This is a genomic window from Leptolyngbya sp. CCNP1308 (genome assembly GCF_034932455.1).
Lineage (GTDB): Bacteria > Cyanobacteriota > Cyanobacteriia > Phormidesmidales > Phormidesmidaceae > Nodosilinea.
This window is the reverse complement of sequence record NZ_JAYGIH010000074.1, coordinates 114976-227546: the sequence shown is the minus strand read 5'-3', so window position 1 is coordinate 227546 and position 112571 is coordinate 114976. Positions and strand designations below refer to the sequence as shown.

The window sequence follows — 112571 nt, the reverse complement described above, 5'->3', positions numbered from 1 at the left end:
TCGCTTTTCGTTCTTCTATCTTCGTTCTTTAGCTTAGGCTCGCTTGAGAAAATTCATAATCAAAGAAACGACAAAAATAGCCAGGAAAATGTAGAACAAAATTTGGGCAATGCCTGCGGCGGCACCGGCAACACCACTGAAGCCAAAGAATGCAGCAATTAAAGCCACAACTAAGAAAATTAACGCGTAACGCAGCATGGGGATTCTCCAGAACGGGGTTGATAATTTAGGGTCTGAGCTGAGGCCACCATTATCGAGACTGGTTATCTATCGCGCATCTTCCCCTAGGCTAGGCTTACGCTCTAGCCAGCGACAGGAGCCTCAACAGCCGGGCTCATCCCTGAGCGGGGCTAGCGGGATTGGAAGTTGTTCTGCACCATGCGGCCATCACTACGGGCTGCCGCCCGGTCTAGCTCTTCCAGCTCTCCAGCCGCCAATCGCCAGCCTAGGGCACCGATATTCTGCTGGGCTTGAGCCAGGGTTTTGGCTCCAGGAATTGGCATGGTGCCTTTGCAAATGCACCAGTTGAGGGCCACCTGGGCCGAGGTTTTTTGGCGGTGGGCGGCGATCGCCCCCAGCACATCCAGCAGCGGCTGAATTTTGGGCAACAGTCGGCGAAACAGCAGGCCTCGCAGGCCGGGGGGAAACGGCCCCTGAGCCGAGTACTTGCCCGTCAGCAATCCCAGCGCCAGGGGGCTGTAGGCGATCAGGCGAATGCCCAGCTCGTCGCAGAGATCCTTGAGGCCCAGCTCGGTCACCGGGTAGGTGGACAGCAGGGAATACTGCACTTGCAGCGTGGCGATCGCCAGTCCCCGATCCTGCAACCGCTGGTGGGCCAGCCGGAGCCGCTTGGGGCCAAAGTTCGACAGGCCAATCGCCCGCGCCTGTCCCTGAAGACACAGATCGATCAACCCATTGAGAAATGGCCCTTCTTGCCAGGGGGCGTAGTTGGCGGTAGACCAGTGCATTTGGGCCAGGTCGATCGGGCGACCCAGCCGCTCGACGGAGGCGCTGCCCGCTCTCACCACCGACCCGGCGGTGAGCCGCCAGGGGTAGGCGGCCAGCTTCGTCGCTAGGCAGAGGGCATCTCGATTTGGCCCGCTGTAGTTTTTAGCAAACTGCCCCAATAACACTTCGCTGCGGCCATTCAGCCGCCCGGTGCCGTAGGAGTCGCCGCTGTCGAACAGGGTGACGCCGTGGCTGAGGCAGTGGTCAAAGACCTGGTGCAGTTCGCCATCCATGGTGGGGTTGTAGCCCCACAGCAGCCGGTTGCCCCAGGCCCAGGTGCCGCAGCCCATCTCGGGCAGGGTCAGAGGCAGAGGCGATCGCAGATCCGGTGCAGGCATGGTCATGGGGTGCGCCAAACGAAACGGCCATCTCCCATTATTCCAGGCCGGGGAGCCCAGACCCTAGCTGTTCCACCACCGGGGGCGGTAGCTCGCGGGTAAGGTGCAGCCGAAAGGGTTCGGCGCTGACCGCCTCGACGTAGGCGGCGCTCAAAAAGGGCCGATACTCTTCTTGCTCGCTCAGATACACCTGGCTAAAGGCCACCACCAGCGATTTGTTGACGCCTTGGGTCGAGGCGATCGCTTCCTCTACACCCTGTTCAAAGGCATCGTCGAGGTACAAAAAGCGGCTGGCCAGTTTGGTGAAGTCGGGGCCGTGGGAGGTGTTTTCGCCCAGATATAGGTAGCGGTCTGGCCCCCGCAGCCAGGTAAACGCCGCCACCTGCTGGGGCACCACCGGAGCCACCAGATCGACCTCGCCACCAAACAGCATCGTCGGCACTGAGACCTGGGCCATGCCCTGGGGGCCAAACAGGTTAGACACCGTGGCAAAGGCCATGACGAGCTTGACGCGATCGTCCTTAGTGCCCTGGCGCAGGCGCTCCATCACCGCCGCATCGCTCCGCAATTCTAGGGCGCGGCACTCTAGCACCATGGCGGCGTCGAGCAGCAGGTTGGCGGCGGGGTTGCAGCGCTGGGCCAGCCGCTCAAAATCAATCGTGGCCCCGCCCACCGCCAGCGCCGTGTAGCCCCCAAAGGAATGCCCCACCGCCGCCACCCGGCTGACATCGAGCCGCCCCTCAAAGGTGGTGGCGTTGAGCCGCTCTAGCTCGTCGAGCAAAAAGCTGATGTCGAGGGGGCGATCGAGGAAATCTCTCGCCTTAAAGGTTTCGCGGTCTAGCCCGGTGAGCAGAGCCTGCTTTTGGGTGTTGTTGCTGCCCACATGCTCGGGCAGGGCCACTGCAAACCCGTGGGAGGCCGCATGGGCCGCCAGCCCAAAGAACGAGCTGCGGCTGTCGCCCAACCCGTGGGAGATCACCACCACGGGTAGCGGGCCGTCTAGGGCGGCTAAGTTTTGGGGCAAAAAGACATCGGCGGCGTAGGTGCGGCTGCGGCTGGCGTCTACCAAGGTGAGCGACACCTGGCGACTGCCGTAGGGGCCGGGCTGGGTGAGATCGGGCAGGGCGGCAAGGTCAACGGGCTGCTCTAAGGCGGCGGTTTCTGACTGCTGTTTGATGGCGGCCACAATAGCGCGGGTGGCCCCAGCCTCGGCACGCACCTGGCGGGCCACGGTTAGGCCCTGGGCGACATCGACTTGCAGACTGCTGGTGGGAAAGTGGCGCACGATATCGAGCAGCGAAATCTCGCCATCCTCGGCGGCGGCGGCGACGATCGCAGCCCGCAGCGCCTGGCGACCGTTGAGCCCGGCCTCGGTCTGGGCCAGCTTGCCCAAAAATTGCAGGCTGCGATCGCCCATGGGGCTATTAAACCACTGGGAAATGGGCACCACATTCACCGCACGCCCTCGGGATAGAGCGGCGCGCAGCCCCTGCTGCTGGGCCGGGTTTAGCCGCCGCAAGAAGGGGGCGAGCTGGGGGTCAACGGTGCCGGTTTCGGCAAAGGTGACTAATGACTCGGTGGGTATGGAGCGGCTAAAGGGGCCAAACTCTAGCACTACGCTCTCTGCGGCCCGGAGGGGCAGGGCGGTGGCCAATGCTGCCCCTAGCCCCAGCGCCAGGGCGGAGAAAATCTTAAACGAGCGGTGGCGAAGCAGCATAGGGTAACGGGCAGCAAAGGATGCTGGCATTTTCGCCTAGAACTCTGGGGAAAATCTATGAAACTTCGTGGTTGGAATTAGCAAGGGGCCAAGCTGTCGTAGGGTGGGCACTGCCCACCAGCTTTAATTTGCAGTTTATTTCCAGAGGTAGGGTGGGTCATCGCGATTAATCTCGGCCTTGCGCCGTAACCCGCCAACCCGACCCACCGCTCACCCAAATGGGGCCTGTTGCCAGGGGTGAGTGGTGGGTTACGGCGGAGCGACAGGTTAACGGCTGGCGGCAGGGGAGACTGGCCGCCTAACCCACCCTACGAGGGAAACTACTAAAGCCCCAGCGATAATTCCTGTTGAATGGAGTCTCGGTTGGCTAACTCTACGCCTTCGTGGTGCAGCAGCCACTGTTTGCGCTCTAGGCCACCTGCGTAGCCGGTGAGCTGGCCGTTGGTGCCGACGACGCGGTGGCAGGGCAGGGCGATCGCCACCGGATTCAGCGAGTTGGCCATGCCCACTGCTCGGTAAGCTGTGGGTTTGCCCAATTTTTTCGCCAGTTCGCCGTAGGTGGCCACGGTGCCAGGGGGAATTTGGCGCAGCGCTAGCCACACCTGCTGCTGAAAGGCGGTGCCCCCTGGGTTGACGGGCACGGGGTCGAAGCTGTGCAGATCGCCTGCTAGGTAGGCGTTGAGGCGATCGCTAAAGCCCTGAGGATTGGCGCAGGGGGTGAGGGTGACTGCTGCAAACCGCTTGTGGAGTAAGGTCAGCAGGCGAGGTTTGTAGTCGGCAAAGTCGAGGGCGCAGAGCGATGTGCCGTCGGAGACTAGCAGAATATCGCCGATCGCAGAGGGCAGAGTATCGAGCCAGAATTCGGTGGGTGCGGGCATTGGGCAAGCTCGGTGGGCCGATGCAGGCATTTTAGAGCCGGGAGCCGGCAAATGCTGCACTCAACGGGCGGTAATGCAGAGGTGCATTGCCAGTGGGCCAGGGCTACACCGCTGGGTCAATTTAAGCTACTGCGGTTTTCCTTTTAAGAGCATTACACTGCTGTGCCACTTCGCTTTACAGCGGCCTCAACGTGCTACACAGCTGTGCCACTTTGTTACACAGCTGTGCCAGTAAAGCTGATCGCGGTGCCGATCTGCTTCACAGCGAGGTCAATATGTTTGATCGCGATGCCGATCTACTTCACAGCGGGGTCGATATGTTTGATCGTGGTGCCGATCTACTTCACAGCGGTGCCGATCTGCTTGACAGCGGGGTCAATATGCTTTGTTGCGGCCTTGGTTGGTTAAACGGGGTGCTCAGTAGGCCAAGTTGCGAGGATAGTGGGTTTGATGTTGGCGATCGCAGCCCCCGACAACAAATGGTATGCCGTCGGGGGCAAGGGGTGCGTTACTCAATCAGCACGGTTTTGGTGGCGATCGCCATCCAAACGGTGCCTGCTGGGGAGGTTGTGCTGATGGTGTCGCTGGTGGGCGGCACGGGGATGGGGTCGCTCCAGTCGTTGGGGTCGGTGTAGCCGAGGGCGTGGAGGATTTTGATGGTGCGATCGATGCCTGCGAGGCTGCCGTAGAGCATGTGACGCACTCGCTCTGGGCGAATTTGGGGGGTGCTGGGCGAAGACGGCGGCAGGTTAGATGCGCCGCTGGCATCGGGTTCGAGATATTCAAACATGGGTTCTGTTTCCTTTAATGATGGCAAGAAACAGAACGCGAAAACCCTAGCCACCCGCAGCTGAAGTGCAAACTGTGGGGGCTAGGGTACGATGAACCTAGCCTCGCAATCTGCGCCGTAGATTTGCGGGGTCAGCTGTCTGTCGGTGTTAACGGCACCGACAGACAGCGCTAAGATTTTCGAGTTCTGTGTGGTCACCGCTCTACTCAAACGGCTTAGTAGATGAGTGTACTGATGCGATCGCTCCCCGTCAACCGTATAGAAGCCGTAGGCTGAGCGATGCTCACCAGCCTCATACTTACCTACGTTCGTCTAATGGGACTCAAAAGAAAACAATATGCCAAATGATACTGTTAGGTGATCATTTGCATGAAGATGACAACTCTCTTTTTATAATTAGATGTACACTTGTAGCTTTTAAGTTGATTTACTACATAGAAAATTTTCCTAAACTTATTTTTGACTTTTTGAAGTATCTTATTATTAAACCATATGAGGCTGAGTATTCCGAAACGCCAAAATCATTGGGTCGCAGGCGTTACGGCTCCTGAGTTATGTTCCCTTCATAACTGATTGGTATTACCTATATTATGGCCAGCATAAAAAAACTAGATACTTTTCTTGGCAAGTTTAGTGTTCAGAGCACCTTGCTCAAAATCTCTGAAGAAAGCAGGCAGCTATTTGCTTCAGGTTCTCCATTTAAGAATATCTCATTTTCTAAAAACAGAATTTCAGCGAGTACCATGGTGACACAGTGGGGATTGGCATTTTTATGCTGTAGAGCCATTCTTGTTTCAAATGATGGTAGAAGTGATCGATTTCAGCTTAACGATTTAGGATATGCATCTTACCTGTTTAACGATCTAGATGAGCCTTTCTTGGAAGATAGTGACGTACTAGGCTTCTTTGGAAGAATAAGCCAGGAGCAATTTTCATGGCAAAATATTTCTTCTTATGATTTCGCAAGGAATTATGCATTACTTGTAGAAATGCCGAGGAAAATTCACGAGAACTATGCGGACAATGAGCTTGAAATTAATCTATCTTCAGTGTTCAAAAAAATCTTCAGTCTAAGCATAGAAGAGTATATTGCCATTGCATTTGTGATCTTTGCAAAATCCACCGATTCTTCTGCATTTAATTCTCAGGATATCAAGGTAGACGAAAATATAAAATCAAAAGAAGTTTTTACTGAAGAAAAAATATCAGCTTTTCTCGAAAATACATCTGCGAGTTATCAAGAAATCAGAGCATTGCAAAAAGATATCAACAGGGTAACTTATGTCGGATATGAGCGATATGAGTTTAATCCTCTAACTAAATTCCCGATTGTCAAAAGCGATAACAGGTATTTATATTCAAGAAAATATAATTTTGTGATTCCTCATATTGGCATGCTTCTCAGAAAAATGACTGGCGGTGTTTATTGGGAGCTTCGAGACTATTTTAGTAAGCAAAAATCAAGAAGCTTTCTTCATGATTTCGGAATCTTATTTGAGCAATATGTAGGAGAAATTCTAAAAAGCTATTTTGGATCTCAAAATGTGGAGCGCCTTGAAATTCGAAAAGGAATCAATTCAAAAAAACATGCTGATTGGCTAGTAAAGCTTGACAGGTTGATTTTAATTTTTGAATGCAAATCTTCTTTGATGCCTTTGTTGACGAGGCAAACATTTAATAAATTTAGTCTTTTAAAGTGGATGAATGAGGTATTCATAAAAGGTTCTACTCAGCTTGATGCTAGTGAACTAGAATTTAGGCAGTCCGAAAGATTTGACGGCCAAAAAATATGCAAGTTTTTAGTCACTTTTGAAGATCTATATTTTGCAGAAGAAGACCTATTCAGAAGCTTTTGGAATACAGAAATTAAAGAACGCAAAGGAAAAGAAAAAGACTTTTATCATATCTCCGTTCGAGATCTTGAGCTACTTGAGAAACCCATTCAGGAAATCGGGATGTCAGAAATCATAAATAAGAAAGAAGAGGTAGATGCGCTGAACGCTATTAGAGATGGACGCGGGATTTTGTCAGTTGCAAGAAAAATGAAAAACTTTAATCAACTCGATAATGAACATCTTTCGATAATTTATAGGAAATTTTTTGAAAGCTTCTTAGGATTGCCGAACCTCTAGAAAATACCAATCAATTAATTCTAGCCCCCCGAGTTTGTGTCGAGTAAAATAGAGGGAGAGCGCTCAGGAAGCTAACACGATGGCCAAATGCGATCGCAGATCTCTTGTAGGTTGGGTTAACAAAGGAAGCCCAACTTACTATAGTTAACTCAAGAGTATTAACGAAGTAGTTCTTCAAAGTGGGAATTGTGGTTGAGCATGAAGCCTTACCAAGTCAATGATCAATTAGTCAATGCGGCAAAGCAACAAGCTCTGGAACGATTCCCAGAAGGATGGTCTGGAGCCGCGGCAATGTACACAGAAACAGGGCGTATTCTTACGAGTGTTTACGTTAATGCTCTCAATGAAGCAGCTTGTTTATGCCACGAAACTGGGGCAATTTGTGAGGCACATCGATTGAATGAGCGGATCTGCGCGTCAGTTTGCGTATCTAAGGAAGAGACAGTAGAACCATTCGTCATCCTGACGCCCTGTGGTATTTGTCAAGAGCGATTAGCGTATTGGGGATTAGACGTTGAAGTGGGTGTGCCTGACAAAGCAGACCCAACTCTATACCATTCTCTAAAGTTACGGGAGGTGCAACCCTATTATTGGCGTCAAATTTATAGCGAGAATGAGGAGTAAGGCTATATCGATATTTAAGGTATTACAGCACAACAACTCGCTTGAAGTAGATTAGTGCGATCGCAGATCTCTTGTAGTTTGAGCCACTGTAGGTTGGGTGGAGCGTCAGCATAACCCAACTTCCTCGATGGTTTTCTTCCCAACAACCTAACCCTAAGCGCACAAATTTCTTCACCTATCCGGGCGCGATCGCCGCGCCCAAACCCCAGGGGCCACCTACTTCTTCACCCTCGTCACCTGTAATGGACTACCGAAACTACATCACCATCGAACCCAACAAACGCGGCGGCAAACCTTGCGTACGTGGCTTACGCATCACCGTCTACGAAGTGCTTGAGTACCTAGCCTCCGAGATGACCGAAGCCGAAATTCTCGATGACTTCCCCGACCTAACGCGAGAAGACCTAAAAGCCTGCATCGCCTATGCCGCCGATCGCGAGCGGCGGTTTATGACCGCTCCCCTATCGGCATGAAATTACTTTTTGATGAAAACCTATCGCCCAAACTGCCAAATCGTTTGAGCGATCTTTTCCCAGACTCGTTTCACGTTCGCGATGTAGTGTGATCGCAGATCTCTTTTAGATTGAGTTGAAGAAGGAAACCCAACAATCCTAGAAAGAGGTTAATTATACTCCCCAGGAAGAACGTTTTTTATAACAGTAACTCCGCCAAAATTCTTCCCTGACATTCTCAGTAATTCATCACCTGAAAATTCAAAGCCAAGTTTTAGTGCTATTCGCGCAACATCATCTGCAGTTGATGCTGCGAGCACCTCATTTTTAAGTGCAGGTTCAGACTGCATTTTCTTTAAAAATGCCTCAAGTTGATCTAAAGCCATATTGAAAACTCCTATTCTTATTAGCTGATTATATGTTAAAAGGAAAGCCATTACAGGCTTGTAGATGGACGAAGCTTAGGTGTTCCTCTATCTTGGTATCCCCGTTTACTCCACGCCTCTCAGGAAGAAAGGCAGAGCTGGCAACTGTTAGGCGATGGTTACGCCATTGAACGGGTCGATTTAGACGAACACGTTGGCGTCGAAGGTCTGTTATGCGAAATCTGAGTTGGGAAACCCCAATTCATAATCAGGAACCCCGTAGGGGCGTAGCATGCTACGCCCCTACGAATCGGGGGTATTCAGTTGGGATTTGGTATTAGCCGGTAGGCAAAGCAGCAAAAGCCATCAGTCTTTTGAACATTGGCCAGCAACACGAGGCACTGCTCCACAGTTTGAGAAGTAGCCCCATAGGTTGGGCGACCCCGCGTTTTACCCAACAATATCTACAAATTGAGGTCTGACAGACCACTAGATCGCAGCGTCTACCGAGGCGCGGTTCGCTTCGACAAGGGCACAGCAGTCGGTCACTGGGGCGCGATCGCCCATGGCCGTCACCAGCGCATCGAAGGCATCGCGGTGCTTTTCGAGCAGGGTTTTGGCCTGAAGGGTGGCCCAGCGCTGCTTGAGGGGAACTTCAGCGGGCGATCGCCCCAGCAGCGTCCAAAACTGGCCTAGGGCAGCGGTGTCATTGCCGCCCCCCTGGGCATCGCCGTAGATCATCTGCTCAGCGGCAATGCCTGCCATCCACACCTGGCAGTAGCGGTCAATGGTCTGGGGCGTGAGCCGTGTTAGGGCGGCTGGGTCGCTGGGGCCAAACACCACGCCCCCCTGTCCAGGAATGCCCTGCTTCCAGGCTTCCCAAGTGTTGAGCGTATAGGCTTCCACCGGAATATCCAGCAGCACCGCCGCCAAAAAGTGCCCGGCCTCGTGGTGCAGCACCCGATCGCGGTGCTCAGGCGAAGCCCAGGCCACCGTATCCATTAAAATGTCGCCGATGCGGCCGCTCAAACCCAGCTGATCGACCGCAAACACCCCCAAGCCCCCGGCGGCAAACACCGCCACTACGGCAGGCGACAGATTGATTAGCGGCCCCAGCAGGCTGGCCATAGTCACCCCAAAGATGACGATGGCAATGGTGTTGAGGGTGGTGTCGCGCATGCGGTCTCCCAGCGGTTGAATGGCTTAAGCGGTAGTCGCTTTGCTCTATGGTAGCGAGGATGGGGAGCCGGGGCTAGGCCTCAAAAAATGCCCGCCTCCAGCCGTTTGGCCGTTTGCAGGCTGTCTTGCAGGCGATCGCGCCCCGCCTCAGAGTGCTCAATGGGCACGCTCTCCAGCAGCGCCGGGAAGAACAGCGCCGTCCAGCCCTCCGGCAGGGGGCAGCGAGTGCTACCTCGCCGCAGCATCACCCGCTGGGCCTCGGCATCCCAAATAAAGGCCGTGGCTGATCCCAGGGCGATCGCCGCCACGTAGGGTTCGCTCGGGCAGCTAGCCGCATCGGCCCCATTGAGAGCTGGGGCGCGATAGCCAGGGCGAGCCACGGGCTGAAAACCCACCCGATGGTCGTGGGCCTGAATGCCCAGCCGGGTCGCCTCTATCTGGATGCCCTCGACCCCCACTACAAACAACAGGTCGCGGCGAAACTGAGCGCTGGGGAAACCGACGCTTTGAAGCGCCGGGGGGAGATTGGGCCGCTCCACCCCGGCAGCCAGCAGCGCTCCGGTGAGCAAAATGCGCTGAAACCCCGCTGCGTCCCACTCGGTAATCAGGCCGCTGGCCAGGGCTTCGTGGTAGAGCCGCACCATGGCTCGAATGCGGGGGGCATCGGCCACATCGACGGCGACCAGTTCCTGCACATTCAGGGTTTCCTGTCCGTAGGCTCGTAGAGCCGCCTCGGTACCGCCGTAGACCGAAATATCGGGGGCTTCCCTGAGGTACATAGCCAGGCTGCGCCGAAAGGCGCGGTAGCGCGGGTCAGCCGGGTCGGCGGGGGCAAAGGCCTGGTCGAGCAGGCGCGCCAGGTGGGCCTGAAACCCCACCGCCTGCTTGAGGGTGGCGCTGACGCCGATATCCTGGTCGGTGGTGACTAGGGCCGCGTAGAATTTCTCATGCAGGGCGGCTCCCTGCTGGGCCAGCTGCCGGTAGGTGCTGAGGTCGGCGGCGATCGCCCCCAGTTCGGCTCCTAACAGCGGCTCGTTTTGGGCCAAGATTTGCCAAAAGCGGGGGCTAAAAGCGTGGTCTTTGAGCAGGGCAAACACAATGCGATCGCCCCCAGATCCCTGGTTCACCCCAGCGAGCATCTCCAGCAGCAGCAGACGGCTGTTTTGGTAGGCCTGCTCTAGGCTATAGCCCGCCTTCTCCTGACGAGAAACCATCACCGACAGCGTGTTGTCGCCCGTGAGACGGGCCGCCCCGCCGGGGAACAGGTGCTTGCCCATGCCCACCTGCGCCCAGTCGCGATCGCTAAACCGCAGCAGCGCAAACCCCAGCGTGGCTCGGTGCTCGGTCGCCAGATCCTGCATTCTGCCGGTGATGCTCGTTCTCAGGGCGTGCTTGTCGAACTCGTTTTGCTCAATGGCGGCGGCCAGCGATCGCAGCGACTCGGGATAAAGCCCCTCGCCCTCAAACCGCATCATTCCCAGGGCGAGGGCGATCGCCCCCTCCTCGGCCCCAAAGGTGACGTTGGGAATCTTCGACATCAGCTCGGGGGTGCTCGACAGCCGCCGACTCTCTAGGGAGGTGGAGGCATCGAGCTGCTTGAGCACCGCTAGGCGGGCCAGCTGCCCGGTTTGCCCCGGCTCAGCCAGCAGCGGGCGGGTGAGCAACTGCTGCATCGAGAGCAACTGCTCACCCGCCCAAAACGAGCCCACGGTGCCCGCCCCCGTGGTAATCGGTCGAGCATCGGGGTGGCGTAATAGCGGGTCGTGCAGGGTGCGCAAAGAATGGTCGAGCATCCACAGCGATTCGCCGGGGTCGAGCCCCGCCGCCCGGCTCGACTCAACGTAGACCGGCACAAAATACTCTAAAAAGAAGCGATCGGTATTGAACCGACTGCCCTGGCGGTAGGTCAGCAGCCTGCCCTTAGCCAGATCAGCGGCGATCGCCGTGACGTAGGGGTTGGTCTGCAAAAACCAAAAAAACTTGCGATCGAGGGCCGGACGCAGACGGCTGTTCAATCCCCCGCTGGCCCGCTGGTAGGCCGCCTCCGACAGGGGTGGCACCACGGTGCCATCGCTGAGGGTAAACCAGGCCCCGTTGCCCCTAAACGCGTAGGTCGCCCCCTCAATCGGCCCAATCCAGTCGCGGGGGGGAAGCGTCTGGGCCTGCATCCCCAGCGCCGCTACGACCAGACCCAAGCCCAGCGGCAGTTGGCCCGGCGGCGTCAGCGCTGGGTCGGGCTGTACCGCCACAACGGGCTCTTGTAATGACCCGGTGAGCCGCGCCTGCCACTGCCAGGGCTGGGGGGCGAGGGGCAGGCGATCGCCCACCACTGCCCGCAAATCCTCAGCGGCGACTGGCGGCACCTGGGCACTCAGGTCGTAGCCCGTTTTCAGGTCCAGACTGCCCGCCGCCGTCAGCGTCATGGCACCCACATTGAGCTGGGTGTCGGATAGGGTCACCCGCTGCCCCTCAATCTCCAGCAGGCTTTGCAGGTTTTGAATCGGGGCTAAGCGCTGGCCCATCGCCCCCTGCCCGTTCTGAACTACCGCTGTTCCTCGCAGGTCAAAGGCTTTTAGGGGCGGCACCACGGCATTGGGTAGGGGAGTGGTCAGCCTCAGATCGCTGTTGAGTACGCCAGCCTGGATAGTGACCGCTGGCGGCAGCGCCAGATTGAGGCTAGCCAGGGGCAGGTTTTGGGTCTGAAGGCTGGCCTGGAGCGATCGCCGTCCCAGATCGACCGTGCCGCTAGTCTGCCAGTGCCCCTCTTCGAGTAGCCCCTCCAGCGCAAACAAAACCTGACGGGATGGCTGCTCCTGGGGCAGACGCACGGCAGCCTGTACACCGTGCACCGTAATCCCTGGCTGGAGGGTAGCGTGCCCAGCCCCAGCGCTGGGGGCATACAGGGTAAACCTGCCGTCTTCGACCCAAAGACCCTCTAGGGTGTCAGAAAGGGGAGCAGAGGCGATCGCTGTCCCCGAGCCGTTTTCCTCAAGGAAGCCTAGCCCGGCCCCCGGCTCGGGCATCACCACCGATAAATTGGGCTGCACCAGGGTCACCGTCACCCGTAGCTGGCCTCGGTGCAGCAGCTCCGGCCAGTCCAGCAAAACCACAACGGCGTCGATTTCCCCCGCTATCCCCTCGGTTTGAGTTCGAGGGATAACGGTTTTGCCCAGCACGATGCCCCACTGGGCCACCCCACGCACCCCCCCCAGCTGAATCGGCTGCTGTAGAGCAGTAGAAAGCCTCTGTTCTACCTGGGCATGCAGGGCTTTAAGCAGCAGGCCGCTGCCCAATACAACCCCAGCCAACGCCCAGGGCATTGCCCCCCTTGCCGCCAGTTTGAGCCCCGCTATCAGCCTGGGGCCAGAATAATTTTGACGGGCAAGAGCCATGTATCCAATGCCGGGCAGGACTGCTCAGAAAGCTTGGCCTATTCGCTGTAGAAGGTTTCTAGACTAGTGCGATCGCCCACAAACCGCCAGTGCCAGGGCTCAAAGGCCACCCCCTGAAAGTTGTCGGGCGGGAAGGACAGTTCATAGCCGTAGCGCACGGCGTTAGTTTCCATCCACTGGTAGGCTCGGGTCTCGGCAAAGTCGGTGTTGAGGTTAGTACCCGCCTGGTTGCCATCGCCAATGTCGATGGCGTAGCCGGTGTGGTGCTCGCTGTAGCCCGGCGGAGCGCTGACCTCAGCGCGGGTTTCAGCATCTTGGCCGCGATCGGCCTTGAGGCTAAAGAAAATCGTTTCCTGCTCTGCCTGGGAACGAAAGCCCGACAGCGGCACCAGGCTCACCCCTTCCCGGGCGGCGGCCTGGGCCATCGCCTCATACTGACTGGCCGCAGCGGTATGCAGACGAATCGCGCCATTGGCGCTCAGCGCGACCAGCGCTTCGGCCGGGGCTTCGTCGTAGGCGCGATGGTTGAGCAGAGTGCGGCTAGAGGGGGCCAGCTGCACGGCTACGTCGCGATTTTCTTCCTCGGGCGAGGCCGCGCCACTGGTGTCTGCCCCGCCGGCACTGGTGGCGGAGCGGTTGATCATCGTTTCGAAGGGCTGCCCGAACTCGGCCGCAGAAAACCCGTTGGTCTGGTACCAGGCCAACAGCCCCCCGGTCGCCAGAGCCAGCAAAGCCAAACCCAGAATGCGCCGCAGCAGACGAGTGCGCCGCAGCCAGGAGGGCTGATCTTGCCCCGCGGGGGAGAGGGGGATGTCGCGGGCCGCTTGGGGAATATCGTCGAGGGGAGTCATGGTCATTCGCTTCCGGCAAAGCTCTACCCATTATGGCCCTTGACGGCAATGCGGTCACAACTTCTCGGCTGGAGTGGCGATGGCTATACCCAACTCCGGCCTCGCCTGTCACAATCGCAGTGCAGGGTTATGGGAGGGCTGCTGTTTTGCCACCGCTTGAGGTATTGATGCGTCTGTACGGGCCAATTGGGGCGGGCATCTGCGCGGGCGTTGGCCTGGGGGCGTTGCTGTACCGCTTTACCCCCCACCGAGCGTCATCCCAAGGGCTATATCAGCAGGTGCCCCTGCGCCTGGGTCGGTTTTTGTTTTGGCTGGGCATTCCCCTCAGCATTGTGGGATTTATGCGCCGCGCCGACCTGTCGGGCAACCTGTACTTAGCTCCGGTGGTGGCCTGGGCCGCTATTTTGCTGGGGCTGCTGTGCAGCCGCCTGTGGATTCGCGCCGACCAAGAGCCGTGGGCAAGGCCTACTCAGGGCAGTTTTTCTCTGGCGGCGATGCTGGGCAACACCGGCTACATTGGCTACCCCGTAGTGCTGCTGCTGCCCCAGCTCGGGGTAAGCGTCTTTGGCTGGGCGCTGTTCTACGATGCCCTGGGCACGCTGCTGGGCTCCTATGGGCTGGGGGCAATCTTGGCCGCAGAAATGGGGGGCCAAGATCGCAACCCGTCTCTGCCCTGGCAGCGGCAATGGTCAACCAGGCTACGGGCCGTAGTGCAAAATCCGATTATTCTGGCCTTTGGGCTGGGGCTGGGGCTGAAGGCGATCGCCCTACCGGCCTGGCTCGACCTGGGCCTCTACCAGTTTGCCTGGGCTATTGTGGTGCTGTCGCTGGTGCTGATGGGGCTGCGCATTCAGCAGCTCAGCTCGTGGCAACACCTGAACCGGGCCGCCATAGCCGTGGTGATTAAGATGCTGGTGCTGCCCCTGGCCGTGGGGTTGGGCCTCACCGCTCTGGGGGTAGACGGCCCGCCCCGGCTGGTGATGATTTTGCAGGCGGGCATGCCCTGCGCCTTTTCTAACCTGGTGCTGGCCGAGGCCTACGACCTCGATCGCGATCTGTCGGTCACCTGCGTGGGGCTGAGTTCGGCCAGTTTGCTGTTGACCTTGCCCCTGTGGCTGTGGGCATTTTCTGGGGAGTGACACCAATGACCACCCGATGGACTGCAACCCTGCACCAGGGCAGTTGGCTACTGCTGGCCGGGCTACTGGCCCTGGGCGGCCTCACCCTCGTTCCCTGCGCCGGGCTGGGCCAGACCGCTCCGTCGGCCCAGGGCGAAACTCCTCTCCTGCAAGTGGGAGACAGCGGCTCGTCAGTCAGTCAGCTCCAGACAGATTTGGCAAATTTAGGGCTTTTCGCTGGGGCGGTCGATGGCTACTACGGCCCCGATACAGCGGCGGCGGTGCGATCGCTGCAAACCCAGCAAAACTTAGCTGTCGATGGCATCGCTGGCCCCCAAACCTGGCTTGCCCTAGAGACCGCCCGCCGCGCCGCCACCCTGCCGCCGCCGCTGCTCACTGCACAGCAGTTCACCTTTACCCCCTTGGTGGTGGCCCAGCCAGCACCACCCCCCCCGGCCATTTGGCTAGCCCTGATGCCGCTGGTTCCCATCACTGGCGGGGCGCTCACCTGTCTGCACCGCCGACAGCAGCGCCGAGAGCGGGTGCTACGGCGGCGGCGGCAGCGGCAGCAGCACCCCGTAGCGCCTAAGCCAAAACTCTAGCGATCGGTAACTGCCTGTACCCGCTAACCCCAGGCAAATCTAAAGAAAAGCTACAGATACACCCCGTGATCCCGGCCCTAGAGGTCACCATAGTAAGGACTGCTGCCAACCGATTCGCAGCGCTGAGGGAAAATCCCCAGCCGCCAGATTTTTGATCTTTCAGGCCGGACTTGTGCGCCGGGTGTGGGTTCAGACGACGGCCTGCCCGTGGCGCGTGGCTTCTGTAATGCGCGGTTGTAGCCCTTACCCTTACTGTTTCCTGGAGAGTCCTATGCTGACTGTGGCCGACATCATGACCCCTAACGCCACCACCATTGCTAGCGGAGCCACCGTGGCCGACGCCATCGATCTCATGCAGCAGCAGCAGATTCGGGCACTGCTGGTCGAGCATCGCTCCCAGGATATGCCATTTGGCATGGTGACCGAGCGCGATATTGTCTACACGGTAGTGGCCCGAGGCCACAATCCTGAAGCGGTGCTGGTGCAAGACATCATGCGCCAACCCTGCATTTCTCTCGCCCCTGACCTCACCATTCAAGAGGCCTCCCAGGTGCTGTCGGATACCGGCGTACAGCGCGCCCCCGTGGTTCAAGATGGGCAATTGCTGGGGGTGATTTCGGTGACGGATATTCTCATGCGGGGCATGCCGACGCCGGTCTTGAGTCGTTAATGAAATGAGGAAGATGAGGAGATAGAGACTGCCTGGACAGACCTTTTGCTCTCCTCACCTACCCCACCTACCTCACTTTACTTACGCCTAGCGCTAATCCATCGAGGCCGTACGGTTGGAGAGTTCGGTGAGCGATCGCAGGCGATCGCTCATCTCGCCCGTCAGCGCATTGGCCTCGTAGCGCCAGCCCCAGTTGCCATCCGACTGACCTGGGGTATTCATGCGGCAGTCGCTGCCGTAGCCCAGCACATCTTGCAGCGGGATAATCGCCTGGTTGGCGACCGACAGCAGCGCCAGGCGAATCAGCGACCAGTTAATGCCCTCGGGACTGATGCAGCCGAGGTAATGCTGGAGGCGATCGCGCTCGTGGTCGGGCCTTTTTTCAAACCAGCCGAGGGTGGTGTCGTTGTCGTGGGTGCCGGTGTAGACCACGCTGTTGGCCGCGTAGTTGAAGGGCAGATAGGGGTTATCGCTGCCGCCGCCGAAGGCAAAGTGCAGAATTTTCATGCCCGGAAACTCAAACTCGTCTCGCAGCGCCTCGACTTCGGGAGTAATCATCCCCAGATCCTCCGCCATGATGGGCAGCGTGCCGAATTTTTCGCGCACGGCCTCAAACAGTTCCTTGCCCGGGGCCTCAATCCATTTGCCGTTGATGGCGGTGGTTTCGCCCGCGGGTACGCCCCAGTAAGCCTGCAACCCTCGGAAGTGGTCAACCCGAATAATATCGACATAGCCCAGCAGCGCCTTGACGCGCTGAATCCACCAGTTAAAGCCGCGCTCTTGCAGCACATCCCAGTTGTAGGTAGGGTTGCCCCAGAGCTGCCCGGTTTCGCTGAAATAGTCGGGCGGTACCCCTGCCATCAGCGCCGGAGCCAGGGTTGCTTCATCGAGCATAAAGTTGTCGGGGTAGGCCCACACATCTACGCTGTCGTGGGCCACGTAGATGGGGATATCGCCAATGATTTGAATCTGGCGATCGCGGGCGTACTGCCGCAGCGCCTGCCACTGGCGGTAAAACTCAAACTGCAAAAACTTGTGGCAAAAAATATCGCTGGCCAGCTTCTCGCGCCACTCCGCTAAGGCCTCTGGCTCGCGCCGGGCGATCGCACTGGGCCAATCCGTCCAGCCTGCCCCGCCGTGGGCATTTTTGAGCGCCATAAAAAAGGCAAACTCATCGACCCAAAAGTGACAATCCTCGCTGAACTGAGCCAGGGCAGCCCGGTCTTCTTCAGACGCCACATCGTCAAACCGGCTGGCCGCCCGTTCCAGCAGCCGCATTTTGATCGGCATCACCTCGTTAAAGTTGACCTGGTGGGGTGAAAAGTGCTCCAGATCGTGCAGTTCGTCGGGGTAGAGTAAAGAACGTTCGCACAACTTTTCTAAGCTAATCAGCAGCGGGTTGCCCGCCATCGCCGAATAGCAGAGGTAGGGCGAATTGCCGTGCCCCGTCGGCCCCAGGGGCAGCACCTGCCAGAGCTGCTGACGGGTGTCGGCCAAAAAATCTACAAATCGGTAGGCTTCTGGCCCCAGGTCGCCAATACCAAAGCGACTGGGCAGCGACGTAGGATGCAGCAAAATGCCGCTGGCTCTGGGAAAGGGCATAGTTAGCTCAGCTAAAATTCCCGTTGACTCTAACATGGCCTACGGGGGCGAGTCGGCTTCCCTAAGAGTTATTTTTGTTCCAGAAAATTTCCTGTAAAGTCTCCCATGACCACCTATCGCAATCCCGCCCCTACCGTCGATATTGTTATTGAACTGCTGCACCACCCCCATCGCCCCATCGTGCTGATCGAGCGCCACCACGAGCCCCTGGGCTGGGCGCTGCCCGGCGGCTTTGTTGACTACGGCGAAAGTGTCGAAACCGCCGCCCGCCGCGAAGCCCAAGAAGAAACCGGCCTCGCCATCACCCTAATTGAGCAGCTCGCCACCTACTCTGACCCCGCCCGCGACCCCCGCAAACACACCATCAGTATTGTGTTTCTGGCCACGGCGATCGCCGACCCGGTAGCAGGCGACGACGCCAAAACCGCCGCCATCGTTAACCCCTGGGAGGTGCCGCAAAATCTCTGCTTTGATCACGATCGCATTTTGCGCGACTATTGGCAGTACCGGTTTTACGGCCAGCGGCCCCGGTTTGGCAGCTGATTCAGTTCAAAATGCAAAATTCAAAGTTCAAAATGAGGGACTAATTTTGAACTTTGAATTCTTCACCCACCTATTCATCCACTTCTCCCCTATGCAGCGCACCATCATCAACACCCCCACCGCCCCTGCCCCCGTCGGCCCCTACAACCAGGCTGTAGCCGTCAGCGGGCAAATGCTCTTTGTCTCGGGCCAAATTGCCCTCGACCCAACTACCGGCAAACTGGTGGGCGAGGGAGATGTGGTGGCCCAGACCGAGCAGGTGATCGCTAACCTAGAGGCCATTCTGACCGCTGCTGGGGCCAGCTTTGACAATGTGGTAAAGACTTCGGTGTTTCTCAAAGATATGAGCGACTTCGCCGCCGTCAATGAAATCTATGCCAAGTATTTTGGCGGTGACTACGCCCCGGCCCGTGCCTGTGTCGAGGTATCGCGCCTGCCCAAAGATGTTGACGTAGAGATTGATTGCATTGCGGTGCTGTAGCTCTACTCAGCAATACCTCATGCTTAACCGGGGCGTGGGATGCTAGAACTCTACTTGGAGTATTGAGCATCGCCTGTGAAAGTTGCCTTTATCATCGACCCGATCAACCGCCTCGACCCCGGCCACGACACCAGCGTTGCCCTTATGGAAGCGGCCCAGTTGCGCGGCCACGAGGTGTGGATTACAGCGGCCAACGCCCTTAGCGTGGTAGCGGGCAAAGCTCTGGCGCTGATGCAGCCGGTAAAGCTCACCCCCGTAGACCTGGTGGATGGCCTTTGGGCGGCGGCTACCCCCTGGTTTGAGGTGGGCGCAGCGGTGCAGCTGCCGATGGAAGAGATGGATGCGGTGTTTATGCGCACTGACCCGCCCGTGACGGTGCCCTACCTCTATGCCACCTATATTCTCGACTACATCGACCCGGCCAAAACCCGTGTGATTAACTCGCCCAAGGGGCTGCGGGCGGCCAACGAGAAGATGTACGCTCTGCAATTTACCGAGGCGATTCCTGAAACCATTGTCACTCAGAGTAAGGCGGTGATTCGTGAAACCGTGGAGCGCTGGGGCTCGGCGGTGCTCAAGCCCCTGGGCGGCAAGGCTGGGGAGGGGATTTTGTTTTTGCAGGCGGGCGATCGCAACCTCAACTCTATGGTCGAAATCAGCACCCAGCAGGGCAAGGAGCCGGTGATGGTGCAGACCTACCTGCCCGCCGCTAAAGACGGCGATAAGCGAATTATTATGCTCAACGGCGAGCCCATCGGCGCGGTCAACCGCATCCCCACGGGCAGTGAGTTTCGCGGCAACATGGCGGTGGGGGGCCGGGTGGCTCAGGTAGACATCACGGAACGCGAACTCGACATCTGCCGCCAGCTCGCCCCCACCCTAATCCGCGACGGCCTCTACTTTGTGGGCATTGATGTCATTGGTGGCTACCTCACCGAGGTCAATGTCACCAGCCCTACCGGCATTCGCGAAATCGATCGCCTCAACGATGTGCGCCTGGGCGACCAGGTGATTGCCTGGGTCGAGGAGAGACGATAGGCCACGAGCATGGTCAGCTCAGATACATCACCAGAAGGCTTTGAATTTCCGTTAGAAAAGGCCGAGTATCTCTTTAGTGCGACAGCCAAGCCTGGCTTAGGTGGCGACAAACAGAGATTTTGGACTGTTGTGATGGGTTTTCGCTCACCAGCGGCGATTCGTACCGCAGTATTGTTGGCAGTAACCTTGGACGCATTGGTTTACCAAAGCCAAAATGAATATGGCAGAATTTATCGAGCGTACCTATTGCTTACTGGCCCTGCTGGTCTGTCCCGACGAGTGCGTACTATCTGGATTGTTGAGTTTGATACGAGGATAGCTCGGTTTGTAACGGCGGTGCCCGATCGCGGCGGAGGCTTGCCATGAGTCAATTTCAGCTTTTTGATAGCGTCCAGACCGTAGACTCGGTGCCTTTGGCTGAGGGTGGAGTTGCCCCAGAAGGTACAACGGGCGCAATTGTCGAAGTTTTTAATGAGGGCGAAGCGTTCTTAATTGAGCTATTTGGCCAATGGGTTAAGTACGACAATGAAGGCGATTTTGTCCCGTCTACTCAAGATGACCCCAATGCTTTTATGGAAACGCTTGGGGTTGAGAGGGTCTATCCTCACCAAATAACGTTGTTAGCGGCAGCGCGGGATGTGATGGGCGATCGCAGTTCTCTGCGGGTTTTGGCCGATGAGCTATCGGATGACCTGGTGGCCGAGGTGCTGGATTTTGCAGAGTTTTTGAAACAGCGACGACAACGGCAACTGCCGGCTGACGCTTAGGCGAACTGTCCCTTCGGCTAGCCAAAGTATCGCTGGTGTTCTTCTGAGGCGAGCCAGTAGGCGCTGGCGGGTTCGATTGGGGTGACGATGGGTTTGGGGTAGCGGCCTGAGTCTTGCAGTTTGGCTTTGGCCTGGCGGGCGGCTTTGCCCTGCTCTGGGGTGTGGTAGAAAATCACCGAGCGGTACTGCTCGCCGCGATCGCCCCCCTGGCGGTTGAGGCTGGTGGGGTCGTGGATGCGCCAAAAGGTGTCGAGCAGCGCGTCGTAGGAAATCTCGGCGGGGTTGAACTGCACCTGGCAGACTTCGGCGTGGCCGGTGATGCGCGATAGCACATCCAGGTAGCAGGGGTTTTCGAAGTGGCCGCCCATGTAGCCAACGGAGGTGTCGATCACGCCGTCGAGTTTGCGAAAGGCAGCTTCTACACCCCAGAAGCATCCGGCCCCAAAGGTAGCGAGTTCAGCAGTTGCAGTCATCGGTTTAGAATCTTTAGGAAAACACCCTGTCTTATTGTAGGGAGAAGTTACAGTCCTCTGGACAATTGCGGCGGGCAAGCGATCGCAGGCTATTATTAGCCCCAAAGCTAGCTATGGCATAGGTTGTAGGTCTTAGGGCATTGGCAGCGATCGCGGCATACAATTAAAGGGTCTCAGGCGTATTGCAAACTATCAATGCCTACCTTGCTTCGCGTTGGCCCCTATCGGTTTTTCTGCTATGCGGGCGATCGAGACGAGCCACCCCATGTACATATTGAACGCGATAGTAGCGAGGCTAAGTTTTGGCTGACTCCGGTAAGGCTCCAGTTCAATAAAGGATTTTCCTCGAATGAGATCAACCGCATCCAAAAGCTAACCGAGGAAAATCAGCAGCAGTTATTGGAGGCTTGGCATGACTTCTTCAATGGTTGAGATCCTTAATGTTCCTCAAATTCAAGGGGTTGCAGTTTCAGATGAGCTGCTGACGGTAGATCTGTCGGACGGGCGGGTGATTGCTGTGCCGCTGGCCTGGTACCCTCGGCTGTTGCATGGCACTCCAGTAGAACGAGAAAACTGGCGTCTGACTGGGAGCCAAGCAGGCATTCACTGGCCAGAGTTGGATGAAGATATTAGCCTGAAGAATATTTTGCTAGGGCAACCTTCAGGGGAGAGTCAGACTTCGCTACAACAATGGTTGAATAGTCGAGCTTCTGTATAATGAAAAGTCTGCTATCTCAGCTCTTAAGTTTCAAACTGAACTAGGTTAGTCAGCAGCCTGTACCAGCTAAGAACTTTTTTGATGTACGAGTTCATTTACTAAAGGAAACGCAGCAGCAAAGATGTTGCGATGGTCATTGTCGCACGAAATTCATCCTACCGACTATTTTGATTTTTATTCAACGTATTAGCTGCTTCCTCTAAAGCATGATTAATTTCTCCTAAAACGATGGAAGAACTCTCTTTTCTCCACCATTCCACTCGCTTCACGAAATCTTCCGTTCCAGACTGCGTGGCTTTAGAAATCTCTAGCTGATCAAAATACGACACTAGAACTAAATTTCTTATCTTTTCATACTCTGTGCAATTTTCTTCAGTTTTAATGCACCATCTCGCAAACTCCTTCCTATATTTTCTTGCCTCTTCAAAAGATCGCCTAAGCAAAAACATGCTGCCTGACAGAAATAGAAAAAATTTCAACAAAGAAGACCACGGCATTAAAATGAGGAGTGATCCTACAATAAACAAATAGATTGATGCTTTGTCGTTAGGTTGAAAGGGTATGTCGTATTTAAATTTTGCAGCCTCAGGAAGTGATAGCACTCTCTCGTCGGGCTTTTGCGATACCACTACCGATAATGGCGGCGGTGGCATAATAGAGTCAATCCATTTTCTGGCTTCAGCTATTTTCTCAGTTACTAAACTTTTAGCTTCTTCTATAGCTACTTCACGATCTCTATCAATATTTTTATACTTTTCAGCTATTTCATTTCTTTTTTCTATTAGAACTTTTCGAGCTAAACCTAGCTTCCTCGATAAATCTGAGGCTTCTAACTTTTCTTTGGCAATCTTCTTTTCTTGATATTTAATGTATCCTTCTCTTTTCTCTAAAGCCTCTCTTTTTAACTTCAAATCTAAACTTTGTAAATTCAGCTCGTCTGCCAATGAATGTAAAGCCCTTTCATCAGAAGTGAAATTCTCCTCTCTTTCTGAAAGGCTTTTTTGCTTTTGCCTTAGCTGAGAAATTGATTTTAGAGTCTTGTCTCTGACAACCTGTAAATCATTCTCTGCTAACAACTTCAGGAATTCGGCATCAATGTGCTCAAAATAGTCTGTGATTTCATTGGCTTGATTGAATTGAGTAGGTAGAAAAGCTTGTTCGTAAGTCTCATCGTCTCTAGACAATATGGCTATAATTCCAATGTACGGTTTTTCAAGGCAGTAAATTATCCTGTATCTGCCCGAGCGCATTCTATAAATTTTATGGTTTTGATGTACAAGCTGTCGCTTTGAATGTCCATCTGGGAAAGGATCTTTAGATAGTAAACTGATTTTCTCTAGTATTTGACATCGCTCTTTCTCGGAAAAGCGAGTTAATTTTCCAAGAAGAACTGCATCTAAGACCGTAAAACAATTATTCATTTTTATCGCTCGACTCAGAGATGCTTACATACTTTTTCCCTTCTGCAATTCTTCAAGGCTATATCTGATAATCCGGAATATTTTCCTGAATCACCCTTTTTGGAAAAAACAATTAGCTACTTGGCCCAAACTCATCCGGCAATTCTTCGATCGCAACCCCTAACTCCCTACACAGCGCCTTCACCTGCGGAATCGTTGGCCTTGGCGTAGCCTCCCCAGTTTCCCAGCGCACATAGGTTCGCAGCGGTATCCCACAGCGGCGAGACAACTCTTCTTGCGTCAACCCGAGGCGATCTCTCAATTGCTTTAGGGCTGACTCTGGCCTTGGCTCTTTTAGGCTACTTTCTGGCATGTCGAGACATTTCGCCACGACAACAAACCATCTTGACTAAGACAAGATGACATGTCACGATGGCATATAAGTTTTGCGTCCGATTCGTTAGCTCAGTTTCCCATCTCGCGCAGGGTTTCGCACCCTTCGTGCGGGTTCTTGCGGCAAAAGATCCCTTTCATTACCTTTATTTATCGATCGCCATGTCAGAATTCATCCCCAACAGCGAAATCTATAGCCAGCCGCCCTCTGGAGATCCACCTAGTGTAGAGCCAGCCGACCCGCGCGAACCCGTGCGCGTCATGCTCATCGGCACCGCCACCGGCATGGAGCTAGTCATCGCCCATCTCCACAGCATCGGCTTTGCCGAACCCCGCGCCTGGAGCAAACCCCAGCTCGACCCCACCACCGGCCAACCCATGCGCATCCTCACCAAATGGATTCGCCGCTGATTCTCCATAAAACAAAGGAGAACCAGCCGCTGCTCTTGCCGATCATCCCTTGATCAGACCCAGGGCCACGGCCTCCGCCACCCGAATGCCGTCAATCCCGGCAGAGAGAATGCCCCCTGCATAGCCGGCCCCTTCGCCAGCGGGGTATAGCCCAGCGGTGTTGAGGCTTTGCAACTGCTCATTGCGCTTGATGCGAATGGGCGATGAGGTGCGGGTTTCAACCCCGGTGAGCACGGCATCATCCATAGCAAAGCCGTGAATTTTGCGATCGAAGGCGGGGATGGCTTCGCGGATGGCGGCGATCGCATACTCCGGCAAACTCTCGCTCAAATCCCCCAGCTTCACCCCTGGCTTGTAGGAGGGCTGCACTGCACCAAACGCCGTCGAGGGACGGTTAGCCAAAAAATCCCCCACTAGCTGCCCAGGCGCTTCGTAGGTGCCGCCGCCCAGCTCAAAGGCAAATTCCTCCAGCCGCCGCTGGAGTTCAATGCCCGCCAGCGGCCCCTCGGGATAGTCGTCTGGGGTAATGCCCACGACGATCGCGCTGTTAGCGTTCGACTCATCGCGGGCGTACTCGCTCATGCCGTTGGTCACCAGGCGGCCCGGCTCCGACGCTGCCGCCACCACCTTGCCGCCAGGGCACATGCAAAAACTGTAGACCGATCGCCCATTTTCGCAGTGGTGCACCAGCTTGTAGTCGGCGGAGCCCAGGCGGGGGTGCCCGGCCTGCTCCCCCAACCGGCACTGGTCAATTAATGACTGGGGATGCTCAATGCGAAAGCCGATAGAAAAAGGCTTGGCCTCAATGTAAACACCGCGATCGTGGAGCATATGAAAGGTGTCGCGGGCACTGTGGCCCACGGCCAGCACCACATGCTCGCTAGCCAAATAGTCTCCATTGTCGAGGCGCACGCCGCGCACCTGGCCCTGGTCGATGTCAAGATCCACCACGCGGGTCTGAAAGCGAATTTCGCCACCCAAAGACTCAATCATGGCGCGCATGTTCTGCACGATTTTGACCAGGCGATAAGTGCCGATGTGGGGCTTATTGATATAGAGAATCTCGGGGGAAGCCCCAGCGTTCACCAGCTCGGTCAGCACCTTGCGACCGTAGTGCTGAGGGTCGCTCACCTGGCTGTAGAGCTTGCCATCCGAGAACGTGCCCGCACCGCCTTCACCAAACTGGGCGTTTGACTCCGGGTTAAGGGTCTTTTTGAGCCAAAAGCCAAAGGTGTCAACGCTGCGATCGCGCACCGACTTGCCCCGCTCCAGAATAATGGGCCGAAACCCCATCTGGGCCAGCATCAGCCCCGCAAACATGCCGCACGGCCCCATGCCAATCACAATCGGGCGGTTCTGAAACCCCTCGGGAGCCTGGGCCACCGGGCGATAGGTCATGTCGGGCGTCACCGCTACCGTGGCGTCTTTCTTAAACCGCTTGAGCAGAGCCTTTTCCTTGGGCGTCTCCACATCGACGATGTAGACCAGGGTGATGCTGCCCTTTTTGCGGGCGTCGTAGCTGCGTTTGAAGATAGTGAAGCCGGTCAGATCCGCCGCCGCTAGGTGCAGCTTTTTTAGAATCGCCTCCTCAAGGGCGGCTTCGGGGTGGTCGAGGGGCAGTTTAATTTGGCTGAGGCGTAGCATACAGAGTGGCGGGGCGAGGCCCCAGCGAAGCGCAGAGATCAATCATGCCACATTGGCTCAGGGGCAGGGCAGGGTGGCCGGTCGGGAATGCGCGGCCCAAACGCTGTAGGGGTAGGTAAAGAAGACCACTTTGAGACTGCGTTGTACTTGTAGAGGAGAGATGGCGATGAAACCAAAGTTTTGCTGGGCGCTACTGACCAGTCTGCCCCTGAGCCTGGCGAGCGGCTTGGGCGCTGCGGCCTTGGCCAACACCATCGACCTGAGCGTGCTGCCCCTGCTCAGCGGCCCCCAGGCCCGCTGCCCTGAGGGGCTGATTGCCCACGAAACACCCCGCCCCTACGCTGAGGGCGGCTTTTCGACCGATGGCATGGTCAAACTGCGCGACATCGCTACCAACATTCGACTGTCTCAGTCAGATCAGTTTAGCGCCACCTGGGTGGGCACCCTCAAGCCCGAATACCGCAATTGCCAGGCCTCGGGCGGCATGGTCAGCGTCGATGGTGAAGCCCATGAGGGCAACTCCTACATTCGCCTTCAGCTAGCCAACGGCCAGGTCAAGGCCATTCTCGACATGACGGGGATGCGCGACCCCAACGGGTTTACCACCGTGATCATCTTCAAGGGTCTGCGGGATGGCAATCCGCGCTGGACCTGGGGTGGCAGCGATTAGCCCCCTGCCCTTGGGAGTTGAACTTACAAGACTTGGGACTATCCCTTTGCTACTTCGTCGTGATTGTCTTTGTGGGTAGCTTTTAGCATGGCGCGAATGCGATCGATGTGAATTTGAGAGTCTTGCACCCGCTGGGAGACAGATGACGACGAACTGCCGTGACTCTGGCCCATGGTGGCAATCAAGTTCTGGCGCTCCTCAAACATTCGCAAGGCAACCCACAGCGTTTCTTCGATCTTGGCGGTTTGCTGGGCCAGCAGCACCGCCGAGGTAAAAGCATGACCCGTATGACAGCGGTACCTCAAGAAATCGCCTTCGATTTGCCACAGCACCCCGCCGCAGTCGGGGCAGTTGAAGGGCACCTGCTCGCCGATCGCCTTGACCGCAGGCAAATCACTCAAAACACGCTGGGCAATTTCTGCCTCAATCACAATGTCCTTTGGCGGCTGCTTGCGTCTGGGTAGTTTTCTCCGCACCAGATCCGACAGCAGCATGCCCATTTCGGCGACGGGCAGGCAGTAATCGGCACCCACGTTGGCTATGACCGACTGGGGCATGTCTGGGTAGGCTGCATCCAGCGGATCTTGGACGATGCAGACGCCGCCGCATTGTTTGATGGCCATCATGCCGCTGGTGCCATCATCCAGGTATCCGGTCAGAATGATGCCGATGACGCGATTGCCGTAGGCCACCGCTGCGGAGCGAAACAGGGGATCGATGGCCGGTCGGTAGCGGTTTTCGCGGGCACCCTTGGTGACTAGAATTTTGCCTTCCACAAGCAACATATGTTGATCCGGGGGGGCCAGATAGATGTGGCCGCTTTGGAAGGGCTGCTCGTCATGGGCCTGTTCGCAGGTGAGCCCGCCACTCTCATTGAAGACCTTGGCCAGCACGTCTCCATTGTTGTCTGCACCCATGTGGTTGACGATGAAGATGGCCGCCGGAAAATCTTTTGGAAACTGCGCGCTCAGGTTTGCGGTGGCCTGCATACCTCCGGCAGACGCGCCAACCACAATAATCATGGGAGGTTGGGTCTTAGTCATTGTCACCTCATGGCCTATAGGTTTAGCGCATCCTCTGTGCTATGGCTGTAGCCAGTTTGTTCAGACATTTCCCCTCTAAACGTCTGAACGTTCAAACGTTGGAACGTTTTCTGAATGCCTAACCCAGGTGACTATAGCTATAACCAACTTAAATGGCTCAAGCCCAAGTCAGGGAAAGATCTACCGCAGGTTGCACTTCGCCTCCGAAGCTAGCTCCTAGAGTGAAGGAGCGATTTATGTTTTGGCCTACCCGTGGATATCTACATTCTCGATCTGCTGGTGATTGGCCTACTGCTGCTTGCCGTGACCCTCGGGTCGGGCTGGATTGGCCGACTGCCCTTCTCCTACGCACTGATCTATTTGATCGTGGGGATTATTCTGAGCCCCTACGGGTTAAATCTGGTGCGGGCGCGCCCCGACACGGCTTTTTTAGAACGGCTAACTGAGTTCGTCGTCCTAATTTCTCTGTTTAGCTGCGGCCTGAAGATGAATCGCCCGCTCAAGGCCTGGGCGTGGAATTCGACAATTCGGCTGATTGGCTTTTTGATGCCAATTTCAATCTTTGCGATCGCCGCCCTGGGCCACTTCTTTCTCAAGCTAGAGTGGGGCGCGGGCATTTTGCTCGGGGCCATTTTGGCCCCCACCGATCCGGTTTTAGCCTCGGAAGTGCAGCTCGATGACCCCCAAGATCGCGACGAATTGCGGTTTGGGCTCACCTCCGAGGGCGGCCTCAACGATTCCCTGGCCTTTCCCTTTGTCTACTTTGGGCTGCACTGGCTCGAAAACAACAATTGGGAAAGCTGGTTTAGCCGATGGGTGGCGGTGGATTTGCTGTGGGCGATCGCCGCTGGTCTGCTTGTGGGCATCGGTGTAGCCAAGGGGGTTTGCTGGCTAGAGCACCATCTCGCCCGAAAGCAGGATGTCGATGAGCTAATGGAAGATTTTGTTGGCCTCAGCACCATCTTGCTCAGCTATTCGCTGGCTGAAATTGTGCACGGCTACGGCTTTTTGGCGGTGTTTGTCGCTGGCGTGGTGATGTTTAGCCAATGCCTGACTATCGAGCGATCGGCCTCCCGCCTCATGTTTATGGAGCGGCTCGAAAAACTGGCTGAGATCGGCACGATCTTGCTGCTGGGGTCGCTGCTGCGCCTTGAGCCCATGCTGAAGTTTGCGGTGCCGGGGCTCCTGATCGCGGTTTCGCTAATCTTTCTAGTGCGCCCCCTGGGTGCTTGGGTAAGCACGATTGGAGCGCCCGTGCATCCGGCCACGCGGTGGTTGTTTGGCTGGTTTGGCATTCGGGGGGTGGGCTCGCTGTACTACCTCACCTACAGCCTGGGTCACGGCTTGCAGGGCGAAATCGGCGAGCTGATTGCCTGGGTGACTATTATTACAGTCACCCTTTCGGTGACGCTGCACGGCATTAGCTCGACCCCGCTCATGGGGTGGTATAAGCATCACATTGGCGGCCACAATGCCCTAGAGAAAGAGCTGCCCAGTCCCGCTCCCGATTGATTAATGGCGCAGGGGGCTACGGCAGTTTTTGCAGGTCTTGCTGAAGCTGTTTGGCCTGTTGCTCTACGGTTTCGGCGGCTTGGTTGGCTTTTTCAATGTTCTCAGTAGGCAGAGCGGTTTCCCCTTCTACCGCTGGCTTGGTTTGGTGAAACATGAGGGCTCCCACGATGCCAAGCCCAACTAGTAACCCGACTAAAGAGAGTCCGCGCATGATGTTCAAGCATCCTTAAAAGGCTGTTGCTGTCGCTAGGCTCAATACTCTTAAGGTACCCAACGCGTTTCAGGATTGCGGCAGAGCTTTAGCCGACGCCTACCTACTGCCCACAACCAGTGAAGTCTGGGGCAGGACAGTTTAAAATGCCAAGGGTTAAGGCCTATGGCCATTTTCCCCACTTTTCGTTCTTCTATTTTCGTTCTTTTGCTACAGGCGTGGGGTTGTTGTTCTGCGATCGCTTTGCCGCCCCTGCCTGTAGAATTTTGCCATGAAGACCTTTGTTGCCCTCGATTTTGAAACCGCCGATCGCTACCGAGATAGCGCCTGCGCCATTGGCCTGGTGCGAGTCGAGCAGGGCCAGGTGGTAGATAAGGTTCACTACCTGATTCGCCCCCCGCGACGGCTGTTTGAGTTCACCCACATCCACGGCATTACCTGGCGGCAGGTAGCGAATGAGCCCGACTTTGCCGAGCTATGGCCCGACATTGCGGCAATGCTGGCGGGGGCCGACTTTTTTGTGGCCCATAATGCCCCCTTCGATCGCAGCGTGCTCTACGCCTGCTGCAAGGCCTACGGCATTTTGCCCCCGGTGGCGGAGTTTGTCTGCACGGTGAAGCTGGCCCGCCAGGCGTGGAACATTCGCCCCACCAAGCTGCCCAACGTGTGCGACTACCTGGGCATTCCCCTCAACCACCACGATGCCCTGTCGGACGCCGAGGCCTGCGCGCAGATTGCCATAGCCTCAGCGCTGAGGAGCACCTATGCAGATCTGGGTTGATGCCGACGCCTGCCCCAGGGTGATTAAAGAGATTCTGTTTCGGGCCGCCAAACGGGTCGAGCTGAAGACCACCCTGGTCGCCAACCAGGAGCTACAGATTCCGGGGTCGCCCTACATTGAGGCGGTGCAGGTGCGATCGGGCCTAGATATTGCCGACAACTACATTGTGCAGCACCTAGAGGCGGGGGATTTGGTGATTACGGCAGACATTCCCTTAGCGGCGGAGGCGATCGCCAAGGGAGCCTACGCCCTCAACCCCCGGGGACAGTTCTACGATGCGGGCAATATTCGAGAGCGTCTGTCGATGCGAAATTTTTTAGATGAGCTGCGCAGCGGCGGGGTCGAAACCGGTGGGCCACCCCCCTTTAGCCAGCGAGACACGGGCCTGTTTGCCAACCAGCTCGATCGCTTTTTGACCAAGCACAGGGGTTAGGGGATTTTGCAAAGGGGACGGGTGCCTGGGTTTAACCCCCATTCCTGGCCATTGGCAAAGGCACCCGTCCCCTCCCGCACGATCCCTAACTGCCGGGGAACGACTCTACATAGGCCTGCACCTGCAAGGCGATTTTTCTCGGTTGCACATCCAGGCTTTGCAGTTGCAGGGTCATGCCGCTGAGGGTGAAATTGTGCAGATCGAGCAGGTCTTTGGCGGCGGCTAGCAGGCCCTCGGTTAGGGCTGCCGACGTATTCTCTGACTCGATTTGAATGTTGTTTAGCACGATTTCATGCCCCTGCGGCCCCATGGCTGGCACGGCGCGAAAGGCGACCTGGTGGCGATCGCCGGTCTCGTCTAAGATTACGCTGGCGGCGATCGCCACCAGACCATCCCCCGGCAGCGAGAAGGTAATGTGCTCGGCGCTAACCTGCACCGGGCGACCATTCAGGGTAACGGCCAGCGATTGCAGTTTTTGGCGAATGTAGTCAGAATTGCAGGCCCGCTCAATATCGGCCTCGGTTAGCTCTACCGCAGCGGTGGCATTGGTAGGGCGGGTGAGTTCAATTTGGCCCAGAGCGGCCTTTAGCGGGTCAATAGCCAGCCCGTCCGTTTTTACCGTGAGCTGCTCGGTGCGCAGGTCGTTCTTAATCACCAGCCCCCGTCCCTGAATGTCTGCCGACTCTAGCTCTCCCTGCATCAGCGCGACCGGGTTGGTGCGAATCTCGGCATTTAAGTCCTCTGCGGCATCTAGCTGGGTCGATAGCCCCATCTCAAACGCTTTGCTTAGGGCCTGTTCTCCCAAATCTGAATCGCCTTTAGTCATTGTGAATTAGCCTTCTGTAGGGTTGAAGGCACAGTCTAGACGGCACTCAAGCGTAAACGCTCTGTCGAGATAGGGGTCTTGTCGGCAGCAATAGTCTGCCTAGGGAGGATAAATCAGATCGGCTGTCTTCGCGGCCCCGACGGTATTGCCAGTGATGCTGAGTCAGCGAGACTTTCAGCGCTTTCAATGCAACTCATTGACCTATAAATCTCTAATTTCTGTGTTCTCAGCTACATTGTTGCAGTCGTGTCATCAAAGTATGACAAAATGCTTCCAGAGTATTTTTGCTTAACACTGCGCCAACCATTCAGGCGGCCAAGGGATTACGGCAGACACACCATGAGACAGCTTAACTATCGAACCGCGTCGCCGCGATATATCAGGCTATTTCGCCGCTCTTCCCATCAGCCCGAGTTCACCCATGGGCAAATTTTGACCTCCTACCTGTGCAGCTTTGTGGGGATTGCCGTGCTGGCCTACCTCACGGTTTACACCGGCTATCCCCTGATCGTCGCCCCCTTTGGGGCCACGGCGGTACTGGTGTTTGCCGTGCCCGAAAGCCCCTTAGCCCAACCCCGCAACGTGATTGGAGGATGCGTGATTGGGGGATTAGTTTGCGTTGCCTGCGTCAGTCTCTTTGGCACTGCGCCCTGGGTGATGGCGCTGGCTGTGGCCACCTCGATTCAGCTGATGCAGTTGACTCACACCCTGCATCCCCCCGCAGGAGCTATTGCCCTTGTGGGCGTCATGAGCGATGCCTCTTGGGATTTTGTCTTTACCCCCGTGTTCACAGGGGCGGTTTTGCTCGTGCTTTGTACCGTGGCCTTTAGCCGCTGGATTCCGGGTCGCCCTTACCCAAAACACTGGCTCTGACGTTCTCACCGAGGAACCGCTGCGATCGCCGTTTAGAACAGCATCAGTCTAAGGCTGGCTGAGATATTGGCTGAGGCTTTTCTGGCCAAAATAGGGGGATGGCAGCGATCGCGGCCACCAGCTGCAACCCGGAAAACAGCGCCAGGGCAGACGCAAACCCCCAGCGCAGGGCTTCGCCAAACAGCAGGCTACCCAGGCCAAAGCCCGTAAACAGCGCAAACACCTTCAGCCCCATGGTCTGGCCTAGACTTTTGCCGTCGCCCAGGTCAGTGACAATGCCCACAAACAGTGGCTGGGTCAGGTCGTAGCCCAACGAGAGCACTAGAATCGCGACGGTCGTCCCTAGCGGGGGAATGTCAGGAATCATCGCCAGCCCGGCCAGAGCCGCCATCGCCAACCCTGGGGGAATTAGCCAGCGGCGGCCCCAGCGATCGACGGCCCTGCCAATCAGCGGGCTAAAAATCAGGCCCGGAATGCCGTAGCCCAAAATGGTCAGGCCAATGCGTAGGGCATCCATGCCGTAGCGCTGTGTCATGTAGTAGCCCAGCCAGGTGTAAACGCCCGAGTGAAAGATTCCGTTCAGCAGTACGTAGGCGTAGGTGCGAGAGCCCCGAAAATTGGCCAATACGGCTCGGTACCCGGCAAAGACAGCGGCGACAGAGGGCAGCTTGTCGATTTTAGGCTCGTCAAACAGCGCTCCATAGCGCCGCAGCCGCCAGAGCACCAGGGCCGCCGCCGTGGCTGTGCCCAAAAACAAGGCCCGCCAGCCCACAAAGGGTTCCAAGATAGCGCCCCCCGCAGACCCTGCGGCCATACCTCCTTCCATGGCTGCAAACACCAAACCCAGTTTCGCCCCCCGCTGGTTGTAGGGAAACAGATCGCCAATTAAGGCAAAGGTTAGGGGAATGACCCCGCTCGCGCCCAGGCCAGTGAACAATCGCCAAAAGCTCATTTGGCCTGCCGTTTGGGCGGTGGCGGTGAGGGCGGTGCAGGCAATAAAAATAATTAGAGAAATGCGAATCAGCGGCCAGCGACCAAAGCGATCGGAGAGAACACCGAAGAACAGCGCTGCCAGGGCATAGGCCAGCATATAGGCAGGCACAATGAACCCAATTTCCTGGGCAGAGACATCAAAGATTTCGGCCAGCCGGGGAATCAGCGGGGCAATCATGTAGCCCTGGAGGAAGACCAGCCCCGCCGCGATCGCCAGTAGCCCAAAAAGGCGATTGTGCTGCCGCAGCCGCAGCGATGAGTCGGCCTCTTCCCAGTGGGGAAAGTCCGGATTACCTGAATTGTGTTTCGCCATAGAGAAAATCGTGGAGGGCTGACAGCGGAGCGATCAATAGTCAGGGTTTCCTGACTTGATGCGGCGTATCAAGCGTATCAAGCTTCACGCCTCGTAACAAGGCAGCGTCTTTTAACCGCAGAGCACCCTCAGCAGCACCAGATCACGACTGTTTTAGAACTAAGAAATGTCCGGAGCTGGCGTGTAGAAAGCTAAATGACTGGTGCCGTAGTGCTTTTGGCGTACCAGCTCTAGCCCAGAAACAGCGATCGGCGCCCAGGCGTCGGGACGATGCTCCACGGCAATTTCGCCCGTGGGGTGCAGCAGGTTTAGACTCACCACCCGTTCGAGAACAGGCAGGTATAGCTCGCTGTTGTAGGGCGGGTCGAAGTAAATGCAGTCGAAGGGTTGCCCGTGCAGCCGCGACAGCTGTTTAACCACATCGCCCCGAAACAGGCTGATGGTCTGGTCGGGCTGGGCCACCTGTTGCCAGTTTTCGCGGGTAATTTTGTAGGCGTCGGGCGATTTCTCAATGCCCACTACCTCGGCTGCGCCGCGACACAGCGCCTCAGCCCCCATCGCCCCGCTGCCCGTACACAGGTCGAGCCAGCGGCAGTCGGCAATGCGCCCCTGCCAAATGTTGAACAGCGCCTCGCGCACCCGCGCCGAAGTGGGCCGAGTGTCTAGACCGGGCAGGGTTTTGAGGGCGCGATTGCCGTAGATACGCAGCATGAGCTAGGCCACCGCCATGGGGGTTTGGGCTTTGACTAGGGCCACAAAGTTGGCCAGCATGACCAGGCCAGCGGGGGCCGACTTTTCGGGGTGGTACTGCATGGCGAAGAGGTTGTCCTGGGCGATCGCCGCCGTTACTGTCTGGCTGCCGTGGGTGGTCGTCGCCGCATTCACCGCTGGGTCGCTGGGCTCAGCATAGTAGGAATGCACAAAGTACACCCAATCGCCATTGCTTACCCCCTGCCACAGCGGGCAGTGGGGCTGGGTCAGCGTCAGCTGGTTCCACCCCATATGGGGGATAGCGATATCCGGCTCCTTCTGAAACTTTTTAATGCGCCCAGGAATAATCCCCAGCCCTGGCTCTACCCCCTCGTCGCTGCCGTCAAACAATAGCTGGAGGCCCAGACAGATGCCGAGGAACGGCTTGCCCGATGCGATCGCCGCTTTGATCGGTTCCACCAGTCCCTTCTCCCGCAGGTGCCGCATCGCCGGATCAAAGGCTCCATCCCCTGGCAGCACCAGGGCGTCGGCAGCCTCCAGGTCGGCCACCACATCGGTAATCTGCGGCGTGGCCCCCGCCAGCGCCAACCCTTTGCAGGCCGAGTGCAGATTGCCCATGTCGTAGTCAATCACGGCAATGTTAGCCATACGCGCTCCTGCTTTGTTCGTTTTTCTGGGGTATCGGGATTTCTACAGACTCTATCCTACCTGGCAGATTCGAGAGAATTTTGGATTTTGGATAACGTTGTCGTCAGCGGATCTCTCCCATCTCCCTCACCCTCCTCATCTCATCATCATGCTTATTACCACCTTCGCCCCCTGGCGTGCCCACCAGCCCTCCAACGCCGCCGACGATCTGATCGGCCATCTGCAACGGCAGCGGCAGATACCCTCGGGCACCGCTGTCCTCCGCCACATTCCCGTCAGCTTTGAGCTGGCCCCGATTCGGGTAATCGCCAAGGTGGCCGAGCTGCGGCCCTCGGTGGTGGTGTGCTGCGGCATGGCCGAGGGCCGCACCCACCTCAACCTAGAGCGCTACGGTAGACAGGAAGATCGGGCGGTACCCACTTCCCTACCGCTGGAAGCCCTGATGGCGGATACTCACTTGACGGTGATTAGCGACTGCGCCGGTACCTACGTGTGCAACCACCTGTATTACCGGCTGCTGGGGGCGATCGCCAAGCACCGCTGGCCGACCGAGGCTCTGTTTGTGCACATTCCCCCCCTCACCCCAGCGACGCGCCCCATTTTTGCCCACGACTTGGCGCACATACTAAAACGGCTGGCCGACCGGCCAGCCGTTTTGTCGGCAGGGGCAGCAATCCGCTAGTTTACGGTGGTTCTAAAGCGAATTAGCCCTACCTGGTTGGCATTCACCGGCCCCACCGTCACCACCACCGCGCCATTGTTTTGGTTGGCACCACAGACCGCAGGCAGGGCCGCCCCCGGTGCAAAGAAGGTGCCAGGATCGCCGTCGGCAGCGCTGGTGTAGGTAACTGCTGGCCCCGGCGGGCTGGAGGAGGCGATCGCCTCAATGCCCAGACCTGCCCCATAGCCGTCGGGGTTAAACGTCGTCCCTGCCGGAATCTGGTCACACACCACCACATCGGTGACGTTGGCGGTATCGGAATTCGTTAGGTAAATGGTGTACTCAATGCCATTGCTCGTCTGAACCGGCGGGTCGGCAATCGTGATCAACCCCTGGCCTAGGTTGTTGCTGCGCAGTAGATCAACGGCGCTGCCGGTGCCTAGCACTTGGGTAAAGTCGGGTAGGGTGGCGGGGCCAATCAGGTTAGTCACACGCTTAATGAGGGCAAACGAACCCGCTCGTCGAATTAGGCCAAAGCCTCCGGCGATCAGGTCTAGCCCACCGTCACCGCCGACGCTAGCGCCCGTAGTCGCCGTCGGAAACGTCGTAAACTGGGCCAGGTCAAACGTATTATCTACATCGGCCGCAAATAGAGAAAATCCAAAAAATGGCTGGGTGTTTTGAGGGGCATCGAGTAGCGAGCTAATCGGGAAGAAAATACCACGTACACTCTGGTTACCCACAACGTGAGTGGGTCTAAAGGCAGGGTTTGTAAAGGCTGGATCGTCCTTGCGCAGGACTGCGCTAGGAAAGCTCACCCCAATGTCACCCCCACCGCCCCAGTCCGCCCCGAGTACATCTACCAAAGGGCCATAGGTGAGTGGGTTTCCGGCCCCGTCTACAGAGGTAATGGCCGCGATGCCAAAGCCGTCGTTGCCGCCCCGCTCCAAAATCAAAAAGCCCACATCGTTGACTTCGGCTGCGCTAACCTGCACTCCAGGATTGGCAATGATGTAATCGATGCGCTCGATATTGTTCTGAGTGTTTTGGGTGCCAGGCCCCGCTTCACCATTATTAAAGACGTTGTCAATGCCCCGGTTGATCACCCGGCTCAGCATCGCTTCTTCAATGCTGGCGGCTTCATTGGGGGACAGGGTGACAGTCGTGCCGTTGGCGGTGGTTGATTCATAGAACAGCAGCTGTCGCTGGTCGAGGCCTGGGCCGGCCCCCGGCCCAAAACGGCGAAAGACGACCTGCTCGGCCAGACCGACGGGTGGCAGCAGATCGGTAGCCGGTTCAAACCGAATTCCCCCAGCGACAATGGCCTGCAATACGGCATTAGTATCGCCGCCAAAGGTCAGATTAGTGGTACCGGCAGGGCAGGTGGTGAGTACAGTGGGATCACAGGGGCTCGCATAGGGAGCCGTTGGATAGTTGGTGGTGGTAGCTGCCTGATCGACGGTAATCAGGGTATCGACTGGTACTGAAGACGTCAGCTGGGCCAGGGCTGGGGACGCCCCTCCCAGCAGAAATGCCACTGCAATGACTAGACCACCCAGCCAGCTCAGCCACCGAGGGCCGAGAATAGGTTGCGGCGCAGCATTCTGTTGCGAAGGCATGGGCATAGGAGACTGGCACATGACGGACATCAATGGACTGACTCAGTAAACGTTAGGGAATAGCGTTTAGATCGGACTGGCTGGGTCGGCTCTGCCTACTCAAGCTGGAGGTCGGCCTCTTGGTTGAGGAAGATGATATCGAGGCCGCGCACGTCGGTAAAGATAAACTCGACGCGGCGATCGCGGGCATATTCGACGCGGCCGCTGCCCTCGCTGCGGCGCTGGGTCTCACCCAGGGGCACAATCCGCATGCGCTCCATGGGCACCCCCTGGCGAATCAGGTACTCGCGGGCGGCCAGGGAGCGGCGTTCGCTCAGGGCCAGGTTGTAGGCGGCGCTAGCGCGGGGGTCGGTGTGGCCGTGTAGTTCCACCGTCAGGAAGGGATACTCCAGCAGGGCGGCGGCAATCTGGTCGAGCACCCCGGCGCTCTCGGGGCTAATGTTGGAGCGATCGAGGGCAAAGTGAATGTTGCGCGGAATTTCGAGCTGTAGGGGCTCCAGGGGCGGCGGTGGCTCGACGGGTTCCGGAGGCGGTGCGGGCGGGTCGCAGTTGGGTAGCTCCGCTGGGGTGACGGGCAGATCGGGCAGGGTGCCATCGGCGGCCAGCACAGCGGCGACGGCGGCAGGTTCTGAGGTGCCCCAGGCCGGATCGGTGGCGATCGCGCTCACCCGAGTACCGGGCGGCAGCGCCAGACTGGCGCTAAAGGTGCCCTCGGGGCTAGCGGTCACCGTCCCGAGAGGCTCGCTCAGGGGGCTGTAGGGAAAGCCATCTTCCGCCACCCGGTACAGATCCACCTCGCTGCCGGGGTCGGCGGTACCCGTCAGGGTGACCTCCGCCGCACCGCTAGCAAAGCGATAGGCGTCAAACTGGGGGGCGTTGATGGCGGCGTTGCCGGTTTCGTGGCGGCGTTGGTGGGAGTTGCGCGGGGGGTTTGGCCCATCCCCCTTTTGAAAGTCTGTCACCCCGGTGTTGCCCTGGGTGTTGAGGTCAATGGCCAGGCCGTCTAGCTCGGCATAGCGGTTGCCGCGAATCTGGTTGCGGTGGCTCTCGGGGTAGGCCGTCACCGCCACCCCTGGCCCCGGCTGGTAGCCAATAAAGTTGTCGCTGAGCTGGTGGTCGCTGCCCATTAGGTACACCGCCGCCCGCTCAAACCGTCGTCCGTTGTACTGAATGGCGTTGCCCGAGATCTGGGTGGCTCCCTCCGGCTTAAATAGATAGATGCCGCTGCCGTCGTTGGCGCAGATCAAATTGTCGGTAATGGCGCTGGCGGCGATCGTACCCTCCAGTCGAATGGCGTCGGGCATCCCGGCCAGACCGTTGCCGATGATGGCGTTCTCGCTCACCTGCAAGCCATCGGCCCGAAAGCCCGTAATGATGGCGCTGCCGTCGTGGTTTTGAATGCGGTTGTTGCGAATCGTGGTCTCTATGGCGTTAAACACCGTTACCCCAAAGGCCGAAGGCACGGCAGGAAACTCGCCATCGGGGGGCAGCCCTAGCCAGTTTTGCTCGATTACTACCCCTCGGGGCACCGTCTCGGGCTGGGTCAACCGAAACAGCTCTAGGGCGGGGCTGAGGGGGCTAGCATCCACCGGGGGAGCCAGGGCGCTGACGAAAATATCGGAGGGTGGCGTGGTCTGGGTGGCGCGATCGCTCGTCCTAAACCCGTACAAACTCAGCCCCCGCACCGTCACCCCATCGGCGGCGATCGTGAGGCCACGAGCCACCTCGCTGCCCTCAGCCACCGTCAAACTCACCGCTGGTGTAGCCGGAAATTTGGGGTCATAGGTGGCAGCGGCATCGTAGCCCGCCTGGGTAGTACCGTCGATGACTAGCTCTGGCGCGACAATCTCGGGCAGTAGATCGACTAGGGCGATCGTGGTCTGCCCCACCGGCAGGTCAAAGCCAATCCGCGACCCCTGCCCGGCGGGTAGAGGCTGCACAAAGGCTTGCTCAGCCTCGCTCAGTTGCTCAGGGGTGAGGGTGCCGTTGGCCAGCTCGATCGCCTCCCGTAGAGTCAGTCCTTCATCGGGCTGCACTAGCCCATCCTCGGCGCTGGTCACCCGCAGGCTGTAGGTCGCCAGGGCCGACTGCCCCGCCACTGGAGCCACCGCCAGGGCCAATCCCGGCACGGTCAGAGCGAGCGCACCATATCCGATCCACCACCGCTGATTCATTCCTCACCTCCTGGGGCAGTGCCCGTTGCATCGGCCTCGGGCCTGTCGATCAGGGCCGCCTCATCCACGTAAGAGTCTTGCTGCTGAGGTGGCGACACCGGCTGCACCCCAAAGCGGTTAAACAACTGGTTGACCTTGGCGGTAATACCAAAGTAGGGACCACTGGCCGACCGATAGCTGCCGCCGCCCACAAAGGAGCCGTCGCTGGCCCCACCAAAGCTGTAGCCCAGCCCCAGCCGCACATCGGGGGTCAGATAGTAACCCGCCTCCAGGGCAAAGCCGGTTTCGTTGTAGCCCACCACCGGCTGCCCTAACCAGCGCACCTCAGCCCCCACATCCCAGCGGTAGGCAAAGCGATAGGTGGCCCGTGCCTGGGCCAGGTGAATGCTGTTCGAGAAGCCAATATCCTGGGCCAGGTTGGCGGTGCTATAGCGCAGGCCGTACTTGCCGTAAAACTCCCACCGGTAGTTGGGGGCGTAGATGCCCTCCAGTGACAGGGTGTGGTCTTGGGCCTCAGAACTGACCCCCTGCAAGATGCTGTTGGGGGTGCTGCTGGGGTTGTTGCGAAACTCGTAGCTCAGCAGACCGTTAAACTGGTCGCTCACCGGGTTGCGGTAGGCCAGCCCCAGGCGCAGGGTGCTGGAATCTCCCAGCTGGTCGGTGATCGTCTGGTTGGCAAAATTGCCCAGATCAAAGCGGGCCAGGCCGGTTAGCGAGTCGGTAATTTTTCCAGCCGCCGCCGCCCCCAGCACCAGGTTGCTCGAACCCGGCGAGTCACGGTACTCAATGCGGCCGCTGGCCTGCCAGTCGGGGTTGTCGGTGTACTCCAGGCCCACCGAGTACACGGTGGAGGCCTGTAGCCCCAGCCCCGAGGCCCCCTGGCCCACTGCGAAGGGTTGGGCAAACTGCTGACCTAGCCCAGTCAGGTTAAAGGCATCCCCAAAGATGCGCTCAAAGCCAAAGGTGGCCCGCAGGCCGGGGGCCAGCGTCAGCCGGTGGTTTAGGCCGACTGCGCCCTGACCGGTAATGCCGTTGTAGCCCCCCAACAGCGAGTAGCGGTTGGTCAGGGTGGTGTTGTCGTCGAGCTGGTAGTCAACGATGGTGTCGAGGCTGGTGATTGAACTTGGCCCCTGCACCCCCGATAGAAACTGCTGGGCCAGCCGCAGACTGACGCCGGGCTGCACCGCCCACTCTAGCCCCACGGTATTGCGGGTGGGGTAGAGGGGGTCAGAGGTACTCAGGTTGAGTTCGCTCTGGGCCAGGGCGCTCAGGGTGGCGGTCAACGGCAGGTTGAGCCGCGACACCAGCTGATTAGCGTCGGTGGAGAAGTTGGTCAGGCGATCTTCGCGGGAGCGATTGACAAAGTCCACTCCCAGGGTGGCGCTGCCAATCTGCTGAATAATGCCGGCCCGAATCTCGGTGAGGGTGTTGTCAACGACTCCCCCCCGCACGGGGTTGAAGCCGGGCTGGAGCAGTCCCGTGGCAGTGGTTTGTACCGCTACGGCATTGCCCACGTTGCGCTCCTGATCGACCAGGGCACGCAGCTGGGTTTGCGCCCCCACCTGGGCCTGCACCTGGGCCCCCCAGCGGGTCTGGCCGGGGCTAAAGCTGCTGGTGGCGGTGTTGTTAAAGCCGCTGTCGGTGGAGCGGTAATAGGCCTGGCCGGTGATGCCGTCGAAGGGGGTGCCGCTCAGCTCAATGCGATAGGCGTTGCCCTGGCTGTTGGTGCCCCCAGTATTAAACGACGAGCGAGCAAATTCGCCCGTGACCCGGCCCAGATCGCCCAGGGGCCAGAGGAAATCGAACCCGTAGAGGGTGAAGTCTTGGGCCCCCTGGTTTTCGGTCAGCAGGGTGGCCCCAACGACACCGCCGTTATCGCCCTCGGGGCGGTACTGCAAGCGCCCGGCGTAGAGACTGCCTCGCACCGAGGCATCATCCACCTGGTAGGTGACGACAATGCGCTTCACCAGGGTGGTGCCCAGGGGGTTGAGGTCTACGGCCCGCACCGGCTGGCGAAAGAGTAGGGTGCCGCGATCGTAGTCGATGTCGTAGTCGACGCCACGGTAGAGCGGGGTGCGCTCCAGTACCGTGCCGGGGCGGTTAAATTCCTCGGCTTCGATGAACACGTTCTCACTGCCCCGCAGCACCAGCCGCCGCGACAGGAAGTAGTAGCCGCTGGTGCCGTCGGGGGCAATGGTGTCGCGCTGGAGAGGCCGCACGTTGTCGCCGTACATGGCGGTCAGCTGGAGGCCGTTGCCAAAGGTGTAGTTGCCCTTAAAGCCGTGCAGCTCGCGCACGGTGGCGGTGAACTGCTGCGACTGCCCGGCAAACTCCTGGGTACCGTAGTCGCCCCACATGAAGTAGTCGGGGTCGGCGTCGGGCGCGAGCGAGTCACGCTGAAAGCGCAGGTACAGGCTGTCGATCGACTCGGTAAGAAAGTCGGTGGTGGAACTGTCGCCGTAGACCGGATAGGTCTGGTCGCAGGCCTGCACATCGCGGTAGAGGCCGTTGCCGTCGCAGCGATCGTTGAGGCCGCGAGTGTTGTTGTAAGCCCCGGTAAACGACCAATCGCCCAGGGCTCCGGTTGCAAACAGCCCGGTGGTAAAGCTCACCTCGACATCTTGGTTGAGGGAATCGGCGCTGAGGAAGTCCCTGAAGCTCCCCAGCAGATTGGTGCCGCCTCGGCCAATGCGGAAGTCAACTACCCCAGAAATGATGGTGGGGCGCAGGTCGGTGACAAAGCTCACCTGGGTAGTGGCCTCTAGGGCTGGATAACCCTCCCGCAGGGTGGGGTCAAGCTCGCGCAGGGTGCGGGGATCGACCGTGGCCCGCACTGTGACCGACTGGGCATCAAGGGTCGATCGCAGCCGCGCCTCAAATAGCCCCTGCCGGGCCAGCACCTGAAATCCGCTGCGATCGCTATCGTAGTCGGCCCCAATAAACTCCCCGGCGCTGCTGGTCAGGGTCACGACCACATTGTCATCAAGGGGGACGCCCTCGGCAGCGGTGACCGCTCCCACCAGAGTCAGTGCCGATCGCCCGTTGGCCGGTATTTGAATGTCGCGCTCGGGCTCGACGGTAATGCTGTAGGTCGCTACCTCCGGCTGGGGCACGACAGGCCGCAGCGGCTGGGTGGGGGGCGGGTCGAGGGGCAGCTGGTCGCCGCCAAACTGAAATTCAAATAGCTCGGAGTTTTCGCTGCGGTTAGCCAGGGGCAACCCACCTTCGCCGGGCAGAGCATTGGTGTCAGAGGTAGGGAGATCGCCTGAGGGCAGGACGGTGGCGGCAGCGATCGCCGCCGTTGAATCGGCCCAAGGCGATGCAGTAGTCGCCGTCGAAACTACAGCTTCAGAGGCGGGCGACGACTGTGGCAACGGTATCTCTAGCGTTTCGACGGCGGCGGGTTCAGCCGCAGTGGCGTCAACCACCGATTCCACCGCTGCACCTGAGCTACCGGAGACGTTCAGATCCGCCGCCGTACCCAGATCCCCAGGGGCCGCATGGCCAGGCAGCAGCAGACCGAACGAGCCAGCCAGGGTGGTTAACAGGCCCAACCCCAGCGAACGAGAAGACAGAGGCATCATGACTGCTCCTCCCCAAAGGTTGGTGTAACGGCAAAGTTCATCCGACCCAGGCCACCGGGCGACAACCGCACAAAGCGAGAGGCGCTATTTTCCTCAATGCGGTAGAGGTTGGGGGCCAGGGTATAGCCAGGCAGGCTGTAGAGATCCAGCGTGCCAACCCGGTAGCCCGGCAGCACGTTGGCCAGCGAGAACAACCCGTCTGGGTCGGTCAAAATACGGTTGCCATCGTCCATAAAAATGACGGCGTTAGGTACCCCAGGCTCACCGGGCTGCTGCTGCCCATCGAAGTTTCTATCGACAAACACCCGGCCCAGAATGGTGCCACAGTCGGCCACAATGCCAGGACGAATGGTCATCTGGTAGGCGGCAGTTACCGGCGTAAAGCCGGGGGCCGAGGCCTGGGCAATATTGCGCCCGCCGCCGCGCACGGCATCAGGGGTCAGCAAGACTCCGTAGGCTACCGATACCGACTCCCCAGGGCCTAAGGAGGCAAAGGTCAGGGTCAAACTGCTGTCGGTGGTGACCACCTGGGTGGGCTGCTGCGGAGTTGCCTGCACCGAGTTGGGCACGTAGAGCAGCCCCAGGGGCAGCTGATCAGTGATGGTGAGTGGCGTGGCCGCCTGGGTCGAGACGTTGGTGACCAGCAGCCGATAGATCGCGACATCACCGGGTTCGGCAGCGGCGCGGTCAGCGGTCTTGGTAATTTGCAGCAGCGGTAGCTGCGGCCCTGGTGGCACCACAGTGCCCACCTGCGTCTGGTTAGAGACGGTGGTAGACGGCCCTGTAGGGCCTACAAACTGGGCCGAAGCCTGGTTAACAAAAATCTGGCTCTGAGCCTGCGCCACCGTCGACGATGGCCCTGCATGGCTCAGGCAATAGCTTAAAACCAGGGCCAGCAAGAACAGCAGCCCCCGGTACAGTCGTCGCTGAATACGTCTCACACCACCCCTCTGAGACCACTCATCACACCACAGCACGCCTCTGAATTAGTCAGAGATATGCCTTATAACCACTCCCACAGGGCCGAATAGCCCATTGTCAACAGTCGAAAGACTTAAATTCCGCTGCCAAACTCGGCAAATCATACCAAGGTCATCCGTGAATACCACAAAAATCCTGTAAAGATTCTTAAATGGATCCGGATTCAGTTGTCGATGCCCAGCGCCCCAATGTTAAAAATTCAGGCAGACAATGCTCTGCCGTAAATTTGAGCTAAAACGTACCACAGAGCTTATATGGAATTTGTAAGGACAGTTCCAGCGGGCGTTGCCGATCGCGCAAGCAGGCCACCCCTGAAACCTTTCCCCGCCCACAGTGGATCTGTTCAAAGCCTTCTCTTGCCCAGCTTTTTGGATGTTGAGTTCGCCCCTTTACGCCCCTCACGCCCCCTTAAGCCCCTTCAACCCTGCCCCAGGTCTGCCCCATGAAGTTCACTGGTCGAGTTGTCCAGATCAATCTTTCCGACGGCGGCGTGCCTAAACTGCCGGTGTCCGCTGGGGAGGTGACCCTGGCCGGTCTGGAGGGCGATCGCCAGCGCGATCTCAAATTCCACGGCGGCCCCGATCGCGCCCTCTGCCTCTGGTCGTTAGAGGTCATTGAGTTGCTCCAGCAAGAGGGGCATCCCATCGCCCCCGGCCATGCAGGCGAAAACCTCACCCTAGCCGGGATAGATTGGGCCAATCTGGCCCCAGGCAGCCAGCTCCAGTTGGGCAACCAAGTGCTGGTCGAGATTACCGACTACGCCGCCCCCTGCCGTACGCTGACGCGCTGGTTTAGCGATCGCCGCTTTAGCCGCATTAGCCAAAAGCACCACCCTGGCAGCAGTCGGCTGTACGCGCGGGTACTACGGGGGGGGCTGGTGAGCTTGGGCGATCGCGCCATTGTGCAGGTAGAAGAGCGCACAACCTGAGACCGCCAACCAGCTTTCCTTTTACAATCTTCAAAGAAGCACTATGATTTGGGGTAAGCGGGGCATAAAGTAGTCTCTGCGCCCAAGTTATTGGGCTTTACAGTCGGGTTAGTGGACAATCACCATGACATTGCCAGAGCTATCAAATGATTTTCTACTGGCGGCGGGAGCGTACGCCGGGGTTGCCGGGCTCTACCTGCTGGTAGTCCCCCTGGCGCTGATTTTCTACGTGCGGCGGCGCTGGTACGTGGCGGGCTCCATCGAGCGCACTCTGCTCTACGGGTTTGTTTTTGTCTTTTTCCCCGGCATGCTGTTGTTTAGCCCCTTTTTGAATTTTCGCCCGCAGCCCCGCGACCTCAAGGCCTAGGAGGCTATGCGACGGATTGACGTTATTGCCATTGGCCTCGGCATTTTTCTAGCCGGGGGCTGCCTGTTCCTTGGCTTTCGGCTGTTTGGCCTAGACGGCATCAACGCTGGTATTTGGAGCCAGGTGGTGATGGTAGGCGGCCTGGTGGCCTGGCTGGCCAGCTATCTGTTGAGGGTCGTCACCCACAAGATGACCCTTAACCAGCAAATGGAAGACTACGAGTCAGCGGTGTTGCAGCGGCGGCTCGACGAACTCAGCCCCGAGCAGCTGGCGGCTCTCCAAGAAAAGCTCAGCGAGGGTGACAGCGAGTAGGGCATTATCGGCGCTCCTCAAAATTAGACCTGGGGAAGATCCAAACTTTGGCCCTGGCCGCTGAGCTTGAAACCATAGACGTAGTGCCCCTCTTGCCCTAAAGTGCTCTATTGGGCGAAGTTTGCCCAATCCCTTTGGCTCACCCGCTTTGGACTACGTCTTCGGTACCCTGCTATGGCCCTTGTTTCCGATCGCTTCCGTGACCTGCGAGCGCGGGGCGAATGCGCCCTGATTCCCTTTATTACCGCTGGCGATCCTAACCTGGCGACCACCGCTGCAGCCCTGAGGGTGCTGGATGAAAACGGGGCCGACTTCATTGAGTTGGGGGTACCCTACTCTGACCCCTTAGCCGACGGGCCGGTAATTCAAGCCGCCGCCACCCGCGCCCTAGCCCAGGGGGTCACCCTCGACGCCGTTCTGGGCATGGTGAAAGCGCTGCAGCCGCCGCTGAACGCTCCGCTGATTTTGTTTACCTACTACAACCCCATCCTCAACCGGGGTATTGATCAGTTTATGGCCGATCTAGCGGCGGTAGGAATTGCTGGCCTTGTCGTGCCTGACCTGCCCCTCGAAGAGGTCGATGCGCTGCTAACCGCCGCCGCCGCCGCCAATATTGATGTCACCCTGCTGGTGGCCCCGACCTCGCCGTCGGAGCGCATTGCTGCGATCGCCGCCCAGGCCCAGGGGTTTGTCTACCTGGTCAGCGTCACCGGAGTAACCGGCGTTCGCAGCGAACTGCAAAGCCGCGTCAAAGACCTGATTGACAGTCTCAAACAGTCCACCGATAAACCCGTGGGCGTGGGCTTCGGCGTCTCCGACCCCGACCAGGCCCAGCAGCTCAAAGCCTGGGGGGCCGACGGCGTGATTGTGGGCAGTGCCTTTGTCAAACGGCTAGCCGCCGACAGTCCTGAGGCCGCTCTGCACACCATTGCCGATTTCTGCCAAAGCCTCAAAGCCGCCCTTGTCTAGCCGCTCTTATCGATCCACCTCGCAGCTATTCACCCCCTAAGCCTTACACCAGCCGCCACTTTTGGCCATGGCTGGCTTGCAAGTAGGGCACTGCTTTTGCCGCTGGCTGGGGGTAGCCAAACAGGTAGCCCTGCATTTCGGTACAGCCCAGCTCGTAGAGGCACAGGGTCTGATCGGCGGTCTCGACCCCCTCGGCCACCAGGCTGAGGGAGAGCCCCTTGGCCATAGCAATAATGGCGTTGACCATGGCCTGGTCAACCGGGCTGTGGGGTAAGTCTTTGACGAAGGCGCGATCGATCTTGAGGCCGTCGAGGGGAAACTGCTTCAGGTGGCTAAGGCAGGAGTAGCCGGTGCCAAAGTCATCCATCGAAATTTTGACGCCGAGCTGGCGCAGGTCGCGCAGCCGCTCGATCGAGGCGGCCATGTCGGCCATGGCCGCCGTTTCGGTAATTTCTAGCTCTAGATAGGTGGGAGGCAGGCCGGTTTCATTGAGCACAGCAGTGACCACATTGACCAAGTTGGGGTGCTGGAGCTGTCGGGCCGACAGGTTGACCGCCAGGTTGACCAGGGGTAGCCCCGCCCGGTGCCAGGCCATCACCTGGGTGCAGGCCGTGCGCATCACCCACTCGCCAATGGGCACAATCAGGCCGTTTTCCTCTGCTAGAGGGATAAAATGGCCCGGAGCTACCAGCCCCAGGGTGGGGTGCTGCCACCTCAGCAGGGCCTCCATCTGCACCACTACCCCGGTGACGACATTCACCTGGGGCTGGTAGTAGAGCACAAATTCGTCGCGGCCCAGGGCGTGGTGTAGGTAGGTCTCTAGCTTCAGGCGCTGGGCGGCTTCGGTGCTGAGGCTCTGGGTGTAGAACTGGTAGTTGTTGCGGCCCTGCTGCTTGGCCCGATACATGGCGGCATCGGCGTTTTGCAGCAGGGTGGTCATGTCCTGGCCGTCTTGGGGAAATAGGGCAATACCCAGGCTGGCGGTGACATGCAGCTCATGGTTTTGCAGCAAAAAGGTTGACGTGAGCTGGTCGGCAATGCGCCGGGCTACTTTGGCAGCGTCGCTGGCGGTGGCCAGGTTGGGCAAAATTAGCGTAAATTCGTCGCCGCCCCAGCGGGCCACAATGTCTTCGGCCCGCAGGGCGGCGCTGATGCGCTGAGTGACCTGCTGCAACAGCAGATCGCCCACGGCGTGGCTGAGGGTGTCGTTGATGGTTTTGAAGTGGTCGAGGTCAAGAAAAATCACGGCCAGCATGTGGTCGGTCTGGCTGGTGCGAGCGATCGCCTGGGGCAGATGCTGGTCAAAAAAAGCTCGATTGGGCAGTCCGGTGAGGGTGTCGTGGTACACCTGATAGCACATCTGCGCCTCGGTCTGCTGGCGCTTGAGGGCACCCCCCAGGCTGGCGGCCACCGCCACTAAAATCGACTCGTCGCTGGTGCTCCACTCCCACTCTTGCTGGCAGGCGTCAAAGCCAATGTAGCCCCACAGCTGGGCGTCAATAAAAATGGGCACCATCAAAATCGAGAGAATGCTGTCCCTCAGTAACACCGCCTGCTCGCCGGGGGGGAAATGGCGGGTCAGGGCACAGATCGATTTACCCTGCTCTAGCAAAGTGAGCCAGCGCTCTAGGCCCAGGGCGCGGTAGCTCTGATCTTGCCAGTAGGGCTGGTCAATGCCGGGGGCCGTGGCGGGGGTAGTCCACTCGTAGCACAGGGTCATGGCCGGTTCCCCGGTGATCGACTGGGGGTGGTGGGTGTAGACGTAGGCGCGATCGGCGGTAGCCGCCTCCCCCAACCGGGCCAGCACCTGGGGAATGGCCTGGTTCATATCGGTGCTGGTGAGCAGGCACTGGCTGGCCTCGGCCACCCCTTGCAGCAGGCGATCGCGCCGCAAAATAGCCGCCTCTCCCCGCTTGCGATCGGTGATATCCTCGACGGTGCCCTCGTAGCCGATTAACTGGTTGCGATCGTCGTAGATGGCCCGCGCCGACTCCGAAATCCAGATCACCGCCCCGTCTTTGCGATACACCTCTGACTCAAACCCCAGCACCGCCCCACCAGCCTGAATCAGATCGGTAAATTCCTGGCGGCGGCCAGGCTGCACATAGAGCTGCTGGTTAATATTGGTCAGGGTCTGCATCAAATCCTGGGGCGACTCATAACCGTAAAGCCTGGCCAGCATGGGGTTTACGGTTAGATACTGCCCCTCGGGAGTGCTTTGAAACATGCCCTCGACGGCATTCTCAAACATGCTGCGGTACTTCAGTTCTGCCTGCTTCAGCGACAGCTCGGTCTGGCGACGCTCCAGGGCTAGGGCCAGGTCAGCGGTCACCACCTGGAGGAGGTCAACGTCGGCCTCGGCCCAGGGGCGCGGGGCAATGCAGTTGCTGAACCCCATCACCCCCTGGAGTCGGTTTTGCAGGGTAAGGGGCAGCAGCAGAATCGACTTCACACTGCTGGGAGGGCTAGACAGCACCTGGCGCTGGAAGTCAGAAAAGTCTGATTCCACCTGATTGATAGGCTGCTGCTGCCGCAGCTGGCTGTGCCAATCGGTAAACAGCGGTTCTAAGGGCAACGTCTGAAAGCGGGGATCGCCAACGGTGGAGACGATTCCTGGGGCCGACCACTCCACCCGCTGGCGCAGAGAAAACGGTTCGCCCTGGCCCCCTTGCAGCTCGTAGTAGTAGACCCGACTGGCCCCAGCCAGCTCTCCTAAAGCCGCAAAAATCGCCAGGATCAAGGGCTCTTGCCAATCCCACTGCCAGGCCAGCAGCAGGCGCTGAATCTCGGCCAGGGTGGACAGGGTCTGCTCTCGCCGCTTGAGAGCCTGCTGGGAGGCAATCTGCGCCGTCACATCTTCAAAGGTGCAGAGCACTCCCACCACGGTGCCGTCGGCGTCGCGCATGGGCAGGCGGCTACAGTCCACCCAGCCCTGGTGGCCATCGGGGTAGGTTTGGGGCTCAATGGCCTGGAGATCGGCAATGCCCTGGGCCATCACCAGGCGATCGCGGGCAGTCCGGTAGGCGGCCTCTTCCACGTTGATGTAGGGCAGAGCGGTGTCGGTGCCCCCCACAATCTCGGCGGGAGACGACAGGCCCATGGCCGTAGCAAAGGCCTGGTTGCAGCCCAGGTAGCGACCCTGACTGTCTTTCCAGAACAGGGGCTGGGGAATACTGTCTAGCACCAGCTCCAGCAGGTCTTCCCGCGCTTTGAGGGCTTGCTCCACCTGGCGCAGGGCCGCCTCCGACCGTTTGAGTGGGGTGATATCGGTGATAAACCCTTCAATGCCGCTGATCTGCCCTTGGCTGTCCACAATGGGCGATCCCTTCTCCCACACCCATTTCTCTTCGCCGCTGCGGGTATGGATGCGGTATTCGACCTCGTAGGCCTGGCGCAGATCGACGGCCTGGCGAATGCTGACCAGCACTCGGGGCAGATCGTCCGGGTGGGTAATGGTGTTGTACGACGCTGGGTAGTTGGGGCTGAGCAGCTCCTCAGGCTGGTAGCCGGTGAGGGAATGGCAGCCGGCGCTGAGATAGCGCATTGACCAGCCGGCATCGCCATCGGCCTGAAACACAATGCCCGGCATCACATCGATTAGCCGCTGGGGGGCAGCCGTGCCTGGGGACATCGCCAGAAAAGCGGTTTGACAAGTCTCGTTTTGGGGTGGCAGCAGGGTCAGGGTAAGCCAGTACAAGAAAGCATTATTAGAAGCGGAAAAGCAGGCCGATGAGGGAGCGATTACAGGGTCAATGCGATGGATCTTGGGATCGTGCATAGGTCATCGGCTTGGCTTGGCGGTTTCAGTGCCCATGGCAGTGGTCTCAATATGCCCAAATTGGCCCATAGGAATGATGCTCAACTATACTGCACGGACCTATTTTGCTTGGCGGCAGCAAAATTAACTGGTTTGGCCTAACTTTCGGCGAGATGCAGGGCGATCGCCCGCATTAAACTCACCACCGCTAGAGCGGGCGGCTGGGTCAACACCTCTGGGCAAGGGATCAGCGTTAGTCCCAGGGCTACAGCGGCGTCTTCATTGGCCGGGGGAACTAGGGTGATCAGGGGAAGTTTAGCCAGGTCTGGCTGGTGGGCAACGTCTTGCAGGTAAGCGATAGACACCGCCTCTGCCCCGTCTAAAATGACCGCCTGGGGCCGCCAAACCCGGCTGAGCAGGCTGGCCTGCTGTAGATCGTCTACCTGCAACAGGCGGCAGTGGTAGCGCTGTAGCCAGGTGTGCACCAGCGGGGGCAGCGTACTTGGCTCCGCAACCGCCGACGGGCGCAGCAGCAGCATGGTTAACCCGTCTGGGAGCGGTAGCAACGGTGCTAGGCAGATCTGGTCTAGGGTAGTTCTTAGCCCCTGGGTCAGGGTTTCCAGGTACAGGGTCTTGAGCGGCGTGGCTCCAGGCTTTACTTCGACCAACTCGGCATCGTTTCCTGGGGAAGACTGCAACACCACCGCTTTAGAGATCTCCAGGCGCTGCACAAAAGCCATCTGGGCGGCCCCATCGACCGGGGCATCGGCCAGACCTTCCCAGTGAATCAGCGTGCAGCGGGGAGCGAGGCGAGCCTGCATAGCCGCCAGGGCTTGACCGCAGGCAGCCACCGCCAGGCGGTAGGGGCTGCCCCGCAGACTCCCGTAGACCTGGTCAACTACGGCCATGCTGGCGCTGGCCAGCAGTACCAGCACGGTTTCGCCCTCGTGGGCTGGGCTGGGCTGGGGCAGCAGCAGGGTCATGCGGCTGCCCCAGGTGGGGACGCTCAAGCCGCTGAATTCGCCCCCCTGGAGCTGGCTGAAGCGCCGAGCTAGGGCAATCCCTAACCCTTCTAGCGCCTGGGGAGCGGGCTGCGTTTCAAAGCCTAGGATTGACGGTTCTAGGGGTGGGCCGGGGTCAACGATGAAGGTTGAACTCCACAGAGTAAGGCTTAGCCAAGGCCCCCAGGGCTCGATCGCCAGGCCGCCGGGCGTAGCACCGTGGGCCAATAGGTAGCCCAGACCATAGTGAAGACTCTGGCGCAAGCGCAGGGGGTCGGCCTGCACCCAGCCCTCTGCGATCGCCCAGTCCACCGTAAACTCCTCAGCCCAGGCCGCCGCCCCGCCCTCAGGCTGGACGCTGAGAAAGCTAGACAGTAGCTCATCGGCCATGGGTTTAAGGTCTACCCGCTCTAGGTTGAGGCTCAGCTGGCCAGACTCTAGCCGCATCCAGTCGAGCAGTAGGTTAATTAGGCCGGTCAGTTTGCGGATGGCCTGCCGCATCAGGCTCACGTAGCGGAACTGGCGATCGCTCAGCGACCCCACCCGACTGTCGAGCAGCAGGGTCGATAGTCCTAATAGCGTCGTCATCGGGGTTTTGAGGGCGTGGCTGAGTTCCAGCACCCAGGCCTGCTGTCCCAATTCCAGCGGCGGCGCGGCGATATTGCCTGTATCTAAGGGTTCAGGTGCGCCCAGCCAGGCCATCAGCTTAAGGGGGTTGAGCACCCCTCGGTAGCAGCCGTCGGCGCTGGTGCATACCCAGAGGGCAAAGGTTGGCTCCAGGGCCATGGCTCTGAGCCGGGCGCTGGTGGGGCAATCGCCCCACTCCCGATCAACGACTGCTACGACGGGCTCTAACCAGGCCTGGCAGTCAGCCAACCGCAGCGGGGATGCCTCAATCCCTTCGCCCGGCGGCAAAGCTGCCTGGCTGGCCGCCCACAGCCGCCCGAGGGCGATCGCCCCCAGCGGGTGCTGCTCCCCATCGACGACAACAATGTGGCTGGGGGGCACGGCTCCCAGCTGCCCCAGGGCCAGGGCGATGCGCTCCAGGGGAGTTGTCAAACCGTAGGCCGGAACAGGGCTCAAAACACAGTCGAGGGGCGGCAGCGCCATGGGCTTATTCCCCAAGGGGTTTGTTTCCAGGTTTAAGGGGGCAGGCTGTATTCTGGCAACCACCCTTTACAATTGACAATATCCTGACATCCCCAGGCCAGGGTAGTGCGTTCTGGCCCAGATGAGTTCTGGCCGGTTTGTCCTGAACCTGTCAGGCGCTTTCTTATCCCGCTCACCCCTGTTTTCCCCTTGGTTGACCCCCTTCAAATTTGTGTCCTGACCCACAGCGATCAGGTTGAGCAGGGTTCCGAGCTGCATCTGGATCCCAGTCGCTACGTTGTGCATCAAACGGCTGTGCTCGGAGACACCCTAGACTGGCTACAGAGTCACCCTGAGCTGCCCGACTGCCTGGTGGTTAACGATAAAGTTTGGCGTCAAGCTCTGCGTCCTGCGCTGATAAAGCTAGGGCTAATGCTGCCGGTGGTGGTGCTAATTGGCCAGACAGAATCTACCGCCCCTGACCAGCCGCCCACCAACAGTGCCGTCCCGCTGGCCGGGGCCGAGGCCTACCCTGGAGCCGTGGTTCACCTTGCCGACGATGCCCTGCCCCAGCTTGACTGGGTGATTCAGAACGCCATTCAAGAATTTTTGCAGCTGCCCAGCCTCGGTTCTACATCAGCGACTGCGGCTGCCAAGGCTAACGCCCTTTCCGACGGTCTGAGCGCTCAGCAACATCGCCTAACAGAAAAACTTAAGGCCCGGTTAGGCTATCTAGGCGTCTATTACAAACGCAGCCCTAGCTCTTTTTTGCGTCATATGAGCCCCGATGACCGCACTGCGTTTCTGAGTCAGCTCAAGGCAGATTATCGCATCATTGTCTTGGGCTATTTCGCTAAAGATGCCAAAATCAACCTCAACCAGCTGATCGACGACTTTGTCGATCAGGCCTTCATGGCCGATATCTCCGTCGCTCAGATCGTTGAGATTCATATGGAGCTGATGGATAGCTTCTCAAAACAGCTCAAGCTAGAGGGGCGCAGCGAAGAGATTTTGCTCGACTATCGCCTCACGCTGATCGACGTCATTGCCCATCTGTGCGAAATGTACCGGCGATCGGTTCCCCGTCAGGTTTAGGGGCAGAGTTACCCGGCCCAAATGTTACCGATACAATCATGATTGTCCCTGTTCCAGCCCCGAGGGTTCTATGAGCTCTATCAAAAAGACCTACATCCTGAAGCTTTACGTCGCGGGCAATACCCCTAACTCCATTCGAGCCCTCAAGACCCTCAACAATATTTTGGAGGAAGAATTTCAGGGAGTCTACGCCCTCAAGGTGATCGACGTGCTGAAAAACCCCCAGCTGGCGGAGGAGGACAAGATTTTGGCGACCCCCACCCTGGCCAAAATTTTGCCGCCCCCGGTGCGCAAAATTATCGGCGACCTGTCTGACCGCGAGCGGGTGCTAATTGGCCTCGACCTACTCTACGACGAGCTGCGCGAAGACGACATCTATGGCTAGCCTTCAATTCCGCTCTAGCCTGTGGGTTAACTCAGCTGCGCCATGGACAGAAGCCAGGAAAATTGCTCCCTAGGCCGAGCCCCCGATAGCCAGCGACAGGGTTCTAAGCTCTTGAGGACAACTCGCCTAGATACGGTAGGGCCACCGGTTCGGGGTATGCTTAATCCTCAAGATGTTCTGTAATTATCAAGGGCGGCGTGCTGCCCATGACCTTATCAATCTCCCATGACAGATTCTGACCAAACTGATTTACAGCCCTCTTCAACCCCGGTCGGCGTGCGCAAGATTCGCACCCTAATCGAAGGCTTCGACGATATCAGCCACGGGGGCATGCCGGCGGGGCGATCGACCTTGGTAAGCGGCACCTCCGGGACTGGTAAAACCCTGTTTGCGGTGCAGTTTATCTACAACGGCATCACGGAATTTGATGAGCCAGGGGTGCTTGTCACCTTTGAAGAGTCTCCCGAAGACATCATTCAAAACGCCTACAGCTTTGGCTGGGACTTGCAGCATTTGGTGGACGACGGCAAGCTGTTTATTCTCGACGCTTCCCCCGACCCCGAAGGGCAGGATGTGGTGGGCAACTTCGACCTATCGGCGCTGATTGAGCGCATTCAGTACGCCATTCGCAAGTACAAGGCCCGGCGGGTCTCCATCGACTCGGTGACGGCGGTGTTTCAGCAGTACGACGCCGCCTCGGTGGTGCGACGGGAAATCTTTCGCCTGGTGGCCCGCCTCAAGCTGATGGGGGTGACTACGGTGATGACCACCGAGCGCCTGGATGAGTACGGCCCGGTGGCCCGCTTTGGCGTTGAAGAGTTTGTCTCTGACAACGTGGTGATTGTGCGCAATGCCCTGGAGGGGGAGCGCCGCCGCCGCACCATTGAGATTCTCAAGCTGCGGGGCACTACCCACATGAAGGGGGAGTATCCGTTTACGATCACCAACGACGGCATCAATATCTTCCCGCTGGGGGCAATGCAGTTGACTCAGCGATCGTCCAATGCGCGGGTGTCGTCGGGGGTGCCGACGCTGGACGAAATGTGCGGCGGCGGCTTCTTCAAAGACTCAATTATTCTCGCCACCGGGGCGACGGGCACGGGCAAGACCCTGCTGGTCAGCAAGTTTTTGGTGGACGGCTGCAAGAGCGGTGAGCGGGCAATTTTGTTTGCCTACGAAGAGTCGCGCGCCCAGCTCTCCCGCAACGCCTACTCCTGGGGGGTCGATTTTGAGGCTATGGAGGAGCAGGGGCTGCTGAAGATTATCTGCGCCTACCCCGAGTCGGCGGGTCTGGAAGATCACCTGCAAATCATCAAGACCGAGATCTCGCAGTTTAAGCCGTCGCGGGTGGCAATTGACTCGCTGTCGGCCCTCGATCGCGGCGTCAGCAACAACTCCTTTCGGCAGTTTGTGATTGGGGTAACGGGTTTTGCCAAGCAGGAAGAGATCACCGGCTTTTTTACCAACACCACCGAGCAGTTTATGGGGCTGCACTCGATTACCGAGTCGCACATTTCCACCATTACCGACACGATTTTGATGCTGCAATACGTGGAGGTGCGGGGCGAACTGTCGCGGGCGATCAACGTATTTAAAATGCGCGGCTCGTGGCACGACAAGGGCATTCGCGAGTACACCATCAACAGCCAGGGGCCAGATATTAAAGACTCCTTCCGCAACCTGGAGCGGATCATCAGCGGTTCGCCCACCCGGATTGCGGTGGATGAAAAGAGCGAGCTATCGCGGATTATTCAGGGGGTGCAGGGAGATTCAGAGCTGTAGGCTAGCTTATCCAGGATATAGGTGGCGGTGACGGCGCGATCGATCTCCCAAAATCACCAGCGAAAACAGCAGATCTTTCACAAGTCACGGGTTTGTCAATTTAGGAGAACTTCAACGCCTCTGGAAGTCAGCCATTGAAATAGGGCGAGCCGTAAAGCCCAACCCACTCCCTCCCATGCCCCTGCCTAACCTCACCCCAGCCACCCTTCAGCACCATGCCACCGAGCCGTCCTACGCTCGGGGTGAAAGCTATTTTCGCACTGGCGCGGTGGTCTCCCTCACCCAGCGAGAGCAGACCCTACAGGCCGAGGTCGAAGGCAACGAGGTCATGCCCTACCGGGTCACCATCGACTTTGATGGCGGTGGTGTCACCCATGCCGACTGTAGCTGCCTCTACAACTTTGAAGGCTGGTGCAAGCACATCGTCGCCACCCTGCTCGCCTGCATTCACCAGCCCGAAACCATAGAGCAGCGTCCGCCCCTGGCCCAGCTGTTAGCGCCGCTGACGCTGGTGCAAACCCAAGGGCTGGTGCAGCACCTGGTTGCCGAAAACCCCAGTTTGATCGAGGCGATCGATCGCTACGCGAACCTGCTCTCCCACGCCGAGGCCGCCCCCACTCCGCCCCCCAAACGCAAAACCAGCGTCGATCCGGTTCCCTTTCAGCGCCAGGCCAAGGAAATTTTGCGCAATGCCGTACGCGGCTGGGAATGTGGCCAAGACGACGACGAGATTGGGCCTGATATGGGCGCATTAATCGCCGATGCCCTGGCCTTTGCCGAACAGGGGGATGCCGACAATGCGCTAGTGGCGCTGCAGGCTATTACCGAAGGCTGTATCAACAATTGGGACGAGATCGATGACTTCTGCGGGCTCACCCCCGAGGAGGTGGGGGTTGATTTTGATGCGGCCTGGGCTGAGGTGCTTTTGAGCGCTGACCTGAGCGAGGATGAAATCTTCGCGTGGCAAGAAAACCTGGAAGCCTGGCAGGATCGGCTGGGCAGCTTTGCCATGGCGATGGAGGCGCTGCGGCAGGGCTGGGACTATCGGCCCCTGGTGCGGGTTTTGCAGGGAGACATTTCAGAGCTGGGAGCCTGGTCAGGGGAAGCGCCCGACTGGGCCGATGAGTTTAGCCAGATTCGCCTTAAAATTTTGGCCCGGCAGGAACGCTACGAGGAATATCTGCACCTGGCTGAGGCCGAGGGGCAGACTCAGCAGTATTTGACCATGCTGGGGCAGCTGGGGCGGGTTGACCAGGCGATGTCCGTTGCCCAAAGCCAAATGACTACCCTGAGCGAGGCCAAGGCGTTAGCCGAGACGATGAGAGCCCAAAACCAGCTTTCCCAAGCTTTAGAGATTGCTCTTAAGGGCCTTCGGTTTGAGCATAGCAATCCCTATCTGACCTTTGACTTTGCCACCTGGGCCAGTGATCTGGCCGAAGGCATGGGCAACCCCAGTGCGGCCCTGGAAGCTCGCGTCATGGCGTTCAAAGCCAAACCCTCGCTTCAGGATTACCAAAAGATCGAAATGCTAGCCGGAACCGACTGGCCTGCAATTCGCGAGACGCTGCTGCAACACCTGCGCACCGGTCAAACCTGGGGGCTAGAGCAGGCCCAGATCGATGTTTTTCTCCATGAAGGGCTGCTAGAGGATGCGATCGCAGTGGCCTCAGCCCTCAGTAGCTACCACAGCCACCTCATTCTGCGGGTGATGGATACGGTCGTTGCCACCCACAGCCAGTGGGTGATTGACAGTGCCCGCCCCCGCGCCGAATCGATTATGGATGAGGGTAAGGCCAAGTATTATGACAATGCAGTGGCATGGCTGAAACGCGTTAAGGCGGCTCACCACGCCCTAGGGCAAGCAGCGGATTGGTCTGGCTACTACCAAAGGTTGCTCAACCAGCACAGTCGTAAGCGCAAGCTGACTGGGCTGATGCAGCAAAACAAATTGTGAATAACACCTGATCTCGCCTGCCGCCCCATCAGAGCCGCAAAAAAGGGTTTACTGGCCTGGCATCACGGGTTAGGTATAGTACAAAATATTCCTCATCAAAATAATTGCCGTCGATGCACATGGCCTCCCGCGCTAGCCCAAAAGGTTCAAACCCGCGCGATCGGTAGAGGGCACCAGCGGCAACATTACCCGCTGTGAAACTGAGCGTGAGCTGCCGTAACCCGTCAAGCAGTCGGGCGTGGGCGATCGCGCTATCGAGAAGCCTGGCACCTACCCCTTGGCTCCGGAACTCAGGCAAAACATACATACTCCAGAGCGTACCAATGTGAACCCGCTTCAGCCGGGTTTCCCGCGAAAACCCGAGCATACCTGTGAGGTGGTTGCGATCGTTGAAAGCGCCAAAGACACCGCTAGCAGAATCATCATTAGGGCGCAGTCTAGCGGCGAAATCGCCTAAAGACAACCTCACTTCCTGTTCATAACTAGACGCAAAAGCCGTTGGTGACTCTCGTAAAGCTTGCAGGCGCAGATCGCGGTAGGTCACCGCTTCCTGAGGGTTTAGAAATCGTACTTCCATAATTACAAATTACAGGTTAGAGATGAAGTTCTTCACCTAACTTTTCAGAACCTCTACTCTATTTCCCTTGGCCCCTAAACTACCCGTGAATTCTGACGGCGTAGGGCACCAGGTAAGTCAGCTCGGCATTCGTTCCGACGGGCAGGCAAGCTTTGCCCATCCTATGAGGGTATGTTCTTATTGTTCTTATCTAGAAATCACCTAAGCAGAACAAGGCTGGCCAGCACTCAATCTCAAACGCTACCAAGTTAGAGACTTTTTATAAGGTTTTCTGCCCTCGATTGTCACCATCTGAGGAGCTTGTCTTACAGGACTGTCCTATAAGGTGCTAGTCATTGACTACCGGTGAAATTCCGGAGCTGCTGTTTACTTCTTCACTTGGATTACAAGGGCAGAACCACATTTCGATTCGCCTAACCTCGACCTTCAAGGGACGACCCCAATCCCTAGGTAGGGCAAAACAGCCGATCCTAGGCTCGCTCCAACACCCCCTCCTGGCGGAGCCCTGGCAAATGGCTCTGCCCCGTGCAGAATAGCACCGTTCTCAGCTCTGCCATCAGCACTTCTGCCAGGGCGACTACGGCCTCCTCTGACTCACTCGCGGCCCGCAAAAATGGCATTGCCAGCCCCGCCAGGTCGGCCCCTAGGGCCAGGGTCTTGGCCACATCCAGCCCGTGGCGTAGCCCTCCGGAGGCAATTAGCGGCAGGGCGGGGGCCGCCTGACGCGCCTGCACAATGCAGTCTGCCGTGGGCAAACCCCATTCGCCAAAGGTCTGCCCTAGCCGTCGCTGGTGGGCATCCACCGCCCGCTCGCTTTCCACCCTGGCCCAGGAGGTGCCCCCCGCCCCCGCCACATCCACCGCCGATATCCCGGCCTCTACCAACCGTTGCACCATGGGGGCCGAAATGCCGTTGCCGACTTCCTTCGCAATCACGGGCACGGGTAGCCCAGCGCAGAGCTGCTCTATTTTCTTTAACAGTCCTTTGAAATTCGTATCGCCTCCGGTCTGCACCGCCTCTTGCAGCGGGTTGAGGTGCAAGATCAGCGCGTCGGCTTCGAGGGTTTCTACGACGCGGCGGCACTGGTCAAGACCGTAGCCGTAGTTTAGCTGCACCGCCCCCAGATTCGCCAGCAGCAAGATATCTGGAGCCTGCGCCCTGACCGCGAAGGTCTCCATCACGGCGGGGTTTTCTACGCCTACCCGCTGGGAGCCCACCCCCATGGCCAGGCCGTAGCGCTGGGCCACCGCCGCCAGTCGCCGGTTGATCTGGTGCGCCGCCGCCGTGCCCCCGGTCATCGATGAAATCAGCAGCGGTGCCCCTAGCCGATGCCCCAAAAACGTCGTGGCCAGGTCAATATCTTGATAGTCGAGCTCTGGCAGACAGCAGTGGGTAAACCGATAGCGCTCTAGCCCTGTGGTGATTTGGGCACACTGCACCGGCCCCTCTAAACAAATGCGCAGGTGGTCGGCCTTGCGGGTCTGGGTCTGGTAGGCCTGGGTTTCGGCGGCGACGGGCAGTAGAGTCACAGGGAGGTTCGCAAAATCGACGCCCCTATCGTAGGAAAAATTGGGCGTTTGAGGTGCGATCGCACACCAGACGTAACACCCCTTACTCCGGCTTTAACAACTCCACCCCATCCCGCCCGTCGGTATCCTGCAAAAATACCTTCACAGCCTCATCTTTTGCCGTCGGCAGCGACTTGCCCACAAAGTCAGGGCGCACTGGCAGCTCCCGGTGGCCCCGGTCAATCAGCACCGCTAGGCGAATGGCGCTGGGCCGACCGTAGTCGATCACGGCATTGAGGGCGGCGCGAATGGTTCGCCCGCTAAAGATCACATCGTCCACCAGCACTACGACGCGATCGCTGATGTCGAAGGGGATTTCGGTGCGAGCCGGGGTGCGCGTGCTGATTTTATCCAGGTCATCGCGATAGAGAGTGACATCGATCGCGCCCACCGGCAGATCTACCCCCTCTAACCGCTGAATTTGCTGGGCCAGCAGGTAGGCCAGGGGCACACCGCGCGTGTAGATACCCAGCAGAACCAGGCGGCTCAGGTCGCCGCCCTGCTCCACCACCTCTGACGCCAGCCGGTTGAGCGTGCGGCGCATTTCCTCCGCCGATAAAATCTCGACGACGCTGCTGCTTGCATTCATCCCCAGGCCTCCTGGCAGCCGTAAAGCCTCACTATACCTGACCTACAGGGGTGGCTGAGGACAGCGGAGATCTCTATTGCGATCGCAGGCCATAGAAACCAGGGTCGGCATTGGTGGTGCCGATAGCTCAGCTCTGAGCAGCAGCAAGTCTCGCAAACAGAGGCGCATCAACGCCTAGCCTTACTTCCCCAGGCATTATGCCATTGGCAACGGATCCACATTCACCTCCAGGTTCCGGGGAGATCTTAGGAGATCTCCAGAAAAAACTATCCCTTCTCTAATCCAGCGACCTTCGCCGACGTAGGGTGGGCACTGCCCACCACTGGGAGAAAGTTTTCTAGAAATCGCCTTAGGGGCTGACCCGATTCCCCAAAGAAGACGCTTCGCGATAGTCAAAGACCGGCCCCAATGGGCCATCGCTCCACTCCCGGCACCAGCGAAACCAAATCCTCAATGTTTTGCCGCATGGTACGGCAAATTGAGTCGAGGGGCAGGTCATTGGGGTCGTGGCCAAAGGGGTTCTCAATCTCAATGCCAATCTCCTCGATGCCAAATACCGCAAAGCTAATCAGCCCCACCAAAAAAGGCGTGCCCCAGCCCACCGAATCCACCATTTGAAAGGGCAGCGCCAGGCAGTACAGCATCAGCAGCTGCTTCAGGTGAATGCTGTAGGCCACCGGCATGGGGGTTTTGAGAATGCGCTCGCACCCCCCCAGGGCATCGACTAGGTCGTCCAGGATCTCCAGGCAGGAGGTGAGCTGGTAGGGGTTGAGGGTGCCCCGAGCCTGTTGGGTTTGCAGATAGTCGGCCAGCCAAAAGGCAATCTCTAGGGGCGGGTTGTTCATCTGCCGCAGTTTGCCGAACTGGTCGGCGGTGAGCAGGCTGGCCAGCTCGGCATCGGGGGGTTCACCGCGCAGGTGCAGCTTCATGGCGATCGCAAAGGCGGGCAGCAGGCGCACGGCGGCTAGTTTAGCCTCGTCATCGCCGGGCTGGGGCGTCTCGATCGCCACCCACATCTGCCGGGCCAGGTTGCGGGTCAAATTCACCACGCTGCCCCACAGCTTGCGCCCCTCCCAAAACCGCTCGTAGGAAGTGTTGGTGCGAAACACCAGCAGCAGACCCAGCACCAGGCTGGGCACCAGCGAGCCTAAAATGGGCGACGCCAGCGGCCAGCCCCGGCTGTAGAGCAGCAAAATGCCCAGGGCAAAGGCCGCGCACAGCAGCACGCGGGGCATCACCGCCGGTATCACCGACCCCCGCACGCGAAACAGCAGCTTAAACCAGTCTTGCTCGTAGCGACGAATGCTGCGCTTGATGGTTTGGTCTGGCACCGGCTACTCCTTATCTGCGGGGGGTGAGGCGACGACTTTATGACTACAACAACTTCCCAGCACTCTGAATGCTCTTTACGGGAGGCACACTGCGCTTACTCGTAATGTGTCCACATGCGCAAAATTTTTACAGTCTGTTCAGCTTCGATTACTTCGTAGACAATTCGATGGTGGATGTTGATGCGCCGTGAATAAGCTCCTGCTAAATCACCCACAAGTTTTTCGTAGGGTGGAGGGTTTTGGTATGGGTTGCCCTGCAAAATGTTCAGCAAAACTTGTGCTTTATGGCGAAGGTTGCTGGCCGCAAGTTTCCTGGCATCTTTCTGGGCTTGTTTAGTGTAAACTAGCCGCCAGTTCACCAACCTAGCTCCTGGTCACAAGCTTCAATCGGAGTGTTTAGTCCCTCTCGAATCGACTCTCTCATACCCGGAACCGACAGCAAATATAAGGTTTCCTGAATCGCATTCCAGTCCGACTCTGCCATCAAAACAGCGTTGCTATGCTCACCGACAATTACAACCGGTTGATGGGATGCGCTCACTGCTTCAATCAAATCTGGCAACTGTGATTGAGCTTCACTAATAGGTAACATGAGGCTTTGTACCCTAGACTAAATGCCAATCCTTACTTGCCTACGATAACTCAATGGCGTGGAAGACCTAGCAGAAAGACTGCCCTATACCGTGACGGCATAATCGACCAGTTGCAGCAGGCGCGATCGCAGCGTTTCCAGCCCCAATCGTTCTGTAGCAGAGATAAACAGCGCTTGGGGATATTCCTCCTGGGCGATCGCCAGCACGTCGCTGCTCACCCGGTCAGCTTTATTAAACACCAGCAGCATCGGCCCCGGCACAATCGGCATGTCTTTGAGAATGCGCATCACCCAGTGAATCTGGTCTTGCCAGGCGGGGTGCGACACATCGACGACGTGGAGCAGAGCGTCGGCCTCAGTCACCTCTTCGAGGGTGGCGCGAAAGGCATCCATCAGCGAGGCGGGCAGCTCCTCAATAAAGCCCACCGTGTCGGTGACCACCAGCTGAGTAGTTTCGTTCGTCGTGGGGTCGGTAAGCGCCAGGCGGCGGGTGGTGGGGTCGAGGGTGGCAAACAGCTGGTCGGCGGCGTAGACCTCGGAGTTGGTCAGGGTGTTGACCAGGGTTGACTTGCCCGCGTTGGTGTAGCCCACCACGGCGATGGAGGGCAAGTTGTCGTCTTGACGGCGGTGGCGCAGCCGAGCCCGATGGGCCTGGAGCTGGTTGACCTCCTGCTGAAGCCGCTGAATGCGCCGCTGAATCGCCCGGCGCTCGGTCTCCAATTTCGTTTCCCCTGGGCCTCGGGTGCCGATGCCGCCCCCCTGGCGCGATAGGGCCTGGCCACGCCCCTTCAGCCGGGGCATTTGGTATTCGAGCTGGGCCAGCTCTACCTGAAGTTTGCCCGCGCCGCTCTTGGCCCGCTGGGCAAAGATATCGAGAATTAGCTCGGTGCGATCGACCACGCGCAGGCCCACCATATCTTCCAGGTTGCGCACCTGCATGGGAGAGAGGTCGCGATCGAACACAATCAAGTTGGCCCCCACGGTCTGGGCCGCCAGGGCCACCTCCTGCACCTTACCGGCCCCCAGCACGGTCTGGGGATGGGGGCGAGGGCGTTTTTGAAACAGGGTTTCCATCACTTCGCCGCCCGCGCTATCGACCAGACGCTCTAGCTCTGCCAGGCGCTGCTCAAAGTGAGCGGGGGTTTGGTTGTTGGTGAACAGGCCGACGACGAGGACGCGATCGCGCTCATCCTCCACCTGTAGAGCGGTAAAGGCGCGGCTAAACTCGGCCTCGAGCCCCTCGGCCAGGGCAAGAAAATCCTGCTGAGCCAGCTCGTCGAGATCGGTGGGGGCCGACACCAGCCAGCGCTGCTCGGGGTGAGGCACCAGGTGGGCCAAGTAAGTGCTCTGAATGTAGCCCGTGGCCCCGCCGCCGCGCCGGGTAAAGCCGGTGCCCGTCAGCGCCAGCACCGCCAGCACATCCAGCCGCTGGAGGGCCATGGTGGTGAGAGTGGCGTCGCTAGGCGGGTCGGGCTCAAACTGGGTGGCAATGCAGCGAATGCCGCTGAGACGCTCGGCCCCGTAGCGAGGCAGCTCTGAGGGCGGAATTTGGGTCTGCCGCAGCGTGCCCACCCCCACCCGAATCACCTGCCCGCGACGGTTGACGTAGGCGCACAGAGGATTGTCAATGTCGGTGCTGACCGCCGCTAGCCGCTGGGCGAACTCAGGCGTCACCACACAGTCGCCCGGCAGCCGCTGGTGGTAGAGCCGCTGCAACTGCTTGAGCTGGCTGGGCTTGAGGCCCTTTAGATTGCCGTAGACCGTTTCGATAGGGTGAGTAAACTCCTGGGTACGATCGGATATGTCATAGTAATGGGGCCGAAGTGAGAGCGTCAATGACATCTAAATATTCTAACGATCGCCGCCGGGGCAGTTTTATTCGCTGGTCGGCCCGGTCTCGCAGCTCTGACCAGCGCGATCGACCCGATCCAGAATTTGTGGTCGACCGTCGGCAGCTTTACAAGTATTTAGATTCCCTGGAGGGGCTCTCAGGCGAATAGGTCAGCCTGAGCGAGCCGCCTGAACCGCCACGGCAGGGCAAAAAAAATTGAAAATCGGATGGTTTCGGTCTATAACACTCCTAACGCTCAATACACTCGATGAAAATTGGGTGTATTCTTGTTTCGAGTTAAACTCCGAGCCAAGTCCTACAGTGGAGTTTTGTCTTTGGGAAGCTATCTTTCCCAAGCTGGACTTGGTATTCCATGTAGCCCTTAATCAAGCCCCTGGGACAATCCGTCATGAGTACAGAATTTGAATCGGATCCTGTGTTTACTGAGCCTGAACGGCCAGTAATCGAAGTAGAAACGTCGGAATCTACCGCTGGTGCTCTGGGGGATGAGGCCACCCGCCAGGTTCAGCAGGTGTGGGAAAAGGTGTCTGCCCTGCTGGGCGACCTGCCCGAATACGTATCTACTTTCTTTAGGCAATACCGTCGGCCCATTGTTACGGTGGGTTTGATCATTGCTGCCATTATTGCGGTCAAGCTGGTGCTGGCCCTGCTCAGCGCCATCAACGACTTCCCGCTGCTGGCCCCTACTTTTGAACTCATCGGCCTGATCTACAGCGGCTGGTTTCTCTACCGCTACCTGCTCAAGGCCTCTAACCGGCAAGAGCTGCTGACCGATATTGCCGCCATTCGGGATCAAGTTTTGGGCAAGAGCTAATGGGAAATTTTGGATTTGCGATTTTGGATTTTGGCGGTCAGCCTGGAGCTAAATCCAAAACCCAAAATCTAAAATCCAAAATTCATTTGGTACGGTAACTGTCCCCTGTAATTCGCGATCGCGCTTTCTATACTGGTTGTAGATGCAACTGGTCGTTGCGCGGTCGTTAGAACCCAGGGGTTTGTTTATTTATGGCGCAGACAAAGACAATTACCCAGGCAGTAGAACGGCTGGGCTACCGAGTCACCGTGGGGGATGTGGCCGCTGAAGCCGGTCTGCCGCTGATGGAGGCCCAGCAGGGCGTATTGGCCCTGGCCACTGAAGTGCAGGCCCACCTCCAGGTGGCTGAGTCCGGTGAGGTAGCCTACGTCTTTCCCAAAAACATTCAGGCCGTGCTGTGGAGTAAATCCTGGCGGCTGCGGTGGCAGGCGGCATGGGAAAAGGTGTGGCGGGTGCTGTTCTACCTGATCCGCGTGTCTTTTGGGGTGGTGCTGATTTTATCGCTAGTGCTGATTGTGGTGGCGATTATAGCGCTGGCGATCGCTGCCAACAGCGCCAACCAGCAGGGCGACAATCGCCGTCGCGGCGGCGGTGGCGGCATGATATTTATGCCCCACGTGTGGCTCGGCCCTAGGCCGTTTCGCATGTTTCAGCCCCCGGGTCGCCGTCGCCCTCTGCCCCCCAGCCGCACCCCGGCAGAGATGAACTTCTTAGAGGCGGTGTTTTCATTCTTGTTTGGTGACGGTGACCCCAACGCCGATCTGGATGAGCGCCGCTGGCAGAGCGTTGCCAAAGTGATTCAAGCCAACGGTGGCGCGGTGGTGGCCGAGCAGATTACCCCCTTCTTGGGCGACCTGGGCAAAGGCTGGGATCGTGACCTCGAAGACTTTATGGTGCCCGTGCTGAGCCGCTTTAACGGGTTGCCTCAGGTTAGCCCCCAGGGCGGCATTGTCTACCAGTTCCCTGAATTGCAGGTGACCGCCAAAGAGCGGCGCAAGCTGACCCCGCCCCGCTTTTTGCAAGAGCTACCTCGCAAGTTTAGCCAGGCCACCTCTGGGCAGATTATGGGGGCGATCGCGCTGGGCAGTGCCAACCTGATTGGTGCCCTGGTGCTAGGCAGCATGTTGCGAGACAACCCAGATTTGGTCGCTGATCTGGGCGGTGTTGTTGCCCTGGTCAACTCGATCTATTGGGTGCTGCTGGGCTACGGGTCGGCCTTCTTGGGCATTCCCCTGGTTCGTTATTTCTGGGTGCAGCAGCAAAACAGCCGCATCGCCGCTCGCAACGCCGATCGCGAGCAGCGGGCCGAAGTCTTGAGCCAGCTCACCGACGACCAGCGCGAAAAGCTGGCCTTTGCCGAAACCCTCACCGCTCAAACCGTGCTGGGTACCGACGACCTGGCCTACACTACCGAAACCGACCTGACCGAGCAGGAAATTGCTCAGAAGGACAAGATCGATGCCGAGTGGCAGCGGCTGCTGGAGCAGCGGCGCGGATCGTAGGGACATTGCATGCAATGATGTACGTGTTTAGCGTTGGTTCAAGCGACCCGATTGTGAAGCATCATGGCGTGTGCGACTTGTTCAATGAACGAGTCGCCTCGCTGTTGAGCGGTAGCCGCTAACGAGGCCAAGACACTCCACGTGGTTGCGCCTTGCTGTGTTTTGTTGCCACAGGATAATTTGCGACTGATGACGGCAGGTCGGAGTTGACGCTCCGCGAGATTATTGGTGGCGTCCACCTCGGCATAGTCGAGGAAGGTCAATAAGTGGTCTTGCTGCTTCGCCAACCGCTGACGGATGGTCTCCTCTTGTCGTCCTTGCGGAGTGTCTGGCGGTCGGGCTTGAGCTAGCAGTTGTGCGAAGCGGGCGTCGAGACAATCCCGACTACGTTGCTGGTGAGCCGGGTCCAAGTCTGGAGCTAAGCGTTTCAGTAATAGGGCCGTGTGCAACAGCGTTCTGAGTTCCAGCAAGTAGCTGGAACCCTGCCCGGCTTCACTCTTCAGCGCCTTGGATAGAGCTTTGAGATGATGGGCGTAACACTTCTGTTGCACCCCGTCGAGCCCGTCGTAGACCGATAAACAGTCACTCACCAACACCCCTTGAAACGCATCGGACAAGATGGCTTTAGCCGTCGCCCGGTCACGACGCTCAACAACGCGATAGTAGGTGGTGGTTGGGTTGGTGAATACCCACAAGGTATGCCCAGGACCGCCGACCCACCACCCCGTCTCATCGGTATGGATGAGCTGACTTTGGCGTAAGGTGTCTAAGCTCTCGTCGTAAGCGCCTTGCAACGACGTCGCCACTCGCTCAAGCGCCTGCGCTAAGCCGCCAGGACTCAGTTCGAGTCCAAACATCTCTTGTAAAATCCGGCAGGTCTTGCGCATCGGCAGCTTCAGGTCTTTATTCAACGCTGCCGCCAGACCCAGCGCCCGTGGCCCTAAATGGGTTCCCGCCGCGCCGGTCGCTTGGGACACTTGTAAGGGATGACGTGACGCCACGCTTTGCTGACAATGTCCACATTGAGTCCGGTAAGTTCGCAAGCGGATAACCCGAGGTTGAATCACCGGAATCTCTAGAATGGTTTGCTCAATCGTCCGTTGGTCGGCCTCGGGTAAGGCTTCTCCGCACTCAGGACACGCCACCAACGCCACCTCAATATGCTCATCGGTGACGGCGGGAGCGGGGGAACGTCGCCACGCGCCACGATGGCCGGGTTTGCGACCCGGTCGCTGACGCGGTTTGGCGGTTGCCTCCCTATCCCGGCGGAAGGGGGCGACCTGGCCGGGATGGGGCTCCGCTTGAGCGATCTGTAACTCAGCTTGGCAAGCCTGAAGGTCAGCCTGACACTGACTCAATTCAGCCCGCAACACCAGCAGTTGTTCGGCTTGGCGTTCGAAATGCTTCAAAAGCTGCTCTGGCTCCTCAACCAGCCATTGACGACCGAGGGCAACCACCCGCTCAAGGGCGGTCACCCTCGCTTCGTTAGGCTTCTCAGATGTAGCGGTCGCTTGGCGGGTCAATCTGCGGTGTCAGCTATGTAGTGGCTATGCTCACTAGCCTAAACCTCGATCCTCCGGATGCCAGGAATGATAACCGTACTCTGACGCTAAACACGTACATGCAATGTCCCTACGGACGCGGATCGACAATCGCTCCGACAAACAACACCGTGCCCGTGTTGCGATCGCGAATAGCCGCCAAAAAAGGCCGATCGACCACCATCTCAAAGGGCGGGTCGGGCGGCAGAGCGATAGAGGTAGGCATGATGCCGATCGCCGTGCTGGCGGCGGCTTCGGTGCCTGCTTCATTGACTTCAATAAAGGTTTTGTGGCGCACCTGATTGATGAAGGCATCCAGCTCGGTGAGCCCCGAGAAGTCGGCACCGTCTTCAAAGGCGATGCCCATGCCCAGGGCTTGCAGGGTCGGTATCAGGTCGGCTTCGTACTCAAACTGAAGCTTGGGCAGCTGAATTTCGCCGGGGCGCGATCGCATCTGCACCATCCAGCTCTGCCAATTCTCGGGGGTGAGCTGCGCCGCTAGAGTAGCTAGGTCGGTGCCGGGGGCGGGCAAAATCACCTCAAAGCTAAGGGATGCGTCGCCATAGGGTAGACTCACCGACTGAAACTGGTCGGTTTCTAGATACAAATAGTCGTCCTGCTGGGCCATGAGGGGATGCTGAACGGTTTCGCCACTGGCCAGGGTAAAGGGGCGATCCGTCGTGCGGGCGGGGTCAAAGGCCTCGCTCCAGGCTCCTTTGAAATAGATGGCGTTGACCAGTACCAAAAGCTGGTCGGCAGGCAGTTCGTCAACAATGGTGGGGATGCGATCGCGGGTTTTTGCTTTGACCCAGGTGTTGATGCGATCGGTGGCGGTGGGCTGGCTAAAGTCGAGGGCGGCGACTTCGGCTGAGTAGGCGGTCTGCATGCGCTCCACATAGTCGGACCGCACGGGCAGATCTTGGTTTACCCAGAGAGAATTGGCGATTGCCAGCGCGACCTCGGGGTCGCGCTGAGTCAAATATTCGGTGAGGGCCTGGTTGCCTGCGTTGAGCTGGTCGATGTCGAGGTCGTGGAGCTGGAGGGTAGCGGCGATCGCCGCCTGAGTTTCCCCACCTGCGCCGTTGTAGGCCATGGCCAGCGCCAGCGCCACACTGGTGGGCGACACCAGCACATTCTCATCGGGCGTCGCTTGACGCAGTCGCTCAAACAGAGCAAAACCAAAATCGAGTTGGGCTTGGGTGAGTTCTGTATCCACGGTGGGGATTTGGGATAAACGGGGGGCAGAGTCTGAGTTGTTGTAGGGAGTCGGGTCGGGGGCAGTCGGGGGCTGGGCCTGGAGTTGGGCACAGCCCAAAGTCAGAGCCGCTAGACCGCTCGAAAGCGCGGCCCAGCCAATCCATCGGTGTTCCATAACGGGGGATATCGATTAACGCTGTCCTTACCTTGTCATGGGGGTACAGGGAAGGGCGGGGTGGTTGCAGGAATGGAAACTGAAGTCTAGGACTGGATCGATCGGGCGATCGCCACGCAATCCCCAAACGCCGCATTGGTCTTTACCCCCTGCCAATCCATCGACGGAATCGCCGCCTGGTAGCCCTGGGTCTGCAACACCGCAATCAAGCGATCGCGGTTCGGAATATCCATTTGTCCGCGCCGCCCAATCTCGCCTAGGGGGTAGTAGTAAGGGGGCAGATCAATCTCTTCAGCCATAATGTCCAAAAGCTTTGCTTGGGAACTCCAGCCCCAAAGGTCTGCCAAACCCTGCATCTCCGTCAGAATTTCCCCGTTATGGAGCGGCCCTAGCCACATTGGCCCACTCACTACAGGTGGATCCTGCACTCCACAAAGACAATTCACCCGCCCCAAATGCCGCCAATCCACAGCTTGAAAATGCCCGCAGCGGTGGCAGTAGGCTAGAAATCCATAGTTCGCCTCCGTCAGCGTAGGTTTGCTGACCAGCCGCACCATCGCCCGATGCACCTGGCCGGTGAACAGCGAAAACACCGGCTCTACACCCATCCCCCGCGCCGCTGCGGTCTGAGCCGCGTGGCCGATGATCAACCGCAGACCCTGCTCATGGACGGCGGGGTGCGATCGCCCATAGGCCCCGTAGGTTCTCAAACATCGCTCTGGATCGTGGCCGCTGGTGGCGCGACCATCGGTGCTGGTCAGGTACAGCATTCCCCCTAGGCGGGTGGCCCACAGCCCGGTGCCGACGTAGGGGGCGGGGCTACCAAAGTTGTCGATATCCACCAGGTCGTAAAAGTCGCGCTGCTGGTAGCAGGCGAAGAACACCTGGTTGGCATCCTGCTGGGTGATGCGGCAGGTGTTGACGGGCAGCGCCGCCAGGTTTTGGGCCAAGGTTTCCGCCAGCTCAGGATTGCCCTCGTTGGCCCAGACCCAGTCGGCCCCGGCTTCTAGCCAGTAGCGCAGGGGGCGCACACCGCAGCCTGTCATGGCGTCGAGCACTCGCAGGCGACCGTGGCGCTGGCGGTAGACGGTGGCCGCCAGCACCGCCAAATCGCGGGCGATCGCGCTTTTGGGGCGATAAAACGCCTGCCCGACCGCAAACGTGGCCTTGCCTTCCTGCAATAAAACCGGGGATGACCCTAGGGTCACCGGGCCGCCTCGACAGCCTTGGCGATCGCGCCCTCTAGGGTAGGCTTGTCGAACTCGGTGAGCACAAACACTTCCTGCACCGTCTTACCCTTGCGGGCAATGAGCTTAAACCCACCGCGAATGGGCACCGACACCTTCACCCGCAGCTCGGGGGAGTGGGCTCTGACGTTGGCAATCACCCCCGGAGTGACGGTGCCAATGCCGGGCTGTTCTAAAAGCCGTTCGAGGATGGGAATCAGCCCGGGCAAATGGGTGGAGTGGTTCCAGACTAGACGACCGTCCGAGGCTTGTGTCATTGGGGTGGTTTAAGAAAGATTTAAGATCAAGACTACTTGATTATGCTTTTTCAAGGGGGGCCATCGTCAAGCCAGCGCGGGTGAGCTGGGTGTGGTAAAGCTCCGCCTGCTCAAGCGGGCCAACCCACACAATCGCCTGACCGTCGTGGTGCACCTGATTGGTTAGATCCCAGGCGCGATCGCCATCCATACCTGGAATGTACTTCATTAGGCACTCCGCCACGTGCTGAAAGGTATTGAAATCATCGTTGAGCACGATGATTTTGTAGTTTGGGTAGGACTGGCGCGTGGTTTGGCGAGTCTTTTCGGGAGCAATAGCGGGGGCCGAGGAAACCGCCTGGGGCAAAACCAGAGTCATGGGAAGTCAACCTAAACCTATTGTCCTGCACACCGCTGCCAGAAGCTGATTTGAAACCGGCGATCGCCGATGCGATCGGTCTTCGTCCCGACTCACCCATCCCAAAGCCTAGCCCTCTAGGCAGCTCGCGCTACCTAAAGCAGCGCCTTGATGGAGCCTCAAACAACGTCTTAGCCAGATTTACTTTCCCCAGTGTATCGAATTCTGGGTATCGAATTCTGGGTATCGAATTCTGGGTATCGAATTCTGGTTGCCCAAATCCCTGTCCAGTAATTGTCACCGAATTTAGGCGGTCTAGGCGGTCTTCGACTCAATCCTGGGGCCACCGTGAGGCTCCACCGCTAAAGCGAGAGCATGCGCTCAAGCTTAGGAATAGTCAAGGGTAGGTCGATATAGGCATCGGCGGTGGAGGAGCGCTCGATGGTCGCATCCTCTGGGCGCAGAATCACTACTTTGATGGGGTGGGGCACCAGCGGCGGGCGGAGCTGCTGCAGATGGTTTTCGAGGGCTGGGTTGCAGGCTTCGCGATCGCCCACAATCACCAGGTGGGGCAGGTGAGTCTTGAGATGCTGATGCACCTCTGCCCAGCTGCGACAGCCGTTGACCTGCCACCCGCAGGCCCTCACGTAGGCCACCAGCGCCCGATGGTGATCGAGGTCGCTGTCTACCACCACCAGCCGATGCCTCCCCGCCCCCATCTGCACCGGTCTAACCGCCCGCCGGTCAGCCGACGATCCTCCTTCAGGCCCGTTCACGGGCAGAGAGAGCACAAAACAGCTGCCCTGGCCCACCGCCGACGTTACCCGCAGGTGACCACCGTGGAGCTGGGCCAACTGTCGGGTGAGCGCTAGCCCCAGGCCAGCCCCCTCATACTGTCGATCTAGACCCCGATCGATCTGCGTAAACGGCTGAAAAATCTGCTCGAGCTGATCCGCCGGAATGCCGATACCGGTATCCTCAACTTTAAATTCCACCAGGGCCTCGCGGCAGTTCACCGTCAGGGTGACTCGACCCTGGGTCGTAAACTTAATCGCGTTAGACAGCAGGTTGAGCAGCATCTGCCGCAGGCGACGCTCGTCAGCAATGCAGGTGGTCGGGTCAGCGGCGTTGGCCTGGTAGACCAGCACCAGACCCTTCTCAGTGGCGCGGGGCTGCATCATCGCCAGACAGGCCTGACACAGCTCTGCCAGCGCCACTGGCGACAGCCGCAGGTTCTCTTGGCCCGCCTCCACCTTAGACAGATCGAGAATGTCGCTGATGATCGCCAGCAGGTGCTCGCCGCTGCCGTGAATGTAGTCCAGGTATTCCACCTGCTTTGGGTTAAGTGCACCGACCACCTGCCGAGACAGCAGCGCCGACAGTCCCAAGATAGAGTTGAGCGGCGTGCGCAGCTCGTGGCTAATCATTGCCAAGAACCGGCTTTTGGCCTGGCTGGCGGCCTCTGCCGCCCGACGCTGCGCCTCTAGAGCCTGGGTGCGATGGTTCTGGCGCGCCACATCGAGCCAGCCCTGCTCGCGGCTGGCCTCTCGCTGCTTTAACGCCTGCTTCAGCTGCTCAAAGGCAGCGTCGTCGCGGCAAAAGGGGCGTAGGTCTTCAAGATCATTGGCGGTCATGGGGGCTGTCCTAGGGCCACAGCAGAACAGGCGATGATAGGAAGAGATCACGCCGGATTCGGCCTGTAGCCAGATATTTTTTCATTAAACCCCACTCCATTGGGGCCGTACCATTCTGAACATATTATTTAGAGCATGGCTAGATGGAGCGCGATCGCGCCCCTTCAGCCTAGGTGCAGTCCCTTAGTCGAAGTGCTGAAACCCTTGACTAAAGCTGAGCACCCCACGGGCACCCCCGTCGCTGGGCCACAGCTCAACCCCCGTCGCCGCCGTCGTCTCACCTACGATCGCACAGCCATCTCCCAGGGCCGCTTGCAGGGCCAGAGCCTGGGGCCTGGGCAGGCACAGCACCAGCTCAAAGTCTTCGCCGCCGTAGAGGCACCAGTCTAGGGCCTGCGATCGCCCCACCCAATCCACCAGCGCCAGATCCACGGGTAAATCCACGGCTTGTAAGACTGCCCCGACCCCGCTGGCCTGGCACAGGTGCAGCACCGCATTGGCCAGGCCGTCGCTGGAGTCCATGGCGGCCATCGCTCCGGCTTCGGCCTCAGTGCCCAGCACCTCCCAGAGGGCGGCGATCGCATCTAGCCGAGGCCGAGGCCTCTGGTGGGCCGCAATCCAGCGATCGCGATCGGCCTGGGCCACCCCAGTTTCCCGCTCGGGATGCAGCAATAGCTCTAACCCCGCCCGCGACAGACCGTGGTGGCCGGTCACCACAATCGCCTGCCCTGGCCGGGCTCTGCTGCGGTACAGCGCCCGCCGAGGATCGACGCTACCCAGGGCAGTAATAGCCACGCTGACGGCGTCGGCCCGGCACAGATCACCACCGAGCACCACCCCGCCCCAGCGGCGCAGACAGTCGGCCATGCCCTGGTAGAGGGATTCAACCCAGTCCGTGGGCGTGTGCCCCGGCAGGCTGAGGCCCACGGTAATGCCTGCGGGGGTCGCCCCCATCGCGGCCAAATCAGACAGGTTGGCGGCTACGGCTCGCCAACCCACATCGGCGGGGGTGGTGGTGCGATCGCTAAAATGCACCCCTTCCACCAGCACATCGGTTGTCACCACCAGGTGACGCCCCGGGGGCAGGGCCACCACAGCCCCGTCGTCGCCAACGACATCCCCAGGGCAGTAGCGAAACAGCCGCTCCAGCAGCCCCAGCTCTCCCAGTTCAGCAATGGTTTGCGGATTTTCCATGGTGTGAGCCCAGTCCATCGCCACAGGGGTTAAAGCCGGGGTGTCAGGCACAAGGTGTAGGGTCGAACCCTGCACCTTACATCTCAAGCCCTCAATTCCTAGGACGGCTGCACCAGGTTTTCGGCCCCAGACACCACTCGAATCGACTCAATGCGATCGCCCTGGGTCATCTTGTCAAGAGCCCTTTGGTTGTCTACCACATAGCCAAACACCGAGTAGCGCCCGTCTAGCAGGTTGAGGCCCGCTGGGGTCATCTCCGGCTCAAACAAAAAGAAGAAGAACTGCGACGAGCCACCGTTAGGGTCGCTGTTGGGGCGGGCCATGCCCAGAGTGCCAAAGGCCGAGAAGGGCAGCACTGGCGCGTCTAAAAAGCGGCCCAGTGCTTCTAGGGTGTTGCCGTAGACCGGCGCTTCGTCGCCCTTCACCAAAATCTCCAGGGGTATCGCCCGGTAGGCCTTAGTTTTGGGGTCAACAAAGCCATCCTCGGGGCCTGCGGGGTCGCCGGTTTGCAGCACGTAGTTATCCTCGGCGCGGGTAAATTCCATCCCGTCGTAGAAGCCCCGCTGCACCAAGTCCACAAAGTTGCCGCCGGTTACCGGGGCGCTGTAGCCGTCGATCACCGCCTGCATGGTGCCTTTGTTGGTGGTAATTTCTACCGTGGCGCGCCCCTTGAGCTGGGGCAGGTTGCTGTATTCCTCGGGCACCTCAAAGGGAAAGGCCTTCACCATCAGCTCTTCTATGCGGCTGACGTCGTCGAGCATGGCCGTTCGTTTCTCCTGCACGGTGAGGCGATCGCGCAGATCCACCGCCTCCCGCAGGGGTACCAGCTGAGCCTGAATATCGTCTAGGTAGGAAATTGCGGCGGCCCGTTTGCCGTCGGGTACTGCCGCCAGCATAGCTTCGCGGCCCCGCATCAGCCCCCGCTCCAGTTTGGTCAAATCTTTGGCCATGGGGCCCCAGCGCTTGCTGCGCAGCCACTCTGACAGACCCTCTAGGGTGGCCTGCACCGTGCGAATGTCGGGGTTATCGATGGGCAGCGAGTAGCGCAGTAGGGCGCGACCGTCGGTAATGGCGTTGCCCGGTGGCAGATAGGCGACCAGTGGCCCGCCGAGAGCAGCAGATGAAGGCAATGCCAGGGCTGGGGACAGCGAACCCAGCCATACTCCCACCACAACGGCCAAGCCCCATCCCAGTCGCACCAGGGTGGCCCAGCCCAAACTCTGCCGTTGATTGATCGCGCGCATATCCTTGGCCATAATTCCTTACTCCGCCCTGGGCGGCTATTCACCAATAGGCGCAGTGCGCCCTTAACAATCTTGTCATACTCTGGCGGCTCCTAGATTAGAACTCACGCTTCCGGCCCTCGGCCTAGAGGTAGCCAGCTCGCCCCCAAGGCCCGTTCGCCAGTAAGTTCGCCAGTAAGGCTAAATCCTGCGGGAAATGGCCGCAGGGGGGTAAAATGAATTGCCAAACTTAGGACTGTCCCCGTAGCCAGCGCCATGATTTCCAGCAACGATTTTCGCACCGGTACCTCCATTGAGCTAGACGGCTCCGTCTGGCGCGTGGTCGAGTTTCTCCACGTCAAACCCGGCAAGGGGTCTGCTTTCGTGCGCACCAAGCTTAAGAATGTCAAAACTGGCAACACCGTTGACAAGACCTTTCGGGCTGGCGAAACCGTGCCCCAGGCGGTGATCGAAAAGAAAGACATGCAGCACACCTACCGGGACGGCGAAGACCTGGTGTTCATGGATATGGAGACCTACGAGGAAGTGCGCCTCACCATCGACGAAATCGGCCCGCAGGTGAAGTACCTCAAAGAAGAAATGAGCGTCAGCGTCGTCAGCTGGAATGGTCAGATTCTAGAGGTTGAGCTGCCCAACTCCATCGTGCTTGAGGTCACCCAAACCGACCCCGGCGTGAAGGGCGACACCGCCACCGGGGGCACCAAGCCCGCTATTCTCGAAACCGGCGCTCAGGTAATGGTGCCGCTGTTCATTTCCATCGGTGAACGGATTAAAGTAGACACCCGCACCGACGCTTACCTAGGCCGCGAGTAGAATTTTTACCGGCTCCCTGACGCCTGCGGCCCAGGCGCTGACCAAGCCTGCCCATTGCCCTCGACAAGACCACCCCCTCAATAAGACCGTATGAGACTTACGCCGTGGAATTAAGCGTCACCGATTTGAGAGAATTAGTCACCGCCCTGAGCCAGAGCGATATTGTTGAGCTCACCCTCAAGAGTTCAGGTTTTGAGCTCACCCTGCGCAAACCAGGGGCAATGGTGTCGGTGGTGGCACCGGCCCCCATAGCTCCTCAGACGGCAGGAGAATCAGCACCTAACTCACCGCCAGTGGCCGAGCCGGTTTCAGCATCACCGCCCGCGACCCCGGCCACCCCGCCGGGCAAGAGCAGCGATTTGTTGGCCATTACTTCCCCCATGGTAGGCACCTTCTACCGGTCGCCCGCCCCAGAAGAACCGGCCTTTGTGGGAGTGGGCGATCGCATCAGCAGCGGGCAAACGGTGTGCATTATCGAGGCCATGAAGCTGATGAACGAGCTAGAGGCCGAGATCAGCGGCGAAATCGTCGAGATCTTGGTAGAAAATGCCCAGCCCGTGGAGTTTGGCCAAACCCTGATGCTGGTACGCCCCGTTTAACCCTTGCCCCCTATGCCCCAGACCTCTGCCCATGACCGTTGATCAGCGCATCATCGTGCCCCTAGACCTACCCTCGGCCTCGGCGGCCCTGGCGTTGGTGGATGCCCTCCCCCAGGTAAGCTTTTGGAAGGTGGGCCTGGAGCTGTTTGTCAGTTCTGGCCCTGGGCTGATTGCAGAACTCAAGGCCCGGCAGAAGCGCATTTTTCTCGACCTCAAGTTTCACGATATTCCTAACACCATGGCGGGGGCCTGCGGGGCGGCGGGGCGCTACGGGGCCGATCTGCTGACCGTTCACGCGGCGGCGGGCCAAACGGCGATGGCGGTAGCGCAGCAGGCGGCGATCGCCGGAGCCGAGGCTGTCGGCGTAGAGCCACCTCTGGTGCTGGCCGTTACCCTACTGACCAGCATTGACCCGCAGACCCTGGCCGTTGAGCTAAAAATTCCCCTTGACTCCAATAGCTACGCGCTACAAATGGCGCTACTCGCCAGAGACAGTGGCCTGAGAGGCGTCGTTTGCTCACCCCAGGAAGCCAGCCAGCTGCGGCGCTTTTTACCCGCTGATTTTGTTTTGGTGTGCCCAGGGGTACGCCCCACCTGGGCCGATAGCCAAGACCAGCGCCGCACCATGACCCCGACTCAAGCCTTCAATGCCGGGGCCACCCTACTGGTGATTGGCCGACCGATTACCGCTGCCCCCGACCCCGCCGCCGCCTTTGAGCGCATCTGCGAAGAATGTTCTACTGCGATCGCCCCCTAGCCCGCCCCGCCGCTTGGGCTGGGGGTACAGCACTGCTGCTGGCCCTGGGTGGCAGCCTTCAAGCGCAGGAGCCGTCTGAAGCCGAGCCCAGCTATTTGCGGCCCACTAATCCCTGCCCTACCGACCCCCAAGTGCTCGCCACTCAGCTTTTGGCCGACTTGCCCAGCTATGCCAACCGAGTGTCTAGCCGCAACCTAGATCTATCCACTAGTCCAATCCAACCCGTAACCAGCATCTTGGTGGCCAGTGCCCCCGACCTCACCCCCCTAGAACTGTCCCAGGGATCTCCCACAGAAGCCGCTAGCGAGCGGGTACCCGATGCAGATTTGCAGCAGGTGTTTTTTACCACCTTAGAGCGGCAGTACTGGCAGGATCAGCCCATTTCCCTGCAACACCACCACTGGTTGTTTCTCACCCCAACCCAGGAGGGCTGGCATATGGCCCTGCTGTTTTCAAGCCTGGACACCTATTCAGACAGCGGCCCCTTAGACCCGCTCAATCGCGCCCCCACCCCGCCCCAGGAGAGCAGCGACGGCATTGTCGGTCAGGCGGTGAGACTCTGGCTGCGCGACTGCCGGGCCGGGGCGGTGTTCCCAGCAGATCCCACAGCTATCGATGGTGAAACAGCGCCGTTAGAGGATTCGACCAGTCCGTAGAGGGTGTCGCGCTGGCGAGCGGGGCGGTTGCAGGCGGCGATCGCCCCCCGCAGATCCTTCACCGTCATACAGGTGCCCCCCTGGGCTCCGGCCATGGTGGTGATGTGCTCTTCCATCAGGGTGCCGCCGATGTCGTTGCAGCCCCAGGTCAGCGCCTCGGTCGCGCCGCCCAGCCCCAGCTTCACCCAGCTGGGCTGATGGTTGACAATCCAGTTGCCCAGGTAGATGCGGGCCACCGCCATCAGCAGTAGCGCATCGGCCAGCACCGGCTGGTCGCGCCCCACCCGACGGCGCAGGGGCTTGGGAGCCTCCTGCCCTACAAAAGGCAGCACAATAAATTCAGTCATCGCCGCTGAGTAGCCCGCCTCTAGGGACTGACGCTGACGCTGGCGCAGCTTCTCAAGGTGGGTGATTTGCTGAATGGAGGTTTCAATATGGCCCGAGAGCATGGTGCTGGTAGTGGGCAAACCAATCTCGTGGGCCAGCCCGATAATCTCCAGCCAGGTGGCGCTATCAATTTTCTCAGGGCACAGCACCCGCCTCACCTCGTCGTCGAGCACCTCCGCAGCTGTTCCCGGCAGCGACCCCACCCCGGCATCCTTGAGGGCCAGCAGCACGTCGCGGTAGCTCATCTCATCCTGGCGGGCAATGAACTGCACCTCCTGGGGCGAGAAAGCGTGCAGGTGCAGCGCAGGGAACGAACCCTTGATGGTGTCCACCAGCTTCAGGTAATAGTTCAGGGAGAGGCCGTCGATTTTGGCCTCGGGGTTCAACCCACCCTGCATACAAATTTCTGTGGCTCCCACGGCGATCGCCTCAGTGGTTTTTTCGAGCATAGGGGTAAAGTCAAGCCAGTAGGCTCCCTCCTCCTGGGCATCGCGGCGAAAGGCGCAAAAGCTACAGTGCTGCTCACAGATGTTGGTGAAATTGATGTTGCGGTTGACCACGTAGGTGACGGTCTCGCCCACCTGCCGCTGGCGCAGGGTGTCTGCCGTGTGACGAATGGCCTCTAGAGTGACTGGATCTCGCTGCTGCAAGAGCGCTACGCCCTCAGCGGGGGAAATATCGCCTCCGGTCATTGCCTTTGCGAGAATCTGCTCAATTTCCATAGCTGCCAGCATCCACCGTTACAACATCACTTTTCTATTGTGGCGACGACTGGGTTTTCTAGCAGGCAAATTTATTTCGCCTTAGACCAATAAAGCCCGTGTTTCTAAGGCTGGAAACACGGGCTTTATTGGTCTAAGGCGACTTCTAGGAAACTTTTCCCAAATGGTGGGCACTGCCCAACCTACGGTAGCTACAGTCGCCGGATAAGGCGAGGATCTTCTCTTCTAGAATCTCCTAAAGCTGACCACCGCTAGCCCTGGGCCACAGGCTCTAGGGTGGGGGTGGCGGGAGCCTTGGCCAGGATGTCGCTCAGCAGGTTTTGGTCGCTGACGCTGCGATCGAGGGCCGCCTCTAGGGTGTAGCGGGGGCTCCAGTTGAGCATCTCCTTGGCCTTGGCGTTGGTATAGCGAAAGGGCTTCAGCCGCGCATCCAGGCTGGCGGGAATCAGCAGACCAGGCAGACGGGCCTTGCCCTTGAGCAGTTGCTGGTTCACAAACCAGGCCAGGCTAGAGACGCCGCGCATCATGCCCCAGGGCATGGGGATTACCTGGGGCGGGTTTTCGGTGCGCTTTACCAGGGCTTTGGTGAACTGGCGACGGGTGGGCAAATTGTCGTCTACCACGTTGATCACTTCGTTCGCGGCGGCGGCACTGCTCACCGACAGCACAATGGCCTCGGCGCAGTTTTCGACGTAGGTGACTGGAATCAGAGCCTTGGGGCCAATCAGCAGCCATTTGGAGCCAAAGTCGGCCCCGTGGCAGGCGTTCCACAGCGCCTCACGACCGTAGATCATGCCGGGGCGAATTAGGGTGACAGCGGCACCGTTGGTGTCGCCCCAGTCGCGCATCAGGTCTTCTTGAATTAGCTTGGTTTGGGCATAGGCGTCGCGATACTCGGGCTCAGACTCGATGGGGAAAGCTTCGTCGATTACCCGATTGGCCGAAGGGTTGAAGTAGTCGTACACCGAGAAGGTGCTGGTGGCCACCAGCTTTTTGACGGCAGCAGTGGTCATGGCCCCCAGCAGATTTTCGGTGGTGAGGACTGTGCCGGCGAAGCGATCGTAGAAATCGCCGCCCTTGACCGCTGCCAGGTGAATCACACAGTCAACGTCGCCGAGGGCTTCAGCGATGCCGCGACCCTGGCGCAGATCGAGGCGCACCAGCTCCACCGCAGGATGGTCAGCCCAGGCCAGCTTCGAGGCATCGGTGGCGGGGCGCACCACGGCCTTGACGGCGTAGCCCTGGCGCACTGCCTCGGCCACAACGTACTTGCCTAAAAACCCTGACGCTCCAGTGATAAACAGCTTCATACTCGGTTCTCCTCTGCAAGTAAGGTTTCAATCAGCCGGTTGGTTTTATCCATATCTTCGAAGCTCACCGGCATGGGCTGATTGTGAAGGATGGCGGCGTAGGTCTGGTCGAGCAGGCGGTGCAGCCCTTCGTAGGCGGTGCGCTGCATGACCTTATTGCGGAAGTTTTTAACGCTGGAGCCCATTAGATCCCAGCCATTGACAAAGTGGTTGATCAGCGGCGACAGTTGTTCTCCCCCGGCCCGAGGAATCACGGTGCGCAGGAAGGGTTGAAACAGGTCAGTTTCGGCGTAGCCCCGACTGCCCCTGACAAATAGGGTAAAACACTCGGGCTTGGTGTAGCAGCTAAACCTCAGGCGGGCGTGCTGCTGACCGTTGAGCAAAAGGGCGTCGAGGTCGTCGTACTTAAATAAATCGCCACCGCCGTGGTTGCTCCAGGCCGCGGCGACCCGGTCTACCTCGGGCATAAACCGCAGCAGCAGATAGGCCATGTGAGTAATCACGTCGTGCACGACCCCGGCGGGCAGCTTGTGTACGGGATTGGGCAGGTTGCGATCGGCAAAGCGCCCACCCGCTTCGCGGTAGCCTAGGGCGACGCGCACCTCAACCTCTTGCACCTCGCCCAGGGTGCCGTCTTTGACCATGGCTTCGATTTTGAGAATGGCCTCGTTAAACCGGTAGTTATGGTTTTCAATCAGGTGCAGGTTTTTCTCCTGGGCCAGCTGCCAGAGGGTTTTGAAATCCTCGTAGGTGGGCGTAATCGGCTTTTCGCAGATGACGTGGGCCTGGGCGTTGAGACAGTCGGTGACCAGCTTTTGGTGAGTGTTGGGCGGGGTGAGAATGTGCACTACGTCGGGCTTGGTCTCGGCCAGCATGGCCTGGTAGTCGGTGAAGGCTTGACCAGCATGAAAGGTCTCCGCGGCGTACTTAGCGGCGGCGGCAGACAAGTCACACACTCCAACCAATTCGCTGTGGTCAGAACTATCTAGAAAGCTTAAATGTTGTTTAGAAATAACGCCGGTGCCAATCACTGCGGCCTTTAAAGATTTACCCATTGAACCTACCTGTAGCAAACCAGCCAAAACTAACCATAGCCATCCGTCTAAAAGGAAAAATTGAGCTATTCAGGGCCAAGTGTACCCATCCCTAACCGCTGTACAGACTATATGGCTGAACTCAGCGGGGTTGAGAAGATCTAGGTATATTGCGGAAAGTTTAGATCTCGGACCGGACCGTGAAGCTTCTACAAACTACTAAAACTAAAACTTAAGCTTTGTCGCTGTACCCCTGGGGGGATATTGACGGCGATCGCCCTCCCCGCTAGCAACCCCAAGCCCAACAGGTCAGCGGCAACTGGCTTAAAATGAGCGCCCCTCGCCTGGCCAGACTGCGCTAAACCCTGTCCCACAGCCGGGAAAATGGGGCAGTATTGGGTATTCGCACAGGGCGATCGCGTCCCCACGGTTATAGCTATGGTTTTTTGTGGTTCAACCCGAGGCTGGGGCGCTAGGGCGCTGGGATGCTGGGGCAGCCTGGCGGGCCTTTGGTTGGCGATCGCGATCGCCCCAGCTCTGGCCCAAACCCCGCCAGCAGACTTTCCCCGCAGCAGCCCTGACCCCAGTCTGAGGCTAGACTCTGAAATTCCCAACGCTCCCACTCCCAACACCGTCTTCGACGACTACCGGCTGGGGCCTGGAGACGGCATTTTTGTCGGAGTACAGCGGTTTCCCGACCTGAGCTTCCCCGCCACCCTAGACATACAGGGCAACGTGGTGATGCCCCTGGCGGGTACCCTCAACCTCACCGGGCTCACCCTGGAGGAGACCCGCGAAACAATTTTTAACCTCTATAACGAGTACGTGGTCAATCCCGATGTGTCGGTGATTCTCACCACCCAGCGCCCGGTGGAGGTAACCGTGGTGGGTGAAGTGCCTCGCCCAGGGCTCTACCCCCTACAGGCTCCCCAGCTGTCGGTGGCGCTGCTGACGGCTGGGGGCTCCACCACCCTGGCCGATCTGCGCCTGGTGCAGGTCGATCGCCCCCTGGAAAACGGCGAAATCATGTCGCGCACAATCGATCTGTTTACACCGCTCCTCCAGGGCGAACCCATTCCCCAGGTGAGACTGCAAGACGGCGATGTGATCACCGTGCCCCGCCTGACGCCAGAGGCGGTGGAGAGCTACGATCGCGCCCTGGTGGCCACCTCAACCCTGGCTCGGCCTGAGATCACCATCCGGGTGCTCAACCGGGCGGCGGGGGCGCGGGGCGGCGAGGCTCGATTTGGGTCTATTAACCTGCGCAACGGCAGTCGCTTCTTAGATGCTCTAGCGGTGGCGGGGGTCAACCCCGATGTGGCGGCCTACAACCGCATTGCCGTCCTGCGGTTTAACCCCGAAACCGGATCTGCCGATACGATTACGGTAGACGCGACAGCGGCGGTCAACGGCGACCTCACCCAAAACATTCCCCTCCAGGAGAACGACATTCTGGTGGTTGACCGCAACCTGCTGGCACGGGTCAGCTATGCTCTCAATACCTTTACTCAGCCCTTTCGCGATGTGCTGGGCTTCTTGCTCTTTTTCGACTCGTTGACGGATTCGGCAGACTCGTTATTTAGGCCCTAGCCCCCAGAGCAGCGATGGTTTCTCCGTTTATTAAACGCTATCTGCTGGCCCTAGACCGCTACAAGTGGCCTAGCCTGGCCACCCTGCTGGGCATTTTGGGGATTTCGGCAGTGGTGGCCGTACAGCCACCGCCGCCGCCGCTGTACCGCGCCGAGGGAGTCTTGGTGCAGAATGCGCCCGTGGTGGCCCTGACCGCCACCGGCACTGAGGTGCAGCAGCGGGGCCAGGGCATTATTTCGGAGGAATTTTTGCTGGCCGACGTGCTGCTTCAGCAGGTCTCCCAGGAGCTAGATCGGCGGGGGATTTCGATGGATCCGGAAACCCTGCGCTCCCGCACCACGGTTCAGCTAGAGGGGGAAGAAAACGTGGTGCAGCGGGTTACCGTCGTCTTTCGCGGAGCCGACGGAGAGCAGGCTCAGCTTGCCCTCAGCCTGATGTTTGAGGCCATGGTGGAACTCAGCCGTGTAACCAACGGGGCTCGTACTCGGGCCATTGTGACCGCCCTAGATGAACGCCTGCCCGCTGTAGAGGCCGATCTAAGGGCTGCCGAGCAGGCGTTGGAAGCCTACGATCGCACCGAAGGCCCAGCTATTCAAGCCGCCCTCGACGGCAGCCTGCTGGGGGCGATCTCGGGCGGGCAGCAGCAGCAGCGCCAGAACCAGCTGTCCCTGGCGGGGCTCGACTCCCAGATCCAAAGTCTGCAACAGCAGCTAGGGCTGACGCCGGGGCAGGCGTTTACCGCCTCGGCCCTGAGTGCCGACCCGATTATTGCCCAGCTGCGATCGCAGATTCTAGAGAGCGAGACCCAGCTCAAGCTGCTGTCGGCCAATCTGCGCGAGTCACACCCCACCATTCAAGACCTGCGCCAAAATCTAGCCGCCTACAACGCCCTGCTGGCCGAGCGCGCCCAGGAGGTGATCGGCGGCCAAGACCTGGCTGCCCTGCCCAGCGTCAGCGAAGTGCGCCAAAACAGCACCCTCGACCCGGCCAGGGCCGCCCTGGCCAACCAGCTAGTCACCCTCAGCGCCCAGCGGGCCGCCCTGGCCAGCCAGCAGCAGGTGCTCAGCCAGAGCGACGGCCAACTGCGGCAGCAGTACTCCAGCCTGCCCAACAAGCAGCTAGAGCGCAACCGCCTAGCCCAGCAGGTGGCCCTCAACCAGGCTCTCTACGACCAGATCCAGGCCAAACGCATTGACGCCGAAGCCGCCGAGGCCGAGACCGCCAGCAGCCTTACCGTAGCCCAACCGCCCATCACCACACTGCAAGCTGACCCACCCACCAGCCCGATCGCGGTGATGGCCGTGGGCGGACTGCTGGGAATCGTCGCTGCCGGGGCTGTGGTCTTTCTGCTCGATCTGCTCGACAGCACCGCCCGCACGGCTGAAGACCTCCAGGGGATTCTCACCGATCAGGATGTGCCGGTGCTGGGGCTGGTACCCGCCCTGGCCGCCACCTCCTCCCAGGGCTGGCCGATTCTCTACCAGCCCCAAACTCCTGACCTCGAAATCTACGAGCGCCTGCGCAGCAGCCTGCGCCGGGCGGGCAGCCTATCCGAAGCCAGCGCCCCCCCGAGGGTGGTGCTGGTAGTCAGCAGCCGGTCGGGGGAGGGGAAAACCACCAGCACCTTTAACCTGGGCATTGCCGCCGCCCGCGCCGGTCGCCGTACCCTGATTGTCGAAGCCGATCTGCGCCAGCCCTCCTGCGGCCACCGGCTTGGGGTCAAGCTCGATCCAGCCGCCATCTCTGAACCGCTGCACTATTACGCTGGACGGCAGCAGTCGCCGATTCAGCTCGCCCCCTGGGTCGAAAATCTCTACCTCGCCCCCAGCCCCGGCCCCCAGCCCCACCCGGCGGCGATTCTGGAGTCGAGCGAGCTGGGACAATTTTTAACCGATGCCCGCGCCCGCTTTGACTTGGTGCTGATCGACGCGCCGCCTTTGGGCAACAGCAACGACGCCTTGCTCCTTGGGGCCGCCAGCGATGGGCTGCTGCTGGTGACCCGCCCCGGCTACACCGACAAAGCGGTGCTAGAGGCCCTGCTAGAACAACTTTTAGAAAATGAAGACCTGCCGCTGCTGGGGGCGATCGTCAACGCCACCGATCGCACTACCGTCTCGTCTCCCACCATCTCCCCAGCCGATAGTGCCTCCATTACCCCCGACCCGCAGCCCCTGATTCGCTCGATTGACTTTTAGCGGCGACTTTTAGTGGGTAAGCCCATAGGGTAGGATCATAGGCTGTAGCCGATTGGAATCTTGAGGAGCGATCGCTTGCCTACCCTGGGAGTCAACATCGACCACATTGCCACGATTCGTCAGGCCCGCCGCACCGTCGAACCCGACCCCGTGGCCGCAGCGGTGCTGGCCGAGCTAGCCGGTGCCGACGGCATCACCGTGCACCTGCGCGAAGACCGTCGCCACATGCAAGACCGTGACGTGCATCTACTGCGGCAGACCGTCCGCACCCACCTGAACTTGGAGATGGCCGCCACCGACGAAATGGTGGCGATCGCCCTCGAGGTCAACCCCGACTACGTCACCCTGGTGCCCGAGCGGCGCGAAGAAGTGACCACCGAAGGCGGGCTCGATGTGGCGGGTCAGCGCGATCGCATGAAATCGGTGGTCAGCACCCTCCAGGAAGCGGGCATTCCGGTCAGCCTGTTTATCGACGCCGCCACCGACCAAATTGAAGCCTCGGCCCAGGTGGGTGCCCAGTTCATTGAGCTGCACACCGGCCCCTACGCCGAAGCCAAAGCCGAAGCTGATCTGCACCGCGAACTCGATATTCTCGCCCAGGGAACTGCCCAGGCGATCGCCCTCGGCCTGCGGGTCAACGCTGGCCACGGCCTCACCTACTGGAACACCACCCCCGTCGCCAGCATCCCCGGCATGGAGGAACTCAACATTGGCCACAGCATCGTCAGCCGCGCCGTACTGGTGGGCCTAGAGCGCGCCGTCCGCGAGATGAAAGCGCTGATCTGAGGAAATGCAAAATTGAGAATTCAAAATTTTGAACTTTGCATTCCTCACCCCCACTCCTCCTACCCCCTGTCTGCCTCGTCTTTCTACAACAAAATCTTTCTACAACAAGGGAGCTTTTCGATATGACCACCTACTACTACGCCGTCGCCAGCCAAAAATTTCTGCTCGAAGAAGAACCCCTGGATGAAGTCCTCAAGGAGCGCCGCCGCTACTATCAGGAGCAAGAGCAGGAGGTGAATTTTTGGCTGGTGAAGTCCCCCGCGTTTCTGGAGGCTCCCGAGCTGGCCAGCGTTAAAGCCCGCTGCCCCCAGCCCGCTGTAGCTCTAGTTTCCACCAGCAAGCAGTTCATTACCTGGGTCAAGCTGCGGTTTGACTATGTGGGCACCGGGGAGTTTGAGGCTCCCTCTGCCTCTATTCCCGATCCTCTAGCCTCCCTGGATGCCGTGGTGTCCTAGGGTAAAGCCGGGCGCAATTGCGATAAAAACCTAGAATCTCTGCCCCGCGATCGCCGCTTTAGGCTAGAATCGCTGGCAGATTATGGCGGTAACAAAAGCAATGGTAAAGGGTTTGAAACGGAGCAGCAGAACACGAGGATCGCTGAGTTGGATGACGCTGCCCCGCGCGGGCAGCATTGCCCTGGGGTTATTGCTTGCCCCGCTAGCTGGGGTCTGGACTGCTGCCCAAGCCCAGTTTCCGCCCTGCCCGCCCCCGGCCGCTAACGAGTATCTACTGCTGGTACGTAGCAACACCGAGGCCGAGCGCACGCGGGTACAAAACCTGCTGCCCTCCAATAGCACCGTTCTAGTTTGCGATTACCTCAACGACACCGTCGTGCGGGCTGGGGGCTTTACCAACCTAGAGAATGCCAACGCCTGGGCCCAGTACATGACTGAGGTAGAGGGCTTCCAGGCCTTTGTGGCCCGGCCAGCCACCATCGCCGCCCAGCCGACCCCACCCACCGGAGGCACGACCCCGCCCACCAGTGGCACAACTCCCCCTGCCGACGGCACTTCCCCCAACAATGGTACCCCTGCCCCAGGCACTGCCCCGGCTACGACGCAGACAGCACCAACCACCTACGCCCCTCAGCCGCTGGGGACAGGGTTTGCGGTGCTGGTGGACTATCAGTACCAGCCTGAGTCGGCGATCGCCATTCAGCGCCAGGTGGGCCAGGCCGTAGGCCTAGCGGTACATCGCCAGCGCTCCTACCTACTCATTGCCCACAGCCCCGATGTTGCGGGGGCCGCCTCCACCCTGTCTGTGCTCACCGGCCTCAACATCCCCGGCTTCATCGTCGATAGCCAGGAAGTGGTCATGCTGACCCCAGCGGTGGCCCTCACCGCACCCTAGGATTGCCCCTCAAAACCAGTCATCCGTTGACACCATAGCCGGTAGCTGTGACTCCCCTCAGCTACCGGCTATGGTGTTGCGGCATCATCCAGTAGCGCGTCAGCTCATAGCAAATCAAAATCACACAACCCCAATTTCCAAAAGCCCAAACCGTAGGAGCGAATTGCACTCGCTCCTACGGTTTGGGGCTCACGAAGAAGGATTTAGAATCAGTAGGCTGGTGCGGCCAGGCAAGAGATCATGGCTCCTAGAATCGATCCAGCAATCACCTGAAAGGGCGTATGGCCCAGCAGTTCCTTCAGCCGGTCTTCCCGAATTTCGGGCTTTTCTTGAAACAGCTCGTCGATAATTTGGTTCAGCACCTTGGCCTGTTTACCGGCTGCCTGGCGCACCCCCGCCGCGTCATACATAACAATGACTGAAAACACCGCCGTAGCAGCAAATATCGGGCTCGACCAGCCTAGGGTTTGCCCCATGCCGCAGGCCAGAGCCGTCACCAGAGCCGAGTGGGCGCTGGGCATGCCGCCGGTTTCAACCATCACCCGCAGGTTGAGCTTGCGGTGGCGCACCAGCTCAATAATTGCCTTGAGCCCTTGGGCCGTAAAACAGGCAATCAGAGCTACCACAAGCACATGGTTGTTGAAGATGTCGCTAAAACTATCCATCGGCGCAGGCAAACCCCAGTAGGTACGGGTGACTAGTAGGTACGGGCAACAATATAATCGGCGATCGCCAGCAGCGGTTGGTTTAGCTCCCCAAACTCTGCCAGGCTTTCCTTAGCCGCCTCAATCAGCTGATTGGCCTGGCAGCGCGACTCTTCGAGCCCCCATAGGCTGGGGTAGGTCACCTTTTGGGCGGTGATGTCTTTGCCCACCGACTTACCCAGGGTTTCGGGCGTTGAGGTGATGTCGAGAATGTCATCCACAATCTGAAAGGCCAGACCAATGCGCTGGGCGTACTGCCGCAGGCTTTCAATTGCCTCTTCGTCAGCCCCCGCCAGTATGGCCCCGGAGGTCACCGAGATTTCTAGCAGGGCCGCCGTCTTGTGGTTGTGGATGTAGTTGAGGGTCTCTAGCGTCACGTCGGGGTTGCCTTCGCTGGCCAAATCTACAACTTGGCCGCCCACCAGACCTTCGCCCCCCACGGCCTTGCCCAGTCCGGCAACCACCCGCAGCAACCGCTCGGGAGACGCTCCCCGGGTTTGGGTTGCCACATGCTCAAAGGCGTAGGTCAGCAGGGCGTCGCCCGCCAAAATTGCCACATCGTCGCCGTAGACCTTGTGGTTGGTCAAGCGGCCCCGGCGGTAGTCGTCGTTATCCATCGACGGTAGGTCGTCGTGGATCAGCGACATCGTGTGGATCATCTCCAGGGCACAGGCCGTGGGCATGGCCATCGCTAGACTGCCGCCCGCCAGTTCACAGGTGGCCAGGCAAAGAATGGGGCGCAGGCGCTTACCTCCAGCCAGCAGCGAGTAGCGCATGGATTCGTAGAGGGTTTCGGGATAGCGCAGGGCAAGAGCCTGGTCGAGGGCGGCCTCTACCTGGAGACGACGATCTGCCAGGTAGGCTTCCAAATTAAAGGAGCCAGCAGCAGCGGGTCTAGAATCGAGGGAGTTGGTTGGCACCATAGCGGCAGGCGGGTTGAAACGCGACAAAAAAAGTGAGTTTAAGGCTGGCAATCTCTGGGTTTACAGGCGGTTGCGGTAGCTGGTGACGGTGTTCTCGAGCAGCATGGCCACGGTCATAGGGCCAACGCCCCCCGGCACCGGGGTGATCGCCGCCGCCACCGGCTCCACCGAGGCAAAATTGACATCCCCCACCAGCCGGGCTGAGCCATCGGGCTGCTCGACCCGGTTGATGCCCACATCGATGACTACACTGCCGGGCTTAACGTCCGCAGCGGTAATCATACCGGGACGACCCACCGCCGCCACTAGAATATCAGCTTGCCGCATCACCGCAGACAAATCGGGGGTGCGCGAATGGGCGATCGTTACCGTGGCGTTGGCCTCTAGCAGCATCAGGGCCATGGGCTTACCCACCAGAATACTGCGCCCCACCACCACCGCCGTAGCCCCAGCGGGGTCAATCTGGGCAGCCTCTAGCAGCCGCATGACTCCATAGGGAGTGCAGCTGCGTAGCCCCGGCTCTCCCCGCACCAGCCGCCCCAGATTGATCGGGTGCAGCCCGTCGGCATCCTTGTCGGGATCGATGGTGAGCAGCAGGGCCACCGCGTCAAGGTGATCGGGCAGCGGCAGCTGCACTAAAATACCGTCCACATTGGGGTCGCCATTGAGCTGCTGAATCAGATCGGCCACCTCTTGCTGAGACACCGTGGCGGGCAGATGCTTGCTGTAGGACGCAATCCCCACCCGGCTACAGGCCCGCTCTTTGTTGCGCACGTAGGCGGCGCTGGCCGGGTTGTCGCCCACCATAATCACCGCCAGCCCTGGGGGACGGTGCCCCTGGGCGGTAAAGGCCTGAACAGTGGCGGCCAGATCGGTTTGAATTTGAGTCGCTAGGGCTTTGCCGTCGAGCAGTTGGGTCATGGCCGGGTGCGCTAACCTGTATCTCGGAAACGATCGCGGTTGGAATCCTAGGGCAAACTTTGCTCTAGTTAAGGATTCGATGCTTTCTCAGTGTCTCAGATTTTGATCCTCTGGAAGCCTGCGATCGCCCCTCAGCGCCCCAAAAAGCCTCTAATGAACCCTTTAAAGTATCGGTTTACCTATTACGGAGTGGTTGGGTTAGCCCTGGTAGCCGTCACCAGCTGCGGGGCCAGCGTCGATGCCACGGTGGGCTACTCGCTGCGCGATCGCCTCAGCACCTGGCCCGGCCTCGCCTGGCTTGACCCCATCACCCCCATCGGCGAGGCGGGACAGAGCCAGAGCGATCTGGTGTACCTGGCTGGAACCGTAGGCCGCCATCTGCCCCTGGTGGGCCAGGGATTGTACGAACTGGTGGATGACTCAGGCTCAATCTGGGTGCTCAGCGCCACCCCGCCGCCAACCGTGGGTGAGCCAGTCACCCTGCGGGCGACCATTCGGTACGAGCAAATTTTGCTGCGCGGGCAAGACATTGGCGAGTACTACGCCGAAGAATTAGAGCGTCTGCCCCAGGAATCCCCATAGGGACTACCGAAACGGCCCAACAGCGTTCTTTCTCCGTTGTAGGGGCGTGGAAAATGGTAGTCTCTTAGAAAAGCTGTGTATAGTCATTCACACTGGTAGGAGAGGATTAGGGTAAATGAAACAACTGGTTGGCCTACTCGTTGCGCTGGCAGTGCTGTTGGGTTGGGTGAGTAGCCCCGCTGTGGCACAGCCCATCTCTGGGCCCATCTTTGGGGCAGACATCCTGAGTGCCCCTATTGTAGCCACGGCCTGGCTGGCAGAAGCTCCGCAGAACGCGGTAGATGCCAAGCTCGAGACAGAATACGGGTCCAAATTAGATCTCAACAACGCCAACGTCCAGGGCTTTAGAAAGTTCCCTGGGCTGTACCCCACCCTGGCGCGCAAGATTCTGCTCAATGCTCCCTACGAGAGCGTTGACGACGTGCTCGATCTGCCGGGTCTAAGCGATCCACAGCTTGAGATTCTGCGCAAGAACCTAGACAACTTCACGGTTACTGTGCCCGACTCCGCGTTTGTGGAAGGTGGCGATCGCTTTAACAACGGCGTCTATAAGTAGACAGAGTAGACAGCGGGCCTATCCCTCTGTCTGGCTTCGCCCTTAGCAGCCCTGGTTGGTCAGGTTGGCCCAAGGCCAATGCTGGTTAGCCAGGGTTTTTAGCACCCACTAACTATTTGAATCATTCTTGGGAGTCATCTTTGACCCAGCCTGATTTGTCGTCCCTCGCGCCGCGCCAAGGCCCCTATTTCGATGTGCTGGTAATTGGGGGAGGTGCCGCCGGGCTTTACTCGGCGCTATCGATTCCGCCCCAGTGGCGCATTGGCCTGGTGACCAAAGACACCCTGTCAATTTCCGCTAGCGACTGGGCTCAGGGAGGCATTGCCGCCGCCATTGGCGTAGACGACGCCGTCTCGCTTCACGTGGCCGATACCCTGGTGGCCGGGGCCGGGCTGTGCGATGCCCAAGCGGTAGAGCACCTGGCCAGCAAGGCCGCTCCCTGTATTCAGCGCCTGGTGGATTTGGGGGTGGCCTTCGATCGCACCGAGGGCCAGCTGGCCATGACCCTGGAGGCCGCCCACTCTCGCCGCCGCGTGCTCCACGCCGCCGACACCACCGGGCGGGCGATCGTCTCGATTTTGGCCGAGGCCGTGCTGCAGCGGCCCAACATCACCGTCTTTGAAAGCGCCTTTGCCCTCGATCTGTGGATGGTAGAAGGCCGCTGCAGGGGGGCGCTGGTGGCTCACAATCAGCAGCTTCAGTGGCTGTCGGCCCAGGCCACGGTGCTAGCCACGGGCGGTGGCGGCCAGGTCTATGCCCAAACTACGAACCCCACCGCCAGCACGGGCGATGGCGTAGCCATGGCATGGCGGGCCGGAGCCCAACTGCGCGATTTAGAATTTGTCCAGTTTCATCCCACCTCCCTAGCCGAGCCGGGGGCACCGCCTTTCTTAATCAGCGAAGCGGTGCGGGGAGAGGGGGCGCATTTAGTCGATCGCCAGGGCTACCGCTTTGCCTTCGACTACCATGCCGATGGCGAACTGGCCCCGCGGGATGTGGTCAGCCGCGCCATTTTTCACCATCTGCAAAAGACCGGCGACAGCCGGGTATGGCTCGACATGCGGCCCATTCCCCGCGATCGCTTGCAGTACCGTTTCCCTAACATCTTGCAGGTGTGCCGCACCTGGGGCTGCGACCCCCTCAGCGACCCGGTGCCGGTCTCCCCCGCCGCCCACTACTGGATGGGCGGCATCACGACGGATCTCAGCAGCCAAACTACGATTCCGGGCCTCTATGCCGTGGGCGAAAACGCCAGCACCGGAGTACATGGGGCCAACCGCTTGGCCAGCAACTCTCTGCTGGAATGCCTGGTCTACGGTGCTGAACTGGTCAACCTGCCCCTAATATCGGGTGACAACAGAGATAGACAGGCCCCGACGGTGGAGGTTTCAGTCCTTGATGAAGCTGCCCTACTCTGGCCCCAGAACACCGCCGAAGACGCCCTGGCAACGATTCATCAGCAGCGAGAGCACCTGACCCAGCTAATGTGGGATGCTGCGGCCATCAGCCGCGATCAGGCCCGGCTAGAGGGGGCGATCGCCGCTCTCAGCCAGGGGCGCACCGAGTGGCAGCAGCACCCCTGGCAGGCTCTGCACCGACTGTCGCCCGGCCAGACCTACCCGCTGCCAGACACCTTAGACTGGCCGCTGGTGCGGGCCTGGGGCGAGCTGGGCAACCTCTACGACATCGCCTGGCTGATTCTCAACAGCGCTGCCTTTCGCACCGAGAGCCGGGGCGGTCACTTTCGCCAAGACTATCCCCAGCCCAGCCCCCAGTGGCAGGTACATACGGTGGTGGTGGGCGATCGCTGGGAGAAGTCGTCGCCAGTGGATGGTTAGGTGGGTGGATGAGTGGATGGGTGGATGGGTTATTCTGCCACCTGTATACCGCTTCACTACCGCCGCCGCCGCTTCTTGGCCCGCCGCCGTTTGCCCTTAGAGGCGGAGGATATCCAGTCGGCTACATAGTGACTCAGGGCACCCAGTTCTAGCCCCACCACCAGGGCCAGCCACCAGGGCCAGTAGGTGCTCAAGGCCCAGCCCAACCCGTCGATTAGGTCGCCCCAGGAAAGGGCCGTGCGCTGGGCGCTGTTGAGCAGATCGACCAGCAGCAGCCCGCCGAAGCTCAGCCACAGCGACAGGTAGAGCACCCGCACCGCCGTGCCCAGAATCGGCCCGTGGGACCAGTGCGATCGATGGCGAATGCGGCCTCGGTAGGGAAGCCAGATCCACCGCAGCCAGCCCCAGCGCTTGTACTGCACCGAGTGAATATCGAGATCGGGGCCGAGCATCCAGCCGCCCAGCAAAAACCCTAGACAGACCACCGTGGTCAGCCAGCCGCTGAGGGTGACGCGAAAGGCCGCCAGCACCACCAGAGGTAAGGCCCAGAGGGTAATGCGATCGTGGGTACGGCCTGAAGACATGGCACAGATGTACCAAGCTTTAACCCTTCTGGCAAGGGGCAAGGGCTCAGGCGATCGCCTAGGAGGCCGTTGCCCCAGTCGCCTGAAGAATCGTTTGAATGAGCGCTTCTGCCTCCACCGGCTTGGGCAGATGGTGCTGAAACCCAGAAGCCAGGGCGTGGGCCTGGTCAGAAACGCGGGCGTGGGCGGTAATGGCGATCGCCGGAATCTGAGCCTGGGGTGCAGGCAGCTCTGTTCTAATTTTCTGAATTAGGGTGTAGCCATCCATATCGGGCATGCTGATGTCGCACAGCAGCAGTGCCGGCTGCGTTGTGCTGAGCAGCTGAAAACCTTTCCCCGCCGTGGCCGCCGTCGTGACGATCGCCCCCTGGGACTCTAGCAAAAACGTCAAATAGTCGCGGGTGTCGGCGTCATCGTCAACGATCAAGATGGGCATATTTACCAGGGCGCGGAGGCCGACCTCGGCGGGTTGGGGATCGGGAGGTGCGGCAGGCACGGGGTCAGAGGGGGAGGGCACCAGCGGCAGGGCCACGGTAAAGGTGGTGCCCTGCTCTGCACCGGGGCTTTCGGCCCAGACGTAGCCCTGGTGCTGCTCTACCAGGTAGTAAACGATCGCCAGCCCCAGCCCCAGCCCCCCCTGGGCACGGGTGGTGCTGCTGTCGGCCTGGCGAAACCGATCAAAAATGTGGGGCAAAAAGTCGGCGTCGATGCCCATGCCGGTGTCGCTGATGCGCAGCTGGACATAGCCCGGTTCATAGGCTGCTGGGGAAGATATTGAGGACTTGGGCAGGTCGGGCACCACCGAGAGCTGCAGGTCTACCCGCCCCTGCTGGGGAGTGAATTTAATCGCGTTGGTGAGCAAATTCCAGACCACCTGCTGGAGGCGCAGGGCGTCGCCCACAATCTCTAGGCGGGGGATTTCCTGAAGATTATCCACCAGGGCGATCGCCTTGGCCTCTGCCGCTGGCCTCACCGTCTCTAGGGCCGCCTGGGCGATCGCCGCCAGATCGAGCGGCTGACAGTGGAGCTGGAGCTTGCCCCGCACAATTTGAGAGACATCGAGAATGTCTTCGATCAGCTGCTTTTGGGCAATGGCATTGCGCTCAATGGTGCTGATGGCGTAGTCGGTTTTTTGCGGGTCTAAATTGCGCGATCGCAGCAGGTGTGACCAGCCCAAAATTGAATTGAGCGGCGTTCGCAGCTCGTGGGAGAGCACCGCAATAAACTCGTCTTTCATGCGGTTGGCGGTCTCCGCCTCCTGGCGAGCCGCCTGCTCGCGAATCACTTGAGCGTTGGCCGCCTCGGCCTGCTTGCGCTCGGTAATGTCTTCAACGGTGCCCACATAGCCGAGAAACTGCCTCTGCTCCGACACCAGGCGGGCCGAACGAATCGAAACCCAGCGCGCCACCTCGTCCTCCGCCTGAAACCGAAACTCCTGGGAATATTCCTGTCCTTCGGCCATAAAGGCCGTCCAGGTCGATTGGGCGATCGCGGAGTCGTCGGGGTGCACTGAGATCAGCCAACTTTGCTCAGGGATGGCCTCGGTTGAGCCCCAGCAGATCGCCTGAAAGCGAGGGTTAGTGTAAACACAATGGCCCTCGGTATCGGTGACAAACACCCCCAGGGGAGAGCAGGTGCTAAGCAGACGAAACCGCTCTTCGCTCATTTGCAGCTCAGCGTTAATGGCCTCTAGCTGACTAGTCTGCTGTTGCAAGATTTCTGTTTTTTGGCGCAGAGCCTCGCTCTTTTTAAATAGGTCAATAAAAATAGCTACTTTAGACAGCAAAATATTGGGTGCGATCGGCTTGATTAAATAGTCTACGGCCCCCAGGGCGTAACCCTTAAACATAAACTGTTCGTTGCTGCTAAAGGCGGTGAGAAAAATAATTGGCGTATCCCGCGATCGCTGGCGATGGCGAATCAGCGTGGCCACCTCAAAGCCATCCATTTGAGGCATTTGTACATCCAGCAAAATCACCGCAAAGTCATCCTGAAGCAGACAGCGCAGCGCCTCTGCCCCCGAGGTTGATTTGACCAAGTTGGCCCCCAATTCTCCCAGAATGGCCTCTAGCGCCACCAGGTTTTCGGGTTGATCGTCCACCAGCAAAATATTGACCGGAAATTCGCTTTGCATGACTAGCCTCCCGCCGCGCAGAGGTGCATTAAACGGGGCGCAATCTGCCCCAGAGTGAGAACGGCATCGACGGGAACCGCCGCGATCGCGGCCCTGGGCAACACCGGGCTCTCCGCTGTGTCTGGGTCTTGCACAATCGTCACCCCGCCCCGCGCCTTCAGCGTCGCTAGCCCACATACACCATCCTGGTTGGCTCCGGTCAAAATCACACCGATCACGCGTTCGCTGTAGCTATCAGCCGCCGACTCCAACAGCACATCAATCGACGGGCGGGCGTAGGAAACCGGCTCATCAACAGACAGAGAAAAATACCCGTATTCTACCAGTAAATGATAGTCGGCTGGGGCGAGATAAACATGCCCCGGCTGAATGCGTTCTTTATCTTCAACTTCATGCACTGGAAGAACCGTAAACTGTTGTAAGAAATTGCCTAACCCTTGGTCAGACTCGCGGTGGCGATGCTGCACAATAGCCAGCGCCGCAGAAAAGTTCTGGGGCAGGGCCCCGAGCAGAGTTTTGAGAGCCGACAAGCCGCCCAGAGAAGTGCCAATTACTATCAGTTCGTAGGTCACTAATTGCGCCTCCTGTAAAGCTTTTCAGCTTTTGCTAGATCCTCATAGGCGGTTTCATATTTTGTAAACCGGATGGTTTCTTGCTTGCCCAAACCGAGAATACCAAACTTACACAGGCTGTTATAAAACAGCTCATGCACCTGATTTTGTAGGGTTTGATTGAAGTAAATCAACACATTGCGGCAGATGATCACATTAAACTCGTTGAACGAGCCATCGGTCACTAAATTGTGCTCACCAAAGACTATTCGCTCCCGCAGGGCAGGGCGCAAAATAACGTTGTCGTAGTTGGCCGTGTAATATTCCGAAAAGGTGCGCTGGCCACCGGCCTTTAAATATAGCTGAGTGTAGTCCTGCATTTGCTTGTAGGGATAGATCCCCTGCTGGGCGATTTGCAGCACCCGATCATTGGCGTCGGTGGCGTAGATGCGGCAGCGGGGGTAGAGCCCTTCCTCTTGCAGCAAAATGGCCATCGAGTAGACTTCTTGCCCCGTCGAGCAGCCCGCGTGCCAAATGCGAAAGAAGGGATAGGTGCGCAGCAGCGGCACCACCCGCTGGCGAAAGGCCACATAGAAGCTTGGATCTCGAAACATGGCCGTGGTATTCACCGTCAGCCCTAGCAGCAGCCGTCCGGCACAGGCGCGATCGCTCAGAGCCTGGGCCTGCAACTCGGCGACGGTGGCAATTCCTTCGGTGCGCAGAAAGTTTTGAATGCGGCGCTTGAGGGAGGCCGGGGCGTAGTTGCGAAAATCGTAGCCATACCGGTGGTACAGCCCTTCAATCAGCAAGTGAATATCCAATTCGTCGGGTTTCAAGATCGCCGCCAGCACCCCATAGCCCGTTCAAACCCCTGCTCAAAGCTGCCCGTTAAAAGTATGTCGATATTAGCCTGAGGGTTCCCAAGTTGGCTCACCGCGCTCCCCACGGCAGGAGTTGGCTCCACCCCTAGCCCGGTCTAAAGTCTGCTCTATTCTCCCCCAATTTTTCCCCTAGCCCGTATGCCAAAGGGAGGATCTTAGCTACCGCAGCCATTGATGCGCTACTGATACAGCCACAGGCGCAGCAGCGTCAGCAGCTGCTCGGTATCGACGGGTTTGGTGATGTAGTCAGAGGCACCGGCTTCGATGCACTTTTCGCGATCGCCCTGCATGGCCTTAGCGGTCAGGGCAATGATCGGCAGCGATCGCAACTGCTCCTGTTTGCGAATCAGGCGGGTGGTTTCATAGCCGTCTAGCTCGGGCATCATCACATCCATCAGCACGATGCCGACATCGGGGTTAGCCCGCAGGGTCTCAATGCCTTCGCGGCCGTTCTCGGCGAACACCACCGCCATGTCGTACTGCTCTAGCAGGCTGGTGAGGGCAAAGATATTGCGCACGTCATCGTCGATGATCAGCACCTTTTTGCCCGCCAGGGCCGGGTCGCTGTGCTGCAAGCGCTCCAGCATTTGCTGCTGGCTCGGCGGCAGATTGGCCTGCACCCGGTGCAAGAACAGGGCGGTTTCATCCAGCAGGCGCTCGGGCGATCGCACATCCTTAATAATGATGGTCTCGGCCAGACGGCGCAGCTGGGTTTCCTGCGCTTCGGTCAGGTCTTTGCCGGTATAGACAATAATCGGCAGCCGCACCAGGGCCGGGTCGTGCTTGATCTGCTCTAGCAGGTCAAAGCCATTCATGTCGGGCAGGCCCAGATCGAGCACAATGCAGTCGCAGGGCTGGGCACGGAGGGTCTCCAGAGCCGCCGCCCCCGTATGAACCGCCGTGCTGGTGACATCGCCGCCACCAATCAGTTCAATAATGCTCTGGGCCTGCACCGGGTCGTCTTCAATCACCAGCAGGTAGCGCACCCGACGCTCCACAAACTGCTTGATGTCAATCAGGGTTTGGGTCAAAATTTCGGGGGCCACGGGCTTTTGAATATGGGCGATCGCCCCCATCTGAAATTCCTGCTGCTGCTGGTCGTTGACCGTCAGAATGTGGACGGGAATGTGGCGGGTGGTCGGGTCATGCTTGAGCTGTTCAAGCACGGTCAGACCGTCCATATCGGGCAGGTGCAGATCGAGGGTAATGGCGTTGGGCACAAACCGCTGGGCCAGAGCCAGCCCCGTCTGCCCCTGGAGCGCAATCAGCACCTTAAACCCCTGTCCCCGCGCCATATCCAACAGAATGCGGGCAAAGTTGGGGTCATCCTCAATCACCAGCAGCACTCGATCGGCGGAGTCTTGCCCTCCCGGCAACAGCTGCGCCCGATCGTCTTCTAGGTTGGCCGGCAGGGCGGTCAGCCTGTCCCCAGCGGGTCGGATAGGAACTGGCGATGGTTCAGGGGCTGCGATCGCGACGGATCGCCGCTCGGGCGTGGGCGATCGCGGCCCCTCAGCGGGCTGATTTCTGATCTGAAGCACCTCCCCCTCCGCCGAGGGAGCCGCGTAGCGCTCGGGCAGGTAGAGGGTAAAGCTGCTGCCCTGGTCGGGTTCGCTGTGCAGCTCTAGGCTGCCGCCCAGCAGCTGCGCCAGCTGAAGGCTGATCGACAGCCCTAGCCCAGTGCCGCCGTAGCGACGGCTGGTGGTGCCGTCGGCCTGCTGAAACGCGCCAAAAATACTGTGCTGCTTTTCGAGCGGAATGCCAATGCCGGTATCGGTGACCGCAAAGGCCACCCGACCGTTGGCCACCGCAAATATATCCACCGCGACACGGCCCTGCTCCGTAAATTTAATCGCGTTGGAGATCAGGTTTTTGAGAATTTGCTGGAGCCGCCTGGGATCGGTGGCAAGGGTAGTGGGCAAGCTCTCGTCTAATACAACCTCAAACTGGAGCCCCTTGCTGGCCGCGGTCGGCTGAAACGTGCGCTCTAGCTCAAACTGAATCGCCGTAAAGGCCAGCGATTCGATCGCCACCTCCATGGTGCCCGACTCAATTTTGGCCATGTCGAGAATGTCGTTGATCAGCGAGAGCAGGTCTGCCCCGGCGGAATAGATCGTGCGGCTATAGTCCACCTGCTTTTCGGTCAGGTTGCCCTCGCCGTTGTTGCTGAGCATCTTGGCCAAAATCAGCAGACTGTTCAGGGGCGTCCGCAGCTCGTGGGACATGTTGGCCAAAAACTCTGACTTATAGCGCGACGACTGGGCCAGCTGGCGGGCCTGAGCCTCAAGTTCCTGGCGGGCCAGCTCAATTTCGTGGTTTTTGCGCTCTACCTGCTGCTTCTGGGTTTCCAGCAGCTCGGCCTTCTCTTCTAGCTCCTCGTTGAGCTGCTGCAGCTCTTCGTTCGACTGCTGCAGTTCCTCCTGCTGCTGCTGCATCTCCAGCTCTGACTCCTGCAGCGATTGGGTGCGCTCTTCGAGCAGTTGATTGCTCTGCAACAGCTCTTCCTGCTGCTGGCGCAGTTCTTCGGTCAGCACCTGGGACTGCTCCAGCAGGGTTTGGGTTCGCATATAGGCGGCGATCGCATTGATCATCACCCCTGCCACCGCACTAGCCTCATCTAAAAACGCCAGCTGGAGGTCGGCAAAGCGATGAAAAGACGCCAGCTCCAGCACACCCTTCACCGCGTTCTCAAACATGATGGGCAGCACCACAATGGTGAGGGGCGGCGCAGAGCCCAGCCCAGAGCGAATCTGAATATAGTCCTCCGGCACCTCAGTCAGCACAATGCGCTGCTTTTCCAAGGCGCACTGGCCCACCAGCCCTTCCCCCAGGTCAAACTCGTTCGACAGGTGCTTGCGCTCCTGGTAGGCATAGCTGCTCAACAGCTTGAGTCGGGGCGGTTCACTGGCCGAGTCCAGCAGGTACAGTACCCCCTGCTGCGCGTCCACCAAAGGTGCAACATAGGTCAACATCAGCTCCGCCAGGGTTTCGAGGCTGCGCTGCCCCTGCAACTGCTGCGACAAATCTGCCAGGTTAGACTTCAGCCAGCGCTGCTCTTCATTGGCGCGAATGGTCTCCCGCAGGTTGCTCACCATCTGGCCAAAGGTGCGGGTCAAAATGCCGGTTTCATCCTGGGAGACGCTGTCCGGCAGGGAGACAGACAAATCGCCGTCGGCCAGCTGTTCGGCGGTCTTAGAAAGCTGGCGCAGGGGGTCAGAAATGTTGCGCGACAGGCCCCAGCCCACCAGCGACAGCACAACAAACGAAAGCGGAATGCCAAAGGCAATAGTATAGAGCGTCTGCTGCGAGGACAGCCGAGCCTGGGCCGCTCGCTCCTCAAGCATCCTCTCCTCTTGCTGAATCAGCTCCGCAATCAGAGCGCGGATCTGATCCATAACTTGCTTGCCGCTATCGTTTAAAACATAGGCTTGTGCCGCTGCAAACCCCCCAGTGTTTTGCAGTTCAATGCCTTCCTCTAACCTAGCCAGCCTGGCCTCAATCAATGTCTGAAGGTTTGCTAAGCGGATTTGGAGAAGTGGGTCATCAGCGGTGAGCTGCGCTAGAACCGCGTACTGGTCGTCAATCTCGGTCAGCGCACTATTGTAGGGTTCTAAATACTGGCTTTGCCCCGTAATGAGATAACCTCGCTGACCAGTTTCGGCGTTGATCAGCTCAGTTTCTAGCTCGTTGAGATAGGCCAAAATCTGGTACGACTGCTTTTCTCGCTCGGCATTGCGGATCAGGCTGGTGGTGGTGCGGTAGGCGATGGCACCCAGCACGGCCAAGAGCGTCAGCCCCAGGGCAAACCCGGCCCCAATGCGAGTGCCAATTTTGAAGCGGTTTACCATAGCGTGCCATTACCCAGCTAATGCGTTGTTTAAAGGAATTGCCGGAGGGCGCTGCGCGCTCTGGGCCAAATCCAGAGCAGTCCCAGGGTTCAACTCACCATTCACACTGTAATCTTTGCACCCCTTACCCTGGCATTCACCCTCTAGAGAACAGTTCCCCTAAAGCTGACGAGCAGCCCTTACCTCATCCGGCCACTCCACCAACAGCTAAAGGCTCCAGGGCTACTCTAAATAACCCTGGAGCCTTAGTGAGACGATCGCCTCCATCCCAGCAGATTTAGAACCCTTAGCCCAGCAGCGCCTTAGCCCGGCTGACCACGTTCTCAACAGTGAAGCCAAACTTCTCCATCACTAGGCCACCAGGGGCAGAGGCCCCAAAGCGATCGACGCCGATAACGTCGCCTTCAGAGCCAACGTAGCGGCACCAGCCCATGGTGATACCGGCTTCCACCGCCAGGCGCTTGGTGACGGCCTTGGGCAGCACCGACTCCTGGTAGGCAGCATCCTGGGCGTCGAACAGTTCCCAAGAGGGCATAGAGACCACGCGCACCTTGGTGCCTGCGGCCCGCAGTTCCTTAGCCGCATCGACGCAGAGGCTGACCTCGCTACCCGTGCCAATCAGGATCAGGTCGGGGGTGCCGTCGCAGTCGTCAACGGTGTAGGCTCCCTTGGCGACGCCTTCGATCGATGCCCCAGGCAAATTGGGCAGATTTTGACGGCTAAAGGCCATCAGCGTCGGAGTCTTGCGGTGCTCCACGGCGATCTTGTAGGCCCCAGAAGTTTCGGTGCCGTCGGCGGGGCGAATCACGATCAGATTGGGAATGGCCCGCAGGGAGGCAATGGTCTCCACCGGCTGGTGGGTGGGGCCATCTTCGCCCAGACCAATGGAGTCGTGGGTCATCACGTAGATGACGCCCGCCTGGGAGAGGGCCGACAGGCGAATCGCCGCCCGCATGTAGTCGGCAAACACCAGGAAGGTGGCGCAGTAGGGAATCAGCCCCGAGTTGTGCAGGGCGATGCCGTTGCAGATCGCGCCCATGCCGTGCTCGCGCACGCCAAAGCGCAGGTTGCGGTTTTCGTAGGCTCCCTTCTGGAAGCTGCCGGAGATCTTCAGCTCGGTCAGGTTCGAGTGGGTGAGGTCGGCGGAGCCGCCAATCAGCTCTGGAATCGCCGGAGCCAGGGCGTTGAGGGTGACCTCGGAATTTTTGCGGGTGGCCAGAGCCTTATCTTCGGGGGTGTAGGTGGGCAGCGCGTCGGCCCAGCCCTCGGGCAGCTTACCCGCTAGCATGCGCTCAAACTCAGCCGCTTCGGCGGCGTACTTGGTGCGGTAGGTGGCGAGGGTTTCTTGCCACTCGGCTTCGAGGCTGGCACCGCGCTCGATCGCCTTGCGCATGTGGTTGAGGGCGTCTTCGGGGGTTTCAAACTCACCGTGGCTCCAGCCCAGGTTTTCACGGGTGAGCTTGATCTCGTCGCCGCCCAGGGCCGCGCCGTGAACGCCAGCGGTATTTTGCTTGTTGGGGGAGCCGTAGCCGATGGTGGTGGTGACTTTGATCATCGAGGGGCGATCGCTGACCGATTTAGCCTCTTCAATCGCTTTGGCGATCGCATCCAAATCCGTATTGCCATTCTCCACGTGCACCACGTGCCAGCCGTAGGCTTCAAACCGCTTGCCCACGTCCTCGGTGAAGGAGATATCGGTGGAACCGTCGATGGAGATGTGGTTATCGTCGTAGAGGGCGATCAGCTTGCCCAGGCCCAGGTGGCCCGCCAACGAGCAGGCCTCGCCCGAGACCCCTTCCATGTTGCAGCCGTCGCCCAAAATGACGTAGGTGTAGTGGTCTACCAGGGTGGCGTCGGGCTTGTTGAACTTGGCGGCCAGGTGAGCCTCAGCCATGGCCAGACCGACGGCGTTGGCAATGCCCTGACCCAGGGGGCCGGTGGTGACTTCAATGCCGGGGGTTTCAAAGTTCTCGGGGTGGCCGGGGGTGCGAGCGCCCCACTGGCGAAACTGCTTGATGTCGTCCAGCGTTACGCTGTCAAAGCCGCTCAGATAGAGCAGAGCGTACTGCAGCATGCAGCCGTGGCCAGCGGAGAGGACAAAGCGATCGCGGTTAAACCACTGGGGGTTCTTGGGGTTGACCCGCAAAAACTTATCCCACAGTACGTAGGCCATGGGTGCCGCCCCCATGGGCAGACCGGGGTGGCCCGATTTGGCCTTTTCCACGGCATCAATCGCTAAGAAGCGAATGGAATTAATGCAGAGTTCTTCCAGGGATTGAGTTGCAACAGCCATAGGTTCAACAGCTTAACGACGGTTTTTCGGAGCAGCACGCAGTACTAGGACTAGCCCAAGGGCTAACAAGGTTATCGGCCTAAATCGATTAAGACCCCACACACAGCCTCGCCTTTCAGCAGACCCCGCAACCAGACGATTGTCAATACCCTCTGGCTAGGCAAGGCACAAAGCTCAAGTGCCGGACGGCACATTTTAGGTCATTATACCTATCAATCGATTCTATCCGTAACTCTAGCTACGGTATTTCTTAAACACTAGGGTAACGTTGTGCCCCCCAAAGCCAAAGGAGTTGGAGATCGCCACCTCAATGGGCATGGGGCGACTCTGGTTGGGAATATAGTCGAGGTCGCAGTCGGGGTCGGGATCGTGGAGGTTGATGGTGGGCGGGGCGATGTCATTGGCGATCGCCAGACAGGTCGCCACCGCCTCAATGCCCCCAGAGCCCCCCAGCAGGTGCCCGGTCATTGACTTAGTGGAACTCACCGCTACCTTGTAGGCCACATCCCCTAGAGCGGTTTTAATCGCCTGAGTCTCAGTGGGGTCGTTTGCCCCCGTACTGGTGCCGTGGGCATTGATATAGCTAATGTCGCTCGGCGCAAGACCCGCGTCCTTCAGCGCCAGTTGAATGCAGCGAGCCGCCCCGGCCCCGCCGGGCACCGGAGCCGTCATGTGGTAGGCGTCGCAGGTCATGCCGTAGCCAACAATTTCGCCGTAGATGGTGGCCCCCCGACTGAGGGCGTGCTCCAGCTCTTCAAGAATTAGAATGCCGCAGCCCTCACCAATCACAAAGCCGTCGCGGGTTTTGTCAAAGGGGCGGCTGGCGGTGGTGGGGTCGTCGTTGCGGGTGGAGAGGGCGCGGGCCGAGGCAAAGCCCGCCACCGACAGGGGCGTCACCGCTGCCTCGGTACCGCCGCAGATCATCGCCTGGGCGTAGCCGTGCTGAATCAGCCGAAAGGCATCGCCAATGGCGTTGGAGCCAGCGGCACAGGCGGTAACGGCACAGGTGCTCGGCCCCTTAGCCCCGGTGTGAATGGCGGTCAACCCCGCCGCCATATTGGCGATCATCATCGGAATCATGAAGGGGCTACAGCGGCTGGGGCCCCGGGTGAGATAAATTTCCTGCTGATCTTCTAAGACCTTGAGGCCACCGATGCCCGAGCCAATGCAGGTGCCAATCTGCTCGGCATTGAGGTCGGTAATCTCTAGCCCCGAGTGCTTGAGAGCCCGCTGACCGGCAATCACCGCAAACTGGGAAAAGCGATCCATGCGCCGGACTTCTTTTCTATCGAGAAAATCGCCTGGGTCGAACCCCTTAACCTCCGCCGCAATTTGCGACGCGTGCTGGGAAGGGTCAAAGTGGGTGATGCGGGCTGTGCCGCTGCGCCCGGCCACCAGCCCAGCCCAGTACTCCTCTAGGCTATTGCCAATGGGGGTGATGGCGTCCATGCCAGTCACCACAACGCGCTTTGAGTCAGAGTTTGCCATAGCCAAATTTCAGGTGAACCAGGTCGGGGGCGAGGGGCAAGCCGGGCAGGCAATAGTAAAACCGATAGCTTGCGGAGCACCCCTCGGCACCCCGCAAGCACCTTATTCCAAAGGCCAATCCCCAGGATGGGGGAGAGCCTAGGCGGCTTTGTCTTCGATGAAGTTAACGGCATCCTGCACGGTGGCAATACCCTCGGCCGCTTCGTCAGGAATTTCAATGCCAAATTCTTCTTCCAGAGCCATGACCAGCTCTACGGTATCGAGAGAATCGGCGCCCAGGTCGTTGGCGAAGCTAGCTTCGGGCTTAACGTCAGCCTCCTCGACCCCTAGCTGTTCGCTGACAATCTTTTTGACCTTTTCAAAAGTCTCTGCGCTCATGGTTCTCCAACGCCTCTTGGTACTTAATTAATCGACAACAAAAAACCTTATCACCCTGCGACCCCATCGAGACGAATATCTGACGTCAAGCCCCAAGCATAAGGCACTCAATTTTGGTCATCATCCCCTGAGCAGAGTCGGAGGGGAGATGTTACAGAATTTCTGACTTCGACGGCGCTTAGCCAGCTACGGTGACCAATTTCGAGCATTGCTCCATAGTATCGGAAAAGGAGTATCGGAAAAGGAACCCTACCAGAACTCTGTCGCTCGATAGCCGAGTTCTTCAAGCATGGAGCGCAGCAGCGGCAGGCTGAGGCCAATGACATTGGTATGGCAGCCCTCGATTTTTTCGATCAGCAGTCCTCCCTTGCCGTCGCTGGAAAATGCTCCGGCACAGGTCATAGGTTCCCCAGTACTGACATAGGCGACGATGGTGGCATCGTCGATATCGGCAAAGTAAACCCGGGTGACGGCACTGCGCACCAGAATACGGCCTCCGGGGGCGACTAGGGCATGCCCCGTGTGAATTTCGCCCACCTGACCTCGCATTTTCTGCCAGCGGGCGATCGCATCGTCTTTATTTTCAGGTTTGCCGTAGATCTGGCCGTTGAAAGCCAGCACCGAGTCACACCCCATCACCAGGGCTTTAGGGAACTGGGGAGCCACCACCTCGGCCTTGCAGCGGGCCAGGGTAGCCACATAGCTGGGCGGATCGGTGACTCTAACCTGGTCTTCGTCAAAGTTGCTGGGGTACACAAACGGATGAATGCCAGCGTCTACCAGCAGAACGCGACGAGCCTTTGAGGCTGAAGCAAGCACAAACTGGGGGCGCTGAGAAGTAGGCATAGCTGAAGGTGACGATCTCAAAAAACGTTCCTGGGCAAGGAGGCGAACTCGGCCCGCTGGGCCGGTCGCAGTAAAATCCCGAATAGGTATTGGGATGGAACTTTACTAAGACACCTTAAACGAGGCCACCGACTGCTTCATCAGGTCTCGGACTTTCTCCCAGCGGCCTTCGTCGGTGGAAGCATTAAACGTATAGAGCTTGCCCCGACGCACAATGGCGCTGGCCAGGTTATGGCGCGGCCCAGCGGGCAGATCGGCCAGGTATTCGAGAATGTAGTAGGTTTTATCGTCAGCGGAGCCGATGCGCTGGGCGCTGAGCAAATCGACGCTGCTGTCATCTCCCGCCAGGGCGCTGAAGCTCTTGGAGAGCTTGTAGCCCACTTCGGTGGGGGTACCCAGGGCGTCGAGGTCTTTGCCCTCGGGCACGTCGCTGATCACTACGCTGATGTTCTCGGTCTCGTGGATGATGTCGTGAAAGACAATATCGGCGGCACCGGGCACTTTTACCTCAACCCAGCCGATGGGGTACATAAACTCGTAGCCCGAATATTGGTCGGCGTAGGCCTGAAGACCACCGCCGCCGCCCACACAGCCCTGGAGGGTGACAGCAAAAACAATCAAAAGCACCGTGGCCAGCCGCTTCAGCATGGGTCGATATCCTTGGATCTCTACTTAATCAATAATAATTAATTGTCTCACACGGGCTGCTCAAGCCGGCTTCTGAAAAAACAGCAGATGCTGCTCGGGCAGACTGTCGTCGGTCTTCACCCAGTCGAGGCCCACCAGGGCCATCTCGCGGCGCACCTGGGCCGCGCTCATCTTGTGCAGCCGTTTGATCATAATCAGGGGGTTTTCGGCTTTGTACTCGGCCAGCACGACCCGCCCGCCGGGCTTGAGGGCCGCTACAACCCCTTCCATCACCTCGCGGGGGTTGGCGAACTCGTGGTAGGCATCGACCATCAGCGCCAGGTCAATGGAGTCTGGCGGCAGATTGGGGCTGTCGGGCTGCCCCAGCACCGGCTCCACATTCTCAATGCCCTTGGCCTCCAGCTCGGCCTGGAGCATGGCCAGCATTTCGGGCTGAATATCGACGGCCAGCACCTTGCCCTGGGGCACGAGGGGAGCAATGCGGCGGGCGAAATAGCCGGTGCCCGCCCCGACATCGGCAACGACATCGGTGGGGGTCAGATCTAGGGCCTCGATCGCAGCCTGGGGTCGCTCTTGCAGCACTCGACTGGGGCGATCGAGCCAGCCAGCCCCCTGGTGGCCCATGGTCTGGGCAATCTCTCGGCCCAGGTAGACCCGGCCAATGCCATCGGGGCTAGGGGTCACCGTTTGATACTCGGCACTGGCCTGGAGCGTCGCCGCTCCGCAGGCGGTGAGCCCCCACAGCACAGCGACCAACGCCAGACAGCGCAGGGTAGACACCATTTGCCCTGGAAGCTTGCGCCCGTGGGACTGGGCTAAAGAAGAACGACCTGTCATAAAACAGCTACTGATAACAAAAATAACAAAAACAATCCGCTCGAACGTCCTCAGCCTTGAAGACTAGGCCTCAACCGGGGCCGCCGTGGGCTCTAGCAGGGTCACCAAGGCCAAATTGACCTGGTCTTCAGCGGGCTGGCTGAGTTCGGCGCGCACGCTGGGGCCAAAGAACGATTCAATTTTGGCTTTCTTCTCAACCCAGGTAGAAAAGGGCAGCATTGACGAGTCAAACTCCAGCACCAGGGCGTAGCTGCCGTCCACCTCAGCTTCGTACAGACCCCTGAGTTCGGGGCATTCTTGCCCTGAGGGGCTGAGCCCCAGCTTTTGCAGGGCCACATCGAGATGGGCTTCTTGGCCGTAGCGATAGCGGGTGACATCAAGGCGCACCTGGTTTTGAGTGGGCGTCGCCTGCTCTTCGCGCAGCTTGAGCACCTCAGGCGAGGTGGGCTGGGTGTAAGACACCGGCTCTAACTCAGCGGCCCGCAGCGCCAGCCCGCCCAGCAGCACCGGAATGCCGTAGAAAAAACCGACCAGATTGAGGGTGGAGTTGTCTTGAAAGTAGGCAATAAACCCGACAATAGTGAGCACCCCGCCCACCGCCAGCAGCACCAGACTCAGGTTGATTCGGCCTAACTTAATTCGCCCCAGCATAGAACCCTCGGTGGAAAGATTACTTCTGACTATCATGCCGTCTTGTGGGTGAGAAAGGTAGGTAGGAGCACGTCAGGTACCTGACGCGCTCCTACCTACCTTGCCTGATGCACCCTGCTACAAAGTTGTCTATGCTGTCGGTGAAGAGTTTTAAGGCGGGCTATGGAACTGCAAATGATTCGCGATCGCATTGCCACCATTCGCTCTAAGCGAGAGGCGCTGATTCAGCTGCTAGAGCAGCCTGACCTGGGCACCCTGCGCATTGATGTCAACCAGGCGATCGAAGAAATGGACGATCTGCTGGAAGAATTTGACCGCACTTTTCCGGTGGGATGATAGGTTGAGATTTGGATTGCAATCCATCCAATCCCGGTCTAGGGACTAAGTTTTGCCGGTAGGAAGACTCAGATCTCTGACCTGGACTGGCGACTGTTCTTTAACTACTCACCTAAACTTCCGTCAACTCGCCATGGCCACCAGCTACTCCGTCGAAATCCACCACCAGGGCAAAACCCAGACCATCACCGTTCCGGAAGACCAGACTATTCTGGCGGCAGCCCAGGCGGTGGGGCTCGATTTGCCGACCTCGTGCGGGGCGGGGGTATGCACCACCTGCGCCGCCCTGGTGCTGGAGGGCGAGGTCGATCAGAGCGAGGGCATGGGGGTGAGCACCGAGCTTCAGGCCGATGGCTATGCGCTGCTGTGCGTCGCTTTCCCGCGATCGGACATCAAGCTAGAAACCGAGAAGGAAGACATCGTCTACCAAAAGCAGTTCGGCCAGGGCTAGACCGTAGGGTGGGCACTGCCCACCATTGGATGATTTTGGCAGACAAGTTTCCATCCCAATTAGGGTTGTTTGGCCTTCCCGAGGCTCTAGTGGTGGGCAGTGCCCACCCTACGCCTTCTGTCTCTGCGAGGCTCAGTGGTGGGCAGTGCCCACCCTACACCGGGCAGCAATTGCTTGTTTTAGTGGATAGACCATGGCGTTAGCCACTCACTTTATTACGCTGGAGATCCCTCTGGGAGAAGCCCAAGGAGATTTGGTGGGGGCGATCGAATCAGCCCTGACCGAGCGGGGCGAGCCCCTGCGCTGGGCAATTACCCAGGTGAACTCCGCCACCCAAACCGCCACGGTCGAGGCCGTGGTGACGACGCAATCCAATTCTGAGCTGCTATGAATACCGATCCGAGTCGCCGTCCCTATACGGCGGTGCTAGTGGTGCCGACGGGTATCGGCGCAGCGGTGGGGGGTTACGCGGGGGATGCCCTACCGGTGGCGCGGGCGATCGCCTCAGTAGTCGATACCCTAATTACCCACCCCAACGTGATGAATGGGGCGCAGCTCTACTGGCCGCTACCCAACGCCTACTACGTCGAGGGTTACGGGCTCGACCAGTTTGCAGCGGGCCGCTGGGGACTGCGCCCGCTGCACCGCAACCGCATTGGCCTGGTGCTGGACGCGGCGATCGAAGATGACCTGCGCTGGCGACACCTGCAAGCGGCGGATGCGGCGCGGGCCACTCTGGGCTTAGATTTGACCGATTACGTAGTGACCGATGCGCCCCTGGGGGTAGAGCTACGGACGGCGGCCTCGGGGGTGACCTGGGGCACGATTGGGCGACCCGACAGTTTGCTGCGGGCGGCGGAGCGGGCGATCGCCGCTGGGGCGAATGCGATCGCCGTGGTGGCCCGCTTCCCGGAAGACACCGATGCTGAGACCCTGCAAGACTATCGCCAGGGCCACGGCGTAGACCCCTTGGCAGGGGCCGAGGCGGTGATCAGCCACCTGGTGGTGCGCACCCTGCGGGTGCCCTGCGCCCACGCCCCGGCCCTCAGCCCCCTGCCGCTAGACCCGTCAATTTCGCCCAAGTCGGCCGCTGAGGAACTGGGCCACACGTTTTTGCCCTGCGTGCTGGCGGGGCTGAGCCGAGCGCCAGGTTTTGTGACGGAGCCAACGCTGGGACAATCTAGCCCCGCGCTCTGGGCCGACCAGGTCGATGCCATTGTGGTGCCCGCCAGCGCCTGTGGGGGCAGTGCCCTACTGAGTCTGGGGCGGCGATCGCTGGCGATCGCCGTCGAGGCCAATGCCACTGCTCTAGAGGTCAGCCCCGAATCCCTGGGAGTGCCAGCGGTGCGGGTGGCCTCTTACCTAGAGGCGGTGGGGTTGTTGGCGGCCCATCGGGCGGGCGTTCATCCCCAGGCGCTGACGGCGCAGGTTTCCCAGATCAAAGCCCTCGGTTCTCTCGCCGCAGGTTCTTCCCTTGGGCAGATAGAAAGTAGGCCTGGGGTCTCTACAGTTGTGGTTGGGGAAGGTTAACCAAGCCAACTGCTTTCACCATCAGCCGATGCATTGGGATGGGAAGGCCGCTGGCGATACTATCAACCCCTAAGTGACACGTCCTGGTGTCATGGCCGGTTTTTTTGTTTGCCTTAACCACAACGCTGATTCTCGGGTTGGGCCGATCGATCTGGCCGCCGCTGTCGTTCCAGGAGCAGGTTATGAGCAAGCGTACCGTTAACGTTCTACTCGTCGAAGACGATGAGATAGATGTGATGAACGTGCAGCGGGCATTTAAGCACAACCGCATCGACAACCCTTTATACGTAGCCAATAACGGCCTAGACGCCCTAGATATGTTGCGTGGTACCAACTCTGAGCCACCGTCGGTGCCAGAACATCGCCGTCTGGTGCTGCTTGATATCAACATGCCCAAAATGAACGGGCTAGAGTTTCTCCAAGCGCTCCGCCAGGATGAATCGCTAAAATCTATACCAGTAGTCGTCTTGACCACCTCCGACGCCGACCAAGACCGCCTCGAAGCCTACCGATTGAACGTGGCAGGTTATATCCTAAAACCAATTACCTTTTCTATATTTTCGGAGGTAATGGCGTCCCTCAACCAGTATTGGGCGCTGTGTGAAATTCCTTAATCAGACCCGCTGGACGCCATCGTGGGTAGTAGAAGCAGGGACCGAGCGGATGGGTGAAGCGCTAGAGATTCTTTTGGTGGATGACGATGCCGTCGATCGCATGGCCATCTGCCGCGCCCTCGATCGCGCCGACCTACCCGTTAACGTCACCGAAGTAACTAGCGCTGAGCAGGCGATCGCCAACCTCAGCAGCCGCACCTACGACTGCGTTTTCCTGGACTACCGCCTGCCCGAGCAAGACGGACTGTCGCTGATTCAGCAGTGGCGCACCGAGGGCGTGACCATTCCGCTAGTGGTGCTGACCGGCCAGGGCGACGAGCAAATTGCCGTTGATCTGATGAAGGCTGGAGCCAGCGACTACCTGATCAAAACCCGCGTCTCGCCCGATCGCCTGGCGCTGCTGTTGCGCAATGCCCTGCGCATGTACGAGGCCGAGCAGCGCGAGGCCAGCGCCCTGGCCCAGCTCCAGCAGACCAATAAACTGCTCACCCAGCAAAATGAAGAGCTAGAGCGCCAGCGCCGCTACATCGAAGACCAAAACCTCAAACTGCTAGAGGCCTACCGGGTGAAGTCTGAGTTTTTGGCCACCATGTCCCACGAGCTGCGGACGCCGCTGAACGCCATTTTAGGGTTTTCGCAGATTCTGGACAGCCAGTCGAAGGGGCCGTTGACCCCCCACCAGGCAGAGATGATCAAGCGTATCTTCGCCAACGGCAAGAATCTGCTCAACCTGGTCAACGATATTCTTGACCTGTCTAAGCTAGAGGCCCAGCGCCTCACCCTGAGTCTGACCCAGGTGAATCTCTATGGTCTGGTGCGCTCTACGCTGTCAGACTTGCGATCGCTGGCTGACGGCAAGGCGATTACCCTGGAGAGCACCCTCCAGCTCGACGACCCGGTGGTAGAAAACGACGAACATCGACTGCGCCAGGTGCTCACCAACTTAGTGTCTAACGCCATCAAGTTTACCGAGCGCGGCCAGGTGCACATTACCCTCGCCGAGGTCGCCCCCGATCGCATTTCCCTCACCGTAGCCGACACCGGCATTGGCATCGCTAAAGAGCAGCTGCCCCATATTTTTGAAGCCTTTCGCCAAGTTGACCAGACCATTCGCCGCCCGCGCCCTGGCACCGGCCTGGGGCTGGCCATCGTCAACTCATTAGTGACCATCATGGATGGCACCATCACCGTCAGCAGCGAGCCGGGGCAGGGGACGACCTTTGTAGTCACCCTGCCTCGACAGCTTTCACCGCCGCCAGAGACCCAGACCCCAGACCCTGATCTCAAGCCCGGGTTCAATGGCTTAGGCACTGAGTAGGCGGGGCCAGCCCTGGCTTAAGGCGGTTCCAGCACCATCCTCAACCCCCTGGAAAAAGCCGCCATCTATTTGGGTTGGCAACGTGGGAAAATAAGATTCGCATTTTTGGGAAATTGCCTGTGAAAGCTCTCGTGGTCGGCAGCGGTGGCCGTGAACATACCCTGGCTTGGTCGCTGCTGCGATCGCCCAAAATTACCGAGGTGGTCTGTGTACCGGGCAACGGCGGCACTGCCACCCTACCCCACTGCCGCAACCTGGCCATGGCCCCCACCGACTTTGAGGGCATCGCCCGCTTTGCCCTGGTCAACAACCTAGAGCTGGTGGTGATCGGCCCCGAGCAGCCTCTGGCCGAAGGCATTACCGACTATCTACAAGAGCAGGGGCTGAAGGTGTTTGGCCCCTGCCAGGCGGGGGCACAGATCGAGGCCAGCAAAGCCTGGGCCAAGGCGCTGATGGTCGAGGCGGGCATTCCCACCGCCCAGGCCGCCGTGTTTGAAGACGAAGCCGCTGCCTTAGCTTTCCTAGAGCAGCAGGGTGCCCCCATTGTGGTG

The 112571-nt window shown here is 59.2% G+C and carries 110 protein-coding genes and 1 pseudogene (1 of these 111 running past the window's edge); 52 read left to right on the top strand and 59 right to left on the bottom strand.

Going from position 1 to position 112571, the window contains the following annotated elements:
* Nucleotides 1–33 precede the first annotated feature (33 nt).
* From VB780_RS19580 to VB780_RS19560, 5 genes are all read right to left on the bottom strand, one after another.
* On the bottom strand, nucleotides 34–198 hold the full coding sequence (locus VB780_RS19580; RefSeq protein WP_275337049.1) for a DUF1328 domain-containing protein: 165 nt from the start codon (nucleotides 196–198) through the stop codon (nucleotides 34–36).
* A gap of 152 nt (nucleotides 199–350) precedes the next feature.
* Entirely contained in the window at nucleotides 351–1352 is a 1002-nt protein-coding gene (locus tag VB780_RS19575; protein ID WP_323352859.1) for an aldo/keto reductase, read from the bottom strand.
* 31 nt (nucleotides 1353–1383) lie between these two features.
* Nucleotides 1384–3063, bottom strand: coding sequence for an alpha/beta hydrolase (locus tag VB780_RS19570; RefSeq protein WP_323352858.1), 1680 nt, complete (start codon nucleotides 3061–3063; stop codon nucleotides 1384–1386).
* 323 nt (nucleotides 3064–3386) lie between these two features.
* Nucleotides 3387–3941: a methylated-DNA--[protein]-cysteine S-methyltransferase gene (locus VB780_RS19565; RefSeq protein ID WP_323352857.1), complete on the bottom strand. Its 555-nt coding sequence runs from the start codon at nucleotides 3939–3941 to the stop codon at nucleotides 3387–3389.
* Between the two features lie 508 nt (nucleotides 3942–4449).
* Nucleotides 4450–4731, bottom strand: coding sequence for a hypothetical protein (locus VB780_RS19560; protein ID WP_323352856.1), 282 nt, complete (start codon nucleotides 4729–4731; stop codon nucleotides 4450–4452).
* 590 nt (nucleotides 4732–5321) lie between these two features.
* On the opposite strand from VB780_RS19560, the gene VB780_RS19555 reads away from it, so the two are divergent.
* The 4 genes from VB780_RS19555 (at nucleotide 5322) to VB780_RS19540 (ending at nucleotide 8052) form a co-directional block, all read left to right on the top strand.
* Nucleotides 5322–6863, top strand: coding sequence for a hypothetical protein (locus VB780_RS19555; RefSeq protein WP_323352855.1), 1542 nt, complete (start codon nucleotides 5322–5324; stop codon nucleotides 6861–6863).
* A 198-nt stretch (nucleotides 6864–7061) separates the two neighbouring features.
* The gene (locus tag VB780_RS19550) at nucleotides 7062–7487 is read left to right on the top strand and encodes a cytidine deaminase (protein ID WP_323352854.1); all 426 of its coding nucleotides are present in this window, start codon (nucleotides 7062–7064) and stop codon (nucleotides 7485–7487) included.
* 242 nt (nucleotides 7488–7729) lie between these two features.
* Nucleotides 7730–7960 carry a DUF433 domain-containing protein gene (locus VB780_RS19545; protein WP_106921277.1) on the top strand — a complete coding sequence of 77 codons (231 nt, stop codon included), beginning with the start codon at nucleotides 7730–7732 and terminating at the stop codon, nucleotides 7958–7960.
* Complete coding sequence (locus VB780_RS19540) at nucleotides 7957–8052, top strand: DUF5615 family PIN-like protein (RefSeq protein WP_323352853.1); 96 nt, start codon at nucleotides 7957–7959, stop codon at nucleotides 8050–8052. The genes VB780_RS19545 and VB780_RS19540 overlap by 4 nt, the downstream gene beginning before the upstream one ends.
* 57 nt (nucleotides 8053–8109) lie before the next feature.
* Here the strand turns inward: VB780_RS19540 and VB780_RS19535 are convergent, their stop codons facing one another.
* Nucleotides 8110–8325, bottom strand: coding sequence for a Nif11-like leader peptide family natural product precursor (locus tag VB780_RS19535; RefSeq protein ID WP_323352852.1), 216 nt, complete (start codon nucleotides 8323–8325; stop codon nucleotides 8110–8112).
* A gap of 66 nt (nucleotides 8326–8391) precedes the next feature.
* Between VB780_RS19535 and VB780_RS31470 the strand changes: the two are divergent.
* Nucleotides 8392–8550 (top strand): annotated as a pseudogene (locus VB780_RS31470) (DUF2442 domain-containing protein); the annotation flags it as partial.
* 243 nt (nucleotides 8551–8793) lie between these two features.
* Here VB780_RS31470 and VB780_RS19530 read toward each other — a convergent pair.
* The 3 genes from VB780_RS19530 to VB780_RS19520 form a co-directional block, all read right to left on the bottom strand.
* Entirely contained in the window at nucleotides 8794–9483 is a 690-nt protein-coding gene (locus VB780_RS19530; RefSeq protein WP_323352851.1) for an ATP-dependent Zn protease, read from the bottom strand.
* A gap of 80 nt (nucleotides 9484–9563) precedes the next feature.
* On the bottom strand, nucleotides 9564–12875 hold the full coding sequence (locus VB780_RS19525) for a hypothetical protein (RefSeq protein ID WP_323352850.1): 3312 nt from the start codon (nucleotides 12873–12875) through the stop codon (nucleotides 9564–9566).
* Nucleotides 12876–12913: 38 nt separating this feature from the next.
* Nucleotides 12914–13726: a M15 family metallopeptidase gene (locus tag VB780_RS19520; protein WP_323352849.1), complete on the bottom strand. Its 813-nt coding sequence runs from the start codon at nucleotides 13724–13726 to the stop codon at nucleotides 12914–12916.
* 32 nt (nucleotides 13727–13758) lie between these two features.
* Between VB780_RS19520 and VB780_RS19515 the strand changes: the two genes are divergently transcribed.
* From VB780_RS19515 to VB780_RS19505, 3 genes are all read left to right on the top strand, one after another.
* Nucleotides 13759–14865, top strand: coding sequence for an AEC family transporter (locus VB780_RS19515; RefSeq protein WP_323352848.1), 1107 nt, complete (start codon nucleotides 13759–13761; stop codon nucleotides 14863–14865).
* A 5-nt stretch (nucleotides 14866–14870) separates the two neighbouring features.
* Nucleotides 14871–15446, top strand: a complete 576-nt coding sequence (locus tag VB780_RS19510; RefSeq protein ID WP_323352847.1) for a peptidoglycan-binding domain-containing protein — start codon at nucleotides 14871–14873, stop codon at nucleotides 15444–15446.
* Between the two features lie 271 nt (nucleotides 15447–15717).
* Nucleotides 15718–16116, top strand: coding sequence for a CBS domain-containing protein (locus VB780_RS19505; protein WP_323352846.1), 399 nt, complete (start codon nucleotides 15718–15720; stop codon nucleotides 16114–16116).
* A gap of 93 nt (nucleotides 16117–16209) precedes the next feature.
* Here VB780_RS19505 and malQ read toward each other — a convergent pair whose 3' ends face one another.
* Nucleotides 16210–17718: a 4-alpha-glucanotransferase gene (gene malQ, locus VB780_RS19500; protein WP_323352845.1), complete on the bottom strand. Its 1509-nt coding sequence runs from the start codon at nucleotides 17716–17718 to the stop codon at nucleotides 16210–16212.
* A 105-nt stretch (nucleotides 17719–17823) separates the two neighbouring features.
* Here malQ and VB780_RS19495 point away from each other — a divergent pair, with 105 nt between their 5' ends.
* The 5 genes from VB780_RS19495 to VB780_RS19475 all read left to right on the top strand — a co-directional run bounded on the left by VB780_RS19495 (nucleotide 17824) and on the right by VB780_RS19475 (nucleotide 20547).
* Entirely contained in the window at nucleotides 17824–18261 is a 438-nt protein-coding gene (locus VB780_RS19495; protein WP_323352844.1) for an NUDIX hydrolase, read from the top strand.
* Nucleotides 18262–18352: 91 nt separating this feature from the next.
* A complete protein-coding gene (locus tag VB780_RS19490) occupies nucleotides 18353–18742 on the top strand; it encodes a RidA family protein (protein ID WP_416349250.1) in 390 nt (129 codons plus the stop codon).
* Nucleotides 18743–18817: 75 nt separating this feature from the next.
* Nucleotides 18818–19780 (top strand): glutathione synthase, encoded by a 963-nt coding sequence (gene gshB, locus VB780_RS19485; protein ID WP_323352842.1) that lies wholly within the window; start codon nucleotides 18818–18820, stop codon nucleotides 19778–19780.
* 9 nt (nucleotides 19781–19789) lie between these two features.
* Nucleotides 19790–20146 carry a DUF6883 domain-containing protein gene (locus tag VB780_RS19480; RefSeq protein WP_323352841.1) on the top strand — a complete coding sequence of 119 codons (357 nt, stop codon included), beginning with the start codon at nucleotides 19790–19792 and terminating at the stop codon, nucleotides 20144–20146.
* Nucleotides 20143–20547: a DUF2281 domain-containing protein gene (locus VB780_RS19475; protein ID WP_323352840.1), complete on the top strand. Its 405-nt coding sequence runs from the start codon at nucleotides 20143–20145 to the stop codon at nucleotides 20545–20547. Before VB780_RS19480 ends, VB780_RS19475 begins: the two co-directional genes overlap by 4 nt.
* Before the next feature lie 17 nt (nucleotides 20548–20564).
* Here the strand turns inward: VB780_RS19475 and msrA are convergent, their stop codons facing one another.
* Complete coding sequence (gene msrA, locus VB780_RS19470; protein WP_323352839.1) at nucleotides 20565–21020, bottom strand: peptide-methionine (S)-S-oxide reductase MsrA; 456 nt, start codon at nucleotides 21018–21020, stop codon at nucleotides 20565–20567.
* 195 nt (nucleotides 21021–21215) lie between these two features.
* On the opposite strand from msrA, the gene VB780_RS19465 reads away from it, so the two are divergent.
* Nucleotides 21216–21452, top strand: coding sequence for a DUF4160 domain-containing protein (locus tag VB780_RS19465; RefSeq protein ID WP_323352838.1), 237 nt, complete (start codon nucleotides 21216–21218; stop codon nucleotides 21450–21452).
* Nucleotides 21433–21738: a DUF2442 domain-containing protein gene (locus tag VB780_RS19460; RefSeq protein WP_323352837.1), complete on the top strand. Its 306-nt coding sequence runs from the start codon at nucleotides 21433–21435 to the stop codon at nucleotides 21736–21738. Before VB780_RS19465 ends, VB780_RS19460 begins: the two co-directional genes overlap by 20 nt.
* Nucleotides 21739–21893: 155 nt before the next feature.
* On the opposite strand, the gene VB780_RS19455 is transcribed toward VB780_RS19460, so the two are convergent.
* Nucleotides 21894–23159, bottom strand: a complete 1266-nt coding sequence (locus VB780_RS19455; protein WP_323352836.1) for a hypothetical protein — start codon at nucleotides 23157–23159, stop codon at nucleotides 21894–21896.
* A 112-nt stretch (nucleotides 23160–23271) separates the two neighbouring features.
* On the bottom strand, nucleotides 23272–23511 hold the full coding sequence (locus tag VB780_RS31465) for a helix-turn-helix transcriptional regulator (protein ID WP_416349248.1): 240 nt from the start codon (nucleotides 23509–23511) through the stop codon (nucleotides 23272–23274).
* A 182-nt stretch (nucleotides 23512–23693) separates the two neighbouring features.
* Between VB780_RS31465 and VB780_RS19450 the strand changes: the two genes are divergently transcribed.
* Complete coding sequence (locus VB780_RS19450) at nucleotides 23694–23942, top strand: hypothetical protein (protein WP_323352835.1); 249 nt, start codon at nucleotides 23694–23696, stop codon at nucleotides 23940–23942.
* A gap of 42 nt (nucleotides 23943–23984) precedes the next feature.
* Here VB780_RS19450 and VB780_RS19445 read toward each other — a convergent pair whose 3' ends face one another.
* On the bottom strand, nucleotides 23985–25586 hold the full coding sequence (locus VB780_RS19445; RefSeq protein ID WP_323352834.1) for an NAD(P)/FAD-dependent oxidoreductase: 1602 nt from the start codon (nucleotides 25584–25586) through the stop codon (nucleotides 23985–23987).
* Nucleotides 25587–25752: 166 nt separating this feature from the next.
* On the opposite strand from VB780_RS19445, the gene VB780_RS19440 reads away from it, so the two are divergent.
* Nucleotides 25753–26256 (top strand): hypothetical protein, encoded by a 504-nt coding sequence (locus VB780_RS19440; RefSeq protein WP_323352833.1) that lies wholly within the window; start codon nucleotides 25753–25755, stop codon nucleotides 26254–26256.
* Nucleotides 26257–26294: 38 nt separating this feature from the next.
* On the opposite strand, the gene VB780_RS19435 is transcribed toward VB780_RS19440, so the two are convergent.
* Nucleotides 26295–27299, bottom strand: coding sequence for a chemotaxis protein CheB (locus tag VB780_RS19435; protein WP_323352832.1), 1005 nt, complete (start codon nucleotides 27297–27299; stop codon nucleotides 26295–26297).
* 252 nt (nucleotides 27300–27551) lie between these two features.
* On the opposite strand from VB780_RS19435, the gene VB780_RS19430 reads away from it, so the two are divergent.
* Nucleotides 27552–28811, top strand: coding sequence for a sodium:proton antiporter (locus VB780_RS19430; RefSeq protein ID WP_323352831.1), 1260 nt, complete (start codon nucleotides 27552–27554; stop codon nucleotides 28809–28811).
* A gap of 16 nt (nucleotides 28812–28827) precedes the next feature.
* On the opposite strand, the gene VB780_RS19425 is transcribed toward VB780_RS19430, so the two are convergent.
* Entirely contained in the window at nucleotides 28828–28965 is a 138-nt protein-coding gene (locus VB780_RS19425) for a hypothetical protein (RefSeq protein WP_323352830.1), read from the bottom strand.
* Nucleotides 28966–29293: 328 nt separating this feature from the next.
* On the opposite strand from VB780_RS19425, the gene VB780_RS19420 reads away from it, so the two are divergent.
* Together VB780_RS19420 and VB780_RS19415 are read left to right on the top strand one after the other, a co-directional pair.
* Nucleotides 29294–29803 carry a 3'-5' exonuclease gene (locus VB780_RS19420; protein WP_323352829.1) on the top strand — a complete coding sequence of 170 codons (510 nt, stop codon included), beginning with the start codon at nucleotides 29294–29296 and terminating at the stop codon, nucleotides 29801–29803.
* Nucleotides 29787–30236, top strand: coding sequence for a YaiI/YqxD family protein (locus tag VB780_RS19415; protein WP_323352828.1), 450 nt, complete (start codon nucleotides 29787–29789; stop codon nucleotides 30234–30236). The genes VB780_RS19420 and VB780_RS19415 overlap by 17 nt, the downstream gene beginning before the upstream one ends.
* Before the next feature lie 85 nt (nucleotides 30237–30321).
* Here the strand turns inward: VB780_RS19415 and VB780_RS19410 are convergent, their stop codons facing one another.
* Nucleotides 30322–31062, bottom strand: a complete 741-nt coding sequence (locus tag VB780_RS19410; protein ID WP_323352827.1) for a DUF2993 domain-containing protein — start codon at nucleotides 31060–31062, stop codon at nucleotides 30322–30324.
* A gap of 339 nt (nucleotides 31063–31401) precedes the next feature.
* Between VB780_RS19410 and VB780_RS19405 the strand changes: the two genes are divergently transcribed.
* Nucleotides 31402–31935, top strand: coding sequence for an HPP family protein (locus tag VB780_RS19405; protein ID WP_323352826.1), 534 nt, complete (start codon nucleotides 31402–31404; stop codon nucleotides 31933–31935).
* 43 nt (nucleotides 31936–31978) lie between these two features.
* On the opposite strand, the gene VB780_RS19400 is transcribed toward VB780_RS19405, so the two are convergent.
* From VB780_RS19400 to hisH, 3 genes are all read right to left on the bottom strand, one after another.
* Complete coding sequence (locus VB780_RS19400) at nucleotides 31979–33241, bottom strand: MFS transporter (protein ID WP_323352825.1); 1263 nt, start codon at nucleotides 33239–33241, stop codon at nucleotides 31979–31981.
* 159 nt (nucleotides 33242–33400) lie between these two features.
* On the bottom strand, nucleotides 33401–33952 hold the full coding sequence (rsmD, locus tag VB780_RS19395; protein ID WP_323352824.1) for a 16S rRNA (guanine(966)-N(2))-methyltransferase RsmD: 552 nt from the start codon (nucleotides 33950–33952) through the stop codon (nucleotides 33401–33403).
* A 3-nt stretch (nucleotides 33953–33955) separates the two neighbouring features.
* A complete protein-coding gene (hisH, locus tag VB780_RS19390; RefSeq protein WP_323352823.1) occupies nucleotides 33956–34600 on the bottom strand; it encodes an imidazole glycerol phosphate synthase subunit HisH in 645 nt (214 codons plus the stop codon).
* Nucleotides 34601–34748: 148 nt separating this feature from the next.
* Here hisH and VB780_RS19385 point away from each other — a divergent pair, with 148 nt between their 5' ends.
* Complete coding sequence (locus VB780_RS19385) at nucleotides 34749–35282, top strand: hypothetical protein (protein ID WP_323352822.1); 534 nt, start codon at nucleotides 34749–34751, stop codon at nucleotides 35280–35282.
* Here the strand turns inward: VB780_RS19385 and VB780_RS19380 are convergent.
* The 4 genes from VB780_RS19380 to VB780_RS19365 form a co-directional block, all read right to left on the bottom strand.
* Complete coding sequence (locus VB780_RS19380; protein WP_323352821.1) at nucleotides 35279–36880, bottom strand: DUF11 domain-containing protein; 1602 nt, start codon at nucleotides 36878–36880, stop codon at nucleotides 35279–35281. The two genes, VB780_RS19385 and VB780_RS19380, sit on opposite strands and share 4 nt — an antisense overlap.
* 95 nt (nucleotides 36881–36975) lie before the next feature.
* On the bottom strand, nucleotides 36976–39054 hold the full coding sequence (locus VB780_RS19375) for an OmpA family protein (RefSeq protein ID WP_323352820.1): 2079 nt from the start codon (nucleotides 39052–39054) through the stop codon (nucleotides 36976–36978).
* Entirely contained in the window at nucleotides 39051–42638 is a 3588-nt protein-coding gene (locus VB780_RS19370) for a TonB-dependent receptor (RefSeq protein WP_323352819.1), read from the bottom strand. Before VB780_RS19370 ends, VB780_RS19375 begins: the two co-directional genes overlap by 4 nt.
* Nucleotides 42635–43579 (bottom strand): hypothetical protein, encoded by a 945-nt coding sequence (locus VB780_RS19365; RefSeq protein WP_323352818.1) that lies wholly within the window; start codon nucleotides 43577–43579, stop codon nucleotides 42635–42637. The genes VB780_RS19370 and VB780_RS19365 overlap by 4 nt, the downstream gene beginning before the upstream one ends.
* Nucleotides 43580–44061: 482 nt before the next feature.
* On the opposite strand from VB780_RS19365, the gene VB780_RS19360 reads away from it, so the two are divergent.
* From VB780_RS19360 to trpA, 4 genes are all read left to right on the top strand, one after another.
* Nucleotides 44062–44547 (top strand): MOSC domain-containing protein, encoded by a 486-nt coding sequence (locus VB780_RS19360; RefSeq protein ID WP_323352817.1) that lies wholly within the window; start codon nucleotides 44062–44064, stop codon nucleotides 44545–44547.
* 124 nt (nucleotides 44548–44671) lie between these two features.
* Entirely contained in the window at nucleotides 44672–44914 is a 243-nt protein-coding gene (gene ndhL / locus VB780_RS19355; RefSeq protein ID WP_323352816.1) for an NAD(P)H-quinone oxidoreductase subunit L, read from the top strand.
* Nucleotides 44915–44920: 6 nt separating this feature from the next.
* On the top strand, nucleotides 44921–45226 hold the full coding sequence (locus tag VB780_RS19350; protein WP_323352815.1) for a DUF3007 family protein: 306 nt from the start codon (nucleotides 44921–44923) through the stop codon (nucleotides 45224–45226).
* Nucleotides 45227–45400: 174 nt separating this feature from the next.
* Nucleotides 45401–46195, top strand: a complete 795-nt coding sequence (gene trpA, locus VB780_RS19345; protein ID WP_323352814.1) for a tryptophan synthase subunit alpha — start codon at nucleotides 45401–45403, stop codon at nucleotides 46193–46195.
* A 43-nt stretch (nucleotides 46196–46238) separates the two neighbouring features.
* Here the strand turns inward: trpA and VB780_RS19340 are convergent, their stop codons facing one another.
* Nucleotides 46239–49973, bottom strand: coding sequence for an EAL domain-containing protein (locus VB780_RS19340; protein ID WP_323352813.1), 3735 nt, complete (start codon nucleotides 49971–49973; stop codon nucleotides 46239–46241).
* A 137-nt stretch (nucleotides 49974–50110) separates the two neighbouring features.
* Entirely contained in the window at nucleotides 50111–52063 is a 1953-nt protein-coding gene (locus VB780_RS19335; protein ID WP_323352812.1) for a HAMP domain-containing sensor histidine kinase, read from the bottom strand.
* A 189-nt stretch (nucleotides 52064–52252) separates the two neighbouring features.
* On the opposite strand from VB780_RS19335, the gene VB780_RS19330 reads away from it, so the two are divergent.
* The 4 genes from VB780_RS19330 to VB780_RS19315 all read left to right on the top strand — a co-directional run bounded on the left by VB780_RS19330 (nucleotide 52253) and on the right by VB780_RS19315 (nucleotide 57258).
* The gene (locus VB780_RS19330; RefSeq protein WP_323352811.1) at nucleotides 52253–53137 is read left to right on the top strand and encodes a circadian clock protein KaiA; all 885 of its coding nucleotides are present in this window, start codon (nucleotides 52253–52255) and stop codon (nucleotides 53135–53137) included.
* A 70-nt stretch (nucleotides 53138–53207) separates the two neighbouring features.
* Entirely contained in the window at nucleotides 53208–53522 is a 315-nt protein-coding gene (gene kaiB, locus VB780_RS19325; RefSeq protein WP_073609295.1) for a circadian clock protein KaiB, read from the top strand.
* A gap of 225 nt (nucleotides 53523–53747) precedes the next feature.
* Nucleotides 53748–55304 carry a circadian clock protein KaiC gene (gene kaiC, locus VB780_RS19320; protein WP_323352810.1) on the top strand — a complete coding sequence of 519 codons (1557 nt, stop codon included), beginning with the start codon at nucleotides 53748–53750 and terminating at the stop codon, nucleotides 55302–55304.
* Between the two features lie 175 nt (nucleotides 55305–55479).
* Entirely contained in the window at nucleotides 55480–57258 is a 1779-nt protein-coding gene (locus VB780_RS19315; RefSeq protein WP_323352809.1) for an SWIM zinc finger family protein, read from the top strand.
* Between the two features lie 28 nt (nucleotides 57259–57286).
* Here the strand turns inward: VB780_RS19315 and VB780_RS19310 are convergent, their stop codons facing one another.
* The 7 genes from VB780_RS19310 to hflX form a co-directional block, all read right to left on the bottom strand.
* Nucleotides 57287–57835, bottom strand: coding sequence for a GNAT family N-acetyltransferase (locus tag VB780_RS19310; protein WP_323352808.1), 549 nt, complete (start codon nucleotides 57833–57835; stop codon nucleotides 57287–57289).
* Nucleotides 57836–58305: 470 nt separating this feature from the next.
* On the bottom strand, nucleotides 58306–59364 hold the full coding sequence (gene fni, locus VB780_RS19305) for a type 2 isopentenyl-diphosphate Delta-isomerase (RefSeq protein ID WP_323352807.1): 1059 nt from the start codon (nucleotides 59362–59364) through the stop codon (nucleotides 58306–58308).
* A gap of 82 nt (nucleotides 59365–59446) precedes the next feature.
* The gene (gene pyrR / locus VB780_RS19300; protein ID WP_323352806.1) at nucleotides 59447–59992 is read right to left on the bottom strand and encodes a bifunctional pyr operon transcriptional regulator/uracil phosphoribosyltransferase PyrR; all 546 of its coding nucleotides are present in this window, start codon (nucleotides 59990–59992) and stop codon (nucleotides 59447–59449) included.
* A gap of 392 nt (nucleotides 59993–60384) precedes the next feature.
* Nucleotides 60385–61323, bottom strand: a complete 939-nt coding sequence (locus VB780_RS19295) for a bestrophin family protein (RefSeq protein WP_323352805.1) — start codon at nucleotides 61321–61323, stop codon at nucleotides 60385–60387.
* A gap of 95 nt (nucleotides 61324–61418) precedes the next feature.
* Entirely contained in the window at nucleotides 61419–61682 is a 264-nt protein-coding gene (locus tag VB780_RS19290) for a Txe/YoeB family addiction module toxin (RefSeq protein ID WP_323352804.1), read from the bottom strand.
* Nucleotides 61679–61915, bottom strand: coding sequence for a type II toxin-antitoxin system Phd/YefM family antitoxin (locus VB780_RS19285; protein ID WP_323352803.1), 237 nt, complete (start codon nucleotides 61913–61915; stop codon nucleotides 61679–61681). Before VB780_RS19285 ends, VB780_RS19290 begins: the two co-directional genes overlap by 4 nt.
* An 84-nt stretch (nucleotides 61916–61999) precedes the next feature.
* On the bottom strand, nucleotides 62000–63757 hold the full coding sequence (gene hflX, locus VB780_RS19280; protein ID WP_323352802.1) for a GTPase HflX: 1758 nt from the start codon (nucleotides 63755–63757) through the stop codon (nucleotides 62000–62002).
* Between hflX and VB780_RS19275 the strand changes: the two genes are divergently transcribed.
* The 3 genes from VB780_RS19275 to VB780_RS19265 all read left to right on the top strand — a co-directional run bounded on the left by VB780_RS19275 (nucleotide 63751) and on the right by VB780_RS19265 (nucleotide 66083).
* A complete protein-coding gene (locus VB780_RS19275; protein ID WP_323352801.1) occupies nucleotides 63751–63915 on the top strand; it encodes a hypothetical protein in 165 nt (54 codons plus the stop codon). The genes hflX and VB780_RS19275 overlap by 7 nt on opposite strands.
* Nucleotides 63916–64155: 240 nt before the next feature.
* Entirely contained in the window at nucleotides 64156–64581 is a 426-nt protein-coding gene (locus VB780_RS19270; protein ID WP_323352800.1) for a CAAD domain-containing protein, read from the top strand.
* Between the two features lie 191 nt (nucleotides 64582–64772).
* Nucleotides 64773–66083: a hypothetical protein gene (locus tag VB780_RS19265; RefSeq protein ID WP_323352799.1), complete on the top strand. Its 1311-nt coding sequence runs from the start codon at nucleotides 64773–64775 to the stop codon at nucleotides 66081–66083.
* 38 nt (nucleotides 66084–66121) lie between these two features.
* On the opposite strand, the gene tnpC is transcribed toward VB780_RS19265, so the two are convergent.
* The 8 genes from tnpC to VB780_RS19225 form a co-directional block, all read right to left on the bottom strand.
* Nucleotides 66122–67558 carry an IS66 family transposase gene (gene tnpC, locus VB780_RS19260; RefSeq protein ID WP_323352798.1) on the bottom strand — a complete coding sequence of 479 codons (1437 nt, stop codon included), beginning with the start codon at nucleotides 67556–67558 and terminating at the stop codon, nucleotides 66122–66124.
* A gap of 157 nt (nucleotides 67559–67715) precedes the next feature.
* Nucleotides 67716–68996, bottom strand: a complete 1281-nt coding sequence (locus VB780_RS19255; RefSeq protein WP_323352797.1) for a serpin family protein — start codon at nucleotides 68994–68996, stop codon at nucleotides 67716–67718.
* Between the two features lie 86 nt (nucleotides 68997–69082).
* Nucleotides 69083–70204, bottom strand: coding sequence for a tRNA (guanine-N1)-methyltransferase (locus VB780_RS19250; protein WP_323352796.1), 1122 nt, complete (start codon nucleotides 70202–70204; stop codon nucleotides 69083–69085).
* Complete coding sequence (locus VB780_RS19245) at nucleotides 70201–70500, bottom strand: DUF2103 domain-containing protein (RefSeq protein WP_323352795.1); 300 nt, start codon at nucleotides 70498–70500, stop codon at nucleotides 70201–70203. The genes VB780_RS19250 and VB780_RS19245 overlap by 4 nt, the downstream gene beginning before the upstream one ends.
* Nucleotides 70501–70540: 40 nt before the next feature.
* Nucleotides 70541–70858, bottom strand: coding sequence for an ATP-dependent Clp protease adapter ClpS (clpS, locus tag VB780_RS19240; RefSeq protein ID WP_323352794.1), 318 nt, complete (start codon nucleotides 70856–70858; stop codon nucleotides 70541–70543).
* A 341-nt stretch (nucleotides 70859–71199) separates the two neighbouring features.
* On the bottom strand, nucleotides 71200–72471 hold the full coding sequence (locus VB780_RS19235) for an ATP-binding protein (protein ID WP_323352793.1): 1272 nt from the start codon (nucleotides 72469–72471) through the stop codon (nucleotides 71200–71202).
* 183 nt (nucleotides 72472–72654) lie between these two features.
* Nucleotides 72655–73665, bottom strand: a complete 1011-nt coding sequence (gene thiL / locus VB780_RS19230) for a thiamine-phosphate kinase (protein ID WP_323352792.1) — start codon at nucleotides 73663–73665, stop codon at nucleotides 72655–72657.
* Between the two features lie 98 nt (nucleotides 73666–73763).
* Nucleotides 73764–74921, bottom strand: coding sequence for a peptidylprolyl isomerase (locus VB780_RS19225; protein ID WP_323352791.1), 1158 nt, complete (start codon nucleotides 74919–74921; stop codon nucleotides 73764–73766).
* A 243-nt stretch (nucleotides 74922–75164) separates the two neighbouring features.
* On the opposite strand from VB780_RS19225, the gene efp reads away from it, so the two are divergent.
* The 4 genes from efp (at nucleotide 75165) to VB780_RS19205 (ending at nucleotide 77734) form a co-directional block, all read left to right on the top strand.
* Nucleotides 75165–75722 carry an elongation factor P gene (efp, locus tag VB780_RS19220; RefSeq protein WP_323352790.1) on the top strand — a complete coding sequence of 186 codons (558 nt, stop codon included), beginning with the start codon at nucleotides 75165–75167 and terminating at the stop codon, nucleotides 75720–75722.
* A gap of 104 nt (nucleotides 75723–75826) precedes the next feature.
* A complete protein-coding gene (gene accB, locus VB780_RS19215; protein ID WP_323352789.1) occupies nucleotides 75827–76321 on the top strand; it encodes an acetyl-CoA carboxylase biotin carboxyl carrier protein in 495 nt (164 codons plus the stop codon).
* Between the two features lie 31 nt (nucleotides 76322–76352).
* The gene (gene pyrF, locus VB780_RS19210) at nucleotides 76353–77078 is read left to right on the top strand and encodes an orotidine-5'-phosphate decarboxylase (RefSeq protein ID WP_323352788.1); all 726 of its coding nucleotides are present in this window, start codon (nucleotides 76353–76355) and stop codon (nucleotides 77076–77078) included.
* A complete protein-coding gene (locus tag VB780_RS19205) occupies nucleotides 77054–77734 on the top strand; it encodes a hypothetical protein (RefSeq protein ID WP_323352787.1) in 681 nt (226 codons plus the stop codon). The genes pyrF and VB780_RS19205 overlap by 25 nt, the downstream gene beginning before the upstream one ends.
* On the opposite strand, the gene cofH is transcribed toward VB780_RS19205, so the two are convergent.
* The 3 genes from cofH to VB780_RS19190 all read right to left on the bottom strand — a co-directional run bounded on the left by cofH (nucleotide 77623) and on the right by VB780_RS19190 (nucleotide 81208).
* Nucleotides 77623–78843, bottom strand: coding sequence for a 7,8-didemethyl-8-hydroxy-5-deazariboflavin synthase subunit CofH (cofH, locus tag VB780_RS19200; protein ID WP_323352786.1), 1221 nt, complete (start codon nucleotides 78841–78843; stop codon nucleotides 77623–77625). The genes VB780_RS19205 and cofH overlap by 112 nt on opposite strands.
* Nucleotides 78844–79094: 251 nt before the next feature.
* A complete protein-coding gene (locus tag VB780_RS19195) occupies nucleotides 79095–80153 on the bottom strand; it encodes an NAD(P)-dependent oxidoreductase (protein ID WP_323352785.1) in 1059 nt (352 codons plus the stop codon).
* Nucleotides 80150–81208 (bottom strand): Gfo/Idh/MocA family oxidoreductase, encoded by a 1059-nt coding sequence (locus VB780_RS19190; RefSeq protein WP_323352784.1) that lies wholly within the window; start codon nucleotides 81206–81208, stop codon nucleotides 80150–80152. The genes VB780_RS19195 and VB780_RS19190 overlap by 4 nt, the downstream gene beginning before the upstream one ends.
* 417 nt (nucleotides 81209–81625) lie before the next feature.
* On the opposite strand from VB780_RS19190, the gene VB780_RS19185 reads away from it, so the two are divergent.
* The 5 genes from VB780_RS19185 to VB780_RS19165 all read left to right on the top strand — a co-directional run bounded on the left by VB780_RS19185 (nucleotide 81626) and on the right by VB780_RS19165 (nucleotide 87108).
* A complete protein-coding gene (locus tag VB780_RS19185) occupies nucleotides 81626–82777 on the top strand; it encodes a polysaccharide biosynthesis/export family protein (protein ID WP_323352783.1) in 1152 nt (383 codons plus the stop codon).
* Nucleotides 82778–82791: 14 nt separating this feature from the next.
* Nucleotides 82792–84972, top strand: coding sequence for a GumC family protein (locus VB780_RS19180; RefSeq protein ID WP_323352782.1), 2181 nt, complete (start codon nucleotides 82792–82794; stop codon nucleotides 84970–84972).
* A gap of 75 nt (nucleotides 84973–85047) precedes the next feature.
* Nucleotides 85048–85758, top strand: a complete 711-nt coding sequence (locus tag VB780_RS19175; RefSeq protein WP_323352781.1) for a pyridoxine 5'-phosphate synthase — start codon at nucleotides 85048–85050, stop codon at nucleotides 85756–85758.
* A 122-nt stretch (nucleotides 85759–85880) separates the two neighbouring features.
* On the top strand, nucleotides 85881–86213 hold the full coding sequence (locus VB780_RS19170) for an MgPME-cyclase complex family protein (protein ID WP_323352780.1): 333 nt from the start codon (nucleotides 85881–85883) through the stop codon (nucleotides 86211–86213).
* 151 nt (nucleotides 86214–86364) lie between these two features.
* Nucleotides 86365–87108 (top strand): hypothetical protein, encoded by a 744-nt coding sequence (locus tag VB780_RS19165; RefSeq protein WP_323352779.1) that lies wholly within the window; start codon nucleotides 86365–86367, stop codon nucleotides 87106–87108.
* Between the two features lie 209 nt (nucleotides 87109–87317).
* Here VB780_RS19165 and VB780_RS19160 read toward each other — a convergent pair whose 3' ends face one another.
* From VB780_RS19160 to folD, 3 genes are read right to left on the bottom strand one after another with little or no spacing between them, the layout of a single operon-like run.
* Complete coding sequence (locus VB780_RS19160; protein ID WP_323352778.1) at nucleotides 87318–87773, bottom strand: divergent PAP2 family protein; 456 nt, start codon at nucleotides 87771–87773, stop codon at nucleotides 87318–87320.
* A 32-nt stretch (nucleotides 87774–87805) separates the two neighbouring features.
* The gene (gene crtE / locus VB780_RS19155) at nucleotides 87806–88735 is read right to left on the bottom strand and encodes a geranylgeranyl diphosphate synthase CrtE (RefSeq protein ID WP_323352777.1); all 930 of its coding nucleotides are present in this window, start codon (nucleotides 88733–88735) and stop codon (nucleotides 87806–87808) included.
* Between the two features lie 60 nt (nucleotides 88736–88795).
* A complete protein-coding gene (gene folD, locus VB780_RS19150; RefSeq protein WP_323352776.1) occupies nucleotides 88796–89656 on the bottom strand; it encodes a bifunctional methylenetetrahydrofolate dehydrogenase/methenyltetrahydrofolate cyclohydrolase FolD in 861 nt (286 codons plus the stop codon).
* A 153-nt stretch (nucleotides 89657–89809) separates the two neighbouring features.
* Here folD and VB780_RS19145 point away from each other — a divergent pair, with 153 nt between their 5' ends.
* The 3 genes from VB780_RS19145 (at nucleotide 89810) to nadB (ending at nucleotide 92632) form a co-directional block, all read left to right on the top strand.
* Entirely contained in the window at nucleotides 89810–90238 is a 429-nt protein-coding gene (locus VB780_RS19145; RefSeq protein WP_323352775.1) for a hypothetical protein, read from the top strand.
* A gap of 115 nt (nucleotides 90239–90353) precedes the next feature.
* A complete protein-coding gene (psbU, locus tag VB780_RS19140; protein WP_323352774.1) occupies nucleotides 90354–90794 on the top strand; it encodes a photosystem II complex extrinsic protein PsbU in 441 nt (146 codons plus the stop codon).
* 140 nt (nucleotides 90795–90934) lie between these two features.
* Nucleotides 90935–92632, top strand: coding sequence for an L-aspartate oxidase (gene nadB, locus VB780_RS19135; RefSeq protein WP_323352773.1), 1698 nt, complete (start codon nucleotides 90935–90937; stop codon nucleotides 92630–92632).
* A 56-nt stretch (nucleotides 92633–92688) separates the two neighbouring features.
* Here nadB and VB780_RS19130 read toward each other — a convergent pair whose 3' ends face one another.
* The 12 genes from VB780_RS19130 to VB780_RS19075 all read right to left on the bottom strand — a co-directional run bounded on the left by VB780_RS19130 (nucleotide 92689) and on the right by VB780_RS19075 (nucleotide 107771).
* Entirely contained in the window at nucleotides 92689–93216 is a 528-nt protein-coding gene (locus VB780_RS19130; RefSeq protein WP_323352772.1) for a metal-binding protein, read from the bottom strand.
* Nucleotides 93217–93274: 58 nt separating this feature from the next.
* The gene (locus VB780_RS19125; RefSeq protein ID WP_323352771.1) at nucleotides 93275–95350 is read right to left on the bottom strand and encodes a response regulator; all 2076 of its coding nucleotides are present in this window, start codon (nucleotides 95348–95350) and stop codon (nucleotides 93275–93277) included.
* A 2-nt stretch (nucleotides 95351–95352) separates the two neighbouring features.
* Entirely contained in the window at nucleotides 95353–95922 is a 570-nt protein-coding gene (locus tag VB780_RS19120; protein ID WP_323352770.1) for a chemotaxis protein CheB, read from the bottom strand.
* Nucleotides 95922–96737, bottom strand: coding sequence for a protein-glutamate O-methyltransferase CheR (locus VB780_RS19115; protein ID WP_323352769.1), 816 nt, complete (start codon nucleotides 96735–96737; stop codon nucleotides 95922–95924). The genes VB780_RS19120 and VB780_RS19115 overlap by 1 nt, the downstream gene beginning before the upstream one ends.
* Nucleotides 96738–96961: 224 nt before the next feature.
* Nucleotides 96962–100630, bottom strand: coding sequence for a response regulator (locus VB780_RS19110; RefSeq protein ID WP_323352768.1), 3669 nt, complete (start codon nucleotides 100628–100630; stop codon nucleotides 96962–96964).
* 286 nt (nucleotides 100631–100916) lie between these two features.
* Nucleotides 100917–102923 carry a transketolase gene (gene tkt / locus VB780_RS19105; protein WP_323352767.1) on the bottom strand — a complete coding sequence of 669 codons (2007 nt, stop codon included), beginning with the start codon at nucleotides 102921–102923 and terminating at the stop codon, nucleotides 100917–100919.
* Between the two features lie 234 nt (nucleotides 102924–103157).
* Nucleotides 103158–104411, bottom strand: coding sequence for a beta-ketoacyl-ACP synthase II (gene fabF, locus VB780_RS19100; protein WP_323352766.1), 1254 nt, complete (start codon nucleotides 104409–104411; stop codon nucleotides 103158–103160).
* A gap of 138 nt (nucleotides 104412–104549) precedes the next feature.
* On the bottom strand, nucleotides 104550–104789 hold the full coding sequence (gene acpP, locus VB780_RS19095) for an acyl carrier protein (RefSeq protein WP_073608383.1): 240 nt from the start codon (nucleotides 104787–104789) through the stop codon (nucleotides 104550–104552).
* A gap of 249 nt (nucleotides 104790–105038) precedes the next feature.
* Nucleotides 105039–105635, bottom strand: coding sequence for a nucleoside triphosphate pyrophosphatase (locus VB780_RS19090; protein ID WP_323352765.1), 597 nt, complete (start codon nucleotides 105633–105635; stop codon nucleotides 105039–105041).
* Between the two features lie 105 nt (nucleotides 105636–105740).
* Entirely contained in the window at nucleotides 105741–106283 is a 543-nt protein-coding gene (gene psbP / locus VB780_RS19085; protein WP_323352764.1) for a photosystem II reaction center PsbP, read from the bottom strand.
* 60 nt (nucleotides 106284–106343) lie between these two features.
* Complete coding sequence (locus VB780_RS19080; protein WP_323352763.1) at nucleotides 106344–107120, bottom strand: class I SAM-dependent methyltransferase; 777 nt, start codon at nucleotides 107118–107120, stop codon at nucleotides 106344–106346.
* Nucleotides 107121–107183: 63 nt separating this feature from the next.
* On the bottom strand, nucleotides 107184–107771 hold the full coding sequence (locus VB780_RS19075) for a DUF2854 domain-containing protein (RefSeq protein ID WP_323352762.1): 588 nt from the start codon (nucleotides 107769–107771) through the stop codon (nucleotides 107184–107186).
* Between the two features lie 162 nt (nucleotides 107772–107933).
* On the opposite strand from VB780_RS19075, the gene VB780_RS19070 reads away from it, so the two are divergent.
* The 7 genes from VB780_RS19070 to purD form a co-directional block, all read left to right on the top strand.
* Nucleotides 107934–108107 (top strand): hypothetical protein, encoded by a 174-nt coding sequence (locus VB780_RS19070; RefSeq protein ID WP_190629736.1) that lies wholly within the window; start codon nucleotides 107934–107936, stop codon nucleotides 108105–108107.
* Between the two features lie 133 nt (nucleotides 108108–108240).
* Nucleotides 108241–108558 (top strand): 2Fe-2S iron-sulfur cluster-binding protein, encoded by a 318-nt coding sequence (locus tag VB780_RS19065; RefSeq protein WP_323352761.1) that lies wholly within the window; start codon nucleotides 108241–108243, stop codon nucleotides 108556–108558.
* A 193-nt stretch (nucleotides 108559–108751) separates the two neighbouring features.
* Complete coding sequence (locus VB780_RS19060; protein ID WP_323352760.1) at nucleotides 108752–108949, top strand: hypothetical protein; 198 nt, start codon at nucleotides 108752–108754, stop codon at nucleotides 108947–108949.
* On the top strand, nucleotides 108946–110088 hold the full coding sequence (locus tag VB780_RS19055; RefSeq protein ID WP_323352759.1) for a DUF3326 domain-containing protein: 1143 nt from the start codon (nucleotides 108946–108948) through the stop codon (nucleotides 110086–110088). The genes VB780_RS19060 and VB780_RS19055 overlap by 4 nt, the downstream gene beginning before the upstream one ends.
* A 182-nt stretch (nucleotides 110089–110270) precedes the next feature.
* Nucleotides 110271–110702 (top strand): response regulator, encoded by a 432-nt coding sequence (locus VB780_RS19050; protein WP_323352758.1) that lies wholly within the window; start codon nucleotides 110271–110273, stop codon nucleotides 110700–110702.
* The gene (locus VB780_RS19045) at nucleotides 110689–112020 is read left to right on the top strand and encodes a hybrid sensor histidine kinase/response regulator (RefSeq protein ID WP_323352757.1); all 1332 of its coding nucleotides are present in this window, start codon (nucleotides 110689–110691) and stop codon (nucleotides 112018–112020) included. The genes VB780_RS19050 and VB780_RS19045 overlap by 14 nt, the downstream gene beginning before the upstream one ends.
* Before the next feature lie 119 nt (nucleotides 112021–112139).
* A protein-coding gene (gene purD, locus VB780_RS19040) for a phosphoribosylamine--glycine ligase (protein ID WP_323352756.1) crosses the window boundary here: on the top strand, nucleotides 112140–112571 show its beginning. Its footprint extends 846 nt past the window's final position; only the first 432 of its 1278 coding nucleotides appear in the window; the start codon lies at nucleotides 112140–112142; its stop codon lies beyond the right edge, outside the window.

Excerpts from the sequence above, each read along its gene's own strand:
- VB780_RS19580 (WP_275337049.1), bottom strand. The coding sequence starts at position 198 with ATGCTGCGTTACGCGTTAATTTTCTTAGTTGTGGCTTTAATTGCTGCA.
- VB780_RS19575 (WP_323352859.1), bottom strand. The coding sequence starts at position 1,352 with ATGACCATGCCTGCACCGGATCTGCGATCGCCTCTGCCTCTGACCCTG.
- VB780_RS19570 (WP_323352858.1), bottom strand. The coding sequence starts at position 3,063 with ATGCTGCTTCGCCACCGCTCGTTTAAGATTTTCTCCGCCCTGGCGCTG.
- VB780_RS19565 (WP_323352857.1), bottom strand. The coding sequence starts at position 3,941 with ATGCCCGCACCCACCGAATTCTGGCTCGATACTCTGCCCTCTGCGATC.
- VB780_RS19560 (WP_323352856.1), bottom strand. The coding sequence starts at position 4,731 with ATGTTTGAATATCTCGAACCCGATGCCAGCGGCGCATCTAACCTGCCG.
- VB780_RS19555 (WP_323352855.1), top strand. The coding sequence starts at position 5,322 with ATGGCCAGCATAAAAAAACTAGATACTTTTCTTGGCAAGTTTAGTGTT.
- VB780_RS19550 (WP_323352854.1), top strand. The coding sequence starts at position 7,062 with ATGAAGCCTTACCAAGTCAATGATCAATTAGTCAATGCGGCAAAGCAA.
- VB780_RS19545 (WP_106921277.1), top strand. The coding sequence starts at position 7,730 with ATGGACTACCGAAACTACATCACCATCGAACCCAACAAACGCGGCGGC.
- VB780_RS19540 (WP_323352853.1), top strand. The coding sequence starts at position 7,957 with ATGAAATTACTTTTTGATGAAAACCTATCGCCCAAACTGCCAAATCGT.
- VB780_RS19535 (WP_323352852.1), bottom strand. The coding sequence starts at position 8,325 with ATGGCTTTAGATCAACTTGAGGCATTTTTAAAGAAAATGCAGTCTGAA.
- VB780_RS19530 (WP_323352851.1), bottom strand. The coding sequence starts at position 9,483 with ATGCGCGACACCACCCTCAACACCATTGCCATCGTCATCTTTGGGGTG.
- VB780_RS19525 (WP_323352850.1), bottom strand. The coding sequence starts at position 12,875 with ATGGCTCTTGCCCGTCAAAATTATTCTGGCCCCAGGCTGATAGCGGGG.
- VB780_RS19520 (WP_323352849.1), bottom strand. The coding sequence starts at position 13,726 with ATGACTCCCCTCGACGATATTCCCCAAGCGGCCCGCGACATCCCCCTC.
- VB780_RS19515 (WP_323352848.1), top strand. The coding sequence starts at position 13,759 with ATGGCCCTTGACGGCAATGCGGTCACAACTTCTCGGCTGGAGTGGCGA.
- VB780_RS19510 (WP_323352847.1), top strand. The coding sequence starts at position 14,871 with ATGACCACCCGATGGACTGCAACCCTGCACCAGGGCAGTTGGCTACTG.
- VB780_RS19505 (WP_323352846.1), top strand. The coding sequence starts at position 15,718 with ATGCTGACTGTGGCCGACATCATGACCCCTAACGCCACCACCATTGCT.
- malQ (WP_323352845.1), bottom strand. The coding sequence starts at position 17,718 with ATGCCCTTTCCCAGAGCCAGCGGCATTTTGCTGCATCCTACGTCGCTG.
- VB780_RS19495 (WP_323352844.1), top strand. The coding sequence starts at position 17,824 with ATGACCACCTATCGCAATCCCGCCCCTACCGTCGATATTGTTATTGAA.
- VB780_RS19490 (WP_416349250.1), top strand. The coding sequence starts at position 18,353 with ATGCAGCGCACCATCATCAACACCCCCACCGCCCCTGCCCCCGTCGGC.
- VB780_RS19480 (WP_323352841.1), top strand. The coding sequence starts at position 19,790 with ATGGTCAGCTCAGATACATCACCAGAAGGCTTTGAATTTCCGTTAGAA.
- VB780_RS19475 (WP_323352840.1), top strand. The coding sequence starts at position 20,143 with ATGAGTCAATTTCAGCTTTTTGATAGCGTCCAGACCGTAGACTCGGTG.
- msrA (WP_323352839.1), bottom strand. The coding sequence starts at position 21,020 with ATGACTGCAACTGCTGAACTCGCTACCTTTGGGGCCGGATGCTTCTGG.
- VB780_RS19465 (WP_323352838.1), top strand. The coding sequence starts at position 21,216 with ATGCCTACCTTGCTTCGCGTTGGCCCCTATCGGTTTTTCTGCTATGCG.
- VB780_RS19460 (WP_323352837.1), top strand. The coding sequence starts at position 21,433 with ATGACTTCTTCAATGGTTGAGATCCTTAATGTTCCTCAAATTCAAGGG.
- VB780_RS19455 (WP_323352836.1), bottom strand. The coding sequence starts at position 23,159 with ATGAATAATTGTTTTACGGTCTTAGATGCAGTTCTTCTTGGAAAATTA.
- VB780_RS31465 (WP_416349248.1), bottom strand. The coding sequence starts at position 23,511 with ATGCCAGAAAGTAGCCTAAAAGAGCCAAGGCCAGAGTCAGCCCTAAAG.
- VB780_RS19450 (WP_323352835.1), top strand. The coding sequence starts at position 23,694 with ATGTCAGAATTCATCCCCAACAGCGAAATCTATAGCCAGCCGCCCTCT.
- VB780_RS19445 (WP_323352834.1), bottom strand. The coding sequence starts at position 25,586 with ATGCTACGCCTCAGCCAAATTAAACTGCCCCTCGACCACCCCGAAGCC.
- VB780_RS19440 (WP_323352833.1), top strand. The coding sequence starts at position 25,753 with ATGAAACCAAAGTTTTGCTGGGCGCTACTGACCAGTCTGCCCCTGAGC.
- VB780_RS19435 (WP_323352832.1), bottom strand. The coding sequence starts at position 27,299 with ATGACTAAGACCCAACCTCCCATGATTATTGTGGTTGGCGCGTCTGCC.
- VB780_RS19425 (WP_323352830.1), bottom strand. The coding sequence starts at position 28,965 with ATGTTTCACCAAACCAAGCCAGCGGTAGAAGGGGAAACCGCTCTGCCT.
- VB780_RS19420 (WP_323352829.1), top strand. The coding sequence starts at position 29,294 with ATGAAGACCTTTGTTGCCCTCGATTTTGAAACCGCCGATCGCTACCGA.
- VB780_RS19415 (WP_323352828.1), top strand. The coding sequence starts at position 29,787 with ATGCAGATCTGGGTTGATGCCGACGCCTGCCCCAGGGTGATTAAAGAG.
- VB780_RS19410 (WP_323352827.1), bottom strand. The coding sequence starts at position 31,062 with ATGACTAAAGGCGATTCAGATTTGGGAGAACAGGCCCTAAGCAAAGCG.
- VB780_RS19405 (WP_323352826.1), top strand. The coding sequence starts at position 31,402 with ATGAGACAGCTTAACTATCGAACCGCGTCGCCGCGATATATCAGGCTA.
- VB780_RS19400 (WP_323352825.1), bottom strand. The coding sequence starts at position 33,241 with ATGGCGAAACACAATTCAGGTAATCCGGACTTTCCCCACTGGGAAGAG.
- rsmD (WP_323352824.1), bottom strand. The coding sequence starts at position 33,952 with ATGCTGCGTATCTACGGCAATCGCGCCCTCAAAACCCTGCCCGGTCTA.
- hisH (WP_323352823.1), bottom strand. The coding sequence starts at position 34,600 with ATGGCTAACATTGCCGTGATTGACTACGACATGGGCAATCTGCACTCG.
- VB780_RS19385 (WP_323352822.1), top strand. The coding sequence starts at position 34,749 with ATGCTTATTACCACCTTCGCCCCCTGGCGTGCCCACCAGCCCTCCAAC.
- VB780_RS19380 (WP_323352821.1), bottom strand. The coding sequence starts at position 36,880 with ATGCCTTCGCAACAGAATGCTGCGCCGCAACCTATTCTCGGCCCTCGG.
- VB780_RS19375 (WP_323352820.1), bottom strand. The coding sequence starts at position 39,054 with ATGAATCAGCGGTGGTGGATCGGATATGGTGCGCTCGCTCTGACCGTG.
- VB780_RS19370 (WP_323352819.1), bottom strand. The coding sequence starts at position 42,638 with ATGATGCCTCTGTCTTCTCGTTCGCTGGGGTTGGGCCTGTTAACCACC.
- VB780_RS19360 (WP_323352817.1), top strand. The coding sequence starts at position 44,062 with ATGAAGTTCACTGGTCGAGTTGTCCAGATCAATCTTTCCGACGGCGGC.
- ndhL (WP_323352816.1), top strand. The coding sequence starts at position 44,672 with ATGACATTGCCAGAGCTATCAAATGATTTTCTACTGGCGGCGGGAGCG.
- VB780_RS19350 (WP_323352815.1), top strand. The coding sequence starts at position 44,921 with ATGCGACGGATTGACGTTATTGCCATTGGCCTCGGCATTTTTCTAGCC.
- trpA (WP_323352814.1), top strand. The coding sequence starts at position 45,401 with ATGGCCCTTGTTTCCGATCGCTTCCGTGACCTGCGAGCGCGGGGCGAA.
- VB780_RS19340 (WP_323352813.1), bottom strand. The coding sequence starts at position 49,973 with ATGCACGATCCCAAGATCCATCGCATTGACCCTGTAATCGCTCCCTCA.
- VB780_RS19335 (WP_323352812.1), bottom strand. The coding sequence starts at position 52,063 with ATGGCGCTGCCGCCCCTCGACTGTGTTTTGAGCCCTGTTCCGGCCTAC.
- kaiB (WP_073609295.1), top strand. The coding sequence starts at position 53,208 with ATGAGCTCTATCAAAAAGACCTACATCCTGAAGCTTTACGTCGCGGGC.
- kaiC (WP_323352810.1), top strand. The coding sequence starts at position 53,748 with ATGACAGATTCTGACCAAACTGATTTACAGCCCTCTTCAACCCCGGTC.
- VB780_RS19315 (WP_323352809.1), top strand. The coding sequence starts at position 55,480 with ATGCCCCTGCCTAACCTCACCCCAGCCACCCTTCAGCACCATGCCACC.
- VB780_RS19310 (WP_323352808.1), bottom strand. The coding sequence starts at position 57,835 with ATGGAAGTACGATTTCTAAACCCTCAGGAAGCGGTGACCTACCGCGAT.
- pyrR (WP_323352806.1), bottom strand. The coding sequence starts at position 59,992 with ATGAATGCAAGCAGCAGCGTCGTCGAGATTTTATCGGCGGAGGAAATG.
- VB780_RS19285 (WP_323352803.1), bottom strand. The coding sequence starts at position 61,915 with ATGTTACCTATTAGTGAAGCTCAATCACAGTTGCCAGATTTGATTGAA.
- VB780_RS19275 (WP_323352801.1), top strand. The coding sequence starts at position 63,751 with ATGACATCTAAATATTCTAACGATCGCCGCCGGGGCAGTTTTATTCGC.
- hflX (WP_323352802.1), bottom strand. The coding sequence starts at position 63,757 with ATGTCATTGACGCTCTCACTTCGGCCCCATTACTATGACATATCCGAT.
- VB780_RS19270 (WP_323352800.1), top strand. The coding sequence starts at position 64,156 with ATGAGTACAGAATTTGAATCGGATCCTGTGTTTACTGAGCCTGAACGG.
- VB780_RS19265 (WP_323352799.1), top strand. The coding sequence starts at position 64,773 with ATGGCGCAGACAAAGACAATTACCCAGGCAGTAGAACGGCTGGGCTAC.
- VB780_RS19255 (WP_323352797.1), bottom strand. The coding sequence starts at position 68,996 with ATGGAACACCGATGGATTGGCTGGGCCGCGCTTTCGAGCGGTCTAGCG.
- VB780_RS19245 (WP_323352795.1), bottom strand. The coding sequence starts at position 70,500 with ATGACACAAGCCTCGGACGGTCGTCTAGTCTGGAACCACTCCACCCAT.
- clpS (WP_323352794.1), bottom strand. The coding sequence starts at position 70,858 with ATGACTCTGGTTTTGCCCCAGGCGGTTTCCTCGGCCCCCGCTATTGCT.
- VB780_RS19235 (WP_323352793.1), bottom strand. The coding sequence starts at position 72,471 with ATGACCGCCAATGATCTTGAAGACCTACGCCCCTTTTGCCGCGACGAC.
- thiL (WP_323352792.1), bottom strand. The coding sequence starts at position 73,665 with ATGGAAAATCCGCAAACCATTGCTGAACTGGGAGAGCTGGGGCTGCTG.
- VB780_RS19225 (WP_323352791.1), bottom strand. The coding sequence starts at position 74,921 with ATGGCCAAGGATATGCGCGCGATCAATCAACGGCAGAGTTTGGGCTGG.
- efp (WP_323352790.1), top strand. The coding sequence starts at position 75,165 with ATGATTTCCAGCAACGATTTTCGCACCGGTACCTCCATTGAGCTAGAC.
- pyrF (WP_323352788.1), top strand. The coding sequence starts at position 76,353 with ATGACCGTTGATCAGCGCATCATCGTGCCCCTAGACCTACCCTCGGCC.
- VB780_RS19205 (WP_323352787.1), top strand. The coding sequence starts at position 77,054 with ATGTTCTACTGCGATCGCCCCCTAGCCCGCCCCGCCGCTTGGGCTGGG.
- cofH (WP_323352786.1), bottom strand. The coding sequence starts at position 78,843 with ATGGAAATTGAGCAGATTCTCGCAAAGGCAATGACCGGAGGCGATATT.
- VB780_RS19195 (WP_323352785.1), bottom strand. The coding sequence starts at position 80,153 with ATGAAGCTGTTTATCACTGGAGCGTCAGGGTTTTTAGGCAAGTACGTT.
- VB780_RS19190 (WP_323352784.1), bottom strand. The coding sequence starts at position 81,208 with ATGGGTAAATCTTTAAAGGCCGCAGTGATTGGCACCGGCGTTATTTCT.
- VB780_RS19185 (WP_323352783.1), top strand. The coding sequence starts at position 81,626 with ATGGTTTTTTGTGGTTCAACCCGAGGCTGGGGCGCTAGGGCGCTGGGA.
- VB780_RS19180 (WP_323352782.1), top strand. The coding sequence starts at position 82,792 with ATGGTTTCTCCGTTTATTAAACGCTATCTGCTGGCCCTAGACCGCTAC.
- VB780_RS19170 (WP_323352780.1), top strand. The coding sequence starts at position 85,881 with ATGACCACCTACTACTACGCCGTCGCCAGCCAAAAATTTCTGCTCGAA.
- VB780_RS19165 (WP_323352779.1), top strand. The coding sequence starts at position 86,365 with ATGACGCTGCCCCGCGCGGGCAGCATTGCCCTGGGGTTATTGCTTGCC.
- VB780_RS19160 (WP_323352778.1), bottom strand. The coding sequence starts at position 87,773 with ATGGATAGTTTTAGCGACATCTTCAACAACCATGTGCTTGTGGTAGCT.
- crtE (WP_323352777.1), bottom strand. The coding sequence starts at position 88,735 with ATGGTGCCAACCAACTCCCTCGATTCTAGACCCGCTGCTGCTGGCTCC.
- folD (WP_323352776.1), bottom strand. The coding sequence starts at position 89,656 with ATGACCCAACTGCTCGACGGCAAAGCCCTAGCGACTCAAATTCAAACC.
- VB780_RS19145 (WP_323352775.1), top strand. The coding sequence starts at position 89,810 with ATGAACCCTTTAAAGTATCGGTTTACCTATTACGGAGTGGTTGGGTTA.
- psbU (WP_323352774.1), top strand. The coding sequence starts at position 90,354 with ATGAAACAACTGGTTGGCCTACTCGTTGCGCTGGCAGTGCTGTTGGGT.
- VB780_RS19130 (WP_323352772.1), bottom strand. The coding sequence starts at position 93,216 with ATGTCTTCAGGCCGTACCCACGATCGCATTACCCTCTGGGCCTTACCT.
- VB780_RS19125 (WP_323352771.1), bottom strand. The coding sequence starts at position 95,350 with ATGCAAAGCGAATTTCCGGTCAATATTTTGCTGGTGGACGATCAACCC.
- VB780_RS19110 (WP_323352768.1), bottom strand. The coding sequence starts at position 100,630 with ATGGTAAACCGCTTCAAAATTGGCACTCGCATTGGGGCCGGGTTTGCC.
- tkt (WP_323352767.1), bottom strand. The coding sequence starts at position 102,923 with ATGGCTGTTGCAACTCAATCCCTGGAAGAACTCTGCATTAATTCCATT.
- fabF (WP_323352766.1), bottom strand. The coding sequence starts at position 104,411 with ATGGCAAACTCTGACTCAAAGCGCGTTGTGGTGACTGGCATGGACGCC.
- acpP (WP_073608383.1), bottom strand. The coding sequence starts at position 104,789 with ATGAGCGCAGAGACTTTTGAAAAGGTCAAAAAGATTGTCAGCGAACAG.
- VB780_RS19090 (WP_323352765.1), bottom strand. The coding sequence starts at position 105,635 with ATGCCTACTTCTCAGCGCCCCCAGTTTGTGCTTGCTTCAGCCTCAAAG.
- psbP (WP_323352764.1), bottom strand. The coding sequence starts at position 106,283 with ATGCTGAAGCGGCTGGCCACGGTGCTTTTGATTGTTTTTGCTGTCACC.
- VB780_RS19080 (WP_323352763.1), bottom strand. The coding sequence starts at position 107,120 with ATGACAGGTCGTTCTTCTTTAGCCCAGTCCCACGGGCGCAAGCTTCCA.
- VB780_RS19075 (WP_323352762.1), bottom strand. The coding sequence starts at position 107,771 with ATGCTGGGGCGAATTAAGTTAGGCCGAATCAACCTGAGTCTGGTGCTG.
- VB780_RS19070 (WP_190629736.1), top strand. The coding sequence starts at position 107,934 with ATGGAACTGCAAATGATTCGCGATCGCATTGCCACCATTCGCTCTAAG.
- VB780_RS19065 (WP_323352761.1), top strand. The coding sequence starts at position 108,241 with ATGGCCACCAGCTACTCCGTCGAAATCCACCACCAGGGCAAAACCCAG.
- VB780_RS19060 (WP_323352760.1), top strand. The coding sequence starts at position 108,752 with ATGGCGTTAGCCACTCACTTTATTACGCTGGAGATCCCTCTGGGAGAA.
- VB780_RS19055 (WP_323352759.1), top strand. The coding sequence starts at position 108,946 with ATGAATACCGATCCGAGTCGCCGTCCCTATACGGCGGTGCTAGTGGTG.
- VB780_RS19050 (WP_323352758.1), top strand. The coding sequence starts at position 110,271 with ATGAGCAAGCGTACCGTTAACGTTCTACTCGTCGAAGACGATGAGATA.